The sequence below is a fragment of the Alcanivorax nanhaiticus genome (genome assembly GCF_000756665.1).
GTDB classification, from domain to species: domain Bacteria; phylum Pseudomonadota; class Gammaproteobacteria; order Pseudomonadales; family Alcanivoracaceae; genus Alcanivorax; species Alcanivorax nanhaiticus.
This window is the reverse complement of sequence record NZ_ARXV01000009.1, coordinates 1-115343: the sequence shown is the minus strand read 5'-3', so window position 1 is coordinate 115343 and position 115343 is coordinate 1. Positions and strand designations below refer to the sequence as shown.

Genomic DNA, 115343 nt, shown 5'->3' with positions numbered 1-115343 from the left:
ATCGCGACGTGAAAGCCGTGCTGTTACCTGCCTTGCTGCTTTGTGCCTGCGGGCTGTTGTTGCAGGGCGCGGATGCCGTCGCCGTGGTGCTGGCGGGGCGGATGCTCTATGGCTGGGGGCTGTTCCGCGTCACGGTGGGGCTTGATCAGCTGCTGTATGCGTTCAGCCGCCCCGCCAGCTATGCCACCGATTTCAGCAAGATCAGCGTGTTCCAGAACCTTGGCGTGTTGTGCGCGTCCTTTGCCACCGGTGCGTTGGTGGCGATGTCTGGTCCGCGTCCCACGTTCATGGTGGCAGCGGCGGCCATTGTCGGCACTTTGCTGCTTTATCAGTGGCTGGTTCGCCCGCTGTTTTCCATGCCGTCTTCCTCTTTTTCGCGTGCTTTCCAGGAGTGAAACATGATCATGCAATATGACTTTTCCATTCAGATTTCCGGCTTCGGCCAGTTCCAGATGCGTTCGGTCAAGGTGCCAGACGACATTGCTCTGCTGCAGTGCTGGTTGAGTGATGCGCGTGCCGCCTATTGGGGGATGCAGGACATGGATGAGGCGCAACTGGCCGACTTCTACCGGCAGCTGGTCGCCAGCGGCAAAGGGCAGGGCTGGCTGGGCTTTTATGAAGGGCGCCCGGTGTTCTTGATGGAAAGCTATGACCCGGCCCAGGACCCGGTGGGTGGGCATTACCCGGTGCAGCCCGGTGACCGTGGTATGCATGTGCTGGTGGCGCCGGCACGGGTGCCGCTGCCTGGTTTTACCCGTGCGGTGTTCAGCACGGTGATGGCGTTTCTGTTCCAGCATGAACAGGCAGAACGGGTGGTGGTGGAGCCGGATGAGCGCAATGAGCGAATTCATGTGCTCAATCGTTTCGCCGGTTTCGCCTATGCTGGCACAGTGCAGCTGGAATCCAAGGTGGCTGCACTGGCGTTCTGCTCACGTGCGGCATTTCAGGCTTCTGCGGCAGCAACAATGATCGAGTCGTCCGACGCTGTGGATCTGGATAGCCTCCGTCATGCCCCCCAGCGGGTGGCAGCCCATCTGGATCCGCACACCTGGGCAGCGGTGAATCGTCTGCAGGTGCGCAAGAGTCTGTCCGAGCTTGCCCATGAGCGTTTGCTGCAGCCGGAACCGGTTGACGGAGAAGCGGGGCTTTACCGGGTCGGTACCGACAAGTCGGGCGTAGAGTACCGCTTCAAGGCGCGCAAACTGGCGCTGGATCACTGGCTGATTGAGGGCGACAGCATCGAAAAGCGCGAGCAGGGTGTGGCGACACCGCTGGATGCGCTGGCGCTGATTATCGAACTGCAGCCCACGCTCGGCATTCGCGACGCCATGATGCCGACTTATCTGGAGGAGATTGCCAGCACCCTGTATGGCAGTGCCTACAAGATGCACCGTCAGGTCCCTGATGCGCAGGGGCTGGTGGATGCCGACTTCCAGCAGGTGGAAGCCACCATGAGTGAGGGGCACCCCTGCTTCCTGGCCAACAATGGCCGGATCGGCTTTGATGCGCAGGATTACCCGGCCTATACCCCGGAGGCTGCTGCCCCGGTTCAGTTGATCTGGGTAGCGGCGCACAGGGACTACACCGAATTCGCAGCCAACGAATCGCTGGATTACGACACCCTGATGGACGACGAGCTGGGAGAGGCGCAGCGGCAGGCATTCAGGATCATGCTGCGGGACCGGGGGCTGGAGCCTGAGGACTATCGCCTGATCCCGGTCCATCCGTGGCAGTGGTACAACAAGCTGGCCAGCGTGTTTTCGGTGGACCTGGCCGAGCAGCGTCTGGTGTGCCTGGGCAAGGGCGAGGATCGTTATCAGGCACAACAATCCATTCGTACTTTCTATAATCGGGATCAGCCTCACAAGCGTTATGTGAAGACCGCGATTTCTGTCCTGAACATGGGCTTCATGCGCGGGCTGTCTCCCTACTACATGGGTACCACACCGGCCATCAACGACTTTCTTTATCACCTTGTGGACCAGGATCCGGAGCTGGCCGGCACCGGCTTCTCGCTGCTGCGCGAAGTGGCGGGGGTGGGTTATCGGCAGCGGCACTTTGAAGAGGCGGTGGATCAATACAGCGCCTACCGGAAAATGCTCTCAGCCCTGTGGCGGGAAAGCCCGCTGGATCGGGTCAAGGAAGGCGAGAGCCTGATGACCATGGCGGCACTGCTGCACGTGGATGCGCATGGCAGCGCGCTGCTCCCCGCACTGATTCAGCGTTCGGGATTGCAGGCCGGGGAGTGGCTGGATCGTTATCTGCACGGCTATCTGCGCCCCTTGATGCACTGCTTCTATCAGCATGATCTGGTGTTTATGCCCCATGGCGAAAACCTGATTCTGGTGATGAAGGATGGGGTTCCGCAGCGCGCCCTGATGAAGGATATTGCTGAAGAATGCGCGATCCTGAATACGGAGGTGGTGCTGGCAGACAAGGTGAAGCGGCTGGCGGTGGATGTGCCGGAAGAGCTCAAGGTGCTGTCGTTGCTGACCGATATCTTTGATTGTTTCTTCCGCTTCATGGCCGCCATTCTGGTGGAGCATGATGTGATGACGGAAGAGACATTCTGGGAGCGGGTGGCGGCATGCGTGTTGGCCTATCAGGCGGATCATCCGCAGTTAGCGGCCAAATTCGCGCGACATGACCTGTTTGCCCCGTCGTTCACGCTGTCGTGCCTGAACCGTCTGCAGCTGGCCAACAATCAGCAAATGGTGGATCTGGCGGACCCGGCAGGGGCGTTGCAGTTTGCCGGTGTGCTGGAGAATCCCATCGCGCGCTGGGCGCCATCGTCGCGTCTGGCGGCCAATGGCTAGAGGGTAGGGCTGGCTGCTGTCCGTGGCCGGCCCTGCTCCCCCTGCGCAACGATGCGTAGACATAAAAAAGCCCCGCTCGTTGAGCGGGGCTTTTCTTGTATGGTGCCCGGAGGCGGAATCGAACCACCGACACGGGGATTTTCAATCCCCTGCTCTACCGACTGAGCTATCCGGGCAATCAGGGCGCGTATTAAAGCGTCTGAAGGGGGAGGCGTCAAGCCATTGAGGGTTCATTTGTTCGCATCGTGAGCAACGGGGGTGTATCCCTCGGCTTTTTCGTAGTTTTCGTTGTTCAGAAAACGATCGCGCTGCTCATCCAGAAACGCCTTGGCCTGCGGATCCATCACGTTCAGGTGCTTTTCGTTGATCAGCATGGTTTGCTCGTGCAGCCATTCCTGCCAGGCTTTCTTCGAGACGTGCTCAAAAATGTCCTGGCCTTTGGGGCCGGGGAAGGGGGCGCGGTCCAGACCTTCCAGTTCGGTCTGGTATTTGCGGCACATTACCGTGCGGCTCATAGCAACTCCGTAAGCAGTATTCAGTGGGAGGACTATAACATGCGGCTCTGGCGGGGGGCTGCCAGTCCGGCCAACAGTTTTTTCACTGGCGCGGCCAGGCCGAGTTCACCTGGGGCAGCAGGGTCTACCCATCTGCCTTCGCAGTCCTGGGTGCCTTGTACCCGTACGGTAATTTCCAGAGGTGAGATGTCCAGGTGAAAATGGCTAAAGGTGTGGCGAAAGCCATCCAGAGGCTGCGCGTCGCCCCTGGCACGCAAGGCGCGGGCCTGCAGGGCGTTGTCTGCCTCGTCGGCTGTTTCGGTCTGGGGAAAGCACCATAGTCCCCCCCAGATGCCCTGCGAGGGGCGTTGCTCCAGCCATACATGGCCTTGCTCGTCGCGGAGGATCAGCATGGTGGTGGTGCGCACAGGAATCACCTTCTTCGGCTTCTTGCCGGGAAAGTCAGCCGGGTTACCGTTGGCAAAGGCGCTGCAGCCGCTGCGCAAGGGGCAGACATCACAGTCCGGTTTTCCTCGCCTGCACAGTGTGGCTCCCAGATCCATGATGGCCTGGGTGTAGTCTGCCAGCCGTTCATGGGGGGTATAGTGCTCAGCCAGTTCCCACAGCCGTGTTTCCACGGGCTTCTTGCCGGGCCAGCCTTCAACGGAGTGCAGCCGTGAAAGCACCCGCTTCACGTTGCCATCAAGGATGGGGGCGCGTATGCCTCGACTTTGGGCGAGGATGGCTCCGGCGGTGGAGCGCCCAATTCCGGGCAGGGTGGCCACTTCGTCAACGGTGTCCGGGAATTCACCCTGATAATTTTCCAGTAATTGTTTGGCGCACTTGTGGAGATTGCGGGCGCGGGCGTAATAGCCTAGCCCGGTCCACAGGTGTAGTACTTCGTCCTGCTCGGCCAGCGCCAGCGTCTGCACATCCGGGAAGCGCTCCATGAAACGCTCAAAGTAGGGGATTACCGTGGTCACCTGCGTCTGTTGCAGCATGATTTCCGAGATCCATACCTGATAGGGCGTGCGCGGATGCTGCCAGGGCAAGTCCTGACGTCCGCTCTGGTCGTACCAGGCCAGCAGGTTCTGGCTGAATTGCGAAGGAGTCAGAGTGGATTTGGACATGGTTCTCCGAACAAAAATGGCGGAAATGGAGTTTTGCCCATTTCCGCCCTGTGCGTGGTTGCAGGTTTTGGCGTGAGGCGTGCGCCTTAATTAAACAGTTTTTTCAGGCCGTCCTGAATCTGCTTGTCCACCTCTTCCTTGGCCTTTTTCTTGGCCGCGTCCTTGATCACTTCTTCGGCGGTGTCGCCTTCGCCTTCAATGCCCAGTTTGTCTTTCAGTTTGTCTTGGGTGGCTTTGGCTGCAACCTGCTTGCCGATATCCTTGAAGCCGGATTTGTCCGGTCCGCACCATTTGGCAGGATTGCCTTCCAGGTTGCCTTCACAGCGCAAAGGCCAGGTGGTGTCCTGCAGGTACTTGGAGGAACCGAGGTCTGGGGACTTCATGCCGATTTTCAGGTCGAAATCCTGATTGAGGATGTTCATCCAGCCGTTACCGCTGATGCTGCCCTTGCTGAGCACCGCATCCAGGCTATCCAGATAGGCGACGTTCTTGTCCAGCCGCGCCTTGGAGGTCAGATCCAGGATCTTGGTGTCTTCGGAAAGGGCCGAAGGCAGCTTGCCGGATTCCTGTCCGGGGATCATGGACGCTGCCAGCCCCTGGAACTGGCCCAGCATGTCGTTCACGCCACCCACCAGGGTGTGATAAAGGTTCAGGCCGCGCACGGTGGCATCGGCCAGGTTCAGGTCGATGTCACCCTTGGCGGAATCCATCAGCGCCTTTTCGCTGTTGCCGCTGGCACTGTAGGTGCCGGACATGGTGAAGATGCCCTTGGCCAGGTCATCATCCAGGGCCATCTGCGCGATAGGCTGGATCTGGACGCTGGTGACGGTGTTGCTGGCGGTGATTTTTGGTGTTTTGCCTGAGGCATCCAGGGTGGCCTTGGCGCTGAAGCTGCCGTCCAAGGTCTTGCCGGTTGCTTCAGTCAGCTTGATGATTCCGTTCTTGGCGGTGACGGCAAACTTCATATCGCTGGCGGTGATGCCGTCGTAGCTCAGGCTGCCAATGGCGAACTTGCCATCCATCAGCAGTGGGCGAAGCGAGTCGACCGGGATGAGTTCGTCAGTAGAGAGGCTGGCGGTGCCACCGGTCTTGCCGGTGCCGGCTGCCGCATCACTGCTTTCCTCTTCTTCTGTGTTGGGTGGCAGGTAGCCATCCAGGTTGATCTTGTCCAGGCGCAGGTCAAATACAATCTTGCCGCTTTCCAAGCTGGCCAGACCCGCGCTGCCATTAATGATGCTTTCATCCAGTTTCAGCATCAGTGGTTTGACCATGATGCTGCCCGGCTCTCCGCCCAGAGTGGCGTCAAGGGATATCTTGCTCAGGGCGCTGGAATCGGTGGTTTCGATAGGGGCTTCACCGATGGCTTGCAGCACCTTGTTGGCATCGAACGGCAGGGTGCTCAACTTGCCGCTGAGCTGCAAGTCTCCAGTGAGAGCGGTTACATCCAGATTGCCGCGGGTCTCGGTGCCGGCTGCAGTGAGTAACAGATCCTTGATGCTGAGGGTGTCCTCGTTGAGGTTAACATCCAGGTTTTGTTCAAGGTGCACATCGACCGGCATGGTGGTGGCGCCAGCAATGTTGGCGTCCAGGGTCATCGGGTTTAGCACGAAATGGCTGTTGTCGATGTCGGCAGCAAGCACGGTGTCCAGATTCATGTCCACGCGCATGTCACTCTGATCCTGGTAACGCAGAGACATCTGCAGTGGGAACGGCGCGTCGAGATTTACATCCTGGGCGCTGAGGTTGAAGTGCTCTACTACGATGTCAGTGCCATCTGCGGTATTGCGATAGCGTACCTTGCCATCAGATACCACCACTTCAGGAATAGTCAGCGGGATATCCAGACTGCCGCTGTCGGCGCTGTCGGACTCAGTGTTGTCCGGTTTGTCTTCGCTTTCTTCACTGGTCTGCGGACCAATGAGTTCCCAGTTTGCGCCATCCGGGCCATCCACCAGGTTGACCTCTACGCCCGCGAGACGGATGCCATCCATTTCGACCTGTCCATACAGCAGTGGAATCACTGCCACGCTGAGGGAGGCTTCATTCAGGGCCGCAAACAGCTCTTCCTGATCTGCGATGCGGGCCTCGGTACGGCCAATACTGACGCCAAGAGAGGGCCAGAATTGCCAAGCCAGATCTCCTTCTATATTCAATGTCAGGTTGGCTTGTTCCTTGGCCTGCTTTTCAATTTCTGGCTTGAATTCGTTGGGATCAATGACCTGTGTGATCACAAAAACGGCAATGGCTAATAGCAGAATGATGGCAAATAAAGTGATCAGCAAAATTTTTAACAGGCGTCCCATAGAGCTCTCCTTGCGCGTTGGCCTTTGGACCGGGATTATAGCAGTGGGAATGACGTACCATAAACGTAGAAATGGTAAGGGGGCTACCCATAGACCCCTTGAAAATAGTTAGGGGAAGAACCTTTGCGAAAGTTCCATTTGGTTGTGTTTGCCGTTTTGGCGCTGCTGTGTTCGGCAGCCCAGGCGATTCAGCCTGAGCCGGTTGTACTGAAAGGTGCGGGGGAAGAGGTGGTACTGGGAGACCGGATGCAAATTCTGGAGGACCCGGAGAGCCACTGGTCTCTGGATCAAGTGCGTAATCAGTTCGCCAGCCGCTTCCGCAACAGCGATACCTCTGCTCTGAACTTTGGTTTCACTGACAGCACGATCTGGCTGCGGTTCTCTGTGGATGCGACTGATGCAGACGGTAGCTGGTTTCTGGTGGAGCGTTATCCGATTCTGGATGAACTGACGCTTTATGTGCCGGACGGAGACGGTGGCTTTGACGAATTCCCGGTTGGGGATACCCGTCCATTCTCATTGCGGCCAATGGATCACCGGGCCTTTGTGTTCTCGCTGAACACGGAGAATGGGGGTGAAACCGAGTACTACCTGAAGCTGAGAGGGAAAGGGGCGTTGAATATGATGCCCATGCTCTACAGTGCCAAGGGACTGGTGGAATATACCTATGTGGAGCAACTGATTCAGGGGCTGTTCTATGGCTCACTGGTCATCATGCTGGTTTACAACCTGATGTTGTTCCTGTCACTGCGCGACAATGTACATCTACACTTCGTGATGTTTCTTGGCGGCATTATTTTCTTCAATATCACCGTCAGTGGTTACGGGTTGCAGTTTCTGTGGCCGGAAACCCCCAAGATCAATGAATATTTCTGGCTGGCAACCTATGTGATTGCCATGTCTCTTGCGCTGTATACCCGTCAGTTCCTGCAACTGGCGCAGCGCTTCCCTCGCTATGATCGCCTGCTGCGTCATTACCTGATCATGATCGGTGTGGCTTTCCTGCTGCAGTGGGTGTTGCAGCCCCCCTATTCCTACCACCTCTCCACGCTAGTGGCATTGATGACAGTGGTGTTGTTCAGCTGGCTAGGCTGGACAGTATGGCGGCAGGGGTTTCATGTGGCGCGGCTCTATGTGCTGGCCTGGTCAGTATTTTTGCTGACCGTTTTCCTGTTCGCGATTGGCAACCTGGGGTTAATGCCCTATCACGTGATCGTCCCCTATCTGCCACATATTGGCGCCCTTTGGGTGGTGGTGATGTTGTCGTTGGCGCTGGGTGACCGGATTCGATTCCTGGAAAATGAGCGTAAACAGCTGGCGCTGGAGGCACAGCAGAATCTGGAGCGGCATCTTTCGGATATCGAGCAGATGAACCAGGATAAATCCATGTTCCTGCAGTACATCAGCCATGAACTGAATACGCCGATTAACTGGATTGGCGCGGCGGACTCGCTGGGGAGTCACAATGGTGAGGACAGCGACGTGGATGTCTGGGCCATGGTCCGCAAAGGCCAGAAGCGCCTGATCGGAATCGTAGGGACCTCATTGCGCTATTTTGATATTTCGGATCGGAATCAGCCGCCCCCAGTGGGAAGTTGCCAGCCCATGTGGATGCTCGATGCCCTGGTGCGTGAGCATTCAGACCGTATCGAGCAATCCGGGCTGACGCTGCGTAACCGGATTTCCCCCAACTTGCGGGTGCGGGCCAGTGAAAGCGAGCTCAGGGAAGTGTTTGCCATGGCGCTGGATAATGCCCTGCGTTTCAGTGCTGAGGGGGGCAGTATCGAGATGGTCAGCGAAGTGGATGTGGCTGAGGGTTTTGCCCATCTTGTGATTCGAGATGAAGGCAAGGGCGCTACGGCAGACCAGCTGGAACACATCATGGAGCCGTTCTTCGTGATGGGATCACGCCATCATGAAGAGGGTTTTGGCTTGTCGCTGGCCATGGCGCGGGTGATGGTAGAGCAGGTGGGCGGCCAGCTGTGGGCGGAAAGCCCGGGGCCGGGGCGTGGCTTCAGCCTGCATCTGCGCCTGCCCCTGGCTGAATACAGTGGGGCTGGCGCAGAATAATCCCTTATCCAGAGGCTCTCGGGTTGCTCACTGGGCCTGCTGGCAGTGCGCTGGCAGGCTCACGCCTTCACCCAGTGCCTGGCTGATCAACCGGACAAAATCCCTGCCTACCCCGCGCCCGCGGGTGGCGGGGTGCACGACCATCCAGTCCATCACGGGCTGGTTTTTCTCTATCAGGGCGATAGCCACGCGCTTGCCATTGAAGTGAGCGGCGAACAGTCGGCGGTCTCCTGAATCCTGCGCTTCCTGCAGTTTTTGCTGATATTCCGGGTCATCGCGCAGCACCTGTTCAAAGGTCTGGCATTCTTCCGGGGAGAGTGGATGGGCCTGAACACTGATAGGCATGGGGTCGACTCCGCTGGTTGAGGGAATGGAGGCTCTGCCACAATGGTGTCAACAGGCCGTCAGGCTGCGTATAATAGCCGGCCCAATGCCCGGGAGGTATAGATGAGCAAGCGAAGCGCCACTGTTGAGCGCAACACCCTGGAAACCCAGATTCAGGTTTCCATCAATCTGGATGGTACGGGTCAGTGCAAGCTGGATACCGGTTTGCCGTTTCTGGAGCACATGCTGGACCAGGTGGCTCGCCACGGTCTGGTGGATCTGGAGATTGTCGCCAAGGGTGATTTGCACATCGATGCCCACCATACCGTGGAAGATATCGGTATTACCCTGGGGCAGGCCTTTGCCAAGGCTATCGGTGACAAGAAAGGCGTGCGTCGCTATGGCCATGCCTATGTGCCACTGGATGAAGCGCTGTCCCGTGTGGTGGTAGATCTGTCCGGCCGGCCGGGTCTGGAAATGTTTGTAGACTTCACCCGTGGCAGCATTGGCGGCTTCGATGTGGATCTGTTCTACGAATTTTTCCAGGGGTTGGTCAACCACAGCATGATTACCCTGCACATCGACAATCTGCGTGGCAAGAACGCCCACCATCAGGCCGAGACCGTCTTCAAGGCATTCGGTCGTGCCCTGCGCATGGCTGTGGAGCCGGATCCGCGCATGAGCGGTATCACCCCGTCCACCAAGGGCACCCTGAGCGAAAAAGAGTAAGTGCTGCCATGAGCGAAGTAGTTGCCGTTATCGATTACGGCATGGGCAACCTGCACTCTGCGGGAAAGGCTCTGGAAAAAGTGGCCAGCGGGCAACAGATCCTCATCACCGGGGATGCTGACCAGATTCGCGCGGCTGATCGTGTGGTGTTTCCCGGTGTGGGCGCGATTCGTGACTGCATTGGTGTGCTGCGCGAGACCGGTCTTGATGAGGCTATCCGGGACGTGATTGCTGCTGGCAAGCCACTGCTGGGCATCTGTGTCGGTATGCAGGCTCTGATGGCGCACAGCGAAGAAAATAACGGCGTGGACTGTCTCGGCGTGTTCGATGGCGAGGTGGCCTTCTTCGGTGAGATGCAGGATGAAACCGGCAGCAAGCTGAAAGTGCCGCACATGGGCTGGAACCAGGTCCAGCAGGGCATGGCGCACCCCATGTGGGCGGGTATTGCGAATAATGCCCGCTTCTATTTCGTCCACAGCTACTGTGTTACCGGGATGTCCGATGACGAGGTGGCGGGTTTCTGTGATTACGGCCGCCGCTTTGCGGCTGCTGTTACCCGCAACAATGTCTTCGCGGTGCAGTTCCACCCGGAAAAGAGCGCTGACGCAGGTCTGACACTGCTGGAAAATTTCCTGCGCTGGCAACCATAAGATCAGTTGACAGTTGATAGTGGACAGTTGACAGCGACAACCACCGTTCCTACCGTCGCATCACCGTGACGGTTCAGTTTTAGAGAACTTGATATGCTTTTGATTCCTGCCATCGACCTGAAAGACGGAAAATGTGTTCGCCTGAAGCAAGGGCGAATGGAAGACGATACGGTGTTTTCCGAGGATCCAGTGGCGGTCGCTACCCATTGGGTGGAGCAGGGGGCTCGTCGTTTGCATCTGGTGGATTTGAATGGCGCCTTTGCCGGTGAGCCGGTGAATGGCGAAATCGTCAAGGCGATTGCTCAAAAGCACCCGGATCTGCCGATTCAGATTGGTGGCGGTATCCGCAGCCCGGAAATCATTCAGGCCTACCTGGATGCGGGAGTGCAGTGGGTTATCATCGGCACCAAGGCCGTGAATGAGCCTGAGTTTGTGCGCGAAATGTGCAAGCAGTTTCCCGGTCACATCATTGTCGGCCTGGACGCGAAAGACGGTTGGGTTGCTACCGATGGCTGGGCGAACGTGACTGACGTGAACGTGATCGAACTGGCCAAGCAATTCGAGAACGATGGTGTCTCAGCCATCGTTTACACCGATATCAGCCGTGATGGCATGTTGCAGGGTGTGAACGTGGACGCGACAGTCCGCCTGGCCCAATCCATGTCCATCCCGGTGATTGCGTCGGGAGGGATCACCAATCTGGATGACGTGCGCAATCTTTGTGCCGTGGCAGATCAGGGGATCAGTGGAGCCATCACTGGCCGCGCCATCTACGAAAACACCCTGAACTTTGCAGAAGGTCAGGCCTTGTCTGACGAACTGATCAAGGCCTGAGGCGGAGACGAAAATGGGACTCGCCAAACGCATTATTCCCTGTCTGGATGTAGATGACGGCCGGGTGGTCAAAGGTGTTCAGTTTGTGGACATCCGTGATGCCGGTGATCCGGTGGAAGTGGCTAAGCGATATAACGACGCAGGCGCTGACGAGATTACTTTTCTCGATATCACCGCCAGCCATGAAGGTCGCGATACCACGCTGCACACGGTAGAGCGGATTGCCAGCCAGGTGTTTATCCCGCTCACCGTCGGCGGCGGTGTGCGCACTCTGGAAGATATCCGTAATCTGCTTAATGCGGGTGCAGACAAGGTCGGTATCAACTCTGCCGCTGTGCACAATCCTGAATTTGTTCGTGAGGCTGCAGAGCGGTTTGGTTCACAGTGCATCGTGGTGGCCATTGATGCTAAGAAGGTCAGTGCGGAAAGTGAGCCCAACCGCTGGGAAATTTTTACCCATGGTGGCCGCAAGCCCACCGGGCTGGATGCGGTGGAATGGGCAAAGCGCATGACTGACTACGGTGCTGGCGAAATTCTGCTAACCAGCATGGATCGTGATGGGACCAAAAACGGGTTTGATATTGCGTTGACCCGGGCTATTTCTGACGCCGTACCGGTGCCGGTGATTGCCAGCGGCGGTGTTGGCAACCTGCAGCACCTTGTGGATGGCGTTATCCAGGGTGGCGCAGATGCGGTGCTGGCGGCGTCGATTTTCCACTTTGGAGAATACTCAGTAGAGGAAGCCAAGCGCTTTATGCAGAACGCCGGCATTGAGATGCGGGTGTAGTTATACGCGACACGAATAAAACAAAGGTTCACAGCAGTGTGGACCACATCAAAAAGCCAGCCAGGGAGACCGGGCTGGCTTTTTTAGCATCAGGCGTCACGTATGGCTAAAAACGCCATCCTTCATGCCTATGTGGTTTCGTGCTGGCCGCGTCCACTTCCCTGATTTACTCTCGAGTGTATATCTATAAAAAAGAGTTCGGGAGAGTACGCAATGGGTTCCAGTGCGCTGATTGATGTCGGTTTGCCGATATCCCTGTTTCTGATTATGGTCGGCATGGGCATGACGCTGACGCCGAAGGACTTTCGGGAGGTGGCGATTGCCCCGAAAGGAACGGCTTACGGCTTGGTCTGCCAGATCCTGTTGTTGCCTCTGGTGGCGTTTGGTGTGGCCGTGGCGATGGATTTGTCTCCGGCGCTGGCTGTGGGCCTGATCGTGGTGGCGGCCTGCCCGGGCGGTACCACGTCAAACCTCTTTGTTTATCTTGGCCGCGGAGATGTGGCGCTTTCCATTGTGCTCACGGTTATCGCGAGCCTGATTACCATCGTGTCTTTACCCGCGTTTACGGGCTGGGCGCTTGAGCATTTCAACGATGCGGCAAGAAGTATTGAATTGCCGGTGCTGCGGACGGTGATTACGTTGATCGTTATCGTGCTGTTGCCGGTGGCGATCGGCATGACGATCAAGCATTTCAAGCCGGTGTGGGCCCAGAAGGGCGAGAAGGCCGTGGGCTTGCTTGGACTGTTTGTACTGATCGCGGTAATTGTGCTGCTATTGGTGAAGCTGGGAGATGAAGCTTTCGAGTTGTTCCGCAAGGCGGGGGTCTCCGCCATTATCCTGAATCTGGCGGGTATCGTACTGGGTATGCTGGGCGGCCGCCTGATCGGTTTGAGTCGTGATCAGGCCTTTACGGTGGCTATCGAACTGGGGATCAAGAATGGCACCCTGGGTTTGATGGTGACCCTGACACTGCTTCATTCGGAGGCCATGTCGGTGCCATCGGCTGTCTATGGGGTGCTGATGTTTGCTTTCGGTTTCCTGATGATCGGTTACGCCCGGTTGACGGGGATCGGTCGCCGTTAGCGAAGAGCGAAAAAGACGTTTTTCAGCGGCTCTCTAGCTTTCGCTTTGCTCGGGGGCTGTGGCGACAGCGGTGTTCATCACTGGTGTCGTCAGCAGCTCAGATACCGGAACGACCTGGATGCCCGCTTGCCCGAGCAAAGGTAAAACCTGCTGTAGATAGTGCACCGTTTCCGGATAAGGGTGACCAATAGCAATGGCATGACCACGCTGGCGGGCCAGGCGGATCAGTTTGTTGAACTGATTGTTGATGCTTGCCAGATTGCGGTCGTTATCCAGAAAAATATCTCGCCCCGCATTGGCAAGCCCTATTCTTACTGCCTGACGTTGTGCCACTGAGCGCCCGCTGGTTCGGCTGTCGACAAAGAACAGCTGGTGGGCTTTGAGCTCATCCATTAGCCACCCCATTGGCAGCTCTTGTTCCGTGAGCGCGCTGCCCATGTGGTTGTTAAGGCCGCGGGCCTCGGGAATCTGGCTAAGGGCATGGCGTACTTGCGCCAGCAGTTGCTGCTCCGTCATGCCGACCTGCAATCCCCCTTGATCCAGCTTTTTGTGATGGCGGGCAGCCATGGGCATGTGCACGATCACTTCTTTTCCCGCGCGGCTGGCATGCCGGGCCAGCCGCTGACCATGGGGAGAAAAGGGAATCACCGCACAGGTTACTGGTGCCGGGAGTTCAACGATTGCCTGACCGTGTTTACTGCTGTAGCCAAGGTCATCAATGATGATGGCGATACGGGGCTGTTGTCCCTGCGCGCTGGCCAGACCGGCCAGCATCAGCAGGGGGAGCGCCCAAAAACGCAGCCCCATCAGAGCGTTTCGCTATCGGCCTGGGGGGGGGGGACGCGAGACATGACAACCCCTTTGAGGATAGCCAGTGCCTGGGCCAGTGAGTAGTCCTCTTGGGCCAGAGATGGGGTGGAGCGGGTGTTGCTGTGCTCTCCGCTCTCGTTGTCCAGGTGGCGAGGCAGGTCCGCTTCACGGAGTTGCTGATCTTCCAGTACTTCCAGGTGGGTAACCTGGTCAACCGCAATGTCTGGAACAATCCCTTCAGCCTGGATGGAGCGTCCTGATGGGGTGTAGTAGCGCGCGGTTGTCAACTTGAGGGCTTTGTCCTTGCTCAAGGGAAGGACCGTCTGGACTGAGCCCTTGCCGAAGGTGCGATTGCCAACCACCAGGCCGCGATGCTGGTCCTGAAGTGCGCCGGCAACAATTTCAGAGGCTGATGCGCTCCCGCCGTTGACCAGAACGACCAGTGGAACGCCATCCAGGCGATCACCGGCAGAGGCTTTGAATTCGCTACGGCTTTCCGGGCTGCGTCCCTGGGTATAAACAATCAGCCCGCTTTCGAGAAACAGATCTGCCACTTCCACAGCGCCACCGAGAACGCCGCCGGGATTGTTGCGCAGATCCAGAATCAGGCCGCGAAGCTGCCCTTCCTTGCTTAACTTGTCCAGGGCCTTGCCTGTGTCGGCGCCGGTATTGTTCTGGAACTGGGAAATGCGGATATAACCAAGACCCGGCTCCAGCACGCGTGAGCGCACACTGTGCAGTTGAATCTTGTCGCGCTTCACACTGACTTGGCGTGGATTTTCGTCGCCCTGGCTGAGCACCATCAGTTCAATCTCTGAACCGATCTCTCCACGCATCAGTTCCACCGCCTCACTCAGCGTAAGGCCTTTGACGAAGGTGTCATCAATTTTCAGGATCAGGTCGCCGGCCTTGATGCCGGCCTTGCTGGCGGGGGACTCATCGACTGGCGTGACCACCTTCACGAAGCCATCTTCCATGGTGACTTCGATGCCCAGGCCACCAAATTCGCCAGTGGTGGTGACTTGCAGATCTTCGAACTGGTCCGGGGTCAGATAGTTGGAGTGCGGGTCGAGCTCATACAGCATGCCGCGGATCGCCGATTCCAGCAGATCTTTGTCGCTGATGTCTTCGATATAGGAAGAGCGGATGCGCTCCATGACTTCAGCAAAGGCCCGTAGTTCTTCGACGGGCACACCCTGGCGTTCCGCTTGTTGATCAAGGGCCGGATCCGCAGCCTGGACAGAAAAAGAGGCCATGACCAGCAGGCTGGCCGCTGCGGTGAATTGGATGTGCTTTGAAAGCAGTTTAGGCATCAGGTGTCCCCGAAACACGGTGCATCCGTGCATGTTATTGGTCGTTCTGGGCGATGGGGGGCAGTGTAACACGGCGGTCGCACCAGCGTGTCGGGTTCACTGCCTTGCCGCGATGGCGTATCTCGAAATACAGACCACTGGCCATGTTGCCCCCTGAATTGCCCGCCAGTGCGAGACTGTCTCCTGCCGCGACCCATTCACCCACCTCGCGAAGCAGGGCCTGGTTATAGCCATAGAGACTCAGGTAGCCATCACCGTGATCCACAATGGTCAGTAGTCCGTAACCTCGCAGCCAATCCGCAAAGACTACCCGGCCAGGATGAATGGCGCGTACTGGTGTGCCGCCGGGCGCGCCCAGTATGACCCCCTGCCAGCGCAGTGCGCCCTCGCGGCGGCTGTTATAGCCAGTGGTGATACGACCTGGCAGAGGCCATGGCAGTTTTCCGGCCAGTTTGCCGAACGGTTTGCCTCCCAGATCAGCCGGGATATCGTCAAAGCTGCGGCGCATCTCTTCCAGTAATTTGGTGAGACGTTGTTGATCCGTTTTTAACTGGTTGATGTCACTACCGCGGCTGTCCAGGGAGCGATTCAGGGCGGCCATACTTTGTTGCCGCTTGCGTTGAGCGTCTTCAAGCTTGCTGGCATGGCGCTGCAGCTCGGTTCGCTTGTCCAGTAAAACCTCTCTGGCTGCGGCGACTCGCTCACTTACTGCCTGCAGCTCCACCAGCTCAGCCTTTACCGCTGCAAGGCGCTCGGTGCGGGCGCGCTGATAATATTCTTGATAGCGCATCAGGCGGGCAATTTGATCTGGCTGCTCCTGGTTCAGCAGCAATTTAAGGCGCTCCTGACGGCCGCTTTGATAGCTGGCGCGGACGGTCCGGGCCAGCCACTCCACTTGGGTGCGTTTGTCCTTGGCGAGGGCGGCCTGCTCTTTTTCCAGAGTGCGCAGTTGGGTTAGCGCTTCGGTCTCGCGCTTTTGCAGATCGCGCTGTTCGCGTGCCAGGCGACTGATACGCAGTTCTGCGTCTCGCAGATCTGCCTGCAAGGCATCACGCTCACGTAATTCCCTGGCTTGAGCCTTGCTGAGTTCACTGATACGGCTTTTCAGTGCCTCCAGTTCGGCTTTGGATGGCTTGGGTTCGGCCTGGGCAGAGTTGCATAGCGCCAGGGCCAGAAAGAGCCCCAAGAGTGCGGCCAGCGGATGGCGAGGGCTGAAAGTGGGCTGCATGGTTTTACCTTACCCCCCTGGGGGTGTGTATACTTGGCGCCGATTTTTCATCGATCCGACTGTCTCGGTACTGCCCGGCAGCGCGGATTAACGCCACTGATTCGGGGTTCCCATGAGCCAACTGTTTGAATTCGCCAGCAACCATTATCTTCTGGTGTCCGCCTTTTTCCTGCTTTGGGCTGTTTTCTTTGTGCTTGAGTCCCGTCGGGGGGGCAAGCCGGTGACGCCGCAGATGGCCACCAATATGGTAAACCGGGATGAGGCGGTCATTGTTGATCTGCGTGACAGTGATGAGTTTCGTGCCGGTCATATTGCCGGTAGCCTCAATATTCCTGCCGGTCAGGCCCTAGAGCGTATTGCAGAATTGGAAAAATACAAGGATAAACCGCTGATTCTGACTTGTGATATGGGTAGCAAGGCCTCACATCTTGGCAGACAGCTGCGTACCAAGGGGTTTGAAAACCTGTACCGGATTCAGGGAGGCATTAACGCCTGGCGCTCTGCGTCCCTGCCGGTGGTGAAGGGCTGATTGCTGAATAAGGAGGTTTAACCATGGCGAAAGTGGAACTGTATACAACCGCATGGTGCCCCTTTTGCATCCGCGCCAAGCGGTTGCTGGACAGCAAGAGTGTGTCCTATGAGGACACAGATGTGGATCGTGATCCTGCGCAGCGGCAGGTGATGCAGCAGCGCGGTGGCGCCCATACGGTGCCGCAGATCTTTATCAATGAGCATCCCATTGGTGGGTGCGATGAACTTTATGCGCTAGAGCGGGCGGGGGAACTGGATGTCTTGCTCGGGGCGAGTGAATAACTGGAGAGAATAATGGCTGACGAACAACAACAGGTTTTCCAACTGCAGCGTGTCTATCTGAAGGATGCTTCCTTTGAGTGCCCAGGCGCCCCTGAAGTGTTTCTGCAGGAATGGAAGCCCAAGGTGAATATCCAGATCAATACCGCCGCGCGCCGTATCGGTGAAAGCTCAGAGTATGAGGTGGAGCTGACGGTGACAGTGACCGCCAAGGATGAAGCGGAAGAAAAGACGTTTTACCTGGCTGAAGTCAAGCAGGCGGGTATTTTCACCGTGAAAGGGATCGAAGGCGAAGAGCTGGCTCAGTTGCTGGGTGCCTACTGCCCCAACCTGCTGTTCCCCTATGTGCGTGAAGTGGTCTCTGACCTGGTCGCCAAGGGTTCCTTCCCGCAATTGCTGTTGCAGCCAATCAACTTTGATGCGCTGTACCAGCAGCAGCGTCAACAGCAGGCGCAAGCCCAGGCTGAGGCGAAAGGCGAAACGGTGCAGTGAACAGTTAACAGTGAATAGTGAACAGCGCCGCGTTTGTGGTTTGTCTGTTCTGAAACGCAAGAGGCCGCGCTCAGGCAATGGACGCGGCCTCTTGCGTTTAATGCTGAAGATCGCCGGGTCCGCGCGCTGTTCACTGTTAACTATTCACTGTTCATTGCCCCTTCATATCCCAGCTGCCTCCACGCTTCATACAGTGTTACGGCCACCGCGTTGCTGAGATTGAGGCTGCGGCTATCTGGGACCATGGGTAGCCGTAGTCGTTGGGCTTCGGGCAGGGATTCGATGATGCTCAAGGGGAGGCCGCGGGTTTCGGGGCCGAACAACAGGACATCGCCATCCTGGAATTTCGCCTCGCTGTGTGGGGGGCTGGCTTTGGTGGTCAGGGCAAACAGGCGTTGACCGGGGATCTTTTCAAGAAAATCGTTGAAACTGGCATGTAGCTGGAGGTTGGCGAATTCCCGATAGTCCAGTCCGGCGCGACGCAGTTTTTTTTCGTCCAGCGAAAAACCCAGGGGTTCGATCAGATGCAGACTGGCCCCGGTGTTGGCCGCAAGGCGGATGATATTACCTGTGTTAGGTGGAATTTCTGGTTCGTAGAGTGCAATGTGCAGCATTGTTTTTTTGCCGTCAGGGCGAAGCCGTGTTACTCATTGAGTGGCAGGCAAGAATAGCAGGGATTTGTCATGAAGCGAGTATGGTTGGGATGGATCGTGGCGCTGGTGGTGCTGGTGGGCTGCGGAGAATCTACGTCTGAGGGGCAGTTGCTGGAGGTGGCGCCATACCGGACAGCATGTATCGGCGTTGGCCCTATGGATTGCCTTCAGGTGCGCCGGGAAGGGGAAGAAAATTATTCCCTGTTCTATAGCAGGATCGAGGGCTTCGAGTTTGAGTCGGGCTACCAGTATGTCTTGCGGGTGAAGGTGACGCCGGTGGAAAACGCCCCGGCGGATGCCAGCTCCGAACGCTATTCGCTACTGGAAGTGGTGGAAAAGAAAGCTGTGAATCAGCAGGAGTAACCCCTTGCTCTGTGTCTATCAGGCCAGGGATGGGCTGGAAGCTCATGTGGTGGCGGATTTGCTACAGCAGGTGGGCATTGCTGCCAGAGTGCAGGGGGATCTGTTGCAGGGTGGGGTAGGTGAGCTGCCGGCGGCTGGACTGGTGTCGGTGTGGGTCGACAATGAAGACGCGCCCCGTGCCCGTGAGGTGGTAGAAGACTACCAGCGTGAGCAGCCAGAGTGCGCCGCATTGGTATCTGATTCTTCTCCTGTTTCATCTGCAGGCTTTCTTGCCGGGATTATGGTGGGGTTCTTTGCCGGGGTGCTGGTGATGTTGATGCTTTTGAGATGAGTATCGCGTTGCGAGTAACGAGTTTCGAAGGGCTGCTTGCTACGAAGCGGCTGTAGGAGCATCCGCCAGCGACGCTTCTGCGGAAAGGGGGGGCGGGGTCTTCCCGGAAATCCGCGAAACGGCATAAAAAAGCCGGGCATGTGCCCGGCTTTTTTGTTGGCTGCGGCCCTGTATCAGGCGCGGCCAGCGCGCTTGCGCTCGGTTTCGGTGAGCAGCTTCTTGCGAATACGCAGGCTCTCCGGGGTGACTTCCACCAGCTCGTCGTCTTCGATGAAGTCCAGTGCCTGTTCCAGGCTGAAGCGGATCGGCGGGGTCAGGACGATGTTTTCATCGGTGCCAGACGCACGCATGTTGGTCAGCTGCTTGCCCTTGGTGGGGTTCACTGCCAGGTCGTTGCCACGGCTGTGGATACCGATAACCTGACCTTCATACACTTCCACGTTGGGGTCGATCAGCATGCGGCCACGTTCCTGCAGGTTGAACAGGGCGAAGCCCAGCGCCTTGCCTTTCACCATGGATACCAGCACGCCGTTGATGCGCTTGGCCATGTCGCCAGCCTTGAATTCACCATAGTGGCTGAAGGTGCTGTTGAGGATACCGGTACCGGAGGTGAGGGTCAGGAACTGGCTGCGGAAGCCGATCAGGCCACGGCTGGGAACCAGGAATTCCAGGCGAACACGGCCCTTGCCGTCCGGTTCCATGTTGGTCATCTCGGCCTTGCGCAGACCCAGTTGTTCCATGATGGAACCCTGATGCTGCTCTTCCACGTCAGCCACTACGGTTTCGTAGGGCTCCTGCTTCACACCGTCTTCTTCGCGGATGATTACCTGCGGGCGGCCTACGGCCAGCTCGAAGCCTTCACGACGCATGTTCTCGATCAGTACTGACAGGTGCAGTTCACCACGACCGGAGACGCGGAACTGGTCGGCGCTGCCGGTTTCTTCCACGCGCAGGGCCACGTTGTGCTTCAGTTCGGCTTCCAGGCGCTCACGGATCTGGCGGCTGGTCACGAATTTGCCTTCCTGGCCGGCGAACGGGGAGGTGTTCACATGGAAGAACATGCTCACGGTGGGCTCGTCCACGCTAAGCGGAGTCAGCGCTTCTACATTGGCCGGATCACACAGGGTGTCGGAAATGTTCAGCGGATCCAGACCGGTAATGCAGACGATCTCACCGGCGGAAGCGGTGGGGGCGTCGACACGCTCGAGGCCGTGGTAACCCATGATGGTAAGGATCTTGCCGTTGCGCACGGCGCCGTCAGCACCGATCACTTTCACCGGGCTGTTGGCCTTGATCTGGCCACGCTTGACCCGGCCGATGCCGATGATGCCCAGGTAGCTGTTGTAATCCAGAGAGGAGATCTGCATCTGGAACGGACCGTCAGCGTCCACATCCGGGTAGTCCACCTTGTCGACGATGGCCTGCAGCAGCGGAGTCATGTCGTCAGCCAGGTTGTCGGCTTCCAAGCCGGCGATGCCGTTCAGGGCGGAGGCATAGATCACCGGGAAGTCGAGCTGCTCGTCGGTGGCGCCCAGGTTGTCGAACAGATCGAATACCTGATCCATTACCCAGTCAGGGCGTGCGCCGGGACGGTCGATCTTGTTGATCACCACGATCGGCTTGAGGCCGGCGGCGAAGGCTTTCTGGGTCACAAAGCGAGTTTGTGGCATGGGGCCGTCTACCGCATCGACCAGCAGCAGCACGGAATCCACCATGGACATGACCCGTTCTACTTCACCACCGAAGTCGGCGTGTCCGGGGGTGTCCACGATGTTGATGCGGTAGTCGTTCCACTGAATAGCAGTGTTCTTGGAGAGGATGGTGATGCCACGCTCCTTCTCCAGATCGTTGGAATCCATCACCCGCTCGATGTCGCCAGCGCGATCTCCCAGGGTGCCGGACTGTTGCAGCAACTTGTCCACCAGGGTGGTTTTGCCGTGGTCAACGTGGGCGATAATGGCAATATTGCGCAGGCGTTCAATCACGAGTGTAGCTCCAGTGAAGAATGAGCGAGCCCCATCTGGGGGTCGCAGGGGCGCGCATTATAGCAGCGCCAGAGGCTGGCGATACCCCGTCTGTCAGGGTTTCTCCTTGTGTTGGAGCCATTAGGTTGGTCTCCAGGGTCAGAGGTTGCCGTCACAGCAACCGGTGGAGGGCCGGAATGTGATCTACTTCAAGAATTAAGGCTTGTTCCTGCGAACCGGGATTCGATGTCCTAGAATGGCGCAACCTTTTTGACTCGATTCAGTCACAGAGGGTGCTCTCAGGTCGGCTTGCCGGGCTATAACGCTTTTACTTTCAGGTTGTTATGATGCGATTTCCACTTTTGCTGCTGTTGGTCGGATATGTGCTGAGTGCACAGGCAGCAGGCCCTGCCAGCAAGGTGATTTACGGCTTGAACGAGAATGTCCAGCTGCGCGAAATCGGAGTGACGGTGCCGGCCAAGCTTGATACTGGAGCCGAGTCCGCTTCCCTGAGTGCGCGGAATATAAAAATCTTTGAGCTCGACGATCAGGATATGGTCGAGTTTGACCTTGCCCTGAGCAAGGAAGAACGTGACCGGCTGGGGATCACCCGTGAGCAGTGGGATGATATCCAGCTTCCGCTGGTAGGCCATGTGCGTATCAAACGTCTTGCAGAGAGTCTCGTAGAGGAAGAAAGAGGGTACAATCGTCGGCCTATGGTCATGCTGACGGTGTGCATGGGCAGACGGGCAGAGCAGATTGAGGTGAATCTGACCGATCGCAGTGATTTTAGTTATCCGCTGCTTATCGGTGCTGATGCCCTTAAACGCCTGGGAGCGGTGGTGGATCCGTCATTGAAGATGACGGCGGGTTCCCCTCGCTGCACTTTGGATATGGATGAACAACTCGACGCGACGACGGAGGCTGCCGAGGCGCAATAATGGGTTCAGTGAAGTTTCAGGCTCGCGTTCTGGCGCTGGCACTATTTCTGTTGGGATTGGGCAGCATTCTTTATCAGGTCTATGTTCAGCATGTTCCCCTGAGTCAGGACGAGAAGGACCCCGTTTGGGTCATTGATGCGCAGGTAGGCTTTTCTGCCCGGCCCAACAAGCCGGTCAAGGTGCGGATGTTTGTGCCACCACTGGGTAGTGGTTTCACTACCTTGAATGAGAGCTTCATTTCCAATAACTACGGCGTCAACGTGAACGAGGAGAAGGGTAACCGTCAGGTGACCTGGTCTTCCCGTCGCGCTGAGGGTCGCCAGTTTCTCTATTACCGTTTGATGCTGACCCACCGCTACGCGGAAACCCGTGAAGTGGAACCTGGCCCGCAGTTCCGTCAGGCTCCTAATATCGAAGGGCCTGACCGTCTGGCGGCAGAAGCGTTGCTGGAGCCGATTCGGCAACATTCTGCGGATGTGGAAACCTTCATCCGGGAAACCATCAAGCGCGTTAACGAGCTGCAAAATGACAACGCTCAGCTGCTTCTCGGTAGTGATGTCAGTGCACGCAATCGTGCCCGCGTCATTGATTTGCTGCTGGGCCTGTCGCATATCCCCATAGAGCCGGTACACACTCTGCGGCTTGCCGAGTCTCAGGAACAGGAGCCTGAGCTGTGGCTGCGTAGCTATAACGGTCGACAGTGGTTGTACTTTAACCCCATGAATGGTCAGCAGGGGCTGCCGGAAGATCGCTTGGTCTGGTGGCGAGGCTGGGAGCCGCTGATGCAGGTCGATGGCGGCAAATCTGCGGATATGGTGTTCAGTGTGCATCGCAACGAGATGAGTGCGTTGCAGCTGGCGCAAACCCTGCGTCTCAAGGATGCCAGCAGCTTTATCGACTTCTCGCTTTATGAATTGCCGCTGCCGGCACAGCAGTTGTATCGCACCCTGATCATGATCCCCATCGGGGTGATCCTGGTGCTGCTGATGCGATCGCTGGTGGGCATGGAAACGTTGGGTACTTTTACGCCGGTACTGATTGCCCTGGCCTTCAGGGAAACCCAGGTGATCTATGGCGTGCTGCTGTTTGTGTTCATTACTGCGCTGGGCTTGTCGTTACGATCTTATCTTGAGCATCTCAAATTACAGTTATTACCCCGGTTGTCGGTGGTGCTTACCTTTGTGGTAATGGTGATGGCGCTGATGAGTTTGCTGGGCTACAAGCTGGGCATCGGCTCTGGATTGTCCGTGGGTTTGTTCCCCATGGTGGTATTAACCATGGTTATCGAACGAACCTCCATCGTGTGGGAAGAGCGGGGTGGTTCCCAGTCGTTGAAGATCGGTATGGGAACCTTGTTTGTGGCGGTGCTGAGCCACTTGCTGATGGTCTGGCAGCCACTGACCTATTTTGTCTTCACTTTCCCGGGCGTATTGCTGTGTGTGGCGGCCTTTATGGTGATGATGGGCCACTATCGGGGCTATCGCGTCACTGAGCTGGTTCGTTTCCGCGCCATGGTGGATGGAGATAAGCACTGATGTTCTGGTCGAAGACCCGCAAGGCGCTGCGTGCCCGTGGTGTGATGGGGATCAACCAGCGCAATGGTGACTACATTCTGCGCTACAACAAACGCAGTCTCTATCCTTTGGTGGATGACAAGCTCAAGACCAAGAAGATGGCCCTCGAGGCGGGCATTCGGGTGCCTGAACTGTACGGTGCTATCCGCACTGAACAGGGTATCAGCACCTTGCGCAAGGTAGTGGATACTCATCGCGATTTTGTCATCAAGCCGGCCCAGGGCGCGGGTGGTGATGGCATCATGGTGATTGCTGATCGCTTCGAGCATTACTTCCGTTCCGCTTCCGGTCGCATCATTACTCAGGACGAGCTGGAGCATCACATCTCGGGAATCCTGTCCGGCATCTATTCGCTGGGAGGTCATCGGGATGAGGCGCTGATCGAATACCGGGTGCGCTCCACCGAACTGTTCAACCGCATCAGCTATGAAGGTGTGCCGGATATCCGCATCATCGTGCTCAAGGGCTACCCGGTAGCGGCGATGCTGCGTTTGCCCACCAGGCAGTCCCAGGGCAAGGCCAACCTCCATCAGGGTGCCATAGGTGTAGGACTGGATCTGTCCACCGGGGTAACCCTGGGGGGCACCTGGCACAATCAGCGTATCGAACGCCATCCGGATACCGCCAATGCGGTTGCCGGGCTGACCGTGCCGGACTGGGAAGATTGTCTGGCCCTGGCGGCCCGTTGTTATGACCTGACGGGGCTGGGTTATCTTGGGGTGGATCTGGTCATGGATCGCGATCACGGCCCAATGATGCTGGAACTGAATGCCCGGCCCGGCCTGAATATCCAGATTGCCATGGATGATGGCCTGCTGCGCCGCTGTGGCATTGTCGAAAAGCACCTGGATGCACTGAAAGGGGAAGACCGCCCGGCGGCGGAACGTGTGGAATTTTCAAAACAACAATTCGCCGTGGCGGGTGTCGTACCGCAGGCAGCAGAAGAACAACAATAAATTAAGTTTTCCTTAAGTCGGGCAATGCAAGGTTTCCCGATGGATTTCTTTTGGTGATGCATTATGCAGCGAGCTACTGCCTCCGAGGCCCGCTTGCGGGCGTTTTACCTGGCGAACCTTCTACTCCTGTTTGTTATTCAGTTGTATACCGCGCGAACGGCATTGCCAGGTTTGCCCGCAGACGGGAGACTGTTTCTGCTGACGGCGGCGCTGGGGTATTCAGCGCTGTATGTGGGCCTGATTGCCGGGCTCTGTCGCCTACTCGGTCTGGTGCTGGGCCGTCGTCTTGAGCAGATGGTGGCGTTGCTGGTCCTGTCCCTGTTGACGATCCTGTTGCTGGTGGATAGTCAGATTTATGGCATGTATGGCTTTCATCTTAATGGCTTTGTCTGGAATCTGATCACCACACCCGGAGGTATTGAATCCATGGGGGGCAGTGCGTCAACGTCACTCACGGTGGCGGTGATTTGCCTGCTGGTGCTGATGATTCAGGGAGCTGTGCTGCTACTGACTCGCTTCCGTCCCGTGCCAGGACTGCGTTATATGGCTGCGATCCTGTTGCTGTGTATGGTGGGGGAGAGGGCTGTGTATGGTTTCAGCCATCTTAAGGGTTACCGCCCGGTGCTGATGGCGGCCCAGTCCGTACCCTTCTATCAGCCCACTACCTTTCGGCGTGTGGCAGAGGAATGGGGCGTTGAAATGACGCGTGGTAGTGATTTGCAGGCCGATGTGAAAGGCCGTCTCGATTACCCCGGAAACCCTGTTCAGCTGATTGATGACGCGGCTCGCCCCAATGTCATGATCCTGGTGGCGGAGTCCTTGCGTTGGGACATGCTGACACCGGAAATCATGCCAAATCTGTGGGGTTTTGCCGAAAAGCATGGTACCCGTTTCACTGACCATATCAGTGGGGGCAATGGTACTCGTATGGGAATTTTCAGTCTGTTCTATGGGCTCCCCGGCAATTATTGGTTCAGCGTTCTGGATGAACGCCGCTCGCCGGTGGTGATGGATCTGTTGCAGGAAGAAGATTACCGGCTGGGTTTGTTTACCAGTGCCAATTTTAGCTATCCGGAATTTGATCGCACCGTGTTCGTCAATGTGCCAAAAGAAAGCATGGTGAGTGATGATAACGAAGAGGGCTGGAAGCGGGATCGTCGCAATGTGACGCGCTTGTTGAAATGGATGGGTGCCAATCCAGACGGGCAGCCTTTCATGGGATTCATGTTCTTTGAATCTGCCCATGCTCGTTATTACTTCCCCGAGGAGAGTGTGATCCGGGAAGATTATCTGCCAGACATGAACTACGCGACCATGGATCTGGAAAAGGATATTGGCGGTATCTTCAATCGTTATGTCAACGCCTCCCACCATCTCGACCAGCAGTTGGGCCGGGTGTTGTCAGAGCTGGAAGAGCGAGGTCGTCTGAAAGATACGATAGTGATTATTACAGGCGATCATGGGGAGGAGTTCATGGAAAATGGCCGCTGGGGGCACAATTCTGAATTCCATCGGCAGCAGATCCATGTGCCGCTAGTGATGGCGGTGCCGGGGCGCCCTCCAGGTGTTGTGTCACGCCCCACCAGTCATCTGGATGTGATGCCCACTTTGCTGCCCTTGCTGGGAGTGACTAATCCTGCGTCGGATTACGCGATTGGTACGTCCCTTTTCGCGCCACGCCGTGATCAGAGCTATCGGCTGGTTGCCAGCTGGGATGCACTCGCCTATGTGGGTGAGGACTACAAGGTAGCTATGCCCTTGAAGGCCGGAGGCTTGTCTGAGATGACCATCAGTCGAGTGAACGATCTGCCTCCTGAGGATGAGGGCGTGGTGCTTGCGAAGCTCAGTGATGCGCTGGCGTCGGTGCTCAAGGATATTTCGCGGTTTTTTAACAGGAGCGGATAGTGAAATGCCGCTTATCTTACGCCTTCTCCATGCTGGGTGCCTTGCCATAGCAAGGTGATTAATGGGGCCTCACGGTTGCCGAGAACACTATAAAACCGGTAGTCCACAGTGAGCCTGTCACCCCTGTTCTCGATGTCCAGAGTCAGTAGTCCATGGGTGGCGCGGGTGAAGTGCTGTTTGTCACTGCCGGGCCCGAGATCATTATTGATGCTGGCTGATCCGGAGATCAGCTGGCGTGTGCCTTGGTATTCACCTTCATCAGACAGGATGTGGTCATGTCCGCTCATGATCAGATCCAGGTGCCCAACCAGCTTGTGCTTCAAACCCAGATTGATCATCTCTCCTGCGTTGCCGTGAGAGCCTGTGCTGTACATGGGGTGATGGGTAAAGACCAGGCTGAGTCGGCAGTGTTGTTGCTGTGCCTGCGTCTTGCTGCTCTCCAGCCAATTTCCTTGGCGATGTAAGTGATACCACTTTTCGAACCAGGTGGTTTCCAGGCTGAAGGCGCAAGCATCGGGCCAGCTTTCAAAATAGTAGAAATGGGGGAAATGGATCAGTGGGTGGCGCCTTGCCACTTCCAGCCAGGCGTCCCCGCTCTGCTTCCAGTCATGGTTACCCAGTACCAGATAGACCGGAATGCCTGCATCCAGTGCGGGTTTCAGAGTGGGCAGGAAGCGCGTTTCGATCAGTGGATCGTCGGGGCTGCTGATACCATCCGGATAGACCAGATCACCGAGATAGCGAATCTGGTTGCATCGCAGTTCTACCATGGCTGAGCCGATGGTGAGAGCTGGCTCGTTACTCCAGCCCGCATCCCCGATGACGCAGATACGTTGCCCGGCCAGTGGTTGCTTATGAATAAGCCAGGGGGCCTGGGGAGTGTGCCACCACCAGATCTGGGCGACACTGATGGCCAACATAGTGATAGTCAGCCCCAGGCTGCGAAGTCGGAATTGCATAGTGTGGGTCGGTGATTGATAGTCGAGAACGGCAGTGTGGTGAGTCACTGTGACGTGCAAGTGACAGACGGTGGTCGTGGAGGATGCGTGAAAACCGGGCGATTGCTATACTTCGCCGCCCAATTTTCAGGCTCAGGGCGTTGCAGGTTTTATGCGCCACTGACAGGCAGGTTTATTTCATGACTGAGGCAACCCAACCGATTCAGCGTCGAGCCATCGCGCTGGTGTCCGGCGGACTGGATTCCATGCTGGCTGTGAAGGTAATGCAGGAGCAGGGAATCGAGGTGGAAGGGGTAAACTTCTTCACCGGTTTTTGTGTGGAAGGCCATACCCACGCGATCCGCAAGAAAGACAAGGACAAAGACAAGCGTAACAACGCTTTGTGGGTGGCCGAGCAGTTGGGCATCAAGATGCACATCATTGATATCTCCGAGGAGTACAAGGATGTGGTGCTTAACCCCAAGCACGGTTATGGCGCTAACCTGAACCCCTGCCTGGATTGCAAGATTTTCATGGTTAACCAGGCTACGCTGATGATTAACAAGGCGCGTGAATTCGCCGGTGATCGAGGCTTCGACTTCATTGTTACAGGCGAAGTCATTGGCCAGCGCCCGAAGAGTCAGCGTAAGGAAACCATGCCGATCATTAGCCAGGAATCCGGTGCGGATGACCGTCTGCTGCGCCCGCTGTGTGCCAAGAATCTGCCAGCGACCCTGCCGGAGCGGGAGGGCTGGGTGAACCGCGATGAGTTGTTCGATTTCTCTGGCCGTAATCGCAAGCCGCAAATGGCGTTGGCCAAACATTTTGGGCTGGATGACTTTGCCCAGCCAGCTGGCGGCTGTTGCTTCCTGACGGATGAGTCTTATTCCAACAAGCTGGCAGATTTGTGGAAGGCCCGTAATGAGCGGCGCTATGAGCTGGATGACATCATGCTGCTCAAGGTAGGGCGCCACCTGCGGCCCAAGCCCCATTACAAGCTGATCATTAGCCGTGAGGAAGGTGAGAACCGTTTCCTGGAAGGCTACCGCTATATGTTCACCAGCATCACCACGGTAAGTTGCCCCGGCCCCTTGGCGCTGGTGGATGGCAATTTCGAGAACGAAGAAGAGCTTCAGCAGGCTGCTGCTATTGTGGCGCGCTACTCGAAAGGCCGGGTTCAGGATGAAGTGACCCTTGAAATACGTCAGGCAGATGGAGTGGCCCGTCAGGTGACCGTCAAACCGGCGCTGCCCGATGATGTCCCCGTGGCCTGGAATGTGGGGTGACGATATGTCTGATGTGATTCATGAGCTGGATACCCGCCGCCTGCTGTGCCCGATGCCGGTCATCAAGACCCAGAACAAGGTGCGAACCCTGCAGACCGGAGATCAGTTGCGGGTTATCAGCACAGACCCGGGTTCCTTGAATGATATCCCGGCTTGGTGCCGTATCAATGGCCATGAGGTGCTGGAAACCGGGGAGCAGGGGCATGAGGTTTATGTGCTTCTGCGAGTCGGTGAAGACAATGGCGCACTGTTTTAGTGCTTTTCGATCTCTATGTGTTCCGATATGGTGCATTCGTGTGGTGCATCCCCCGTTAAACCCCAGAGAAAAGGCGTGATGCGCTAAAAAAGGGCTGGCATGGTATTTGCCTCCCTATTGGCAAAGCAGGCCGACTGGCCGAGAATACCGGCTCTCTGTATTGCTCCATACCGGTGCAGTAGAGAAAGTCAGAGACAAACCCGCTGTTCCTTAGGAGGACGCACGACAATGTCTGAAAAGACCCTCAAGCTGATTAAAGAAAACGATGTGAAATGGGTGGACCTGCGCTTCACCGATAGCCGTGGTAAGGAGCAGCACGTTACTCTGCCAGTGGGTGAGATCGACGAAGATTTCTTCACCGACGGCAAAATGTTCGATGGCTCCTCCATCGCCGGCTGGAAAGGCATCAACGAATCCGACATGGTGATGATGCCTGACGACGCCAGCGCCGTACTGGACCCGTTCACTGACGTGGCTACTCTGAACCTGCGTTGCGACATTCTCGAGCCGAACACCATGACCGGTTACGAGCGTGACCCGCGTTCCGTTGCCAAGCGCGCTGAAGAGTACCTGAAGTCCACCGGTATCGCTGACTCTGCCCTGTTCGGTCCGGAGCCGGAGTTCTTCGTATTCGATTCCGTACAGTGGAAATCCGACATGCAGGGTTCCATGTACAACATCCACTCCGAAGAAGCTGCGTGGGTTTCCCACGAAGACTTCGAAGGTGGCAACATTGGTCACCGTCCGGGCGTGAAAGGCGGCTACTTCCCGGTTCCGCCGGTAGACAGCCTGCACGACCTGCGTGGCGCCATGTGTTCTGCCATGGAGTCCATGGGTCTGAAGATCGAAGTACACCACCACGAAGTGGGTACTGCTGGTCAGTGTGAGATCGGCGTTGGCGCCAACACCCTGACTGCCAAGGCTGACGAAGTACAGATCCTCAAGTACTGCGTACACAACGTGGCTCACGCCTACGGCAAGACCGCTACCTTCATGCCCAAGCCGCTGATCGGTGATAACGGTTCCGGTATGCACGTTCACGTGTCTCTGGCCAAAGACGGCAAGAACCTGTTCGCAGGCGACGGCTATGCTGGTCTGTCCGACGAAGCCCTGTACTTCATCGGCGGTATCATCAAGCACGCTCGCGCCCTGAACGCCTTCACCAACGGTTCCACCAACTCTTACAAGCGTCTGGTGCCCGGCTTCGAAGCTCCGGTAATGCTGGCTTACTCTGCCCGTAACCGTTCTGCTTCCATCCGTATTCCGTTCGTGAGCAGCGCCAAGGCTCGTCGTATCGAAGCGCGCTTCCCTGATCCTTCTGCCAACCCCTACCTGTGCTTCGCGGCACTGCTGATGGCTGGCCTGGACGGTATCAAGAACAAGCTGCACCCTGGCGATGCCATGGACAAGGATCTCTACGATCTGCCGGCTGAAGAAGCGAAAGACATCCCGACTGTGGCGCACACCCTGACCATGGCTCTGGATTGCCTGGAAGCTGACATGGACTTCCTGACCGAAGGTGATGTATTCACCAAGGACATGATCGACGGCTACATCTCCCTGAAGCGTGGTGAGATCGAGCGTCTGAACATGACTCCGCACCCGGTTGAGTTCGACATGTACTACTCCTGCTAATTTCTTCGGAAACTGGCAGTTAAAAAGCCCCCGCTTGTCGGGGGCTTTTTTTATGCGTCAGATTCACGGCAAGCGGCTTGGGTGCAGAAAATTGAGCAATTAGCCCTTTCCTCTTGTCCAACCAGGGGACAGAATCGGGTAATCAGATCATGGAGAGGCATTATGAGAATGCAATGGAGCTTGCTGCTGGGTCTGCTTGTACTGGCAGGGGTGGGTTTTGCTGCAGAAGCATCGGAGAAGCCGGCCAGCGGGATTTACCGCAGTGTGGATGCCAATGGCAATGTGGTGTTTACCGACCAGCAGCCAGAGGGAGTGGAGTCTGAAGAGGTTCAGCTGCGGGAGATGAACACCGTACCTATAAAACAGGTGGATTTGAGCGATATTGGCTCTTCCAGTGACGAGGAAGAGACGTCGTCGCTGTTCAAGGGATATTCCTCTCTCAAGATTACTTCGCCGGCCAACGAGTCCACCGTGAGAAACCCGGAAGCTGCGGTGATGGTGACAGTCGAATTGGAGCCTGCGCTTCGTTCTGGTGATTCACTGGTGCTTTATGTGGATGGTGTGGCGCAGCCAGGGATGAGTATTGAGGCACCGGAGCGAGGCGGGCATGCGTTGGTGGTCAAGGTGCTTGATAGTGACGGTCAGGTACTGATTTCTTCCTCGGCGGTGGAATTCTATGTGCACCGCAGTACGGCCAGTGATTTCAGGCATCGCCCTGACCGCAATGGGGCGACCGCAGATGTGGGTGGCGCCGCTGATCGTGGCAATGCTGCCGGTGTAGGTGGCGGTGCCAGTGCGGGTGGTAGTGCCAATGTGGGAGGGGCGGCAGATCGTGCCTCCCCTGCTCGTCCTGCCCTGCCGCGACCCACTCCGCGCAACTAAATTGCACCTTTGTGGTGCATATTCCTATCCCTTCTCGATACACTTCTTTCAACGGCTGGCGTGAAGCGCACACCTGAACCTGAAACAGGGCGATTTAACGGTGCGCGTAAGGTGGCCTGATAATTGCTTATGCCCTGTTATGGGCCAATAGTTGAAAGGTGGTGTCATTTTGCACAAACGGTTGCTGGATAACCTGCGCACTGCGGTGGTCATGCTCGATAGTGAGCTGCGCGTGCGTTACCTGAATCCGGCGGCAGAGATGCTGCTGGCGACCAGTGCCGTGCGAGCGGTGGGCCAGACCCTCCCTGAATACTTCTACGATGATGCGGATGCCCGTGCTGCACTTGAGCAGTGCATTGAGGATGAGCACCCGTTCACCCGACGTGAGGCCAGGCTTTCCGTGGCCCCGGGCTATGAAGTCACGGTGGATTACTCCGTGAGCCCGATTAACGAACCCGGTCAGCCCTTGTGTCTGTTGCTTGAATTGCAGGCGCTGGACAGGTTGCTGCGGATTACCCGTGAAGAGGCGCTGTTGCATGCGCATCAGGCTACTCGGGCATTGGTGCGAGGGGTGGCCCATGAGATCAAGAATCCGCTGGGGGGTATCCGCGGTGCAGCCCAGTTACTGGAGCGGGCATTGCCTGATCCCGAGCTGACTGAATACACCAAGGTCATCATCGATGAGGCGGATCGTTTGCGGAATGTGGCGGACCGCATGCTGGGACCGCGCAAGCCTCCCCAGTTCCGACCGGTGAATGTGCACGAGTGTCTGGAGCATGTTCGGCAACTGTTGTTGGCCGAGCATCCCGTTGGGGTGGCGATCTGGCGCGATTACGACATCAGTTTGCCGGATGTGGTGGCCGACCGGGATCAGTTGATCCAGGTATTACTCAACCTGATTCGCAATGCGACCCAGGCTTTACTGGAGTCAGCTACCGAAAATGCCCGGATTATCATGCGAACGCGGGTGCTGCGTCAGTTCACGATTGGCGCGCTGCGGCACCGTCTGGTGTTGCGAGTCGACGTCATTGATAACGGCCCGGGGATTGATCCTGAAGTGCAGGAAACGCTGTTCTATCCCATGGTGAGTGGCCGTGCAGCGGGTACCGGGTTGGGGTTGTCGATTGCCCAGTCCATCATCAGTCAGCATCACGGCCTGATTGAATGTGAGAGCGTACCGGGCGAAACCATATTCAGTATTCTGCTGCCCATGGAGCAGCCGGATGAAGTCGAAAAAGAGAATGTTGCGTTATGAGTAAAAAAATCGGAAATCCACGGAGAGGCTGGTCATGAGTGTAAGTATCTGGGTTGTAGACGATGACCGCTCCATTCGTTGGGTATTGGAAAAAGCACTGAGCCAGGAAGGCTATGCCGTGACCTGTTTCGAGGATGCCGATGAGGCGCTGAATACCTTGGAGGAGGGGGGGAGTGAGCCCCAGGTTCTGATCAGTGATGTGCGTATGCCGGGGACCGATGGGTTGCGCATGCTGAAGATTCTGCAGCGCAAGAATCCGGATCTTCCAGTGATTATCATGACCGCGCATTCGGATCTGGATTCTGCAGTGGCGTCTTATCAGGGCGGCGCATTTGAATACCTTCCCAAGCCCTTTGACGTGGATGAAGCGGTTGCACTGGTGCGCCGCGCCATCAAGCATCGTGAAGAAACCCAGGAAGGCTTTCCGGCTGCCGTAGAAGAAGCTCCTACAGAGATCATTGGCGAAGCGCCTGCCATGCAGGAAGTGTTTCGTGCCATTGGCCGCCTTAGCCATTCCAATGTGACCGTGTTGATCAATGGTCAATCCGGTACCGGTAAGGAGTTGGTGGCTCGGGCCCTGCACAGGCATTCCATGCGCCGTGAGAAAAATTTTGTGGCCTTGAATATGGCTGCGATCCCCAAGGACCTCATTGAGTCAGAGCTGTTTGGCCATGAGAAGGGGGCGTTTACCGGCGCTAACAATCAGCGCGTTGGCCGCTTTGAGCAGGCAAACGGCGGGACCCTGTTCCTGGATGAAATCGGTGATATGCCGTTGGAGGCACAGACTCGTTTGCTGCGGGTGCTGCAGGAAAACGAGTTCTACCGTGTGGGTGGTACCACGCCAATCCATGTTGATGTACGCATTATTGCTGCGACCCACCAGGATCTGGAAAAGCTGGTGAAAGAAGGTGATTTTCGTGAGGATTTATTCCACCGTCTAAACGTTATCCGTATCCATATTCCGCGCTTGTCCGAGCGGCGCGAAGACATTCCCCGGTTGGCCAATTATTTTCTGCAGCGGGCCGCCAGTGAGCTGGGTGTGGAGCCCAAGGTGCTGCACAAGGACACGGAAAAATATCTGGCGGCGCAGCCTTGGCAGGGGAATGTTCGCCAGCTGGAGAATACCTGTCGTTGGCTGACAGTGATGGCTTCTGGCCGTGAGGTGCTGGTAGATGACTTGCCGCCGGAGCTGAAAGAAGTGGTGGCAAGCAAGGGTGGCGATGTCAGTGGCGACTGGCTCAAGTCCCTGCGCAACTGGGCTGACCGTGCACTGTCTCAAGGCGAGCGTGGCATCCTTGAGCAGGCTGTTCCGGGATTCGAGCGCACCATGATCGAAGTCGCTCTGCAACATACGGGTGGCCGCAAGCGAGATGCTGCTGCACTATTGGGTTGGGGCCGTAATACCCTGACTCGCAAGATCAAGGAGCTCGACATGGAAGGCGAGCTTGGGAGTGATGACGACTGAAAGGCAGTTAACAGCGGCGCGATAGCGCGTTGTTGTGACTTGCCAGTATGAGGCCGCGCCACAGAATGTGGGTGCGGCCTTTTGCGTTTTAATAAAATAAATAAAAGAGAAACAAATGCTTGAAAGGCTGTGCCGGTCGGGCAGCCTTCACTGTCATTCGTAGACCCGGTTACTCTCCAGGCTCTCAATCTTCCAGTCGCCGTCCTTCACCCAGTGACTGTCCACCTGATAGCTGTCAGCGTTCTCCGGCAGTACGTTCCTGCCTCCCCACACCAGAGCGGTGAATCGTGCCCGAGCGGTGTTGCCGCCGGGGGCGATTTCTATCTGGATACCTGCCAGGGTGAGCTGGCGTTTGGGGTAACGGAAAAAAAGACCGACGAGTGTGCGCTGCAGTGTTTGGCGATCCATGGCCTGGCCGCGGTGGATGACAGCCGAGTCGGTTAATCTGTCCATGATGGTGCCGGTGTCCCCGGTTTCAACGGCCTCTTCCAATTCCGCAAGTGCGGCACGGATAGCTTCTTCAGGGGGCGAATCCTGGCACCCGCTGATCAGTAGTTGCAGTGCAATCATCAACAGGTATGCTGCTGTTTTAGGTCTGGACAAGACTGCACTCATGTCACTGTTTCCTTTTCTTGATTGTCGTCAGCAATTGTATCTGCCGGTGGGTGATGGGCACCAACTCTATGTGGAAGAGAGCGGCAACCCTGACGGTATACCGGTTGTGGTGCTTCATGGCGGTCCGGGGGGCGGCAGCTCTCCCATGCAACGGCGTTTTTTTGATCCGGAACAGTTTCGCATCATTCTGCTGGACCAGCGTGGGGCAGGACAAAGCCGACCGCTGGCCTGCACCGAGCACAATACCACAGCCGATCTGATCAGCGACCTGGAAAAGGTTCGCCAGCATTTTGATATTGACCGCTGGATGTTGTTCGGCGGTTCATGGGGGGTGACTTTGGCGCTGGCGTATGCGGTGGCCTGCCCGCAACGGGTCACAGGGATGGTGCTTCGTGGTGTGTTTCTGTGTCGTCAGCAGGATATGGACTGGTTATATACCGCTTCCGGGGCGGCGCGACTTTTTCCGCGGGAATGGCAAGCGGTGAACGCGCCGGTGGCATCCCTGCAGGGCTCCTTGCTGCAGCGGTATTCAACTGCGCTGGGCGGTGACGATGCGCGGGAATATGCGCGCCATTGGTGTAATTGGGAAGCGGTGCTGGCGGGGATGATGCCGTCGCCTGCGGGTAGGGGAAGTGATGATGAACTCTGCATGGCAATGCAGGAGGTGCATTACTTCCTGGCGGGTGGGTTTCTCGACCAACCTTTACTGGAAGCCTGTGCCGGTAGCGTGATTCCTGTGGAAATAGTGCATGGTGATCGGGACTTTGTGTGCCCGATGGATCAGGCGGAAAGCCTGCATCAGGTACTGCCAAATAGTGTGCTGACAAGGGTGGCTGGTGGTGCGCATTCCGCTTCACACCCTGCCATTGCCCAGGCTCTGGTGGCGGCGGTTCAGCGGTTGACCAAAAGGATAACAGCGTGAAAGTGTTGCTACAGCGAGTCCGTGAAGCTTGTGTTGAGGTCGATGGCAATGTGGTGGGAAAGATTGAGCGGGGCCTGTTGCTGTTGATCGGTATCGAGGCGCACGATGATGAGCCTCTGGTTGAGCGGATGGCGCAACGGATTGTGGGATATCGGGTGTTTGCCGATGAGGCCGGCAAGATGAATCTGGATGTGCGCGATGCAGGAGGAGCCCTGTTGGCGGTGTCCCAGTTTACCCTGGCTGCAGATACGCGAAAGGGGCGTCGCCCCAGCTTCTCCTGTGCTGCCGAGCCGGAGCAGGGGAGGCGCCTTTATGAATATTGCGTGCGGTGTCTACGGGATGAGGGGGTGGATGTTGCAACGGGTATTTTCGCTGCGGACATGCAGGTGCATCTGATAAATGATGGGCCGGTCACATTTTTGCTGGAGTTGTGACCGAAAGCGACAATCGTGTTGCAAAGGTGGTTTCCTTGTTTATGATGAGATCAGTTACCTGGAACGGGTGACGGGGAGAGCGCTGTTCTGTGGCTGTTCATTCGACGGAAGCAGCAGTGCGATGCAGGCAGGTATGTTCTGCATCCCCAGGGATGATTTATAAAAACTTGGAGGTACTCAGGATGAAAAAGACTTTGATTGCTGCTGCCATGTTGGGCGCATCTACTTCTGCAATGGCCGTAGCCCCGGGTGGCCCGGGTTGTGGCTGGGGTAACATGCTGTTTGAAGGCCAGTCCGGTATGCCCATGCACCTGCTGGCAACCCTGGTAAACGGCACTTCCGGTAACGCTACCTTCGGTATGACTACTGGTACCAACGGTTGTGACACTAGTGGTTCTCTGTCTTATAGCGGTTCCAGCCTGCTGGGCATGACCGGTGTGATGGAAGAAGTGGCTCAGGATATGGCTACCGGTGAAGGCGAAGCCCTGACCGCTCTGTCTGTTTCCATGGGTATCGAAGCGTCTGATCGTGCTCACTTCAACGCGGTAATGCACGAAAACTTCGCAGCTATCTTCCCGCATCAGGACGTGACCGCTGATGAAGTAATGGCTTCCATTACTGACGTAATGAAGAAAGACGACAGCCTGTCCAAGTACCTTGCCTAAGGTCTGCGTTCAGGTTTGACGCAAAGCCCCGCCGCTGGCGGGGCTTTGTTTGTCTGGTGCTCCTGTTTTGCCAGACAGATCAAGGATCCTCTGAATAACGCCTTGCACGCTGAGCACGCAAGGCGTTATTCAAAGGCTCCCAAGAATCCTTCTTGCCGGTTTTACGGACTTTTCAATGCGTGCGGTATTCCTGAGTATTCTGCTGTGCTGCAGCACTGCGGTTTTTGCTTCTCCCTCGGACAAGGAACTTGCTGCACAGCCCCGCTGGCAGGCGTTGTTGCATATCAATCCGGGTGCAACCTTGAGAGATCGTCATCGCAGTTATGTGGATGATGAGCAATTTTTCCTCTCTGAATCCGGTAAGGACGATGCCCTTGCCGAGCTGGTGGCCAGCCGTGATGCACTGTCGCAGTCAGGGGCCGAGGCGCGATGTCGTTTCCCTGCGCGCTACCGGTTCCTTTCTGAGCAGCTTGGCTGGCAAGATTCAGCACCTTTTTCCCATTGCTCGGGGTATCTGGAGTGGCGCCAGGCGGTGACGGCGAAACGTGCTGTGCTGGTTTTTCCTGCGGCCTACCTCAACAGCCCATCCTCCATGTTTGGGCATACCCTGTTACGGCTGGACCAAGGTGAGGATTCTGCCGTCTGGTTGTCCTGGGCGGTAAACTTTGGCGCCGTTGCCATGGCGGACGACAATTCGTTTTTCTATATCTATCGGGGGCTGGCAGGAGGTTATCCCGGACGGTTTGCCCTAGTGCCCTATGTGCAGAAGATCCAGGAATATTCGCACATGGAAAACCGCGATATGTGGGAATACACCCTGGATCTGGATCAGCAGGAACTGGATTGGCTGATCGATCATCTGTGGGAATTGAAGGATATCAATTTCGACTATTATTTTTTCGATGAGAATTGCTCTTTTCGGTTGCTGGAGCTAATGGAGGTGGCGCGCCCCGGCTCCCACCTGCTGGATGAGTTGCGCTTCGCTGAAGTGCCGGTCAACACAGTGCGGGCGCTGGATGAAGGGGGCTTTATCAGTGAGCGCCACTATCGTCCTTCCAAGGCGGTGGAGCTGGATAACCTTCGTCTCCTGCTAAGTGGCCGCCAGCAAGGATTGGCTCGCCGTCTTGCAGACGACCCGTCGTTGCTGGAAAGTGAGGCGTTCCTGGCGAATAGCGAGGAGGATCAGGCTCTCATGGTGACGGTGGCCTACCGTTTTCTGCGCCTGAGATACCGTAAAGAGGACCGTACTGACAAGGTGGCCGGCGACTCCTTTGCGTTGCTTTCGGCCATGAATCGTCTCCCCTCCGTTACGGTACCTGAGACGGTGGGTGCGCAACCGCCGGAAGGCGGTCACGGCACTCAGATGCTGGCGGCAAGCGGTGGGCAGCGTGAAGGCAATCAGGATTTTGGTGAGATCAGCTACCGCCTCACTTACCATGATTTGCTCGATAACCCTTATGGCTTCCTGCGCGGAGCCCAGATTGAGGGTGTCGATATGACGCTACGCAGCACTGAGTCAGGTGACCCGAAACTGGAAGAGCTGGGGGTGGTGAGTATTCGCTCCATGGCACCCCGCAATCGCTTTATCAAGCCTTTGAGCTGGTATGTAGAAGGCGGGTTGGAGCGAGCCTGGGCAGGACGGCGCCGGCTGGTCCGCTATGTGCAGGGTGGTGCCGGTGCCAGTTGGCACTGGGGAAACTGGCAGCCTTATTTACTGTCCAGCTTTCGACTGGAGAATAACAGTGGGTTTGATGAATTTCTGACTCCGGGAGCCGGCCTGGATGGCGGTATGCTATATCGTCGGGGCAACTGGCAATGGCAATTGGGCAGCGTAGGCCACTATTTCACTAATGACGTCTATCGCTACACTTCAACGTTTGCTGTGCAGTGGGCCATGACCCGACAGCATGGGCTGAGGGCTTCCTTTGAACGGGAAGGCTGGCGTGGCGATGGCGACAACGAGTTCAAACTGCAATGGCGATGGTATTACGACTAGGATTGTTTGCGCTGGCAGCATTGATGCTGGCCGGCTGTAGCAAGCTGTTCTTCTATCCGATGACTCCCTGGGTGCAGAATCCGGAAAATCAGGGCCTCAAGTATGAGGATATTGTCCTGATCCATCCCCGCGGTCTGCGTATCCATGGCTGGTGGCTGCCGGCAGCGCGGGATGTGCCAGTAAAGGGTACGGTGTACTACCTGCATGGCAACGCTCAGAACATCAGTACCCATCTGGCCAATGTGCAGTGGCTGCCGGGGCGTGGTTATAACGTCTTTCTGCTGGATTACCGCGGCTATGGTTTGTCTGAAGGGAAGCCGCGACTACCGGACACCTATGCAGATGTACAGCTGGGGCTGGACTGGTTGCGTACCGCGCGCCGTACAGAGGGCCCCTTGGTGGTGTTTGGGCAGAGTCTCGGCGGAGCCATGGCCGCGACGGTTCTGGGAGAGGAGCAGAATGCGGGGGCGGCTGATTGTGTGGTGCTGGAAGCGGCTTTTGCAAGTTATCGGGATATCACCAATGACATCATGAAGACCAGTTGGCTGTTGTGGCCGCTGCGCTGGATGGTGGTGCCGGGTATGCCACAGCGAGAACAAGATCCAGAGCAGCGGATTGCAGGTATTTCGCCAGCGCCTCTGATGATCATGCACAGTGATGAGGATGAAGTGGTGCCTTACGCCCATGGCGAGCGTCTGTATGCGGCCGCACAGGCTCCAAAAGTCTTTCAACCGCTGCATGGCTCCCATGGTCAGAGCACCCGCGATCCCGCAGTGCAGCAGCGCATTATCGATTTCTTGAATGAAAATAGCTGTGCGGCCAAGGCTCCTGCAGTGAGAGATCCTGAGCCGGCTACGCCGTCGAGCCCGGTATTGCCACCGCTGGATCCCGCTTCACCGAATAAAGGGGCTGAGCGGGGTTACACGTTTTAGATAAACTTCTTACGTGTCAGCGCTGCGCAGCCATGAAAATGAGTATGCGAGGCGTCATTCAGTGACTGTTGGTGCCCTAATTCACTTTCGGCTGGTCGGCTTTTTTCTCGACCAGCCGTGCCGCGAGCAGCCCCATTTCAAACAGGAACCACATGGGGACGGCCAGCAGGGTTTGGCTGACTACATCCGGCGGTGTCAGCAGCATGCCGACGACAAAGCATCCCACCACCACGTAGGCTCGCGCACTACTGAGCTTTTTCACGGTCACAGCCCCGGTGCTGACTAACAGCACGATGGCGATGGGCAGTTCGAACGCGAGGCCAAACGCGAGGAACAGGGCCAGCACGAAATCCAGATAGCTGCTGATATCGGTGGTGACTGCCACGCCCTCCGGCGCAATGGCGGTAAAGAACTGGAACATCAACGGGAAGACCACGAAGTACGCGAAGGCGGCGCCGGCATAGAATAGCAGTACGCTGCTGGCCAACAGCGGTACGGCCAGCTTTTTCTCATGCTTGTACAGCCCCGGTGCGACGAAGGCCCACGCTTGATGGAGAATGAATGGCATGGCGGCAAACACGCTCAGATAAAGGGTCAGCTTGAAGGGGGCAAGGAAGGGGGATGCCACGCCGGTGGCAATCATGTTGGTCCCTTCCGGCATAGCGTCCATCAGCGGTTTGGCGACCAGGGTGTAGAGTTCCCGGGAAAAATAAAACAGGCACAGGAAGACAATAAAGATGGCCACCATGGCCTTGAGTAGCCGGTTGCGCAGTTCGAGCAGGTGGGCAATCAAGGGCTGGCCGGTGTCGGTGCTGGCATCAGTCATTGCGGTTCTGGTCCTGGGGCGAATCCGGTTTGATGCGGTTTTCTACCTGTTCAGCAGGTTGTCGGGCCTTGGCAATCTGCTCCGGGCTGAGCAGACTTTCCTTTGCTTCCCGGATGCTGTCTTCATCCAGCCCCATCTGGCGCATCTGCTTTTCCATGCGCTCACGCATGTCCTGGGTAACCGCTTCCCGCTCCAGTTCATTTTTTAGATGATTGAAGGTTGAGCGTGCACGGCCAAGCCAGTGGCCAATGGTCCGAGCCACAGTGGGCAGGCGCTCCGGACCGAGCACAACAAGACCGATGATGAAGATCAGTGTGAGTTCGGCGAAACCGATATCGAACATGACAGCCTCGGGGTCGGGGCAGGCGCAGTGTTATGCCTGATCCTTGTCTTTGGATTCCGTCTTTTCGGCGGTCTGCTTCTCGTCTTCTGAGAGGCGTTTTTGATCCTGCTCTTCTTCGCCATCCTTCATGGCGTTCTTGAAGCCTTTGACAGCACCTCCCAGATCGCCGCCTATGTTACGCAATTTTTTCGTTCCAAAAAGGAGAACGACGATGGCGAGAAGGATCAGTAACTGCCAGATGCTGATGCCGGATAACATGGGGTACTCTCCGCTTTTATTGGTGATTGCCTGCGTCAGTGCTTGTGGCTGCGCGAGGCTTTTTCATCGTGGCCGGACAGGCCGAAACGGCGCTCCAGTTCGGAAAGAACCTTGTCCGGGTGTGCGCCCAGCTTGGCCAGCATGACCAAGCTGTGAAACCACAAATCAGCGGTTTCACTGATCAGGGCCTGAGTATCTCCGCTGACCTCCGCATCGCGGGCCGCGAGGATGGTTTCCACGGCTTCTTCGCCAACTTTCTCCAGAATCTTGTTGAGGCCCTTGGCGTACAGGCTGGCCACGTAGGAGCTGTCCGGGTCGGCGCCCTTGCGCGATTCCAGTACCTGGTGAAGCTGGCTAAGAATATCTGACATAGTTGACGTTTTTCTGCATGTTTTCAGTAAGGCGGTATGACAACGGCCACGTTGTATCTGCTGGCGCCGACAAAGAAAGGCATCCGCAGACAAGGTGATTTCACAGTCTAGCGCCGCCAGCCCCAGCTCACCAGTACCAGGGCCGCTGCGGACAAGGGCCAACTGTAAGGATTGGCCAGCCATAGAGCGGTGCCTGCGCAGCCGAGACCGGCAAAACCTGCCAGCAGCTTGTGGCGATGGCGAACCAATTGCTCCTCCATTCGGGCCTCCAGCCGATCCTGCTGGTAGGGCAGGTCACGCAGGGTTTCCAGTCCATCACGAATCAGGTCGGGCATGTCCGGGAGCTGAGCTGTCCATTCCGGCAGTCGGTTTTGCAGTTTTTTCAGCGTGGCACTGGGGCCGTATTCGGCCATCATCCAGGCTTCCAGCAATGGCCGGCCGGTGTTCCAGATATCCAGCTTGGGGTAGATGCTGCGGCCCAGTCCCTCAATGTGTACGAGGGTTTTCATGAGCAGGATGTACTGTACCGGCATTTCGATGTGGTAGCGGCGGGCCAGATCAAACAGCTTCATCACCAGCGGGGCGAACTCCAGCTGGTCCAGCTGGGCGGAGCGTACCGGTTCTACCAGATCGATGACTGCACGTTCGAAGCGGGGTCGATCAATGGGGGCTCGGTTCCAGCCGGCACGAATCACCGCATCCACCAGCCCGCTGTAATCCTCGCGCATCACCGCAAGCACCATGCGGCCCAATACGTTCAAATCCTCTTTCGAAAGGCGGCCCGCGATGGCGGCGTCTACGGCCATGTACTGGGGCGATTCCGGGTGCTCTGGATTGACGAAAATATTGCCCGGGTGCATGTCTGCATGAAACAGATTGAAGCGGAACACCTGGGAAAAGAAGATCTCCACGCCGCGTTCCGCCAGTAGTTTTGGATCGATGCCAGCGGCCTTGATGCGCTCGATATCGTTCACCGGGATGCCATGGATGCGGTCCATGATGATCACGGTACTGCTGGAGTATTCCAGGTGAATAGCCGGAATATACAGCAACGGGCTGAACAGGAAGTGTCGGCGCATGGCCTCACTGTTGCGGGCTTCTGCGCTGAGATCCAGTTCGCCGAGAATGATGTCTTTGTAGTCTTCGACCACTTGTACCGGGCGGAAGTAACGGGCATCTCGCCATAGCCGTTCCAGCCAGCGAGCGCCGAAAGCCATTACTTTGAGGTCACGTTCCACCACCGGGCGGATGGTCGGGCGCAGCACCTTGGCGACCACCTGCTGGCCGTTTTTCAGTGTGGCGGGGTGAACCTGGGCTACTGAGGCTGCGGCCAGTGGCGAGGTGTCGAAGTCTGCGAACACCTCATCAAAGGGCTGTTGCAGGCTGGCTTCCACCAGCGCCTTTGCCTGTTCGCCGTCAAACGGTGCCACCTGGTCCTGCAGTTGGGCGAGTGCACGGGTCCATTCCGGGGGCAGCATGTCTTGCCGGGTGGCCAACAGCTGGCCGAATTTGATGAAAATCGGGCCAAGCTGCTCCAGGGCTTTCTGCAGCCGTTCGCCTTCACTCAGTTTGCCTGTGCCCAACCAGCTGGAGGGGATCAAAAAGGACAGCCCCAGCAGCAGATGGCGTAGCGGATGGGCTGGCAGTAAGGCGATCAGGCGGTAGCGACACACCACATGGGTCACCACCAGGATACGGGTAAGAGGCAGCATCAGTTCGGGTTGCTCCCTTGACCTGCGTCACTGGCGCGGGCGGCACGCAAGCGCTGAACGCGGGCGTCCAGACGGTCCACGTCCATGCGAATGTCATCCACGTCCTGGCCGAACTCGTAGACCTCGCGGCGGCTGGGAATCAGGCCGGATTCGTTACCCACGTAGTCGCCCAGTTGATCCACCAGTCTGCTGGCGGCCTGTCTGGCCCAGCCAAAAAACTGGCGGGCGCCGAAGTCGATCTGCTGTGCCAACTCTGAGCCGGTGATGGGTTCCAGCAGGGCACCCCAGTCGATCTGCAGTTCACGAGCAAGATCCTGCAATTCCTGCAGTAATTCGCTGCTGCCGCTAATCTGTACCGGGCCGCCGATCACTCCCGGGCGGGTCTTCCAGTCAAGCAATTGGGCCGCCAGATCCATGGGGGTGCCCTTGACCGCCACATCAGGAGTGGCATCGCTGCGGTGATACAACTCGACACCGTCTTCCACTATCAATGCATACACAGCAATGGGAGGGAGAGTCACTTCAATGGCCACCAGTCGCCCGGAATGCACTGCCACTTTGGCTGCAGTGGCCGGGTCGGTGCGCAGCGCGGTGTTGATGGCTCGCTCCACGGTGGCCAGGGCGGTGGTGGAAAACAGGCCGGGTGAGCGGGATTGGTCTTTTAGGCTCATCAGAACTTGAATCCCCTGTGCAGCGCCACGATACCGCCGAGCATATTGAAGTATTCGGTACGGGCAAAGCCGGCATCGTTCATCATGCCCTGCAGGGTGTCCTGATCCGGATGCATGCGGATGGATTCGGCCAGGTACTGGTAGCTCTCGGCGTCGTTAACGATAAGCTTGCCCAGCCGGGGCCATACAGCGAAGGAATAGGCGTCGTAGGCCTTGGCCAGGGCTTTGTTGGTAGGGGTGGAAAATTCCAGCACCAGCAGACGGCCGCCGGGCTTGAGCACCCGTAGCATGGAGCGCAGGGCGGCATCCTTGTCGGTAATGTTGCGCAGGCCGAAGGCGATGGTAATGCAATGGAAGGTGTTGTCTTCAAACGGTAGACATTCGCCGTTCACCTGACTCACCTGGGTGTTGTGGCTGCAGCCAGCATCAATCAGTCTGTCGCGGCCCACTTCCAGCATGGCGTCATTGATGTCCGCCAGCACCACCTGGCCGGTTTCGCCCACCAGGCGGGAAAACTTGATGGCCAGATCACCGGTGCCGCCGGCCAGATCGAGCACTTTCTGGCCTGGACGAATACCGGCCAGCTCGATGGTCATGCGCTTGAGAATGCGATGGCTGCCCATGGAAATCAGGTCGTTCATCACATCGTACTTGCCCGCCACAGAGCGGAATACGCCGGCCACTTTCTGCTGTTTTTCCTGCCATGGCACCTGCTGGTAGCCGAAGTGTGTGACCTTATCGTTATCAGACATGGTGATTCTCAAACGGTGACGGATGGAGATCGTAAACCCGATCCATGATGACGGATTCAGTGGCTGCCAGCTGCTCCAGCAGCAGCCCTACACTGGGTACCGGCTTCATGACCCGGAAACTGCGATCCATGAAATCATACAGGTTCGAAAAGCCCGCCGCATGGGCTGGCTTGCGCACCATACGAAAGGTGGTCAGCAGCATACGCGAACGGATATAGCGGTCCAGCCGGTGCCCGAGCTCTGCCACTAATTGTAGCTGACGTTGGCGGTCAGCGCGGTGGTGATCCTGACGAAAGCCCTTGAGATAGATCATTTCCGTGATCGGCTGGTCCAGCTCTTTGCCAAGCAACTCGGCCACTGCCTCATCCAGCTCCTGGGTCAGGATGGCGGCTTCCAGGGCGGCTGCAGAGGTGACCATCACCTTGTCCGGGAGCAGCTTCATGGCCTTGGGCAGGGCGCGACGAATTTCCCTTGCTACGGGCAGCAGTTCACGCCCGCCGTAGACTTCCTCAAGCAGGAAGCGGATGCCTTCAGCTGTGACCGGGTCATTTAGCAGGTGGGAATGGGTGTGCTTCAGACGTTCGCCTTGCCACTCCTGCAGACGGCGCAGGCGAGCCAGGAACACGGTATCGTCACCGTGCTGGCGCAGGGAAAAAAAACGATCAAGATAGTGTTGAAGCTGTTCGCCGGCAGTCATGGATTTTCCTCCGGCGGGGATGATAGCAGGAAAAGCAGGGGCAAGTTTCAAGTTGCAAGTTGCAACGCGGAAGAGGTCTGTCGGTTACCAAATATTCTTCGCCGCGGCCCAGAAATTGGGGCGCGGGCAGGGGCCTGGGGCTGAGGTCGCCCTGTCGCGCGCTTTGCATCTTGTAACTTGTTACTTGCAACTCATCAGAGAATATACCGGCTCAGATCTTCGTCATCGGCCAACTCGCCGAGATAGCGATCCACGGCTTCCGCATCCAGTACCAGTGGTTTGTCGTGGTATTGGGTGGCCAGAGAGTCTGCATCATAGCTGATCTCTTCGAGCAGCTTCTCCAGCACGGTGTGCAGGCGGCGGGCGCCGATGTTTTCGGTCCGCTCATTGACCTGCCAGGCCACTTCCGCGATACGACGTATACAGTCGTCGGTTATTTCCAGATTAAGGCCTTCGGTTTCCAGCAGTGCCTTGTATTGCTCGGTGAGGGAGCAGCGCGGCTCGGTGAGGATGCGCTGGAAATCTTCCGGGCTCAGGGCGCTCAGCTCCACCCGGATAGGCAGGCGGCCCTGCAGTTCCGGTATCAGGTCGCTGGGCTTGGCCAGGTGGAAGGCACCGGAGGCAATGAACAGGATGTGATCGGTTTTCACCATGCCGTATTTGGTGGTCACCGTGCAGCCTTCGATGAGTGGTAGCAGGTCGCGTTGCACCCCTTCCCGGGATACGTCGGTGCCACCGGTCTCGCCGCGTTTGGCGACTTTGTCGATCTCGTCCAGGAACACGATGCCGTTGTTTTCCACCGCATCCACTGCCTGCACCTTCAGCTCGTCTTCATTGACGAAGCGTGCCGCCTCTTCGTCACGGATCAGGCGATAGGCTTCCCGCACTTTCAGCTTCTGGGATTTACGGCGGCCACCGCCGCTGCCCATGCGCGAAAACATCTGTTGCAGCTGGCTGGTCATCTCCTCCATGCCGGGTGGTGCCATGATCTCTACACCTGCCGGGTTGGCGGCTACGTCGATATCGATTTCCTTGTCGTCCAGTTCCCCTTCACGCAGTTTCTTGCGGAAAATCTGCCGGGTCGCGTTGTCGGTTTTATTTTCTTCATCGCCGCGGGCGGTGGGCAGCAGGGCGTCGAGAATGCGTTCTTCGGCGGCGTCATCGGCCTGACTGCCGACGCGGGCAATGGCCTTTTCGCGCAGCATCTTGATGGCCATTTCCACCAGGTCGCGGATGATGGATTCCACATCACGGCCCACATAGCCCACTTCGGTGAACTTGGTGGCTTCCACTTTCAGGAACGGCGCGTCGGCCAGCTTGGCCAGGCGACGGGCGATCTCGGTTTTGCCCACACCGGTGGGGCCGATCATGAGAATGTTCTTGGGCGCGACTTCGGCACGCATTTCGGCGGGCAGTTGCATGCGGCGCCAGCGGTTTCGCAGGGCCAGGGCAACCGATTTCTTCGCCGGCTCCTGGCCGACAATGTGCTTGTTCAGTTCCTGAACAATTTCGCGCGGGGTCAGGTTAGGCATTGGGATTACCAGCTCAATTCTTCAATGGTTTGCTGTTGATTGGTGAACACGCAGATATCGCCGGCAATAGTCAGGCTTTTTTCGACGATATCACCAGCGCTCAACTCGGTGTTGTGAAGCAGGGCCGTGGCGGCTGCCTGGGCGAAGGGGCCACCGGAGCCGATGGCTATCAGGTCATCTTCCGGTTCGATTACGTCGCCGTTACCGGTGATGATCAGTGATGCTTCCTTGTCAGCCACAGCCAATAGTGCTTCCAGCCGACGCAGGGCGCGGTCAGTGCGCCAGTCCTTTGCCAGTTCCACGGCGGCACGGACCAGGTGGCCCTGGTGTTTTTCCAGTTGGGCTTCGAATCGTTCAAACAGGGTAAAGGCGTCAGCGGTGCCGCCAGCAAACCCGGCAATGACCTTGCCGTGATAAAGGCGGCGAACCTTGCGGGCGTTGCCTTTCATGACGGTGTTACCCAGTGACACCTGGCCGTCACCGCCAATAACAACATTGTTGCCGCGGCGCACGGATACGATCGTGGTCACATTCAGCTCCTTTCGTAGTGATTCTGGAGATGTGGGGCTGGTGGTTGGGGATTCAAGCGCTGGAAGGCAGTTAATAGTGAATAGTTAACAGTTAACAGCGGCGCGGGTTGGCGCAGGAGGGCTGGAAGAGGTTGGTGGCCGCGTACGGATGGTGAGTGGGGCGGGTTGTTTTGAGAGGGATGCACCCCGCCGGTTTGGCCGGCGGGGTGCTGGTGCTTACGGGGTGACGATGTTGAACCAGAACTCGAAGGAGTCCAGTGAGCTGCTGAAGGATTTCAGCAATTCGCCGTCGCCTTCGATGCTGACATCGCCGTTTTCGATGGCGTCACTGAAGGTGGTTTTGCCAAGATTGACCTGGTTGAGGGTGCCCCGGGTGGTGGTGATGCTCACGTCGGCATCGTCGGCGGTCTTGCCGAGGGTGTAGTTGAGTACACCGTTGCCCAGGTAGATGGTCACCTTGTCGCCGGTATCGGTCAGGCTCAGGTTCATGGTGCCGGTCAGCTCGGCGGCTTTCTCGCCGTTGTACCGCACTGCCAGATAGTCCAGCAGGGTGGCCAGGCTCAGGTTGTTAATGATGTCCGGGCTGGCGGTATCCGGAGTGGCAACCTTTTTGACGCCGTCGCGAAGTTCTTTGGCGCCACTGAGGTAGAAGTTACGCCAGGGGCCGGACTCGGCCTGGTAGCCCATCTGGGTATAGGCATTGGCGAGCAGGTTTTTGGCTTGCTGATTGTCCGGATCGGCAAAGACCACGTGATTGAGCGCCATGGCCACCCAGCGGTATTCGCCGTTGTCGAAATCTTTCTGTGCCTTGCTGATGATGTTGTCAGCGCCGCCCATGTATTCCACATATTTGGCTGCAGAATCCTGCGGTGGCAGGGCGTGAAGGTTGGCGGGGTTGCCGTCAAACCAGCCGAAGTACAGCTGGTATTGCGCACGCACGTCATGGCTGACGGAGCCGTAGTAGCCGCGGTTGGCCCAGACCTGCTGGAGCGAGTCGGGCAGCTGCATCATTTCGGCAATTTCTATCCCGTTGTAACCGTGGTTAGCGAGACGCAGGGTTTGGTCGTGGATGTAGCGGTAGACATCGCGTTGGGCGGTCCACAGGGTGAGAATCTCTTCATTGCCCCAGGTCGGCCAGTGGTGGCTGCCGAAGGATACCTGCACGTCATCACCGAAACGTTCAATGGTTTCATGGATGTACTTGGACCAGAGCAGCCCGCTACGTACCTTGGCGCCGCGTAGGGTATAAAGATTGTGAAGGGTGTGGTTGATCTCTTCCGCCTGACACAGGGCCTTGAGTGACGGGATATAGAACATCAGTTCGGCCGGTGCTTCGGCACCGGGGGTGTGCAGGAACACCATCTCGATGCCATCCACGGTTTCCTTTTGCGGGGAATGGTCAATGGTGAGGTTGGGTTCGGTAATGCTGACGGTGCCGGCAGAAGTGGTGGTTCCCAAGCCGCTGCCCAGGGTGCCTGTGGGCGACTTGTCCAGCACGTTGCCATACATGTAGCTGGCACGGCGGGACATTTGGTTGCCGGCCATCAGGTTCTCATTCACGGATTCCTCAAAAAAATGCTCTGGAGCGACGATCTGCACGTTTCCGGATGCGATCTCTTCCTCGGTCAGTACGCCCTTCACACCACCAAAGTGATCCACGTGGCTGTGGGTGAAAATGACTGCGGATACCGGCAGGTCTTCCACTTTTTCCCGCAGCAGCGCAAGGCCGGCCGCGGCGGTTTCATTGGCGGTTAGCGGGTCTACGATAATCCAGCCGGTTTTGCCGCGAATAAAGGACATGTTGGCCAGATCGAAGGCGCGAATCTGGTAAAGGCCATCGGTGACCTGAAACAGCCCGTGTTTGGCGTTGAGCTGGCTTTGCCTCCACAGGCTGGGGTTGGCGGTGTCAGGGGCGTCGCCCTCAATGAAATCGTATTGGCTCAGATCGAACGCCGTGCTGCCTTTGGCGTTCTTGATGATGTGGTCATCCAGTGAGGCAATGAAACCCTTGTCTACATTGGCAAAGTCGCTGGTGTCATCAAAGGGGAGGTAATCGTGCAGGGCATTGTTGGCCTTGATGGTGGCAGGCTCTGCGCCAGTGATGGTTTCTATTTTGGCTGGTGTGGCAGTGGTTTGGTCGGCAGGGTTGTTGGCGCTATCGCTGCTGTCATTGCAGCCTGAAGCAAGCGTAAGTGAGGCCAGCAACAGTGGCCCTGAATACCATAACGATTTCATCTATCTTCTCCATGATTGATCTGACTCGTTCAGGATGCAGGCGGACAATAACGCCCGCATGACAAGACTGCTTGGGCTGATATTGCAGGAATTACAGTATCGAGCCAAGTTCATTGCGAGCAGGTAACAGTGAACAGCGGCGCGGGAGAGTTGGGCGGGGGCTGGGGTGTGGGGCCGCGGTTGTGGGGTGGAGGGCAGAAATGGGCGAGAGCCCATCTCCGCCACGTGCAGCGTTTATTTCTTCATCTTGATCGGCAGGGTCTCGATGCCGTTGCTGGCCAGTTGATCCTGGGCGCGGTGCATGGCGTTGAGATTGTTGTAGGGGCCGATCATGACCCGATGCCAGCTGTCGCCATTTTCCAGATTCACTGACTGGATGGACGCTTCGAAGCCCTTGAGGATCAGCTCGGCGCGACGGCGGTCCGCGTCTTCGTTGCGGCGGAAGCTGCCGGCCTGTAGCAGGTACTTTTCATCGCTGCCGCGGGTGCTGGTTTCCGTACTGGTCTGGCGGGTGTCTTCTTTGGGCTTGGTGGTGCTGGTTTGCCGGGTGCCGCTGTCAGTTTCCGTCTGTGGCACGATCACTTCCATTTTCGGCAGTACCGCATAGAAGTCGAACTGGGGAGAATCGTCCCCGGATTTGGGTTCATCCTGCTTTGGTGCCGGTTTTTCTGCCTGGGGTTTCGGCTTGCTGGTGCTGGCGGTGGGTTTGCCGCCCTGTTGCAGCTGGGTGTTGCCCAGATGGAACAGAAATGCCACAAACAGGCCCACCATCAGCCCGGTAAACAGCCATACCCAGCCGGGCACCTGCCGTTGGGGTTTCTTCTTCTTTGCGGGGCTGCGGCTTGCGCCCCGTCGGGTATTCTTCGCCATGGTCCTTCCTGGGATTGCGTCGGAGGTCGTCGGTTACATCCGTTCGAGTGGCCTCAGGCCGAGCAGTTCCATGCCCTGTTTCAGGGTGCGGGCAGTGAGTGCGGCCAGTTTCAGTCGGCTCTGCTTGAGGTCCTCGTCATCGCTGTTGAGGATCGGGCAGTGCTCGTAAAAGCTGGAGAACAGGCCCGCCAGCTCATACAGGTACAGGCACAGCAGGTTGGGCAGGCCTTTGTCAGCCACACTTTGCAGCACTTCTCCGAATTGCACCAGTCGGGCCGCGAGTGCTTGTTCTGCCTCTTCCTGAAGCTGGAACTCGCCGCTCACCTGATTCATGTCCAGGCCGGCCTTGCGGAAGATGCTGGCGACGCGAGTGTAGGCATACAGCAGATAGGGGGCGGTGTTACCTTCGAAGCTGAGCATCTGGTCGAAGTTGAAGATGTAGTCGCTGCTGCGGTTCTTGGACAGGTCCGCATATTTCACTGCGCCAATGCCGACGGCGCGGGCGATGGTGCGCAGTTCGTCTTCATCCAGTTCCGGATTCTTGTCTTTTACCAGCGCATAGGCGCGCTCTTCCGCCTCATTGAGCAGGTCGATGAGTTTGACGGTGCCGCCATCACGGGTTTTGAACGGACGGCCATCCGGGCCGTTCATGGTGCCGAAGCCCATATGCGCCAGATCGGTGTCTTCCGGTACGAAGCCTGCCAGTTTGGAAAGGCTGAACATCTGCTGAAAATGCAGGGCCTGGCGTTGGTCGACAAAGTAGAGCATGCGGTCGGCGCCCAGGGTGCCGGCTCGGTAACGCAGGGCAGCCAGATCGGTGGTGGCATACAGGTAGCCTCCATCGGCTTTCTGCACAATCACTGGCAGCGGGTCGCCTTCCTTGTTCTTGTACTCGTCCATAAAGACGCACTGGGCGCCCTGGTCTTCGCTGAGCAGCCCCTTGGCATCCAGGTCGGCGACGACCTGCGAGAGGTCGTCGTTGTAGGCGCTTTCACCGCGCACGTCTTCAGCAGTCAGGCTGACGCCGAGTCGGTCATAGACTGCCTGGCAGTGGCTCAGTGATACAGTGTTGAATTCCCGCCAGAGTTTCAGGCACTCCTCATCGCCGGCCTGCAGTTTTACCACCAGGCTGCGGGCGCGGGTGGCGAACTCTTCGGATTCGTCGAAGCGTTGCTTGGCTGCCCGGTAGAAGCCCTCCAGATCGCTAAGCTCGCGGCTCAGTTCAGCGGCGCTTTCTTCGCCCTTCTGCTCGCCGAGATAGGCAAGCAACATGCCGAACTGGGTGCCCCAGTCGCCCACGTGGTTCTGGCGAACCACCTTGTGGCCCAGAAATTCCAGGGCGCGCACCACGGCGTCGCCGATGATGGAGGAGCGCAGGTGACCCACGTGCATTTCCTTGGCCAGATTGGGGGAGGAGTAATCCACCACCACGGTCTGTACCTGTTCAGGGCGTGCCACGGACAGGTGCTCGTCCGCCAGTGCCTTGTCCAGCAGGCTGTTCAGCCAGTCGCTGGCCTGAAAGAAGTTGATGAAACCGGGGCCAGCGATCTCGGTCTTGGCGACGGCATTGTCTTCCGGCAGGGCCGCAATCACCTTTTCGGCCAAATCGCGGGGTTTCATGCCGGCCGGTTTGGCCAGCATCAGGGCGATATTGGTGGCGAAGTCGCCGTGGCTCTTGTCCTTGGTACGGTCAATTTGCACCGGACGCTTGGCGTCGGGGGGCAAGGTGCCGTCGGCAATCAGTGTGTCGAGGGCTGCTTCAATCAGGGAAATCAGGCGTTCTTTCATGGGGTCCGTCGGGGCCGTTTAACTGGCCGGCGATTGTACGGGAAAAGGTCGCTGGGCGCATGGGTAAGGCTGTTTTTTACCACAGAGGGCAGAGAGATCACTGAGATAAAATCGTCATCAGTTAGAAGAGGCAAGCTTCTGGTCAAGGGCTCGGAGCTTGCCGGTCGGGCAGACAGCCTTCGGACGCTATTGTTTTTCCTCCGTGATCTCTGTGCCCTCTGTGGTAAAAACCATCTTTTAAAGCATATCGATCGGGTCCACATCCACATGCCAGCGGCATTGGCGTCCCTGGGGCAGGCTGCGGGCGGTAGCGAGCAGCTGTTCCAGGGTTTGATGTAACGGGGCCCGTTGCGGGCTTTGCAGCAGCAGCTGGGCACGATAGCGGCCTGCGCGTTTTTCCATGGGGGCAGGCACAGGGCCGAGCACGTTCACGCCGGGAGCGATTTGCTGTATGGCCAGTTCTTGCAGGAAGTTCATGGCATTGCCCAGGGTCATGGCCTCGCAGCGAAACAGGGCCAAGTGCCCGAAGGGCGGAAGCGCGGCCATGCGACGTTCCTCCAGCAGTGCGCTGGCTAGGGCGGGGTAGTCGCCACTGGCGGCCAGTTGCAAGAGCTGGTGATCCGGGTGTCTGGACTGCAGCAATACCCGGCCCTTGCCCTCCCGGCCGCTGCGCCCGGCTACCTGTAATAGTAGCTGTGCAGCCTGTTCCGGGCCACGAAAGTCGGCGCTGAGAAAGCCTGCGTCCATGTCGAGGATGACGACCAGAGCCAGTTTGGGGAAGTGGTGGCCCTTGGCAAGCATCTGGGTGCCGACCAGTACTGCGGGTTCGCCCTTGCGAATGGTCGCCAGTTTGCTGTCCAGCTCGCCTTTGCGGCGGGTGGCATCGCGGTCTACCCGGATCACCGAGACCGGTAGCGATTGTTCCAGCAGTTCGGTGAGCTTCTCTGTGCCGCTACCGGCTTCGTGAATGGCGCTGGAGCCGCACTCCGGGCAACGAGCGGGCACTCGCTGCTGGCTGTCGCAGTGATGGCAGCGCAAGCTGTTCTCGCTGCGGTGCCAGGTGAGAAAACTGTCGCAGCGCTTGCATTCTGCCTGCCAGCCACAGTCCCCGCAGAGGATCATTGGGGCGTAGCCTCGCCGGTTGATGAATACCAGTGCCTGATTGCCGTCGCTGACGCACTGTTTGATGGCTTGCAGCGAAGTGGGTAGCAACGGTTGGTTGGGCGGCGCCAGGGTGGCGTCGAGGATTTCGATGTGCGGGCGTTGTTGCTCGGTGGCGCGGCGAGACAGTTTCAGCCAGCTAAAACGTCCGTCGCGGGCTAATTGCAGGGTTTCCAATGACGGGGTGGCGCTGCCCAGTACCACCGGGATATCCAGGCTCTGAGCGCGCCAGGTGGCCAGGTCCCGGGCGTGATAGCGGAAACCGTCCTGTTGCTTCAGGGAGCTGTCGTGGGCTTCGTCGACAATGATCAGCCCCGGATTGGCCAGCGGGGTAAAGATGGCGGAGCGGGTGCCGATAATGATGCGGGCCTTGCCGTCCCGGGCGGCCAGCCAGTTGTCCAGTCGTTCACGATCGGTGAGGCCGGAGTGCAGGGTTACTACAGGAGCGGAGAATCGCTGGCGGAAACGTTGCACCGTTTGTGGAGTCAGGCCAATTTCAGGCACCAATACCAGTACCTGTTTGCCTGCAGCCAGTACCGGTGTCATGGCCTGCAGGTACACTTCCGTCTTGCCGCTGCCGGTGACGCCATCAAGCAGAAAAGGGGTAAAGCCGTTGCTGTCCTGGATGGCGTGGATTGCTGCGCGCTGTTCCCCGTTGGCGGGTAATGGGGGCTCTGCGAGCACCTCCTTGGGGGTGGTTATAGGGGGCTCGAGCAGGATTTGCTCGGCCCATCCCTTGTCGCGCAGGCTGCTCAGGGCCTGTGGGCTGACTTCCAGAGCGCCGAGCATGGCGCTGCTCAGCCCTTTGGGGTGCTCGCGGAGGATCTGCAGTGCTTCACGTTGGCGAGGTGCGCGACTGACTTGCTCGTCTTGAACGTGCTGGCCCCGTTCTGTCAGTTGCCAGCGCTTCTCCTGACTGGCTTCGGGATCGTTGCCCTGGCGAAGCAGTGCAGGCAGCGCGTCATTGAGCACCTCGCCCAGTGGATAGTGGTAGTAACGGGCGGCTCTTTCACATAATGCATACAGTTCTGCGGGTATGACCGGACTAGTGTCCAGTACCGTCTTGATGGGTTTAAGTTTCGGGTAGTCGCTGTGGCCATGACCATGGACAATGCCGATCAAGGTGCGCTGGCCGAAGGAAACCTGCACCCGACAGCCTTGCTGGAGCGGCTCATTGCCTTGATAGAGGTAGTCGAAGCACCCTGGAAGCGGCACGGGCAGGGCGATTTGCAGAGTGGGTCGGGCTGGCACGGGGGTTCCTGGTGTTGGGTGGTTCTGAGACCACAGTGCTACGGCGCTTGCGGATTGGAGCCAAGCTGCTATGATTCGCCTTCTTTTTTTCAGACGCAAGCCGTGTGGTGCCTGTCGGAGAGGCAGGAAGCGACACATACCCGGAGCAAGACCATGAAAGCAGAAATCCATCCCGACTACCAGGCAGCTACCTATACCTGTAGCTGTGGCAACGTGATCGAGACCCGTTCTACCCGTGCTGGCGACATGTCTCTGGACGTGTGCTCTGCATGCCACCCGTTCTACACTGGCAAGCAGAAGCAGGCTGACACCGGTGGTCAGATCGACAAGTTCAAGCAGCGTTTCGGTGTGATGCGCAGCAAGAAAGGCTGATAGCTTCTCTTCGCGTTAGCATGACCTGCAAAAAGCACCCTTTGGGTGCTTTTTGCATTCTGACCTTGCGTACACAGTGTATATCCCTCTTAGGGACCAGCGGAGACCACCATGTCCGAGGATTTGAAAACAGCGGCTCTGGAATATCACGCCAAGCCGCGTCCCGGGAAAATCAGTGTTGAGGTGACCAAGCCGGCGGCGACCAGCCGTGACTTGAGTCTGGCCTACAGCCCGGGTGTGGCAGAGCCGGTGCGCGAGATTGCGCGGGAGCCGGAGCTGGCATACCGGTTTACCTCCAAGGGCAATCTGGTGGCGGTCATCAGTGATGGCACGGCGATTCTCGGGTTGGGTAATCTGGGGGCCCTGGCGTCCAAGCCGGTGATGGAAGGCAAAGGCATTCTGTTCAAGTTGTTTGCCGGTATCGATGTGTTTGATATCGAGGTGGACGCAGAGGATTCCCAGGCATTCATCGATACGGTGGTACGAATTCACCGTACCTTTGGTGGTATCAACCTGGAAGATATCCGTGCACCGGAATGCTTTGAGATCGAGCGGATCCTCAAGGAGCTGTGCGATGTGCCAGTTTTCCATGATGACCAGCACGGTACTGCCATTGTCGTGGGCGCGGGCCTGATCAATGCACTCGAGATCCAGAAAAAGCGCATCGAAGACATCAAGGTGGTGTGTGTCGGTGCCGGTGCCGCCGGTGTGGCGTCCGTACGTCTTTTGATCGAGATGGGTGCCCGTAAGGAAAACATCCTGGTGTTGGATCGCAAGGGGGTCATTCACAGTCGTCGCGATGACCTGAACCAGTACAAGGCTGCGCTGGCTAACGACACACCCAAGCGTACCCTCGATGATGCTATCGACGGTGCCGATGTGTTTATCGGGGTTTCCGGGCCAGACACGCTGACGCCGGAAATGGTCAAGAAGATGGCAGACAAGCCCATTATCTTTGCCTTGGCTAACCCGGATCCGGAAATTCGTCCGGAGGTTGCCAAGGCTGCTCGTGCAGACGCGATTGTGGCGACAGGCCGTTCCGACTTCCCTAACCAGGTGAACAATGTGCTGTGCTTCCCGTACATGTTCCGTGGGGCGCTGGATGTGCGTTCAACCTCCATTACCGAGGAAATGAAGATCGCTGCGGTGCATGCGATTGCTGAGCTGGTGCGTACCGCGCCGCCGCAAGAGGTGCTGGACGCCTACGGTGGCGAGCCGTTGACCTTCGGTCCGGATTACATCATTCCCAAGCCCAACGACCCGCGCCTGCTCGGCAAGGTGTCGGCGGCGGTGGCGAAGGCTGCTGTGGACTGTGGTGTGGCCCGCAAGGGGTACCCATCGCACTATCCGCTCAACTCACTGGATGAGATTTTCCCTGAGTTGTGATGGTGCCGGAAGCTTGAGTTCAGGCGCCTGACGAAAAAAACCGCCCTGTGGGGCGGTTTTTTTATGCCTTTACGTTCGGCATCGGGCGTCAGGGAGCCAGCGTTAGAATATCTGCTCCGGGGCGCTGTTGCCGCCGGCCAGACCCAGCGGGGGCTCCAGGTCGGGGAGCTGATTTTCGATAAAGTACTCAGTGATACTGTCCGGGTTCTGTGGACGAGCCAGCAGCCCGCTTTCCGGGTTGATGCGGACGGTGGTGATGCCACTGGGTTGCTCCATCTGTCGATCCGGTACGCCCTTCAGGGCCGGCCCCATGTAACTCATCCAGATAGGGAGTGCGGCCTTGCCGCCATATTCGCCCCAGCCCAGCGTGGAGGGGTTGTCAAACCCGACCCAGACGGTTGCTACCAGTTCAGGGGAGTAGCCAGAGAACCAGGCGTCTACCTGATCATTGGTGGTGCCGGTCTTGCCGGCCAGATCGCGGCGTCCCAGTGAGTTGGCAAGGTGCCCTGTGCCGCGGCGTACCACGTCCTGGAGCATGGAGTTCATCAGCCATGCAATGCGGGCGTCCAGAACCCGGGGTGCCATCACGGGGCCGGGCTGAATCACGATGTGATCGTTGTCTGTATCCGCGGTGTCAAAGTCGTCTTCGCTACCCAGGGCCTCATCAAGGGAGGGCGGTTCGGGGATGGGGCTGGCCTCCGCCTGCTGGCAATCCTGTTTCTCGCATAGCACGGTTTCAGGGGCTTTCCAGAGTACGTCGCCATTTTCCTTCTCAATGCTAAGGATGCCCCAGGGTGATACCCGGTAACCCCCGTTGGCAAAAATGCTATAGGCGGTGGCGATCTCCATGGGAGTGACGCTGGCGCTGCCCAGTGCCAGGGACAGATCTCGCTGGAAAGTGTCAGTGGGCAGGCCGAAGCGGTCCAGAGTGCCCATGGCCTGGCTGATGCCAATCTGGCGCAGGATGCGAATAGACACCAGATTCAGAGAGCGATATAGCGCTTCGCGCATGCGGGTGGGGCCGTAAAACTTGCCGCTGGCCCCGGTGGGCCGCCAGGCGGTTTCCAGCTTCTCATCGTCAAACACCACCGGTGCATCGTTAATGATGGAGGCTGGGGTGAAGCCGTTTTCCAGAGCAGAAGTATAGACAAAGGGTTTAAAGACGGATCCGGCTTGTCGCTTGCTTTGAACGGCTCGATTGAAGTTGGAGACGGAGAAGCTGTAGCCCCCCTGCATGGCCTCAATGGCGCCGTTATCCGGATTGAGAGAGACCAGTGCAGATTGCGCTCGGGGAAGCTGAGCCAGTCGCCAGCGACGCGTCTCGCCGCTGCCTGCTGGGCGTACATAGATGACATGGCCTGGTGTCAGGACCTGGCTGGTCTTGGAGGGCTCTTCGCCCACATATTTGTCATTGATGTGTTTGCGTGCCCAGCGGATATCGTCCCATGCCAGTTGTGCACGTTTTCCGTCGCGGAATAGAACATCTGCGCTTTTATCGGTAATGGCGGTGACAATTGCCGGGTTCAGTGGGCCGATCCGGGTTTGATCCTGGATCAGGGAGGCCCAGGCGGCAATGTCCGGATCCTGGCCGGTAATGGTTTTCTCGACGACTTCTTCATCCTGGGGGGCAGGTGCGTCCGTCTCAGGTGCGGCTTCCGTCTCGGCGCTGCTGATTTCTGGGAGGGACGGGAGTTCGCTGATGTCGCGCTCTGCCAAGGGGCCTCGATAGCCATGCCGTTCATCGTAGCTGTGCAGGCCCTCCCGTAACGCATTCACTGCGGCGGTCTGTCGGTCGCTGTCCAGAGTGGTAATGATTCTGATACCCGCGGTATAGAGATCTTCGCTGACCAGTTCCATGGCCTGCAGGCGCACCATTTCTGCAAAGTAGGCGCCGTCCACCTCGGGGCGTGCGGCATGAAAGCGCGCGGTGACAGGGTCTTTCTGGGCGGCAAGGCGTTCCTCGTGTGAGAGTGCGCCGGTTTCTTCCATGCGGAAAAGAATCCAGTTTCGACGAACCAGTGCCCGCTCCGGGTTGGTGATTGGGTTGTAGGCTGAAGGGGCCTTGGGGAGGCCGGCAATCATGGCCAGTTGTGCCACGCTGAGGTCGCTGATGGATTTGCCGTAGTACACTTGCGCAGCGGCTTCAGCGCCATAGGAGCGGTGTCCAAGGTAGATCTTGTTCAGGTATAGCTCCAGGATCTCCTGTTTGCTGAGTACTCTTTCGATCTGGATGGCGAGCACAATTTCGTTGAATTTGCGTAGAAAACGCTGTTCCCGGTCTAGGAAGAAGTTACGAGCCACCTGCATGGTGATGGTGGAGCCGCCGGAACGGATTTCTCGATAACGTGCCAGTTCAACGGCCGCCCGCAGCAAGCCTTTCAGGTCCACACCGTTGTGGCTAAAGAAGCGTTCGTCTTCGGCGGCAAGTACTGCCTGTACCAGCTGTTCAGGGAGTTGCTCATAGGAAACTGGCTGGCGGCGTTTTTCGCCATATTCTGAAATAAGCTTCATATCCCGACTGTAAATGCGTAACGGGATCTGGTATTCGACCTCGCGAATCTGGCTGGCAGGGGGTAATTGGGGTGCCAGATAAAGGTAGGTGGCCGCAAGTACAAGCAGCCCGCCTCCTGCGCCAGCGGTGGTGAGGAGAAGGAGGATTCGAGTCCAGGTGGGTAAACGCATGTTTTCGGCAACTACTGGCTGGGATCGGTAGAAAGGCCTAGCCGGCCCGTGAAGTGGATCATTATATGGTGGAAAGGTTGTTGTGATCTAATATCTGTTCTGCTATTACTTACACCTAAAGTAATTCGACATAAAAAACCTGTAAGTGTATCTTTAGCAAGAAAAAACACTTCAATAATAACCAGACGGGACGACGACAGTGCTGCCTTTCCTCAGAAAAAAGGCCCAGACACTACTGGGGATCGACATCAGTTCTACCGCAGTCAAGCTGCTGGAACTGTCCAAATCCGGTGGCCGTTACAAGGTCGAGAGCTATGGGGTTGAGCCCCTGCCGGCCAATGCGGTTGTCGAGAAAAACATTGCCGATGTGGAAGGGGTTGGCGACGCCATTGCGCGTCTGGTCAGCCGTGCCCGCCCGGGGGTCAAGTCTGCAGCCGTGGCGGTTTCCGGTTCGGCGGTGATTACCAAGCTGATCGAGCAGGACGCCGCACTGAGCGAGGATGATCTCGAGGCTCAGCTTAAGGCGGAGGCTGACCAGTATATTCCCTACCCCATGGACGAAGTGCGTATGGACTTCCAGGTGGTGGGGCCAGTTGAAGGTAATGATGAGCGAGTGGAGGTGCTCGTCGCTGCTTCCCGCACTGAAAACGTAGAGATGCGTACCGATGCTGCTGAAATTGGCGGTCTGCAAACCAAGGTGGTGGATGTGGAAGCATATGCCATGGAGCGGGCCTTTCAGTTAGTGCTGCCGAATCTGCCGAACGCGGATGAGCTGGAAACTGTGGCGATCTTCGATATTGGTGCCACCATGACAACGCTCAATGTGTTTCATCAGGGACGCAGTGTCTATACCCGTGAGCAGCTGTTTGGGGGTAAACAGTTGACCGAGGAAATTCAGCGTCGCTATGGCATTTCCATGGAGGAGGCTGGTCTGGCCAAGAAGACCGGCGAGTTGCCTGACGACTATGAAAGTGAAGTGCTGCAGCCTTTCAAGGATGCGGTAGTTCAGCAAGTGAACCGTTCCCTCCAGTTTTTCTTCGGGTCTACCCAGTTTAATGAGGTGGATTACATCCTGTTGGCGGGCGGTTCAGCATCTATTTCGGGCCTGGATGATCTGGTTCAGGAGAAGGTGGGGGCCAGCTGTTCTGTGGCCAATCCGTTCAGTGATATGGCGTTGGCAAGCAAGGTAAGTGCCTCCGCCATTGCCAATGATGCCCCGGCATTAATGATTGCCTGCGGCCTGGCGCTGAGGAGCTTTGAGCAATGACAACAACAATTAACCTGTTGCCGTGGCGTGAAGAGCGCCGCAAACAGCAACAACAGGAATTTATCGTCATGCTGGTAGTGGCTGCCGTGGTGGGTGGTTTGCTGTTCTGGCTATGGCAGGGCAGCGTGAATCAGCAAATCACCGACCAGCAGGCACGAAATAGTCATATTCAGGCCAAGTCGGCCGAGCTTGATGAAAAAATCAAGGAGATCAAGGAGATCAAGGCTCGTCGTGATGAGTTGGTTGCGCGTATGGAGGTGATTCAGAGTCTCCAGGGTAACAGGCCTTCCATTGTTTATGTATTCGACCAACTAGTTAAGACGTTGCCGGATGGGGTGTATTACAACGAAATTAGCCGCAAAGATGAGTTGTTTACGATTGAGGGGGTTGCTGAAAGCAATAATCGTATTTCGCGTTTGATGCGCAATCTTGATGAGTCCGAATGGTTCCGTGATGCGAATCTGCAGAATGTGACTGCGGTAGAGGATAGCGGCGGAACGAGTCAGTTTCAGTTGACGGTAAAGCAGGCATCAGCGAACGACAAAGAGGAGAAAAAAGATGAACGCCTCTGAGTTGAAAAATATGGATCTGGGGGAGCTGGTCGATCAGTTGAACAGCCTGGATTTCGAAAATGTCGGCAGCTGGCCCGGCCCGATCAAGGTGTTCGCCGCTGTCCTGGTGCTGGTGCTGGTGCTTGGGCTTGGTTATTTCCTTTCCATTCAAGATTTGTATGTTTCGCTAGAGCGACAGCAGCGGGATGAGCAGACCCAACTGCAATCTTTCGAGAAAAAAGCATTCGAGGCTCACAACTTGGATCAATTTCGTAAGCAGCTGGCAGAGATGGAGCAGACATTTGGTGCACTGCTCAAGCAGTTGCCAAAGGATACCGAGGTGCCGGGATTGCTTGAGGATATTACCCATACCGGTCTGGGTAGCGGCCTCGAGTTTGAAAAAATTGAGCTCCGGGATGAGGTGGCGAAGGAGTTCTATGTGGAGCTTCCTATCCAGGTCCGAGTGATCGGTGACTTTCACAGCTTTGGGTCGTTTGTGTCGGGAGTCGCGGCGTTGCCTCGTATTGTTACACTCCATGATTTTACCGTGACCAGGCCAGGTCAAGGGGATGGTTCTCTTGCGGAGCTTGGGTTGCTTTACTTGGATATCACGGCAAAAACGTACCGCTACTCCAGCAAGGATTCGGCTCTTGGTGCTAAATCCACATCGGCCAAGAAATAGGAGGTATGATGAAAAATATATTGTTGCTACCCGTCATGCTTCTGCCGCTGTTTCTGCTGGGCGGCTGTAGTTCCGGGGCAAATCTGGCTCAGCTCGATGCTCGCCTGGAGGAGATCAAGGCTCGCCCTCGTGGACGAATTGAGCCGCCGCCGGAATTCAAGCCGGTCGCATCTTATGCATATGCCGCACATCAACTGCGCTCGCCGTTCAGTCCCCCAGTGGATCAGCAGTTGATCGCTGTGCCTGATGGTCGAAAAGTAGAGCCAGATATGGGGCGGCCGAAGGAGTACTTGGAACGTTTCTCGCTGGATGCCTTGAGAATGGTTGGTACTATTTCCCGCCCAGGGGAGCCGCTGCAGGCTTTGGTCTCTGATCCGTCTGGCGCGGTAACTCGGGTACGCCCGGGCAGTTATATGGGGAAAAACTTCGGCCGGGTCAAAGAGGTGTCCGAAGCCAAAGTCAGTCTTGTTGAAATCGTTCCGGATGGTCGTGACGGCTGGGTAGAGCGCGCCAGTAACGTTTCAATCACCGAATAACAGTCGCTGGGGATCCAGTTATGAAAATTATAAAGATGAACAGAAAAATGAACGCATCCCGGCGTCTGGCAGGGGTGGTGCTCGCAGGACTCTTGGGGGGTATGAGCTCCCTGTCTTTCGCGGCTACCCTTAAATCCATTGAGGCGAATGCCTTGTCTGGTGATTCAATGGAAGTGCGCCTGACATTCGATGGAGGTGTTCCAGAAGCCAAGGGATATAGCATTGAACAGCCGGCACGTATTGCGCTGGATTTGTTGGGTGCGGATAGCAGTGTGACTGGGAAGCGGCAGAATCTTGGTACGGGTAATGCCCGGAGCGTCACTATCGTAGAGGCCAAGGACCGTACTCGTCTGATTTTCAATCTGGATTCACTGACGGGCTATACCACGTCTGTGGATGGGGATTCGCTGATCGTTATGCTGGGCGGGGAGAAAGCCGATGCCGGCACTGCGGCCAATTCAGGCGCCTCCTCTAGTGAGTCTGCGGTAGAAGGCGTAGATTTCCGCCGCGGAGATGATGGGGAGGGGCGAGTGATTGTCAATCTCTCCAGGGCTTCGATTCCTGTCGATGTTCAGGAAGAGGGCGGCCGTATTGTTGCCCGTTTTGTGGGAGCGGGCGTGCCGGATGAGCTGATCCGCAAGCTTGATGTGACTGACTTTGCAACTCCGGTAAAGATGGTTGATGTCAAGGTGTCTGATGGAAGCACAATCATCGAGATTGAGCCTAGCGGTGTTTGGGAGTATCTGGCTTATCAGGCTGATAATCAGTTCAGTATTAATGTGAAACCTGTGACCCGTGCGGAAGCTGAGCGCAAGAAAAAGGATGCATTTGAATATACTGGAGAAAAGCTGTCGCTGAATTTCCAGGATATCGAAGTGCGTTCTGTACTTCAGCTGATTGCAGACTTCACCGGATTAAACTTGGTAGCGTCGGATACCGTCGACGGTCGCATTACCTTGCGGCTGCAGAATGTTCCCTGGGATCAGGCTCTGGAATTGATCCTCAAAACAAAAGGGCTGGACAAGCGCCGGGTGGGTAATGTCTTGCTGGTTGCTCCCGCCGATGAAATTGCTGCCCGTGAGCAGCTTGAGCTGGAGAGCCAAAAGAAAATTGAGGCTCTGGCCCCGCTGCGAACCCAGTACATCAATATTAATTATGCCAATGCCAGCGAGCTCAAGGAGTTGATCAGTAATGCTGGTGGGAAAGGAGAGGCGCTGGTGTCCGCACGGGGTTCTGTAGTGGTGGATCAGCGTACCAATACCCTGATTGTTCAGGATACGACAGCGAAGCTGCAGGATATCCGTGACCTGATTGAGCAGCTGGATATTCCAGTTCAGCAGGTACTTATCGAGGCTCGAGTGGTCATCGCGACGAACGACCTGAGCGATGAATTCGGGGTTCGTTGGGGCGGCATTGGATATGATAATAATGAGATTATTCGTGAAAGAAAGTCCATGGTTTATTCTGGGCGTATCCAATCGTTGAGGGATCTGCATGGAACCAATATCGAAACTGAAAATGATCCGATTGATGGGATTGAGCAGGAATTTATTATTCCTGAGGATGATAATACCGATGATCTTCTAGTAGATCTGGGAGTGGATTCTGCAAGTGCCAGCCGTTTCGCGGTGGGCTTTACTGATTTGACGTCTGGGTTGATCGAACTGGAATTGTCTGCGCTTGAGGCGGAGGGTCATGGTGAGCTGGTAGCAACGCCGAAAGTGTTGACGGCAGATCAGCAGCCTGCGGTCATCGCTTCAGGTCAGCAGGTTCCGTTTGAGGTGGCTACTTCTTCAGGCGCGACCTCCATCGATTTTGTCGAGGCCGAACTGCGCCTTGAGGTGACTCCACATATCACCCCGGATGGCAATATCATTATGACGCTGAAAGTGAACAACGATTCCTTCAGCTCTGACGGTTCCGCTGCGATCGATACCAACCGGGTGGAAACTTCCGTGTTAGTAAATGATGGCGAGACAGTGGTCCTTGGTGGTATCTTCCAGCAGGAAAAGATCAACTCGGTTATCAAAACGCCCTTCCTGGGTGATCTGCCGTGGATCGGGAACCTGTTCAAGAAAACCGTCAAGCGTGACAGTAAGCAGGAGCTACTGATTTTCATTACGCCGCGCTTGATGAGAGATGCGTTGGCGAGTCGGTGATAGAAACAAGTAACCCTTCCTTGATATTGGTCGGCCCCATGGGTGCAGGTAAAAGCACCCTGGGCCGACATCTCTCCCAGATTCTGGATTACCCTTTCTACGACTCTGACAAAGTCATTGAAGAAAAGACCGGTGCTGATATTCCCTGGATATTCGATATGGAAGGGGAGGCCGGTTTTCGTCGTCGCGAGCACGAAGTGATCGAAGAGCTTTCCGCGCTGAGTGGCATTGTGCTGGCTACCGGGGGTGGCGTGGTGGTGACGCCAGAGAATCGCCGGTTGCTGCATGATCGTGGTTGTGTGGTGTATCTGTGGACGCCGGTGGAGGTTCAGCTGGCCCGTACCCGTAATGACCGCAATCGTCCTCTGCTGCAGACTGCGGATCCGCAGGCGAAGTTGGAAGCGCTGTTTGCCGAGCGCGATCCGCTTTACCGCGAAGTGGCCCACCATGTGGTGTCCACGGCTTCAGGTAACCTCAAGAAAGTGGCTGATGACGTGCTGGCTTGTTTGGGGTCCCACCGACAAGGATAATGTCCGCAAACCAGTGTTCGGGATGCGCCCGGCACAGGTCAAACATTGAATTGCGGAGAGATGATGCGCACACTTCAGGTGGCTCTTGCCGAGCGCAGTTACCCCATTCACATCGGTGAAGGGTTGCTCGACACCTTCCCGCTGGCGGAGCAGATCCGCGGCAACCAGGTGATGATCATCACCAATGAAACCATTGCGCCCCTCTATCTGGACAAGCTGGCAAAACAATTTGCCGATGTGCAGTGCGACACCCTCATTCTTCCCGATGGGGAAAAATTCAAGACGCTCGATACGCTGGAAACCATTTTTGATGCGCTGATGAGCAAGCGCCACTCGCGCACCACTACGCTGATTGCTCTGGGCGGCGGTGTGGTTGGGGATATGGTCGGGTTTGCTGCTGCCTGCTATCAGCGTGGGGTGGATTTCATTCAGGTGCCCACCACCTTGTTGGCGCAAGTGGATTCTTCCGTGGGGGGCAAGACGGCGGTCAATCATCCCCGTGGCAAGAACATGATTGGTGCCTTCTATCAGCCCCGTCTGGTGTTGATCGATACTCTTGTGTTGGAGACCTTGCCTGCCCGGGAGTTGGCTGCAGGCTATGCCGAAGTGGTCAAATACGGCTTGATCCGGGATCTGCCTTTTTATCGCTGGCTGGAAACTAACAACGAGAAGTTGCTGTCCAGAGAATCAGACGCGATTGCGGAAGCAATCTATCGCAGCTGTGAAAACAAGGCGCAAGTGGTGGCTGATGATGAGACCGAGCAGGGAAATCGTGCCCTTCTGAATCTTGGCCACACCTTTGGTCATGCTATTGAGACCGCTACCGGTTATACCTCCATGTTGCATGGCGAAGCGGTTGCGGTGGGTATGATCATGGCGGTGCGAATGTCTTCCGAGCTGGGCTGGGTTGAGGCTGGTCTGGAGGCGGACCTGACTGCATTGCTGGCGACCTGGGAATTGCCTGTTGTCGTTCCCGCAGGAATGACGCCCGAGCAGTTTCTCGATCTTATGGCAATGGACAAGAAGGTGCACAACGGTCAGCTTCGACTGGTGCTACTCAAGGCGCTGGGCGAGGCTGTGGTGACTGCGGATTACGACAAGGCCGCATTGGAAAGCACGCTGGAGGCATTCTGTGGAGTTTGATGATGATCGTTTCTTCAGTGGCGCATCGCGTGGTGATTATCTTGATGCGCTGACGGCGCACGCCGGCCTCGGCTCTGTGGTCGTGGTTGAGGGCGATGAGGGGAGTGGTGTTTCCACGCTGCTCGGTCAGGCGGTAATGGCGCTGCTGGATGATCTGGAGGTGGTGCGCATTGATGGTGGCGATGAGCATGATGCCAATGTGGTCATCGATGCGTTGTTGCGTCATTTCAATATTGAACGTGCGGAGCTGCCTGAAACCCTGCGTAGCACTCTCGCCGATGGGCGTATTGTGGTGGTGGTGGATAATGCGGAACAGTTATCACCTGAATCACTTGCCACCATGGCTTCCCTGAAACAGAAATTGGCGGGACGCCTGGGATACTTCTTTGGTGGGCTGCCGGGAGTCATTGAGCGCATCAAGGCCGCAGATTTTGCCGTTGATGATGTGCTGAATCTGCCGGTGTTGATGGCGGAAGATGTGCAGGACTTTGCCTGGTTTGTGCTAGGGATGGAGCTGGATGATAAGGAGGCTGAAGCTCAGCGTGAACTGAGTGATGGCAATCTGTCCGCTCTGCTCAAGAGCCTCACTTCGGGAGGTGAGGTGGTGGCGACTGATGCCGATGACCACGAGGTGCGATTTGGTGCGCTCGATCCAGAAGATGAGTCGGAGTTTGATGTCGACCAAGCTGTTGATGTGGGCTATGAGGATCAGGATTCCGAGGTAGAGGATCGTGCTGCGCCGCCGTGGCGACATATTTCTGCTGTGGCAGGTTTGTTGATCGTGGTGGTGTTGTTGTGGGTTGGTTTGTCCTCGGAGCCGGATTCTGACTCCGAGCTAACCACGCGGGCGCTTGACTTGCCTGTGCCTGCCGCAGAGATGAGCGATGCCGAATCCGCCCCGGTGCAGGAGGATTCCGTTCAGCCCATGGAGCCTACCATGGAGCCGGTGGCGCGGCTGGAAGATTTGGAGTCCAGAGAGGCCCCGGCTCGACAAGAGGGAGGTGTCATCCTGGAGCCCGTGGCAGATCCTGTAATGCAGTCTGATCCTCCGCCGAAAGACCCTGTCATGGTTCTTGAAGAAAAAGCGCCTGACGTTGAGCCGGTTGAGGCTCCGCCCCAGGAGAAAGCCGCTGTGGCAGAGGAGCCCTTGGTGGATGATAAGGGTTATCAGCACGCGGGTTGGTTGGCATCGCTGAATGATGACCGTTGGTTTTTGCAAATTACCGCCACCAGTCAACAGGAAGGTGCGCGCCGTGTGCTCGATGATGTTCAGCGAAAAGGGGCATACTACGAGGCGGAGCGTAACGGCAAGACCGTCTGGTTGGTGCTTTCCGGGGATTATTCCAGTCGCCAGGCGGCGCTGGATGCCAAAGCCTCGCTGCCTGCGAAGTTGCGTGAAGCCGGGCCTTTTCCCCGCAAGATGGGCGACATTCGCAGCGAACTCTAGAAGTTTTATCTCGTCTGGATAACAAAAAAAGCGGGTTAGGCGCCTGTACAATTTGTCGCCCAACCCCGCAATGTGTAGAATGCATATCCCTTTTTTGCCGTCACCACTGGCCTGACGCCATTTGCCTTCTGTAAGTCTCTGAAATTCAAGAGGAAAAGGTTTTGATGCAGCAGAACTCAACGCTGGTGCGGGGGCTCACTGAGCCCGGAGAATTCCGGGACAACTGTGGTTTTGGTCTGATTGCCCATATGGAGGGCAACGCCAGCCACGAGCTTTTGCAAACCGCCATCGAAGCACTGACATGTATGACCCACCGGGGCGGCATTAATGCCGACGGAAAAACCGGTGATGGCTGCGGTCTGTTGCTCAAGAAACCCGACTCTTTCTTCCGCAAGGTTGCGCAAGAACAGTCCATCAGTCTGCCCGAGAACTACGGCGTGGGCATGGTGTTCACTCACCCTGACAGCGCTGAAGCCGACAAGCAGAAAGCTGCCATCAATGCCGCTCTGGAAGCGCAGGATGTGCAGGTGCTGGGCTGGCGTGAAGTGCCCACCGATGACGCCTGTCTTGGTGAACTGGCGCGTGCCTCCCTGCCCGGTTTCTGGCAGGTGCTGGTGGCCGCTGATGGCAACACTGAGTTGGAACTGAACCGTCGACTGTTCTTTGCCCGTCGCCACGCGGAGAAGGCCATCGAGAGTGACGGCTATTTCTACGTGTGCTCTCTGTCTGCTTCGGTGATCTCCTATAAAGGGTTGATGATGCCGGTGGACCTGCCGACCTTCTTCCCGGATCTGGGTGATGAGGCCATGGAAACCGCCATCGTGGTATTCCATCAGCGCTTCTCTACCAACACCCTGCCGCAGTGGCCGCTGGCCCAGCCGTTCCGTTACCTGGCCCACAACGGTGAGATCAACACCGTGCAGGGCAACCGTAACTGGGCGCTGGCTCGTGAGAACAAGTTCCAGAACGATTTGCTGCCGGGCCTGGAAGAACTGAGCCCGCTGGTTAACCGTACCGGTTCCGATTCTTCTAGCATGGACAACATGCTGGAAATTCTGCTGTCCGGTGGTATGGACCTGTTCCGTGCCGTGCGCATGATGATTCCGCCGGCCTGGCAGAACGTGGACACCATGGACGCGGACCTGCGCGCCTTCTACGAATATAACTCCATGCACATGGAGCCGTGGGATGGCCCGGCCGGTCTGGTGCTGACTGACGGCCGCTACGCGGTATGTATGCTCGACCGTAACGGCCTGCGTCCGGCGCGTTGGGTTGTCACCAAGAATGGTTTCATCACCCTGGCCTCTGAAATCGGTGTTTACGGCTACAAGCCGGAAGACGTGGTGGCCAAGGGCCGTGTCGGACCGGGGCAGATTCTGGCCGTCGATACCGAAACCGGTGAAGTGCTGCACACCAAGGACATCGATAACCGTCTCAAAGTGCGTCACCCCTACCGTGACTGGCTGAAGAGCAATGCCCTGCGCATTGAAGCGGATTACGATCACGAAGTGGGTCGTACCGACGAAGTGGATCCGCAGGACCTGCTCAGCTACCAGAAATTCTTCCAGATCAGCTTCGAAGAGCGTGATCAGGTGCTACGCCCGCTGGCCGAATCCGGTCAGGAAGCCACCGGCTCCATGGGTGATGATACTCCCATGGCGGTGCTGTCCCGTCGTGAGCGTCAGCTGTCTGATTACTTCCGTCAGCAGTTTGCCCAGGTGACCAACCCGCCCATCGATCCGCTGCGCGAAGCGATCGTGATGAGCCTGGAAACCTGTGTCGGTGCCGAGCGTAACGTGTTCGAGGAAACTGCCGATCACGCCGATCGTGCCATCCTCTCCACGCCGGTGCTGTCGCATTCCAAGTTCACCAACCTGCTGAACATCGAGCGCCCTGGCTACGACGTGGCCAAGCTGAGCCTGCACTACGATCCGAAGATCGGCCTCAAGCAGGCGGTGCTGGACGTTTGTGCTGCTGCCGAACAGGCGGTCCGTGATGGCAAGGTGGTGCTGGTGCTGAGCGACCACGGTATCAGCCAGGATACGCTCACCGTTCCTGCGTTGATGGCCACCGGTGCCGTGCATCACTCGCTGACCGAAAAAGGTCTGCGCTCCGATGCCAACATCATTGTGGAAACCGCCACTGCCCGTGATTCCCATCACTTCGCGGTGCTGTTCGGTTTTGGTGCCACTGCGGTGTATCCGTATCTGGCCTACGACGTGATTGCCGACATGGTGCGCTCTGGCGAACTGTTGGGCGATGCTGTCGAGCTGCAGAAGAACTTCCGCAAGGGCATCAACAAGGGCTTGATGAAGATTCTCTCCAAGATGGGGATCTCCACCATTACCTCCTACCGTGGTGCGCAGCTGTTTGAGGCCGTAGGGGTCGACAGCGATGTGGTTGACCTGTGCTTCCGTGGCGTGGCCAGCCGTATCCAGGGTGCCGGCTTCGAGGATTTCCAGGCGGATCAGGTGAGCCTGGCCAAGGATGCCTGGAAGCAGCGCAAGCCCATCGACGCGGGCGGTATCCTCAAGTTTATCCACGGCAAGGAATATCACGCCTTTAACCCGGACGTGATCCATGCCCTGCATCGTGCCACCCAGGACAATGACTACGACGCGTACCGTGAGTATGCCGAACTGGTCAACAAGCGCCCGGTAGCCACCCTGCGTGACTTGTTCGCCCTGCGTGATGACGTGGATGCGATCAGCGTTGATGAAGTGGAGCCGCTGCAGGACATCCTGCTGCGCTTTGACTCCGCGGGCATGTCTCTCGGTGCCTTGAGCCCGGAAGCCCACGAAGCTATCGCCACCGCCATGAACCGTATTGGCGGCCGCTCCAACTCCGGTGAGGGTGGTGAAGATCCGGCCCGTTATGGCACCGAGCGCGTATCCAAGATCAAGCAGATTGCCTCTGGCCGTTTCGGCGTGACCCCGCATTACCTGGTCAACGCTGAAGTGCTGCAGATCAAGGTGGCCCAGGGCGCCAAGCCTGGTGAAGGTGGCCAGCTGCCAGGCGGCAAGGTGAATACCCTGATCGCCCGTCTGCGTCATTCTGTGCCCGGCGTGACCCTGATTTCACCGCCGCCGCACCATGACATCTACTCCATTGAGGATCTGGCCCAGCTGATCTTCGACCTCAAGCAGGTCAACCCGGATGCCCAGGTATCCGTGAAGCTGGTGTCCGAGCCGGGTGTGGGTACGGTTGCGTCCGGTGTGGCCAAGGCCTATGCCGATCTGATCACCATTTCCGGTTATGACGGCGGTACCGCGGCGAGCCCGCTGACCTCCATCCGTTATGCCGGCTCCCCGTGGGAGCTGGGTCTGGCGGAAGCCCATCAGGCCCTGCGTGGCAACGACCTGCGTGACAAGATCCGTCTGCAGACCGATGGTGGTTTGAAGACCGGTCTGGACGTGATCAAGGCGGCCATTCTGGGTGCCGAGTCCTTTGGTTTCGGTACCGTGCCGATGATCGTGCTGGGCTGTAAGTACCTGCGTATCTGTCACCTGAACAACTGCGCTACCGGCGTGGCCACCCAGCGTGATGATTTGCGTAAAGAACACTACATCGGTGCACCGGAACTGCTGATCAACTACTTCACCTTTGTGGCTCAGGAAGTGCGCGAGCTGCTGGCGGTGCTGGGTGTGAAGAGCATTCCCGAGCTGATCGGCCGTACCGACCTGCTGAAAGTGCTGGAAGGTGAGACTGCGCGTCAGGGTAAGCTGGATCTGACCCCGATCCTGCGCAACGACCTGGTGCCGGCGTACAAGCCGACGTTCTGTCAGGTGAGCCGCAACGAGCCGTTCGACAAGGCGCTGCTCAGCCAGAAGATGGTTGAGGACATGAAGGTGGCCATCGACAACAAGTCCGGTGGTTCCTTCCACTACGAGATCACCAACTGTGATCGCTCCGTAGGTGCTCGTGTCTCTGGCGAGATCGCCAAGCAATACGGCAACCTGGACATGGAAAGCGCGCCGATCAAGGTTCGCTTTACCGGTACCGCTGGCCAGAGCTTCGGTGTATTCAACGCCGGTGGTCTGCACATGTACATTGAAGGTGATGCCAACGATTACGTGGGTAAAGGTATGGCCGGCGGCAAGCTGGTGATTCGTCCGCCCCAGGGCAGCCCCTTCAAGAGCCAGGAAACGGCCATTATTGGTAACACCTGTCTGTACGGTGCCACCGGCGGCAAGCTGTTCGCTGCGGGTACTGCCGGTGAGCGTTTCGGGGTGCGTAACTCCGGTGCCCACTCCGTGGTAGAGGGCGCTGGCGATCACTGCTGTGAATACATGACCGGTGGTTGCATCACCGTACTGGGTCGTACCGGACATAACTTCGGAGCCGGCATGACCGGTGGCTTCGCCTTTGTACTGGACGAAGACAACGACTTCTTCGACCGCATCAACCCGGAGCTGATCGAATTGCATCGCATCAGCTCGGAAGCCACCGAGTCTCACCGCAGCCATCTGCGCGGCGTGATCAGCGAATACGTTGAAGAGACCGGCAGCGAGTGGGGCCAGTACATTCTGGATAACTTTGATGCCATGAGCCGCAAGTTCTGGCTGGTGAAGCCCAAGGCCGCGAGCCTGGACAGCCTGCTGAACTCCACGCGCGCCAATCCGGCATAACGGAGGTTGGGATAACATGGCAGAACGTTTGAACAACAATTTCCAGTTTCTCGACGTGCCTCGGCACGATCCGAAGAAAAAGGACATTGAAGACCGCAAGCACAAGTACGAGGAAATCTACTACCCGTTCGAAACCCGGGAAGTGGAGCATCAGGCACACCGTTGTCTGCACTGCGGCAACCCGTACTGTGAATGGAAGTGCCCGGTTCACAACTACATTCCCAACTGGCTGAAGCTGATCAGCGAAGGGAACCTGATGGAAGCGGTGGAGCTGAGTCACCAGACCAACTCCCTGCCTGAAGTCTGTGGCCGTGTGTGCCCGCAGGACCGTCTGTGTGAAGGGGCCTGTACCCTGAACGACGGTTTTGGTGCGGTGACCATTGGTGCTACCGAGAAATACATCACCGACACTGCGCTGGCCATGGGCTGGCGTCCGGACATGTCCAAGGTGGTGTGGACTGACAAGAAGGTTGCCGTGATCGGTGCGGGTCCGGCAGGTATCGGCTGTGCCGACGTGCTGGTGCGCAACGGCGTTAAGCCGGTAGTGTTCGATCGCTACGAAGAAATCGGTGGTCTGCTTACCTTTGGTATCCCCGAGTTCAAGCTGGAAAAACCGGTCATGGCCAAGCGCCGTGAAGTGTTTGAAGGCATGGGCGTGGAATTCCGCTTGGGCGTGGAAGTGGGCAAGGACGTCACTATCGACGAATTGCTGGCTGACTACGACGCGGTCTTCATGGGCATGGGTACCTACACCTACATGAAAGGCGGCTTCCCCGGTGAAGATCTGGATGGTGTGTTTGAAGCTCTGCCATTCCTGATTTCCAACGCTAATCGTAATCTCGGTTTCGAGAAAGATGCGGCGGATTTCATCGACATGGCTGGCAAGCGCGTAGTTGTACTTGGCGGTGGTGATACCGCCATGGACTGTAACCGGACTTCCATCCGTCAGGGTGCAGAGACCGTGTCCTGTGCCTACCGCCGCGACGAAGAAAACATGCCAGGCTCCCGCAAGGAAGTGGCCAATGCCAAGGAAGAGGGTGTGAAGTTCCTCTTCAACCGTCAGCCCATCGAAGTAGTGGGTGAAGATGGCAAGGTAGTTGGCGTCAAGGTAGTGGAAACCAAGCTGGGCGAGCCGGACAACAATGGCCGCCGTCGTCCCGAGCCGATCCCGGGCAGTGAAGAAATTCTGCCGGCGGATGCGGTGATCATCGCCTTTGGTTTCCGTCCGAGTCCGGCAGAGTGGTTTGCTGACAAGAACGTGAATACCGACGATTCCGGCCGCGTGACCGCTGCCGAGAAGCAGGAATTCCCGTTCCAGACCAGCAACGAGAAGATCTTTGCCGGTGGCGACATGGTGCGTGGCTCCGACCTGGTGGTAACCGCCATCTGGGAAGGCCGTGAAGCCGCCAAGGGCATTCTGGATTACCTGGACGTTTAAAACCTGTCGGACGTCGGAAGTCTGACGTCGGATGCAAAAGGCCCGCTTCGCGGGCCTTTTTGTTATGCGCACAGAGCCCGGAATGAGGTAAAGTGCTGAATTCTGTAATTTGTTTCAGGGCGTCGAGCGTCAGACGTCCGACGTCAGACCATAGGACCCACAATGACTTTCGCCCCTCTCCAGAACGATCTGTTTCTCCGCGCCCTTAACCGGGAGTCTGTTGAACGCACGCCGATCTGGATGATGCGACAGGCGGGCCGTTACCTGCCGGAATATCGCGCCAGCCGCGAACATGCCGGCTCGTTCATGGATCTGTGCAAGAACGCTGATCTGGCCTGTGAGGTGACCCTGCAGCCTCTGGAGCGCTACCCGCTGGATGCCGCTATCCTGTTCTCCGATATCCTCACCATCCCGGATGCCATGGGGCTGGGGCTGTACTTCGAGACGGGTGAAGGGCCGAAATTCAAGAAAGTGGTGCGCACCGAAGCGGACGTAGCGGCTCTGCCGATCCCGGATGCGGAATCCGATCTGGGCTATGTGATGAAAGCGGTGAGCACCATCCGCGGCGCTTTGAATGGTCGTGTTCCCCTGATCGGTTTCTCCGGCAGTCCCTGGACTCTGGCTACCTATATGGTGGAAGGCGGCTCCAGCAAGGATTTCCGTCACCTCAAAGGCATGGTCTACAGCCAGCCGGAGCTGGCCCATGCCATGCTCGACAAGCTGGCCCAGTCGGTCACTGCGTATCTGAATGCCCAGATCCGTGCCGGCGCCCAGGCCGTGCAGATCTTTGATACCTGGGGCGGGGCGCTGTCTGCTGAGGCGTACCAGCAGTTCTCTCTGAAATACATGAAGCAGATCGTCGATGGCCTGATTCGTGATCATGATGGTCGCAAGGTGCCGGTGATCCTGTTTACCAAGAACGGCGGCCTGTGGCTGGAGTCCATGGCAGACACCGGTTGTGATGCGCTGGGTCTGGACTGGACCATCAACATTGGTGAAGCCCGTCGCCGGGTTGGCCACAAGGTGGCACTGCAGGGCAACATGGATCCGGCGGTACTCTATGCTTCACCGGAGGCGATTCGTGCTGAAGTGAAGCGGATCCTGGATGATTTCGGGGATCATCCGGGGCATGTGTTCAATCTGGGTCACGGCATCACACCGCAAGTGGATCCGGAACATGCGCGGGTCTTTATCGAGGCAGTACACGAATTCAGTACGCGATAAATGGCTATCGTCTACTGAGATGAAAAAGGCCGCGCCCGGAGTCGGGTGCGGCCTTTTTTGTACTGGCGGTTACATCGGTTCTGTTACAGTGCCGGGCACTTGCGCGCATCTCAGCCTGTAACGGCCTTTACGCCCCGATCTTGCGCATCTGATAGACGTTATGGGAGATGGCAACCACCTCGCCGTTGGCGTCTTTCAATTCCACATCCCACTCGAAATCACATTTGCCCACTTCTTCGGTGGTGCTTTCGATGCGAGCGATTTCCTCTTCGCTCAGGGTGACTTCCACAGTCACGTCAGTGGTGGCCGGGCGACGGAAGCGGATCGACATGTCCTTGACGATGGGATAGTACTTCTTGGTGTCGAAGGAGGTCAGATAGATGGTGCCCCCAGGCAGTTCGGCGATGGTATACAGCGCGCCAGCGTACATGATGCCCACATGGTTGATGTTGGGTTTGAACGGCATCAGCATCTTGCAGTAACCACGGTCCACATCCAGGGTCTGCACCTCACAGCGTTCCACGAACGGGAAGGTCTTGTCGCTGGCAGATTTGATGAAATTTTTCTGTTCTTCGGTAAGGGCCATGTCAGTTTCTCCTCAGGTTACCGGGGATGCTAACAAAGGCCAGAGGGCTGCAGTGAAGCCGTTTTGTTCACTGCGTTGGCGTAAACGGTCAGTCGGAGGAAGGGCTACTGATCGAGAAGAGCGTCAGTCTTGGCGGCGCAGATGAAGTCGTTACGGTGCAGGCCGTTAATCTTGTGCGTCCACCAGGTCACAGTCACTTTGCCATATTCCGTGAGGATGGCTGGGTGATGGCCTTCGCGTTCTGCCAGCTGACCGATCTGGTTGGTGAAAGCCAGCGCCTGTTCAAAGTTGCGGAAGCTGAAATGCCGCTGCAGCTTCTCCACGCCGTCTTCTTCCACTTGAATCCACTGGGGAATCTGTGGAAACAGCGATTCCTTTTCCTGCTCGCTGACTTCGGGAGCGTCAGCTCTGCAGGCCTCACAAGGCTGGTTATTTAACGTCGTCATGGCGATGTCCTGTCTCATACTGACAATGGAAGCGCTCTTCCATTGTCAGTGATCCATGAGGGATTGGCAATTTAGGGGGTCGCAGGTTCGCAAAGGCGAACCGGATCTCCGTCGGTGCCTCCAGGGGCCATCTTCTTGAGAATGCGGCGTAATTTTTCCAGATCCGTGTCGTCACGTACCCGGCCCGGGATTTCCATACCCTCCGCCAGATTCAGCAGTACCGCTTTCATTTTCTCCGGCATCAGCACCGGCTGGCGGTGTTGCAGGACGTAGATCAGGTCACCGCGCTTGAAGAGCAGGAAGCCATAGTAGTAGGTGCCACTCTCCGCTTCGATGTCTTTCACCTGGGCAGCGTCAATGTTGATACCAATAATGGCGAACAGAGCCTTGGGATCGGAATCTTCGAGAAACTCCCGGTAGGAGGCTTCTGCACTGGTGATCATCGGGGCCTTGGCCACCACTTCGCGCAGGTAGCTGTTGAGCGTCAGGTTAAGCAGAGTCAGATCAGAGGCAAAGCGCGGCGCCTCGATCATCGGGTGATTCTGGACGTTCAGGTAGTCGGCCCGGAACAGGCGCCCGCTGCCATCCCAGAAGGTGGTGGAGCCGCCATTGCGGTCACAGCGTTCATCCAGCACCACTTCGCCCCTGAAGGTATTGATACTCAGATCGAGAATGTAGGCTCCGGCAGGGGAAAAGTAATAATCCCCGTCCCGTTCCCCTTGTAACCCTTGGCATCCTGCCAGAATTGACAGGGTAAACGTCATGAAGAGAAGCGCGGCTGTTTTGGTTGTTTTCATTATTCGCCCCGAATAGGAAAGCTGCAAAGCACTGTAATCGCCGAGCGCCGAAATTGGCGGTGGCGCAGCTGGAAACCCCAGCCGCTGCAGGTGCCTGCTGATCATAGCATAATCGATGCGTATTGCGGCCAGCCCCGGCGGCTGGCCGAGAAGACTTAGAGGAATGGCAAATTGTCCACCGTCAGCACGCTTTTGTTATCGGTGGTTCGGGTGGCGCGGTTGTAATGCCAAGTCGCTTTCTGTGGGTTTTCAAAAACGCGCAAGGAAACCTGGCTCAGTGGCGCGTTGCAGGCCCGGACCTTTTCCGCAGTGCTGTTGAAGGCTTCCAGTAGCTTGGCCGCGACCGGTTCCTGTCGGCTGTTGGCAGCAGTGTCACAACTTTGCGCTCCACTGTTGAAGTAGTTGATCGAAGGTGACATCAGGACGGTTTGGCGCAATTGCCGTTTGCTGGCATCCAGAACTTCAACGCATTGATGGCTCCAGTAGTAGTAGCAATCACCCGCGCGGGCAATGGCAAGAGGCGCCATCACCAGTAGCGTCACGAACAGGCGCAAGCTCATGAGGCCTCCTGCTGCTGTCGGGCGGGTTCCCACTGCAGGAAGATATGATTGGCGATCAGTTCGTCCGGTATCCGGTGCCTGATCTGTGTATGTAGTGCGGGGAGTTTGCTCCAGTGCAGACCGGGCAGCATGTGATGTGCCGTGTGGTAGCCCAGATTCCAGGAGGGGAGGTTGTAGCGCTTTAGCTCAACATTCCGTGAGGCGTGGAAGTGATCTTCAAAGCCTGTGCCAGCGTGTTGCCCGTAGGTGTTGTCCAACAGCATGAAGAGCATCGCCACCATCGGGATCAGAAAAATGATCAGGGCATTCCTGGGATCAAAGGCAAATGCAGCAACAAGGGGTAAGTTGGCGATCACTATCATTTTTAGAAAGCGGCGATACAACATGGGATGCTGTTGCCCAATACGGTGAATCTCCGGGTAAATCATCAGGGTGTTGATCAGTACATATCGCCAACGTGGCATGAGACTCCCGTCTGCCTGCTGCCAGGGCGATGGGTCCTGGGTCGGGTCCAGGTACAGCTTGTGGTGCCCGATATTGTGGTGCAGCGTCCAGCTAAAGGGACTGGTGCCTGTTTGAAGGTAAAGAATACATTCGAATACCCGATTCAGTGGGCGTTTTCGGAATGTATTCACATGATGATGATTGTGACAGATTGCCCCACAGGACACCTGTACGGGTAATAGTGCGAGCATGGCTAACCAGGTAGTCCAGCCTTCGCTCAGAAAAAACAGTGTGACTTGAATGAAAAACACCGCCAACACTAGGGCAACAGCGGCACGATCAGCCCTATAGCGTACTAACATCTCATCCACCCGGACCATTTTAATGGCCCTTACTACGAATAAGGCGTGAGTCTAGTCGCTACAAAGGTTTGTGGTTAAGGCTTCATTGACCAACGCGCAAAGCGCGTTGGCCAATGGCGAAGGTCATGTGAGATCAGGCCCTGCTGAGAAGATCTTTAGCAATAGCAATAATTTGCATTTCATCAGTCCCGGCATAAATCTGCAGAATTTTGGCATCACGCATCAGCTGCTCGACACGTGATTCACGCATATAGCCATAGCCCCCGTGGATCTGCACGGCTTCGGTAGCGACTTCCATGGCTGATTGGGCTGCATAGAGTTTCATGGCGGAGGCTTCGGCCAAGGTCATCTGCTTGCCTTCGGCGGTCATCTCGATATAGCGGAATACCATGTTTTGCAGGTTGCTGCGGGCCACTTCCATCTTGGCCAGCTTCAGCTGGATGAGCTGATTCTGGCCAATGGGCCGACCAAACTGGCTACGGTCATTGGCGTACTGCACAGACAGTTCCATGGCGCGCTCTACCATACCCAGCGCCATGGCGGCGACACCGGCGCGCTCCTGCATGAAGGTTCCCTTGGCGCCACTGCGGCCGTAACTGTCTTCGCTTCCACCGAGCAGTCGATCTGCGCCAGCCCTGACATCAGACAGGAACAGTTCGCCGGTGGGGGAGGAGCCAATTCCCATCTTCTTGAAGGGCTTGGACTGTTCGAGGCCTTCCATGCCGCTGTCCAGGATGAACGACACAATTTTGCGCTGCTCGGCGGGAACACCTTCTTCGTCCAGTTTGCAGATCAGGATGATGGTGTCGGCGAAGGGCCCGTTGGTAATCCAGGTCTTGCTGCCATTAATGATGTAGCCACCTTCCCCATCGCGGCGCGCCAGGGTTTTCATCTGGCCAAAGGCATCAGAGCCGGCGTTCGGTTCGGAAATAGCCCAGGCACCGACCTTCTCCAGGGTCAGCAATGGCAGCGCCCAGCGCTCTTTCTGTGCAATGGTGCCCTTGCTCATGATCGCTCCGCCGGCCAGACCCATAGAGACGCCCATGGCGGTAACCAGCCCTTGCGCGTGGCGACAGATTTCGATGATCGGAATCATGCGCATGGCAGCTTCTTCACCGGCCATGGCAGAGGGGCCTTCCTTCTTTTTCTCTTTCGCGGATTCTCCGGCTGCCTTGGCTTTGTCCCGGGCCAGCTGTTTTTCAAAATTCTGCTGGGCCATTACATCCATGCCAAAGGTCTTGATCAGCTTGCGGAGGATGTCGTACGGCGGTACGCCGTTATATTCGATGTCATCCAATTGTGGCACGACTTCCTTCTCAACGAAGTCGCGCACCATCTTCTGGATCATCTGTTGTTGTTCTGACCACTGGATCATGGCGTTGTCCTGTCTGTTTGCGTTGCAACAACAGTAACAACTTGGCCGTCGTCGCCGCATTGATCATAACGGACGGAATGTTTGACGTTCGGGATCAATGCAAAGCCAGTTTAGCGTCAGACGTGGTAGGTCTGACGCCACTGCGCTTGTGGTGTTAAGGCGTTATCCAGAGGCTACTTAATGAGCTGTGATGCAGGGGAAGGGATCGAAGCGGACCTTCATGACTAGTGCATCGGGGCCGGCGTTGCTGGCGGCGGCCTCGATGTCGTCCGGACGCAGGCGTGGATGACTGCCGTTGAAAAACTTCTGCGCCGCACGGGCATTGAGAGTGCGCTCGCGGGCGGCTTCATAGGAGATGCCTTCTCCGCCGAGCAGGTGGCGAATATATTCGGCACAGGCCACATCCTCGTCCCCTGTTGGGTGGGAGGCAACCAGAACAACGGTGGGCGGGCTTTGTTGGCGAAGATAATTGGCGGTCGCTTCTGCGTTCACCAACCCGGCAACCAGGACCTCCCGGCTGTCGCGGGCGCGCAGGGTGGCGGCGACCCCGTTGGTGGTGCGCAGGATCATTTCACGCCCCTCAAGCGATGCCTGATCAATCTCCCAGGGCGAGTTGCCGAAGTCAAAACCCTTGATGGGCAGCGCGTCTACTTCACCGGCCAGCAGGGCATTGGGAAGATGTTCGTCACGTAGCGAGAAAGCCTGCTCGGCACTGGCCACCGGCCAGATGCAGCGCAGGCCTTTGCGGAAGGCGTGGTGACTGGTGGTGAAGGCACGAATGACGTCGATCACCACCGTGATGCCATGGATGTTATGCGGCGGGTTATGCCCCTGAGCGATATGAATGTCCATCGTCTTCCTTGTGGGGCCGCGCTACCTCAGAACAGCAGGCCAATACCCCAGGTTGCGTTATCGAAAATTTCTTCATCGCTATCCTGGTATTGCTCTGCGGCGATGGTAAAGGTAATGCGATCTCCCAGGGTCATACGATCCTTGGGAGTTTTGGAACCTGAAAGGAAATCCATCACCGAACGGAAGTTGAAGTCGGAGCGAAAGCGTACCAGATCGCCATGATTGCCGTAGCCATACTGTACTTGAACAATCCGGCCGAAGCCGATGCCGAAATAGGCATTGTTTACCCGTTCGCCATCCGCTTCCGAAAAATCATCCCGGCTATCCGGGCGAAGGGGGGAGTCGCCGAATTTCTTGGTCGAAATGCCGCCGTTTAGTGCCACACTGGAGTAGTTGGCATCCACAAAGAAGCCTGTGTCGATATCTTCAGTGGGGTCGACTCGGCCAACTGAGAAAACGGTGCCGCGAATCATGCTTACCCCGTCGTAGCGGTCTTCGGCCTGGACGGCGCTGCTCAGCAGCGTCAGGGCAGCGGTCATAATTATTATTTTTTTCATGGGTATCCCTCCTCATTCAAGCGGACATTATGCCTAGACTCGTTGGGGGTTTCACCCTAAGACTCGTTGTGGCAGAGCGGCGGGAGACAGGCTGTAGAGCGGAGGGAATGCTACAGGGTTCGCGCCAGGCACCAGACCCGCACCGAAGCGGCTCCAGCATCAAGCAAAACCTTGCTGGCCTCGCGGGCTGTGCTGCCGGTGGTCATCACATCATCCACCAGCACCAGATGGTGCCCCTGGACGTTGGCCTGACAACGGAAGGCTTTACGCAGATTGCGTTGACGTTGGCGACGGGTCAGCCCTTGCTGATGCGGGGTGGCTCGTTGGCGGACCAGTGCGGACAGAACGGGGCGCTGCCAGATCTGGCTTAACAGGTGTGCCAGGCGTTCACTCTGATCAAAGCCGCGCCGCCAGCGACGCTGCCAATGTACGGGGAGAGGGCAAATCAGGTCGCTATCTGGCCAGGGAAGCGGCGTATGCCCGATAAGCTGCTCCAGGGCACGTTCGTTATCGAGCTTGCCGTGGTGTTTAAACCCCTGGATGAGTATATCGAGTGGGAATTCATAGGGATAAAGGGCGGAGCTGGCAGAAAACGCTGGAGGGTGGCGAACGCAGCGCCCGCAGAGGGGTGGGTGTGAAGCCTCATGCGCTGAGGTTGAGGGGGCGTTGAAGGGCAGCCCGCAGCGGCACTGGTTGCTGGGCAGGGGCTGAATCAGGCTGCAGCAGTCTGCACATACCAGGGCGCGGGTGCGTCTGCCGCATAGCTGGCACTGGCTAGATTGATCAAAAAATGATCGTCGGTAAACTTTTGTTGCTCTCGGCAGGTTGACAGTCTGCATGCGGCTCCCTAGCCTTCTAGGCTCAAATCGAGGAGACAAGCATGCCCGCCACCGCCAGCACCGCCCAAGCGTCCCTGTCTGAAATGGCTGTACGCCATGACTGGAAGCGTAGTGAGATTGAAGCTCTGTTTGCATTGCCGTTCAACGATCTGTTGTTCAAGGCGGCCAGCGTTCATCGGGCCTTTTTCGATCCCAACGCGGTGCAGGTGAGCACCTTGCTGTCCATCAAGACTGGTGCTTGCCCGGAAGACTGCAAGTACTGCTCCCAGTCTGGCCACTACAACACCGAGCTGGAAAAGGAAAAGCTGCTGGAAGTGGCGCGGGTGGTGGAAGAGGCGAAGGCGGCTCGTGAAAAAGGTGCGTCCCGTTTCTGCATGGGCGCGGCCTGGCGTAGCCCCCGCGACCGTGACATGCCGTTCGTGCTGGACATGATTCGTCAGGTGAAAGGCCTCGGCATGGAAACGTGCATGACCTTGGGGATGCTGGACAAGGGTCAGGCCGAAGCACTGGCCGATGCCGGTCTCGACTACTACAACCATAATCTGGATACCTCGCCGGAGTACTACGGCAAGGTGATCACCACCCGTACCTATAACGATCGACTCAGCACCTTGTCCAATGTTCGCGATGCGGGCATGAAGGTATGTTGCGGCGGTATCGTTGGCATGGGCGAAGAGCGTGATGACCGTGTCGGTCTGCTGCAGCAGCTGGCTAACCTGCCTCATCACCCTGAGTCTGTGCCGATCAACATGCTGGTAAAAATTGAAGGCACGCCGCTGGCTGACGTGGATGACCTGGACCCGTTCGAATTCGTGCGCACTGTGGCGGTGGCCCGTATTCTGATGCCGGAATCCTATGTCCGGTTGTCCGCAGGTCGGCAGGAAATGAATGACGAAGCGCAGGCCCTTTGTTTCATGGCTGGTGCCAACTCCATTTTCTACGGCGAGCGGCTGCTGACCACGGATAACCCGGAAGCCAACCACGATCAGCAGCTGTTCAAGCGTTTGGGTATCCATCCGCTGGATCCCCGGCATGAGGCTTCTGATGAAGCCCATGAAGAGGCTATCAAGGCTCAGGTCGCCGAGCAGCAGGCAGAAGATGCCGGTCTGTTTTATAACGCCATGGACAAGCGTGCCGCCAAGCATGTGCTCGACAAGGACACCGGGCGTCCAGCGACTGCCACTGAAATGCAGTGAATAATTAACAGTTAACAGTGAATAGCGAAAGGCAAACCACTCTTGGTTGACGCTAATTTCCGGCCTGCGGGGTTATGTAATGACCTTTGATCTCGCCGCCGACCTGGAAGAGCGGCGCCGCCAGCACCGTTTTCGCTACCCTCTTGTGATGGATGGGCCCTGCGGCCGTCATGCGCGACTGGAAGGCCGGGACTATCTGAACTTCTGCAGTAACGACTATCTGGGGCTGGCCAATGACCCGGAGGTGATTGCTGCCTTTCAGCAGGCCGCCAGTGAATGGGGTGTTGGTAGTGGGGCCTCCCATCTGGTGTGCGGTCACCAGCGCCCTCATCAAGAACTGGAAGAAGCGCTGGCGGCGCATACCGGCCGTGAGCGGGCATTGCTGTTTTCCACCGGCTACATGGCCAACCTTGGTGTGATCTCCGCCCTGCTTGGCAAGGCCGATGCGGTGTTTGAGGATCGACTCAACCATGCCTCACTGCTTGACGGTGGCTTGCTCAGTGGGGCGCGCTTTCGCCGTTTTGCCCACAACGATCCGCTGGCGCTGGAGCGCCTGCTGCAACGCGGTGAGGCCCGCCGCAAGCTGGTAGTGGTTGATGGGGTGTTCAGCATGGATGGTGATGAGGCCCCGCTGGCGGCCCTGGCTGAGGTCTGCGAAGCCAATGAGGCTTGGCTGATGGTGGATGATGCCCATGGCCTGGGGGTGCTGGATGAGCTTGGGAGAGGTTCGCTGTTTGCCCAAGGGGTGAATGCGCGCACCCAGATTCTCATGGGTACGTTGGGCAAGGGGCTGGGTGCCGGTGGTGCCTTTGTGGCGGGCAGCCATGAGCTGATCGAGACCCTGATACAATTCGCCCGCACCTTCATCTACACCACCGCCATGCCGGCTGCAGTCGCGGCGGCCACGCTGGTCAGTCTGGAAAAGTCCCGTCAGGAAAACTGGCGACGGCAAAAGCTGGCAGAACTGGTTAAGCGCTTTCGTGCCGGTGCCAGCGAACAGGGCTACACGCTGATGGCGTCACAAACGCCGATTCAGCCGATCCTGATCGGCAGTGACGCGGACGCCATGGCGCTGAGTGCGGCGCTCAGGGAGAAGGGGTTTCTGATCACCGCGATCCGTCCGCCTACGGTGCCGGAAGGCGAGGCGCGTTTGCGGGTGACTCTGTCTGCGGCCCATGAACTGGCGGATGTGGATGCCCTGCTGACGGCGCTGGAACAGTGCCAGAAATGATTGTTAACCACAGAGGTCACAGAGAACACAGGGTGTAACAAGCTTGTTGGCAGCCCTCGCTGGCAAGAAAGCGGGGACATGTTTTTTCTCTGTGTGCTCAGTGCTCTCTGTGGTGAAAAAAGGAAACTCAATGCCCAAGCTGATTCCCTATCACAACACCTACAAGGCCACAGGCGTAGACGATGCTGATGCGCAGGACATTATCCTGATTCACGGTTGGGGGCTGCATGCCATTGTATTTGATGACATCGTGCCGGCCTTGCTGGAGCGTTTCCGGGTGACGGTGGTGGATCTGCCCGGCATGGGCCAGAGTCCGCTTCCCGGAGCAGACTACACGCTGGATTTTCTTGCTGGGCAGGTGCTGCATATCATGCCGGAAAAAGCCCATGTGCTGGGCTGGTCGCTGGGTGGCCTGGTGGCGCTGGCCATGGCGGAGAAGGCCCCTGATAGGGTGCAGTCGGTGGTGACAGTGGCAGCCTCGCCGCGTTTCACGTCTGCAGAGGGGTGGGGAACTGCCATGAACCCGGAGATTCTCGAGAAATTTGCGGAAATGTTCGATGAGGATCAGGAAGGCACCCTGGTGCGCTTTCTTGCCCTCAACTGCAAGGGCAGTGCCGCCATGCGCCAGGACACGGCGCGGCTGAAAGAGATTCTCTACTTCTGTGGTCTGCCAGCCCCGAAAGCCCTGCGCGGCGGTCTCGATATTCTCCGCGAGGCGGACCTTCGCAAGGTGCTGTCGACCCTTGCCATGCCCGTATTGATGGTGTTCGGGGAAAACGACCATATTGTCCCGGCTGCGGCCATGGCTGCCAGTGAGTCCTTGATCAACACCGGCCGTACAGCCTTGATCGAGCAGGTAGCCCATGTGCCTTTCCTGTCAGCACCGGATACCTTTACCCAAGCCGTCTATGACTTCTATCGCGACCATCAACTGGTTGGCTGAGATGAGCACTTCGACCCCGGCCAAGACTGCGGTCAGCGATCATTTCAGTCGCGCCGCGCGCAGCTATGACGAGCACGCGATCCTGCAGCTCGCTGTGGGCCGTTCTCTGGTGCAGCGTCTGCCGGTGGCCCTGCCGGTGGCGGCGGCACTGGATCTGGGGTGCGCCACCGCTCCCTTTGCGCGAGCTCAGCAGCTGGTGCTACCGGAGGTGCAGTGGCAGGCAGTTGACCTGTCTTCAGCGATGCTGGCTGAGGCGTCTGAGCGTGGCCGCCTGAATGAACATTACCAGCCACTGTGTGCCGATGCGGAGCAGTTGCCGTTGGCGGAGGCCAGCCAGGGGCTGGTGTTCAGTTGCTTCGCCCTGCAATGGTGTGATCCGCAGGCTGTGCTGCAAGAGATTGCCCGGGTGCTGGTGCCCGGCGGCCGGTTGTTGTTGGCGGTTCCCCTGCGCGGCTCGTTGCAGGAATTGCAGCAAAGCTGGCAGGTGGTCAACCAACGCCCCCATGTGAATGCGCTGCCTGACTTCAGTGATTGGCAGAATGCGGCGCTCCAGGCGGGTTTTATCGATGCCGAGCTACAGCAGCAGGTGATGGTGGAGTACTACGATTCCGTCAAGTCCATCGCCCGCCGGCTCAAGGCCACCGGTGCCGATCATGTCAGCGGGGCTTCCGGTCTCACCGGCAAGCACGCCTGGCAGGCGATGGTGGCAGAGTACGAAACGAAACGAACAGAGCAGGGCTTGCCGCTGACCTGGAATGTGCTGTTTCTTGAAGCGGAAAAAACACAGTAACGAGTCACGAGAAGCGAGTTGCGAAAGGATAAAACGGTTTTGGTTTTCGTAACTCGGCACTCGAAACTCGCTTGGCATAAGCGCTGTTTGAACCTCACAACAAAGACGATGCGGATATGACAGAACAGAAACCCCAGCTCCCCGCCCTTAAAGGCATCTTCTTCGTCACCGGTACCGACACCGAAGTCGGTAAGACCTGGGTCAGCTGTCGCTTGCTGGAGCGTGCCCAGGAGGCGGGGTTAAGTTGCTACGGACTTAAGCCGGTGGCGGCGGGGTGTGAGGAAACTGCAGAGGGGTGGCGTAATGATGATGCCCTGCAGCTGATGGCGGCCAGTTCGGTGAAGCTGCCCTATGACACCGTGAATCCGGTAGCGTTCAAGGCGCCGATTGCGCCGCACATTGCTGCGCAGCAGGAGGGCAAAGTGATCTCCCTGGCGCGGCTGGTCGGCTATGTACGTGGTGCTCTCAGTGCCCACCCTGCCGACCTGATCCTGATTGAAGGGGCTGGTGGTTGGCGGGTGCCGCTGAATGATCGCGAAATGCTTTCTGCACTTGCCAAAGAGCTGGAGCTGCCGGTGATTCAGGTGGTGGGTATGAAGTTGGGCTGTATCAGCCATGCCTTGCTCACGGCAGAGGCAATTCAGAAAGATGGCTTGCGCTACGCAGGTACCATGGCCAATTGTTTCGGGCACATGGAAGTGCAGGAAGAAAACCTGCTGACCCTGCGCCAGCATCTACCCGGGGCCTTCGCCATCCTCTGATTTCGGCTCGCCATGACCGGGATAATGCCATTGAAATTCATGCCTCTGTCACCTTTAACTGGGCGGTTACAGGCGGCTACATAGCACTACAGTCCCACTACTCAAGCGCCACTGTCTGGGTGCAATTGTCTGCCTAATCTTGTGAGGCCATTCAACGTGGATGGCTTTCACTATTTAGGGGGACTGCATGGATAGCAAACGACGAGTGGTCATTCAGGCCCTGGGGGCCGGAGGGACCCTGGCGCTGGCAGGGTGTGGCGGTAGCAGCAGCTCTTCTTCAGCAGCAAACAATACATCAGCCACGCCAACACCTAATCTTCCAGATGAAGAGCCGGTAGGGGCGACGCCGAAAGTGCGTTTTGATCATGGTGTCGCTTCTGGCGATCCGCTGTCTGACCGGGTAATGCTCTGGACCAGGGTCACGCCGGAAGCCGATGGCGATGTCCCCGTGACACTGACAGTGGCCACAGATCAGGCCATGCTTCAGCCCGTTGCGGTGTACATGTCTACGGCTACCGAGGATGGCGATTACTGCGTCAAGATCGACGCCGACGGCTTGCAGCCGGATCACTGGTACTACTATCAATTTTCGGTGGGCGGTGAGCGTTCACCGGTGGGGCGGACCCGTACCTTCCCCGCATCCGGCAGCTTTATTGATCGGGCCCGCTTTGCGGTGGTGTCCTGCGCCAACTACCCCTATGGTTTTTTCTCCGTGTACCGTGCCGTTGCTGAGCACGCTGATCTGGATTTTGTGCTCCACCTGGGCGATTACCTGTATGAGTATGGGCCGGGTGAGTACGGTGACTTTCCTGAGCGTGATCCCTTGCCGCCGCAGGAGATGGTGACGCTGGCCGACTACCGCCAGCGCCATGCCCAGTATAAAACTGATGACGATCTTCAGGCTCTGCATCAGCAGTTTCCCATGATTGCGGTGTGGGACGACCACGAATCTACCGATAACAGCTATCGTGATGGAGCGGAGAATCACCAGCCTCTGACGGAGGGGGACTGGGAGGCCCGCAAAGCGGTATCCCAGCAGGCGTACTTCGAGTGGCTGCCGATCCGTCCTCGCGAGCCTGGTAATTACAGCGTGATTTATCGCCAGTTTCAGTACGGTGACCTGATTGACCTGACCATGCTGGATACACGCCTGGAAGGACGCGATGAACAGCTCACCGTGCCGCTGGATCCGGCTCGCAACAGTGAGGACCGTCATCTGATCAGTGCTGATCAGATGGATTTCTTGCTCGACTCCCTGAGCCAGTCCAATGCCCAGTGGCGTTTTATCGGTCAGCAAGTCATGTTCGGGCAGCTCAATATTGCCGAGTTACCGAGTCTCACCGAAGACCAGGCACAGCTACGCAGCAATCTGTCCGCGATCAATATGGATCAATGGGATGGTTATGCGGCCGACCGTTTGAAAATTCTTAACCACATTGATGACAACAACATCGACAACGTGGTGGTGCTGACCGGGGATATTCATACCTCCTGGGCCAGCGAAATTTATCGCAATCCGTCTTCGCTGTTGGGTGATCTTTTCGACAAACCGCTGGCGGCGGAGTTTGTCACCCCTGCGGTAACCAGCCCGGGATTTCCTGATGGTGCCGCCGAGCTGGCCGGCATCCTGATTCCTGTCGTCAATCCACATATCCGTTATGTGGAAGCAAAATCGCGCGGTTTCATTTTGGTTGATGTGACCCGCGCACGTGCCCAGGCAGAGTTTTATTACGCTCAGAGCATCGAGTCCTTCGATCTGCGAGGCCAGATTGATAACAGCAAAACCAAGGTGGTGTCGGTGAAAAGTGGCGACAGTCGTCTCATCGAAGATGGTCCTGTGTCGCGCCCGCGCACTCTTCGCACTGCCTTTAACTATCCTCCTCTTCCACTGAATGCCGTCACCGTTAACGAGGTATTGTCATGATGTCCCCCTGGAAATTACTGCCGCTGGTTGCGGCGATCACCCTGAGCGCCTGCGGTGGCGATAGTGGAAGCGGAGCCGCAGGTAACAATAGCTCTGCCAATACGCCGACCCCGAATCAGCCCACGGATCCCGATGACGGCGGGGAGGGAGGCGATACCGGCGCGGCAAATCCGCTGGCAGCGGTGCGCTTTATTGTTATCGGCGATTCAGGAAGTGGCTCTGCCGGGCAGTATGCGGTGGGTGAGGCAATCGCAACGGTGTGCCAGAACAAGGATGAGTTCTTTGATGATATGGCGTTCCCCGGCTGTGATCTTGTTGTTGGTCTGGGTGACAACATTTATGAATCCGGCGTCACCAGCGTGGATGATCCCCAGTTCGAAGAAAAATTCGAAAAGCCGTTTGAGCCGGTAGACCTGCCGTTCTATATGGTGCTCGGCAACCATGACAACACCGCCTATGTAGGGGGGGATGGTGCGGGCAATGCTCGGGGTGAGTTCCAGGTGGACTACACCTACTTTGATGGCAAGTTGTCCAACCGCTGGAAGATGCCTGATCGTTATTACCAGCACAGTGTTGGTACCACCACCATCAATTCACGGCCCCTGATCGATTTCTTTGCGCTGGATTCCAATCCCATCGCTGGAGGTTTCGCCGATCCGGATCTGGCCTATGCCTATCACACCTATGGTATTGATCAGCGTAACTGGGCAGTCAATGCGTTGGGCGGTTCTGATGCCGTCTTCAAGATTGCCATGTCCCACCATCCTTACCTGTCCAATGGTAGTCACGGCAATGCAGGCAACTATGACGGTGTGCCCAGTGAGTTGCTACCCGTGCTGGCCGGTGAGCGTTGGAAGGCGTTCATGGAAGAAGCGGTTTGCGACCAGGCGGATTTCCTGTTTGCAGGCCATGATCATGATCTGCAGGTGTTGAATGCAGTGCCTTCCTGCGGCCGTACGGAATTTGTTGTCAGTGGGGCGGCCGGGAAAACCCGTTCCCTTGCCGATACCGAACGTAATGCTGCACGTTATCAGAAGGGGGATAGCTACGGATTCTTCTGGATGAAAGCCGTTGAAGCTAACCCGGTTACTCTGGCTCCTGCCAAGCTTTGCGTTGAGGCTTATGAGGTTGATCCCGATGCGGAGGGGCTTGGTGTTATTACGGTTGGCGAACTGCAGCCGGCATTTAGTCATTGTTTTGAAAAACAGATGATGACGATGGTCTCTGCGGGTAACGATTTCTCTGGTCAGGCGCTGGGAGGTTATGCCTTGCCGCTGCCTTTGCCGGAAGGTTTTGATGCCAACTTCACTGGGCCTCTCAAGGAATTGCGGGAAACTCTGGTGGCAGGTTTCACCGAGGCGGGTGCCGGTTTGCCGGAAGAGCAGCGCCAGGTGTTTGATCAGATGCTGGCGGGTACGGATATTCTCTTCAATGCTATGGATGCCGCAACCGCTGCGATTCTTTCAGGTGATACCAGCGAGATGAGCCAGTCTGTGGAGGCGGTTTTTGCTGCGGCTGAGCAGTTGCAAGCTATCGATACCAGCAGTTTGCCTGAACCCTTCAATCAGTTGGGAGATGCCTTCGATGCCTTTGCCGCCGGATTTGGCAATGCGGGTATTGATGCAGGCGAGGGGGATACCACTGCGGATATTGCCTTTATCGCTGGGCCGCTAGTGGAGCTGGCCCGCAATCTGGACAACATTGTCGATGGACTGGAAGAGCAGGTGCCGGGAGAGGTGCCTGTGTTTGCGGGTCTGACCTCGGTGCTGTCAACAGTGACGCTTGGTCTGGCCAACACGCTTGAGCAGTTGGTGTTGCTGGATACTTCTGCCACTGGTGAGCAGTTGGTGGGAGCAGTGGCGGCAACCCTGCAAACGTTGGTAGGGGATGTGTTGCTACTCAATCAGATTCCCGGCGCAGAGGATTATGTCACGCTGCCGGGGGATGCCTTGTCATCGGTGCTGTTGGTGGTAGTGCGTGAAGTGACAGAGCAGTTAGATGAACGCGTGCTCAGCCCGCTGGATCCGCTCCTGGATCTGCTCTCGCCAATCACCGGATTGCTGACAGGGCTGCTGGACCTGTTCTGATCACGAATCGCAACCTTTACAACAGAGAAGCCGCAAGCAAAAGCTTGCGGCTTTTTTGATGGGCTAATATTGGGAGTCGGTTTGTAGGCGATCCGTGCCTTGGCGAGGCAATGAGGTACGAGTGACGAGTACCGAGTTTCGAAAGGCAAAACCAAAATCACTTTCCCGCCGGGCATCTTTTGATTTTCGCTACTCGGGACTCGAAACTCGCTTCTGGAATCCTTACCTCGCCAAGGCTCGGATCGCCTGCAGGCAGGGAAAGGGAGCGGCAGGTCAGAGCGTTCCTAATACAGTGCTCTGTGGATCGGTAACGTGGTGGGCTCGGGGAGGACTCCCAGTCGGGTCAGCTGCTGCATCACCTGATCCACGGTTATGCTTTGCAGGCAGGGATAGCTGTCCAGTGAGCAACTACTACGCTCGCAGTCCGAACGGCAAGGCTGGCGGCGAAGAACGACGGCGTTCTCCGAAAGTGGTGCCCACAGTGAATCGTCGGTGGGGCCGAACAGTCCGATGGTGGGCAGGCGGCAGGCAGCGGCCAGATGCATGGGGCCACTGTCGTTACCTACATAGCCCTGACTGTCTTGCATCAGAGCAACCATGCCGGACAGGCTGAGTCGGTCGCACAGGTCGCAGACCGGCTCGCAGAGGAAGCTTTGTACCCGCTGGATTTGACTGCGATCTTTCTGGCCAGCGCCGATCAAGACCGGTACACAGCCGGCACGCCGAAGCCTCTGGCAGAGGCTGGCAAACTGCTCCGGATGCCACATTTTATAGGTTTTGGTGGCGCCGACATGGATCAGCACGCGCGGGCCCGCAGCCAGTCGTTCTGTGGCCCGTTGCATTTCTTCCTGGCCTGTCTTGCTGCTAGTTATTGGCAAATAGCGCGATGGCAAGCTGGCGGCAGGCTGGCTAAGGCTGCCGTATCCGTGCCACCGGTGTGCCGACCAGATTGCTTGCCGAATGTCGTTGTAGAACCATTTTGCATGGCGGCGGGGTGGGCCGATCCGCTTTGCTGCACCGCTTAATCGTGCCAGGGTGGCGGACTTTTGCTCTCCTTCAATGTCAATGGTCACGTCAGCGGAAAACTGCCTCAGTGCGCGGACAAAACCGAGATAGTGGCTGATTCGTCGGATGATGGGTTGTGAAGGCGCGAGCGCAGGTTCGGGATAAAACAGCAGTCGTCGTTCGTCAGGAAGGCTGTGCTCCACCAGTTCCCGGTAGCGTGCATTTGTCACCAGCAGTGCCTGGGGGTGCGCATCCAGCATGGCTTTGAGATGAGGCAGTGCAATCAACAGATTGCCCATGTGACCACAGGGGAAAAGAATCAGATGGCGAGACATATCCGTTCTAGGGCTGTTATCCATAACATGAAGGGTCAGCCTAGATTTGGGGTGTGACGGGCAGATGACAATGAGGGCTGCATCATGGCAATCCCGCTGCAGGGGCTTGTCCGCAGGCGATTCGAACCGGGCGAGGGATCAGTTTCGAGTGACGAGAAACGAGTTTCGAAGATCAAAACCTGAACCCCAAACCCATCAGGTTGTGGGGCCTTTTGCTTTTCAAAACTCGGTCCTCAGCCTTGATGCGCTTCGGCTTGCTTGCCGGGCATGGAGAGAGATACGTTTCGCGCCGCCGTCGCAAAAAACCACAAAAAAGCCGCACTCATGTTTGAGTGCGGCTTCGAATCGTCGTCTGCTTTTGGCGTAAGTCCGCGTTGCAGCTTGAGGCTAGTCTCTTTCTATCAACCAGTCGGCAATCTTGCCCCAGCTTTGTTTTTGGGCTGTGGTGCTGCCGAGAATGCCCATATGGCCACCATCGATAGTGATGAACGTCTTGTCCTTGCTACGGATCAGCGGCTCCATGGCATGGCTGCAATCGCGGGTCACGATGGGGTCGGCTGCGCCGGTAATGTTGAGCACGTTGGCGGTGACGTTGCTCAGATGGCCCTGATTGTCTTCCATGGGCAAGTTGCCTTTGGCCACCACGTTATCCGTCCACAGATAACGAACAATGTCCTGAATCACGCCGCCGGGGTAGGCGACCATGTCATCCAGAAACGCGCCGTTGGTAGCGTGGGCGGTGACGAATTCCCGATCATGCAGGTTCTTCACCAGATTCATGTAGCCCTGCAGGCTGCCCACCGGGTTGGTGAGTTTGAACGCCAGGCTGTTCACCCAGCCGGGCGAACGCAGAAAGCGTGCTGGTACATCGTGAATGCGCAAGCCGGTGTTGCTGCGAATCCACTTGGCGCGACGGCTGAGGCGACGGTACTGCGTGCCCAGTGCACCGTTGCGATGATAGTCGCAAGGTGTGCCGACCAGCACCAGATTGTTGATGTCCGAATCATTGCCCAGAGCGGTATAACAGAGGCTGAACAGGCCACCAAAACTCCAGCCATGCAGATTGAGTTTCTGCTTGCCGCTGTGCTGGCGAACTTGCACCAGCAACTTGGGCAGATAATCAGCAAAGTAGCTGCTCAGTGACAAATGGTTGTGGTGTTTACCGGGACGGCCCCAGTCCACCATGTACAGCTCAAACCCGCGTGCACGCAGGTAGCGCACCAGGCTGCGCTGGGGGAACAGATCATAGATCAGCATGTTCACCGCCAGAGGTGCAACCAGTACCAGCGGTGTGCGCTGGGAGGTCTGACTTACCGGCATGATGGTGCCATCGCTGAGCGGAATCGCCTTTTCCTGCAGCGGCGGATAATAGCGAAGCTTGACCAGCCCATCATCGAACAGGGTGTCGAAGGAGGTCTGTTCGGCCAGGCTCAGCGTATCGGAGTCGAACAGGCGGGCACGACCATTTTGCAGGCGCTGGCGCCAGGGGCGAGTCTTCTGGTGCAGAGCTTCGGTCAGCATGGGAATTCCGGTGTTGTTGTTCGGGCCGGCTATTGTAAGGAAGATGAACGGGTTCACAGTTGCCGTACGGACGTATCGTGATGTCGGGGGGGATACCCGCTTTCAATGCGGTCATTGCCTGAAAGCGGGGAAACGAGTAGGGCTGGAACTAGCAGTAGCTGCCCAGCTTGCCTTTGACGCGAACCACAGAGCCCGCTTTGAGATCACTTTCAAAGCCCGCCTTGCCTTCGGGAAACAGCAGAACCACGGTGGATCCAAGCAGAAAACGTCCCAGCTCATCGCCTTTTTGCAAGGTGATGGGCTGTGTACGCAGATAGTCAGTAGTCACTACCTGTTTGGGAAGCGGTGTGACCTGGCCCGAGAACACGGTCTCGATGCCTGCCACAATCATGGCGCCCACCAGGATGACCGCCATGGGGCCATTGTCGGTATCAAAGATGCACACCAGCCGTTCGTTGCGGGCAAACAGGTTGGGTACGCCGTTGGCGGTGGCCTCGTTTACCGAGAACAGGTCGCCGGGTACGTAGCGGGTTTCACGCAGGGTGCCGGTGAACGGCATGTGTACGCGATGGTAATCCCGGGGTGACAGGTAGATGGTGGCGAAATGGCCATTGGTGAATTCGCTGGCCAGGGCGCTGTCTCCGCCCACCAGATCATACAGGGAATAATCGTGGCCTTTGGCCTGAAAGATCTGGTTGGCACGGATGCCTCCCAGCTGACTGATGGCTCCGTCGGCGGGGCTGGCAATGTCATTCACTGCGTCGGCTTCCAGCGGACGGGCATTGTCTTTCAGTGCGCGGGTAAAGAAGGCATTGAAGGAGGGAAACTGATCCGGGTCCTGGATTTCAGCTTCATCAAGGCGAATATCGAACCGTTTCATGAACTGATTGATGAAGGTGGTCTTGATCCATGGCACTTCACTGCGTGCCAGGGTGCCAACCAGACGGGACAGCCCGTGCTGGGGAATCAGGTATTGCAGGATCACGAAAAGCTTGTCACGTAGGTTCAAGGTATTGTCCTTGCTGTCGGAGGCATAAGTGCCAGGTATCAGGGGGTGGGCTTCTCGACCGGGGTGTCGGGGTGGTTGCCCCATTCGGCCCAGGAGCCGGCATAGCCGCGCAGGCGCGGGTAGCCGAGAATTTTGCCGACCAGCCATGAGAAGCTGGAGCGGTGATGGGTCTGGCAATGGCAGATCACTTCCTTGTCAGGCGTGATGCCACGGGTTTCCAGTTCGGCCCGAATCTCGTCCAGTGGGCGCAGGCGCAGGTTGTTGCTGCGATCCATGGCGTCGGTCCACTCATAATGGATGGCGCCGGGGATGTGGCCCGCTTTCTGGGCAAACGCCCGTACGCCAGCGTATTCCTCCTCGGAGCGGGAATCCCACAGGGCCAGGCCGGGGTTGTCATAGTGCTTGAGCAGGTAATCCAGATGCACCTCGGTGAGTGGATCATGTTCACCTACTTCGTAATCGCTGGGGGTCGGTTCTGGAGAGTCGCTGCTGGTGGGGTGCCCCTCTGCCAGCCAGGCATGAATGCCGCCATTGAGATAGCTGTAGGACTTGTGACCAATCGCATCAAGCACCCACAGCAGCCGTCCGGCCCAGCCGCCGCCCTCATCATCGTAGGCCACCACATGGGTATCCGGGGTCAGCCCCAAGCTGGAAAACAGATCGCTCAGAGCGTCATCGCTGGGAATCATGCCCGGTGCCGGCTGGGCACCGCTCTGCAGTCGCTTGAAATCCAGATGAATCGCACCAGGCACATGGGCCTGCACATAGATGGTCGGCTTGCCCAGATCAATGATCAGCAGCTTGTCGTCATCAAGATGCTTGGCGAGTTCGGCTGGTTCTAGCAGTAGAGGCAACATAAAGGCAGTTAACAGTTAACAGTGAATAGTGAACAGCGAAAACAGTGCGTCGCCATCAGGGTTGGGGGACATTGTCCCTTATTCGTTGTTCACTGTTAACTGTTCACTTTTCACTGGTACCTTTCACGCCCTTCCTCATCCAGCGTATCGGCGATCTGGTAGAAGTTTTCCAGCCGTTCTTCGCTGATGGCGCCGCTGTCGGCGGCGTCAAGGAAGGCGCAGCCGGGTTCGTTGCGGTGGGAGCAGTTGCGGAATTTGCAGTGGCCGGCCAGCTCGGAGAGCTCCCGGTAGCCGTGCAGCAGTTCGTCCTCGCTGATGTGCCAAAGGCCGAATTCGCGGATGCCGGGGGAGTCGATCAGTTCGCCACCGGTGGGCAGGTGGAACAGGCGGGCGGTGACGGTGGTATGTTGACCCAGCCCGGAGGTGGCGGAGAGGTCACCCACATCCAGTGCCGCTTCCGGCAGCACCGCATTCACCAGCGACGACTTGCCCACCCCTGACTGGCCGACAAACACACTGATCTTGCCCTTGAGAATCTCGTGCAGCGGCGTCAGGCCGTCATGATCGTGGGCGCTCAGTTCCAGCACCGGATAATCGAGGCGCTGATACATGGCTTTCAGCTCGTCGATGAAGGGGCGCAGTTCCTCATCAATCAGATCGGCCTTGTTGAGCACGAGAGTGGCGGGGATGCCGGACAGCTCCGCCGCAACAAGATAACGGTCCAGCAGGGTGCTGGACGGGGTGGGCAGGGGCGCGAACACCACCAGCATCTGTTCCACGTTGGCGGCCACCGGCTTCAGGTTACCGTAGGGATCCGGGCGTTTGAGAACCGTGTCGCGGGGCTCGATGGCCACTACCACGCCCAGTCCCTCACTCTTGGGTGGCTGCCAGATCACGCGGTCGCCCACCACCAGTTGTTCCAGGGTGGCGCGGAAGTGACAGCGACGACGCTGTTTGCCTTTGCCGTTCGGGCCATCAGCGCTTTCTACCTGCACCTGTTGGCCAAAGTGGGCGGTGATAATGCCGAGCTGTTCGTCGCCCAGATCGTCTGCCACCAGCTCTTCCAGTTGCTCGTTGCGTTTCTGGGCGCGTTCGCGCTTCTCTGCCTGGATCTTTTCGATGCGCCAGCGCTGGCGGCGGTTGAGTTTACGTTTGGCCACGGTGGTAGGGGTATCATTCCGGTATTGGGTTGGGGCCATGCTACCATGCGGTCACAGCCACCGCGTAGCCAAGAGACAAGCCATGACCGATAAGCGCAACAATCTGATCTGGATCGATCTGGAAATGACCGGCCTGAGCCCGGAGAACGATCGCATCATCGAAATCGCCACCATCGTTACCGATTCCCAGCTCAATGTGCTGGCGGAAGGGCCGGTGCTGGCGGTGCATCAGAGTGATGAGCTGCTGGATGGCATGGATGAGTGGAATACCGAGCACCACAACAATTCCGGGTTGGTGAAGCGGGTGCAGGAAAGCCGTATCAGTGAGATGCAGGCCCAGGCCCAGACCATCGATTTCCTGAAACAGTACGTGGAGCCGGGTATGTCACCCATGTGTGGCAACAGTATCTGTCAGGACCGCCGCTTTATGGCCAACTACATGCAGGAACTGGAAGCCTTTTTCCACTATCGCAATCTGGATGTGTCTACCCTGAAAGAGCTGGCGCGGCGCTGGAAGCCGGAAATCCTGGAAGGCTTCAAGAAGGAAGGCAAGCATCTGGCGTTGGACGATATACGCGAATCCATTGCTGAGCTGAAGTACTACCGCGAGCACTTTATCGACGCGTGAACACAAGTTGCGAGTAACGAGTTTCGAGTTGCGAAACCCTGAAAAGCGATGGTTTCAGGGTTTTGACTTTCGCGACTCGTTACTCGTTACTCGAAACTATCCTTGATGCTGCTCCAGCGCCCACTGCACATGCTCCTGAACCGTCTCATCCGGGTGGTTCCGTCGCGCGTTGAGGGCGAGGATTACGCCCTCTGAGGTGGGGGCATTGCCCAGCGCTACCGCAATATTCCTCAGCCATTTTTCATAGCCTGCCCGACGAATCGCCGAGCCGGCGGTGCGTTCCAGAAATTCTTCCTCATTCCATCCGAATAGCGTGACAAGATCACTGTCCCCCAGTCCGTGGCGGGGGTGGAAATCGGTCTCGCCGGTGTGCTGTGCGAAGCGGTTCCAGGGGCACATCAGCTGGCAGTCGTCGCAGCCGAAGATGCGGTTGCCGATGCCGGGGCGCAGGTCTTCGGGGATGCTGCCATCGTGCTCGATGGTCAGGTAGGAAATGCAGCGGCGCGCATCCAGCTGATAGGGTGCCACGATGGCGTCGGTGGGGCATACGGTGATGCAGGCCTTGCACTTGCCGCAGTGATCCTCTCCCGGTGTGTCCACCGGCAGGGGGATGTCGGTGTAGATCTCGCCGAGAAAAAACCAGCTTCCCGCTTCCCTGTTCAGCACCAGTGTGTGTTTGCCCTGCCAGCCCAGTCCGGCCTTGGCGGCCAGGGGCTTTTCCATGACGGGCGCACTGTCTACAAATGCCCGCGCCAGTTGGCTGTCTGCCACTTCCTCACGGATTCGGCTGGCCAGGGTGGCCAGTCGCTTGCGGATCAATTTGTGATAATCACGACCCAGGGCATAACGGGACACGTAGGCCTTGTCCTTCTCCTGTAGCATTTTTACCGGCTGGGTATCTGGGGGCAGGTAGTCCATGCGTGCAGAAATGACCCGTAGCGTGCCTGGTTCCAGTTCTTCGGGGCGAAAGCGTTTGTTGCCGTGAGCGGCCATCCATTCCATCTGTCCCTGATAGCCTTTGGCCAGCCAGGCTTTCAGGTCCGCTTCTGCGATACTGAGATCCGTATCGGCAATACCGATTTGCTGGAAGCCGAGTTCTCGACCCCATTGCTGGATTTTGTCCTTGAGCTGATGCAGATCCATGGGTTTCTGAACGGCCGGGTCCCGTGGGTATAATGGCGTGAATTCCGCAGTGCCACTACGGCAAAGGCGAAGGATAACATGACCACACTGCCGACCGCGCTCTATACCGCCGCTCAGACCCGTGAGCTGGATCGCCTGGCGATTGCTGCCGGTACCCCTGGTGCCGAGCTGATGCAGCGGGCCGGCCAGTTCGCCTTTAACGCATTGTGTGAACGCTGGCCGGAAGTCAGGCGCATTGCTGTTTTATGCGGCGGCGGCAATAACGGTGGCGATGGTTATGTGGTGGCGGCTTTGGCTCATGAGGCTGGTTTGCAGCCGTGTATCCACTTCATCAAGGCTCCCGATTCCCTCTCCGGCGATGCCCTCGCCATGGCGCAGCGTTGTCAGGCGCTGGCCATTCCCATGCAGCCGCTGACCTTGTCGACGCTGCCGGAGGATGCCGAACTTCTGGTGGACGGCCTGTTTGGTACCGGACTGGCGAGCCCCTTGCGAGAGGATGCGGCGGTGTTGCTGGCGGCACTGGCTCGTCTCTTGACCCCCTGTCTGGCACTGGATATTCCCTCCGGGCTCAGTGCTGATAGTGGTATGCCGTTGGGTGCTGTCCTGAGTGCCGAGCTGACGGTTACCTTTATCGGGGTGAAACGCGGGCTGTTGACCGGGCAGGGGCCAGTGCACAGTGGTGAACTGCGGTTTGCTGATCTACAGGTGCCTTGGGATGTGTACCAACAGACGCCGGCAGACTGCCGGGTGCCCACCTCTGCTGAACTGTTGGCAACACTGCCGTCGCGTGAGCTGGATGGCCACAAGGGGCGTTATGGCCATGTGTTAGTGATCGGTGGTGATCATGGTTTTGCGGGCGCGCCGATCATGAGCGCTCAGGCTGCCGCGCGTTGTGGAGCCGGTAAAGTCAGCCTGATAACCCGCCCGGAGAATGTGCCGATCATGATAGCCCGGCAGCCTGAGGTAATGGCTCGAGGGGTGAACAACGCGGAGGACGCGAAGCCGTTGATAGCGGCGGCCACAGTCATCGCCATTGGGCCGGGGTTGGCGTGCGATGACTGGGGCCGGGAATTGCTGGAGCTGGTCTTGAGCAGTGGCAAACCCATGGTGCTGGATGCGGACGCGCTTAACCTGCTCGCTGACATGGAGGGTGTGGGTGAAGCGGATTGGGTGCTAACCCCCCATCCAGGGGAGGCGGCCAGGTTGCTAAAGGTCGATAATGCCGCCATCCAGCGGGATCGCTTTGCCGCGTTGGAAAGTCTGCACGCCCGTTACGGAGGCACAGTGTTGCTTAAGGGATTGGGGACCTTGATTCAGGGCGAGGCGGGCCGGGCCCTGATTGCAGAGGGTAACCCCGGCATGGCGAGTGGCGGCATGGGCGATGTGCTGACCGGAGTCATCGCGGCACTGCGAGCCCAGGGCTTGAGCGGGTATGATGCGGCTCGTTTTGGTGTCATGGTACATGCCCGGGCTGGGGATGCCTGCGCTGCCGCGCAGGGTGAACGTGGCTTGCTGGCCACGGATTTGCTGGATGCGCTGAGACAGAATTTGAAGGTAGACCGACTCAGTAGTTAGGGCCTGTAGGTAGAGAGAATCTGAATGAAGGAAAACCCGGTGACCGTAGAGCAGGTATCGCTCCCCGATGAAGCTGCGACCCTGGAACTGGGCAAGCAACTGGCCCGTCGTTTGCTTGAAGGAAAGCCGCAAGGGGGCTGTGTCTATCTGGAAGGCGATCTGGGGGCCGGGAAAACCACGCTGGTTCGCGGTATCCTTCGCGGTATGGGGCATCAGGGCGCGGTAAAAAGCCCTACTTATACCATCGTGGAACCCTACGCGCTGGAAGACGTCCAAGTGTATCACTTTGACCTGTATCGCCTGTCTGATCCGGAAGAGTTAGAGCTGATAGGGGTGCGGGATTATTTTTCCTCCGGCGATTTGTGTCTGCTGGAGTGGCCGGAACGGGGTGCCGGAGTGGTGCCGAAACCGGATTTGACTATTACACTGGCTGTGGACGGCCATGGAAGAAAAGCGACCCTGGAATGGGCCTATGATGCGACGCACTGACAATAAAAAACGTTTCCTGCCCGTGCTGCTGATGGTGGCTGGCTGGCTGGTCAGCCCGATGTTGCTGGCAAAAGAAAGTATCGAATCGGTGCGCTTGCATCGTGCCCCGGATCACACCCGTATCGTGTTTGATCTGCCTGCGCCACTGGATCACAAGCTCGACAAGCTGGCCAACCCGGATCGTATCGTGCTCGATCTGCAGGATGCCAAGCTGGATTTCGACATCAATTCCCTGGATTACGCCAGCAGCCCGATTGCCAATATCCGCGTTGGCGAACACGCGGACAAGACCCGCGTGGTGTTCGACATGCGCGAGGGCGTGCGCACGCGTACTAATCTGCTCAAACCGATCGAGCCTCACGGCTGGCGTCTGGTGGTAGATCTGTTCGACAAGGCGCTGACGGATTCGCCTGCTTCCCGTTCAGCTGCCGCCAGCGCTCCGGCGGCCACCAAACCCGGCAAAGCGCCTGAGGTGAAAAAAACCAGCCAGGATCAACAGCGTCTGATGATCGTAGCCATTGATCCCGGTCACGGTGGTGAAGACCCGGGAGCCCGTGGCCCCAGTGGTACCTGGGAAAAGACCGTGGTGTTGCAGATTGCGAAAAAACTGGAAAAATTGATCAACGATCAGGCAGGAATGCGGGCGGTGATGGTGCGTGACGGTGATTACTATGTGCCGCTGGCGGAACGTCGCAAAATCGCGCGCCAGCAACATAATGCCGATGTATTTGTCTCCATTCATGCGGATGCCTTCACCGATGCCCGTGCCCATGGTGCTTCTGTCTTTGCCCTCTCCAACCGGGGTGCTACCAGTGCCAAGGCCCGCTATCTGGCCAAAATTGCCAACGAATCTGACCGTGTGGCGGGGGTCTACGAAGAGGAAGAAGACGATAGTTCCCTGCTCAGCGTGCTGGCTGACTTGCAGATGAATGGTTCCATGGCAGGCAGCCTTTATCTGGGCCGTCAGGTGCTCATGGAAATGGGTAAGGTCACCAAGTTGCATGGTAATCGTGACAAGGTGGAACAAGCCGGTTTTGCGGTGTTGAAGGAGCCGGAGATGGTGTCCATCCTGGTGGAGACCGGTTTTATCTCTAACCCCACCGAGGAGAAAAACCTGCGTTCCTCTGCGCACCAGACCAAGCTGGCGCGGTCTATTCTCAGCGGTATCGATGATTACTTCCGTTCCCACCCCGCGCCCAATAGCTGGTATGCGGCCCAGCGAAGAGAGAAGGGCGAGGAGTATCGTATTCAGCCCGGTGATACACTGTCGGAAATTGCCCGTCAGTATAGTGTCAGCGAGCAATCCATTCGCTCAGCCAATGATATTCGCGGTGATCGCATCATGGTCGGTCAGGTGTTGAAAATTCCTCGCTCCTGATCGCCGGCAAACCCTCTACCCATAACCTCCAAAAGGTCTGCTTTTGTCCAAGATTCAACTGCTCGATTCCCGCCTGGCCAACCAGATCGCCGCCGGTGAGGTAGTGGAGCGCCCGGCGTCTGTGCTGAAAGAACTACTGGAAAATGCACTGGATGCTGGCTCCGAATCCATCAATGTGGATGTGGAGCAGGGCGGGGTAAAGCTGTTGCGGGTACGGGACAATGGTCACGGAATTGAGCGTGAAGATTTGCCCCTGGCGCTATCGCGGCATGCCACCAGCAAGATTCGCGGCCTGGAGGATCTGGAGGCCATTGGCACCCTCGGGTTTCGGGGTGAAGCGCTGGCAGCCATCAGCTCGGTGTCGCGCCTGACCCTGGCCAGCAATGTGGAGGGCGAGGCTGAAGGCTGGCAGGTGCAGGTGGAAGGGCGCGACATGGCTCCCAGCGTTACACCGGCTGGTCATCCCCGCGGTACCACCGTGACCATGCGCGATCTTTTCTTTAATACTCCTGCCCGGCGCCGTTTCCTGCGTACCGAGAAGACCGAGTTCAATCATCTCGAAGAAGTGTTTCGTCGCATCGCCTTGAGCGAATTCAATACGGCGTTTCGTCTGACCCATAACCAGAAAGTGATCCATCAGTTGCCGGCGGGGCTGGATGACACCCTGCGCGCGGCTCGGGTGGCCAAGCTATGTGGCAAGGGGTTCATGGAGCAGGCGATCCCGGTGGATGTGGAGCGCGATGGCATACGTCTGCATGGCTGGATGGGCTTGCCCACGTTTTCCCGCTCCCAGGCAGATCTGCAGTATTTCTATGTGAATGGCCGGGTGATTCGCGACAAGGTGGTCAACCACGCGGTGCGTCAGGCTTATGCGGACGTGCTTTATCATGGTCGCCATCCGGCCTATGTGCTGTTCCTGGAACTGGACCCGGCCATGGTGGATGTGAATGTGCACCCCACCAAGCATGAGGTGCGCTTCCGCGAGCAACGCATGGTGCATGGTTTTCTGTACAGCTCGCTGCATCGCGCCATTGCCGAGGTACGGCCCGGGCAGGAATCCGCTCCTGCGGTCGTGGAGGAAGCGCTTTCCGTGCCGATGAGTGCGCCCACCCAGGGCAGTATGTCCTTGTCGGCTCCGTCAGGGCGACCGTACGCGCCGCCTGCCTCCTCTGGTGGTTTTGGCTATGGTCAGGGCATGCGTCAGGCGGATGCCTACGGTGCTCTGGTGCAACCGCAGGTGAGCGAGGCTGCGCCATCAGAAATGCCTCCGGTCAGCGAAGACGAAACCGTGCCGCCCTTGGGATACGCTGTGGCCCAGCTGCATGGCATCTTTATTCTGGCGGAAAATCAGCATGGGATGGTGGTGGTGGACATGCACGCTGCCCATGAGCGAATTACCTACGAACGCCTCAAACAAAGCTGGTCTGATGACAAGGTGCGCAGCCAGCCGTTGCTGGTGCCGGTGTCCCTGGCGGTGTCGTCCCGTGAGGCCGACTTTGCCGAGGAGCAGCCGGATGTTTTTACCCGGCTTGGGTTCGTGGTCGAGCGTGCCGGGCCGGAAACCCTGGTGGTGCGCGAAGTGCCTGCCATGCTGCGTAACAGTGACAGCGAAAGCATGGTGCGCGACGTACTCTCGGATCTGTTGGCCCAGGGTAGCAGTGAGCGCATCGAACAGAAGCTGGATGAACTGCTCTCGACCATGGCCTGCCATGGCAGCGTGCGAGCTAACCGCCGGCTGACGATTCCGGAAATGAATGCACTGCTGCGCGACATGGAAGCCACCGAGCGGTCCGGACAGTGCAACCATGGTCGCCCGACCTGGACGCAGATGAGCCTCAAGGATCTGGATCGCCTCTTTATGCGAGGGCAGTAAATGGACGCCGAGGCTAACGACATGTCGGCGTTGCCAATTCTATTGTTGATGGGGCCGACCTGCTCCGGCAAAACTGCGCTGGCGATTGAGGCTGCCCAAACCCTGCCCATCGAAATCATCAATGTGGACTCTGCGCTGGTGTACCGCCAGCTGGATATCGGGGCGGCACGACCGACACCTGATGAGCTGGCGGTCGCTCCGCATCGCTTGTTGGGCTTCCGTGAACTCACCGAACCCTATTCGGCGGCGGATTTTCGCGCTGACGCCCTTCGGGAGATTCGGGCGGTGCACGACAATGGCAAACTGCCCTTGCTCGTGGGTGGCACGATTCTCTATTTCAAGGCGCTGGTGGAAGGGTTGGCGCCGCTGCCTGAAGCCGACGAGCAGGTGCGGGGAGAGATTGCGGCCCTGGCTGAGCGGGAAGGCTGGTCTGCGGTTCATGCCATATTGAAGCAAGTTGATCCGGTGACGGCAGAGCGGCTGAAGCCTACTGACAGGCAGCGCCTGCAGCGTGCACTGGAGGTGTTTCGTATTACCGGGCGGCCATTGTCGGCTTTTCATGCCGAGCATCATACCGCTGTCACATTGGGCAGCGATGGTTTAAGCAGGTTCAGTGGCCTGCCGTGGCCCGTGTACAGCGCGGCATTGGCCCCGCAGGATCGCAGTTGGTTGCATGACATGATCGCCAAACGCTTTGACGCCATGCTGGTAGCGGGGCTGGTGGATGAAGTACGCGCTCTGCAGGCATTGCCAGGGGTTTACCGGGATCTTCCTGCCATCAAGGCAGTAGGTTATCGGCAGGTCTGGGATTACCTGCTGGGTGAATATGACGAGGAAGAAATGGTCCAGAAGGGGGTGGTTGCTACCCGTCAGCTGGCCAAAAGGCAGTACACCTGGCTAAGGAAATGGCCGAATCTGGAATGGTTCGACAGTAATAATGAGCAACAGCGCAATGCGCTGTATGGCCAGCTTGCGAAGATCTGTAAATCTGTGTTTAGTTAAAGCCGTCTGCCGCATTTTTGGTCTATAATGCCAATGAATTGGGGGTTGGGGATCTTGAATCATCGTTTCGCCATCCCATATAAGTCTTGCCCGGAACCATTTGGCCGGGTTGTGGACGAAAAAGATGCCTGATTGCGGATCAGGCAGGCAGTGGCCGTTCGGGACGGTTTCACTGTCGCAAACCGCGCTGATTGCTCGAAGTGTTGGGCACTACTTTTTACTGTAATTTCAAGGAGACTTGCCATGTCAAAGGGGCATTCTTTACAAGACCCTTTCCTGAACGCTCTGCGTAAGGAACGGATTCCGGTATCTATTTTTCTGGTAAACGGCATTAAGCTGCAGGGACAGATCGAATCCTTCGATCAGTACGTCGTGCTGCTGAAGAATGCAGTCAGCCAGATGGTGTACAAGCACGCAATTTCCACCGTTGTGCCTGCTCGCAACCCCCGCGCTGGTGGCAACCCGGCCATGACCGCGGGTAATGGCGGCGCAGCGCCCCAGGGTGGTGAGGGTTACGGCAATCAGTAAGGCCGGACCTCATGCTCTGCAAATAGCCACCTTCGGGTGGCTTTTTTGTGGGTTGTTCGCTGACTCAATACGCTTCATGCAACATGCTGCACGCAGAGTCCTCTGTGCAGGGGGCTCTCCGAATCTTCAGGGTATGTCTGCAAGTGAGCTGGCCCTGGGCAAGGGAACCCAGTTACGAGTCACGAGTTTCGAGTTGCGAAGAGCAAAACCGATGGTTGGGAACGGGGGGAGCTGTTGGTTTTCGAAACTCGCAACTCGCCGTCTCCTTGCCAGAGGCCGGATTGCCTGAAGGTGTTCCCGCGGTCAGAAAACGTTGTCTGGCAACTTGAAGTGGGCCCCTCCCGCCCAGATATGTCGATACATGGCCCAGGCGCGTGATGTTCCCTGCCTTTTTCGCCCCGCTGGTTTACAATCGGCACATCCATCCCCATATCAGGTCTCTATGGACTTATTTGATCGTACAGAACAGTCACGCACGGGTGCCGGAGAGAAGGCCATCCTGGTGCATCTTGATTTGCCGGATGCCATGGGGCGTGAGGATCTGGATGAATTTCATCATCTGGTGACCTCAAGTGGGGTAGAGCCTGTTGTCGAATTGACCGGCAAGCGGGATCGCCCGGATCCGGCCCTGTTTATCGGTACCGGCAAGAGCGAGGAACTGGCCCAGCTGGTGAAGGACCATGAGGCTGATGTGGTGCTGTTCAACCATGCCCTGAGTCCTGCCCAGGAACGCAACCTTGAGCGTGCGGTCAAGTGCCGGGTGCTGGATCGTACTGGTCTGATTCTGGATATTTTTGCCCAGCGTGCCCGTACCCATGAAGGGGTGTTGCAGGTGGAGCTGGCGCAGCTGCGTCATTTGTCTACTCGTCTGGTGCGAGGCTGGACTCACCTTGAGCGACAGAAAGGGGGGATCGGTCTACGTGGCCCGGGTGAAACCCAGCTGGAAACTGACCGCCGTCTATTGCGCGACCGCATCCGCGCCATTGAGTCCAAGCTGGACAAGGTGCGTAAACAGCGCGCTCAGGGCCGTCGTGCCCGGCAACGTTCGGAAACCCCGCTGATTTCCCTGGTGGGTTACACCAACGCGGGCAAATCCACCTTGTTCAATGCCATCACCACGGGTGATGTCTATGTGGCCGACCAGCTTTTTGCGACCCTTGATCCGACCCTGCGCAAGGTCAAGGTACCAGGGGTGGGGCCTGCCATTCTGGCTGATACAGTGGGCTTTATTCGCCACCTTCCGCACCGCCTTGTGCAGGCATTTCGTGCCACCCTGGAAGAAACCGTTAACGCCACCTTGCTGCTGCATGTGACAGATTGCAGTGCGGAAGAACGCGACAGCAATGTGGAGGCGGTGAATGAGGTGCTGGAAGAAATCGGTGGCGACAAGTTGCCGGTGCTGCATGTCTATAACAAGGTAGACAACCTTGGTGAGGCTCCACGCATTGATCGGGATGAGCACGGCCAGCCCTGGCGCGTCTGGATCTCTGCGCAGACCGGTGCCGGATTTGATCTGCTGTTCGAAGCCATTGCGGAACGTTTGGCGGCAGGTTGGGTCGATTGCTGGGTACGTTTGCCAGCCCATGCCGGGCGCTTGCGCGCTCGGTTGCATGAGGCGGGTGAAGTGCTGGATGAGCAGGCGGCAGTGGATGGCAGTATGTTACTGCGCATCAATGTAAACCGGGTGCACTTTGAGCGTCTTTTGCGCGAGCAGGGGCTGCGCGAGGATGAGCTGGTGGTACCCGCACCGGATGATGGGGCAGACCCGGTTGCAGGGGATGACAGCCCTTCCTACAATTCAGAACGCTCGCCGAAGGCGGGATAACGTAAATGCCGGAGAGGGCCCGGAGCCCGAACGGATTGGAGAGCTACATGGCGTGGAATGAACCCGGCGGTAACAAGCCGAAAGACCCTTGGGGTGGCGGTGGTGGTGATCAAGGTCCCCCGGATCTTGATGAGGCGCTGAAGAATCTCAAGGACAAGATTAATAATGTCTTTGGCAGCAAAGGCGGTGGTAACGGCGGTAGCACAGGCGGCGGGTCCCCTTGGCCGGTAGTCATTATTGCCACCGTAGTGGCTGCGCTGGTTTATATCGCAGTGGGTACATTCCAGGTTGATCAGCGGGAGCGGGCCGTGGTGCTGCGTTTCGGCAAGTTTGATCGCATTGTTGAACCTGGTCTGAATTGGCGTGCGCCGATTCTTGAGCAGTACCAGAAAGTGGATGTAAACAAGAACCGTCTGTTCGAAATCACTGAAGAGATGCTCACCAAAGACACTAATATTGTTAGTGTGACCCTTCAGGTTCAGTACCAGGTGGTGGACCCGGTCCCATTTCTTCTAAAGGTCGCGAGCCCGGAAGAAGTGTTACAACAGGCCACCAGCTCCGCGGTGAGGCATGTGGTGGGTTCGTCTTCTATGGATGATGTCCTCAAGGATAACCGTGAGGCCATTCCGGGAATGGTTGAGCAGCGTTTGAAGGAGTACCTGGATCGCTATGACACAGGTATCGTTCTGGATCGCGTAGTGTTGGATAAGACAGAGGCGCCAAGTGCTGTCCGAGATGCCTTCGATGATGTGTCCAAGGCCAAGGAGGATGAGGATCGCTTCAAGAAAGTTGCCGAAGCTTATCGTAATGCGGTGATCCCGCAGGCCCGTGGTGAGGCACAGCGGGTGACAGAGGAATCTGAAGCTTACAAGCAACAGGTTATTGATTCTGCAAAGGGTGATGCTGACCGTTTCACAGACCTTTTGGTTGAGTATCGCAAGGCCCCGGAAGTGACTCGCGAGCGTCTCTATTTGGAAACCATGACCCAAGTCTATGGCTCTACGAGTAAGGTGCTGGTCGATGTGGAGAAAGGCAACAGCCTGATCTACTTGCCTCTCGAGCAATTGGTTAAAGGGAAGTCAGGCAAAGTTCCTGCTCCCAAGCAGTCTGATCCAGGTGCCAATGATGGTGTGAGTGCTGGAGCTGACGATGGTGGAAGCGGGCGCAATGCCGGCCGTAGTTTGTACAACACTCAGAATCAGGGGTTGCGCTAATGAATAATCGAGGATGGTTCGCGCTACTCGTGGTCGGTGTGTTGGCGCTGATCGCGTTGGACTCTTTTTATATCGTCAATCAGACAGAAAAGGCGGTTCTTAAGCGATTCAGTAAAATTGAAAAAGCTGATATCCAGCCAGGTATATATCCCAAGCTGCCACTTTTTGATGCCATTCTGAAAGTGGATGGTCGTACACAGGTGTATGACGTGCCCACTCAGTCATTCCTCACCGCGGAGAAAAAGCTCCTGAATGTAGACGCTTTTGTAATATGGCGAGTGTCTAATGTTCAGCGCTACATCGTGACTGTTGGTGGTGGTCTGACCAATTCAAGGGCGATAGAGGGCGAGGCTCTCAAGCGTCTTACTCCTCGGGTAAAAGAAGCGCTGCGAAACGAGTTCGCTTCTCGAACGGTTTTTCAGGTTGTTGCTGGAGAGAGTGACGTCGAGAAGGTTGAGGATGGAAAAGCGGTGATTCGGGATGCGGTGACTGGGCAAACAACGGAGGTTCCAGCTGAGCAACTTGACCCATCTGCCATAGAGGCGGTTGCCAATCCGGAGGCAAAGCAGTCTGACAGCGACCAGCGAGAAGCCCTGATGGATAAGGTCAGGGAAGTGGTTAATAGCGGGACCATGGAAGACCTGGGTATCGAAGTGATCGATATCCGAGTCAAGCAGGTGGACTGGCCGGATCAGGTTCGTGGCCGTGTGTTTGACCGTATGCGTGCCGAGCGTCAGCGTGATGCCGCAGCGCACCGTTCCCAGGGCCGTGAGGAAGCCGAGAAGATCCGCGCTGGTGCAGATCGTCAGCGCACTGAGATTCTGGCGGATGCCTACCGCAAGTCTCAGGCGATCCGCGGTGAAGGTGATGCCCAGGCTGCGGCAATCTATGCCGGTGCCTATAATCAGGACAAGGAATTCTTCCGCTTTTATCGGAGCCTCCAAGCCTACAAGGAAAGCTTCAAGGATCCGGAGGACGTGCTGATTCTGGAACCGGATAGCGACTTCTTCCGTTATATGAAGGGTGCCAGAGGCCAGTAATCCGGCCCGGTACACAAAAAAGCCCCGCATTGCGGGGCTTTTTTGTGGCTGCTCTGCGGATGCAACACGCGTCAGGCAACATCTCTCGCACGATTGTGGGAGCTTGCCTGCAAGCGATCCGAGCCCAGGCGAGGAAATGGGTTTCGAGTTACGAGAAGCGAGTTTCGGAAGGCAAAACACAACCCCCGAATCTGACCAATGGTTTTAGATTTTCGAAACTCGTCACTCGACACTCTCTTCTGGAATCCTTGCCTCGCTTAGGCTCGGATCGCTTGCAGGCATACCCTGACGAGCACAGAGCGCTCTGGTGTGAGGATTTCCGCTGGGTACGTGTTGAAGATGTCGTGCCCGGTCAGGTGTTCAGGAGCCTGTCAGACGCCGGGAACCCGTGGTAGAATGCCGCAACCGGGGGCACTGCTCCCGGTTTTTTTGTGGCTGTTGTCTGGCAGGAATGATGGATTTTAGCTTGTTGATCAAGGCGTTATGCCTGGTGCTGGTCATAGAGGGCATTCCACTGTTTCTCGCTCCTGAGCGTGCCCGAATGGCAGCGCTGCAGGTGGCCCGGATGCCTGGGCGGACACTGAGAATTCTTGGGTTGGTGCTGATGGTGTTGGGCGCCGGCCTGCTGGCGGGTCTGTAGATCTCTCCGGTCATGGTCAGTAAAGGCTGGAGACGGCTTTCAACACCCCAAAGATGGTGAAGAAATGAATCAGGAAGCACAGTGGCTGCTGCCCGACGGGGTGGAAGAGGTTCTACCCGGCCGTGCCCGTGTCATTGAACAGTTGCGTCGTCGAACCCTGGATCTGTACCAGCAGTGGGGTTACGAGCTGGTGTTCCCGCCGCTGATCGAATTCCTCGAATCCCTGCTGAATGGTGCGGGTCGCGATCTGGAGCGAGAGACTTTCAAGATTACCGATCAGCTCACTGGCCGGTTGATGGGGGTGCGTGCCGATATTACTCCCCAGGTGGCGCGCATGGATGCACACAGCCTGCGAGAAAATGCACCGACCCGGCTGTGCTACTGCTCCAGTGCCCTTCGGACTCGCCCGGCGGTGGCGGGCGGCACGCGTCTTCCTTATCAGATCGGAGTGGAATTGTTTGGCCATGCTGGCGCAGACAGCGATCTGGAAGTCATTTCTCTGTTGCTGGAAACCCTCAAGCTTTCCGGGCTCGACCAAACCATTGTGCTGGACCTTGGCCATGTGGGTTTGTTCCGGGGCCTGGTTGAGGCCTGCGACCTGAGTGAGGCTGAACAGTATCAGCTGGAAGATATTTATGTGCGCAAGGCGAAGGTGGAGCTGGAGAGCTTTGTCGCCGAGCGTAACCTGCCGGGTAAGGCAGGAGAAGCGTTGCTGGCACTGCCTTGGCTGGCCGGTGAGCCCTCCGTATTGGAGCAGGCGCGCACGTTGCTGGGCGAATTTCCTGCTGCGTTGGACGCGCTGACCGAACTCTCCGAGCTGGTTGATGTGCTCAGCCAGAAAGGCATCAGATTACATCTGGATCTGGGCGAGCTGCGCGGTTACCACTACCATACCGGCTGTGTCTTCGCAGCCTACTTGCCAGGGGAAAGTGAGCCTTTGGCCAAGGGCGGTCGTTATGACCAGATCGGCGAAGTGTTCGGGCGCGCCCGGCCGGCCACCGGTTTCAGTGCCGACCTGAAAATGCTGGCGGCTCACTTGGTGGCGGAAAGCAACAGCGGCATCCTCGCTGAGGGCTCACTTCGTGATGTGAAGTTCGCGGCTTCCGTGGCGGCCCTGCGTGAACAGGGTGAGCGTGTGGTATTGGCCCTGCCCGGGGCAGACAACGATCCGCAGGTGCTCGGCTGTCAGCGCAAGCTGGTGCAGGCTGAGAACGGCTGGGTGATCAAGGATATTTAGATTTCGCTCGGCGGATTACCTCCGCCGCTGTGATCGGGGTGGCGATCGGCATGATGTCGATTCCGCCTAACGGAAAAGCGTGTCGCGGGAAGCGTGGTGCGTGCAAGCGTTCAATCAACAGGCAGCTAGCAATCATGGGCAAGAACGTAGTTATTCTCGGCACCCAGTGGGGTGATGAAGGCAAGGGCAAGATCGTGGATCTGCTCACTGATCAGGCCTCTCTGGTGGCCCGCTTTCAGGGCGGCCATAACGCCGGGCATACCTTGGTGATCGATGGCAAGAAGACCGTCCTTCACCTGATTCCCTCCGGCATTCTGCGTGAAGACGTGCAATGCCTGATCGGTAACGGTGTAGTGCTGGCTCTGGATGCCCTGCTGAAAGAAATCGGTGGTTTGGAAGAGAACGGAGTGCCGGTCCGCGAGCGCCTGCGTTTGTCTGCCTCTTGCCCGTTGATTTTGCCTGTTCACGTGGCACTGGATCAGGCTCGTGAAGCCGCTCGTGGCAACAAAAAGATTGGTACTACCGGTCGCGGCATCGGCCCGGCCTACGAAGACAAGGTTGCCCGTCGCGGTCTGCGTCTGGGGGATATCTATCACCGTGAGCGTTTCGCTGCCAAGCTGGGCGAAGTGATGGATTACCACAACTTTGTACTGCGTAATTACTACAATGCAGAGCCGGTGGACTTCCAGCAGACCCTGGATGAAACCCTCAAGCTGGGTGAAGACGTCCGTGACATGGTGACCGACGTTACTGCTGTGCTGCACCACGCGCGCGAGCAGGGCGAGAACATCATGTTCGAAGGGGCTCAAGGCACCTTGCTGGACATTGACCACGGTACCTATCCCTACGTGACCAGCTCCAACACCACCGCTGGCGGTACCGCTACCGGTTCCGGTGTCGGTCCGCTGTATCTGGATTACGTGCTGGGCATCACCAAGGCTTACACCACCCGTGTGGGTAGTGGTCCGTTCCCCACCGAACTGTTCGACGAAAATGGCCGCTATCTGGCAGAGAAAGGCCATGAGTTCGGCTCCACCACTGGTCGTGCCCGCCGTTGTGGCTGGTTCGATGCGGTGGCGCTGAAGCGCTCCATCCAGATCAACTCAATTTCCGGTCTGTGCCTCACCAAGCTGGACGTGTTGGACGGCCTGGAAGAGGTAAATATCTGCATTGGTTATCAGGATGCGGATGGTAACTCCCTGGCCTGCGCCTGGGATGCGGACAGCTATGAAGAAGTAAAGCCGGTCTACGAAAGCTTGCCGGGCTGGAGCGAATCTACCCTGGGTGCCAAGTCCATGGATGATCTGCCGGCCAATGCTCTGGCCTATCTCAAGCGGATTGAGGAAGTGACAGGTGCACCGATTGATATTATCTCCACCGGCCCTGACCGGGTGGAAACCATCATCAAGCGTCATCCGTTTGCATGATCCAGTAAGGCGGCGAAAGCCGCCTTTTTTATGGTTCATCGCGGATTAGTGGGAAAGGCGATGTTCAGCCAGATGCTTGACGCGAAACCCTGCTCGCCAGAAGGCCAATACCGTGGGAGGGTGCTTGCACTCGAAGGGGTTCCCATCATTGGCAAAGATTCGCGTGCAAGCACCCTTCCACAGCGTTGTTGCCAGCGATTAACCCTTGGCGTTCCTGTTTTCTCCTCCCGTCAGTCCACATTCCCGCGAAAGCCGATGGGCATCGCGACGGAACCGTCGCTCCCACAGTTGACTCCCTGCCCCCAGCCCTTTGGTGACCTTTACACAGGATTCTGCGTCCTGCGCGTATCCTCCTCACACATTCCCACTAATCCGCGATGAACCAAAAAAAGCGCTCTAACCAAATGGAAAGAGCGCTCATTCATTTACAGGCCCGCTAGCGTTACAGCTTTAAGCCTATAATCAAAGCGCTATCAAGGCCATCCTGGTAACAATTGGCGCTGTTATCCATATTTACCTCGTCGTAACACCCTGTGGCACCAGTATTAAAGTTATCTGTTGCCTCAGAATCCCCTGTCAGCAGCGTATTTGCTCCCTCGGAAACGGTCAGAATAATCGCCAGCTCTTGATGGGCGGCATCCTCGTAAAGTGATAGTTCTGAACCGTTTTGAGACCAGTACATCGTCTCTGGCCCCTCTGTCAGACTTTCACGATCATAGATCGTTGCACCATCCATATCGAAAAGAATGTTTTCCTCAAATGGCAGGTTCCAGGTCGCTGTTCCATCGCCATGAAACGCCAGAATGGTCTTGGCCTGTTTCAGACCCAATTGAGCACCGCTATTACTGGCTACAGAATTAGGGTCGCCATCGTATCGATTAACTCCTACCTCCAAGTCATAAATCTCGTAGGTGTTGCCCGTTACGTCACGGCTTTTTAATGCGGCGACTTCATCTTGCAAAGCCTCAATGGCGGCTTTCAATGCAGCAAAATTGTCATTTACATCCTGTGCGCTCGCGCTGGTGCCAGAGACGAAAGTATTCGGCAGTACAACCTCAGCCATGACCGGAGAGCTCATCATTGCAGCCGCAAGGCCAGCGATCATCATCTTTTTCATTGTTTAATCCCTCAAAAATTTTTCACATTGGCCACCGGCTACTGCCAGTTGGCCTGATCCCAATTGAACTCGTCCCACACGGCACCGATGCCCCCGACACCATCAGGAATAAAGCTGACGCTGACACTGCATGCTGCAGTCACTGCGTCTGTTGTATAAGTCGTTCCATCCAGCGTTCCGTCACAGCCGGAAATGCTTTCCACGATGTAACCGCTATCAGGCGTTACCGAGAAGCTGGTGGCCGCACCATGATCAACCTCCACGGTGTTCGGTCCGATCATGCCGTTGCCGCCATTGACGGTTGCCGTTACGGTGTAGGTCTTCAGCGTAAAGCTGGCTGTTACCGTACATTCTGCAGTTACGGGCCCGGTGGTGAAGGTGTTGCCATCCTGCGTACCACCACACCCAGAGATCTCGGACACCTCATAGCCTTCATCCGCAATCACCGTAAATTCCTGGGTTTGGCCGTATGCCACCTCAGGGTTGGCTGGAGTAAAGCTGCCATGAACTGCTTCGGTGGTTACCTGGTATTGGATCGGTTCAAATTCTGCAGACACTGTGCATGAGCCCATGATCGGGCCGGTGGTAAAGGTGGCTCCATCAAGGGTTCCATCACAACCACTGGCTGTCGCGATCTGGTGCCCGGCATCCGGCGTCAGCATAAAGCTGGTCCCACTGGCGTGTTGGACCGTCACACTGGTCGGCGAAATACTACCGGCACCGGTAACCGCTGTTTCTACCAGGTAGCTCATCAGGCTGAAGCTGGCTGTCACGTTACAGGCAGAGGTGACTGGGCCCACAGTGTACTCACCCGGGTTGCCCGTTGGTGCCACTTCGCAGGCGTCCCCGGTCGGGACTGCAGACAGTTCAAAGCCGAGTGCCGGGGTCACTGTCAGCGTGCCATTCTCACCATGCAACACCCCCTGGCTCTCCGGCGTCATGCTGCCTTCGCCTGCCTCTACGTTGGTGGTGACGTCATACTGGTTCTGCACATAGCTCGGAGAGAGGGTGCAGGCTTCGGTAATCGGCCCGGTGGTGTAGGTGGTGCCGTCCAGGGTGCCGTCGCAGCCGTCGACCGAGAGCAGCGTCCAGCCCGTATCCGGTGTCACCTCGAACTGGGCGGTGCTGCCATGATCCACCTGCGCCGATGCAGGCAGGACCTGGCCTCCTGGGACGTTAGTCGCAGCCACTTCATAGCTGTTGATCTCGAAGGATACCGACAGCTCGCAAGCCGCTGACAGCTCATCCGTGGTGAAGGTCGCGCCATCAAGGGTACCGTCACAACCACTGGTACCGGCAATGCTGTAACCGGTATCTGGTGTGATATCGAAATTGGCGCGGGCACCAGCCAGCAAGGACACCGACGACGGCGACACGCTGCCGTTGCCGTCTGTGCTGGCAGTTACCGTGAAGCTGGTGAACTCATTGAGCTCATCGTTGCTGGAGGCATAGCTGTTGATGGCGGCCACCAGATCATCACCACTGGTTACCGGCAAGGGGCCTTCCGCCTCGCCGATGGGAATGTCTGCGCCATCCTTCTTGCCATCCACCACGCCGTCACTAGCATCCACGATCAGCGCCATGACGGTATCAAACTCATCCGTGCCGGGACTAATAGTTTGTGCCTGGCTGGAGAGGCCGCCCAGCACTGCTGCGTACTGCTTGGCAGCCGGGTCATCACCAGTGGTGCTTGGCACCGTGGTCAGC

General features: G+C 57.4%; 104 protein-coding genes and 1 tRNA gene (1 of these 105 running past the window's edge). 61 read left to right on the top strand and 44 right to left on the bottom strand.

Features of this window, described 5'->3' with window-relative positions; all coding sequences use genetic code 11:
* Both Y5S_RS12315 and Y5S_RS12310 read left to right on the top strand, forming a co-directional pair.
* Nucleotides 1-395: the 3' portion of an MFS transporter gene (locus Y5S_RS12315; RefSeq protein WP_035233342.1), read on the top strand. The gene continues 799 nt to the left of window position 1, outside the view; only the last 395 of its 1194 coding nucleotides appear in the window; its start codon lies off the left edge, out of view; the stop codon is at nt 393-395.
* 3 nt (nt 396-398) lie between these two features.
* Entirely contained in the window at nt 399-2816 is a 2418-nt protein-coding gene (locus Y5S_RS12310) for a GNAT family N-acetyltransferase (protein WP_269319446.1), read from the top strand.
* Between the two features lie 100 nt (nt 2817-2916).
* On the opposite strand, the gene Y5S_RS12305 is transcribed toward Y5S_RS12310, so the two are convergent.
* From Y5S_RS12305 to Y5S_RS12290, 4 genes are all read right to left on the bottom strand, one after another.
* Nucleotides 2917-2992 (bottom strand) — tRNA-Phe (locus tag Y5S_RS12305).
* 54 nt (nt 2993-3046) lie between these two features.
* Complete coding sequence (locus Y5S_RS12300; RefSeq protein ID WP_035233341.1) at nt 3047-3331, bottom strand: oxidative damage protection protein; 285 nt, start codon at nt 3329-3331, stop codon at nt 3047-3049.
* A gap of 32 nt (nt 3332-3363) precedes the next feature.
* Nucleotides 3364-4440 (bottom strand): A/G-specific adenine glycosylase, encoded by a 1077-nt coding sequence (gene mutY, locus Y5S_RS12295; protein WP_035233340.1) that lies wholly within the window; start codon nt 4438-4440, stop codon nt 3364-3366.
* 86 nt (nt 4441-4526) lie between these two features.
* A complete protein-coding gene (locus tag Y5S_RS12290) occupies nt 4527-6743 on the bottom strand; it encodes an AsmA family protein (protein ID WP_035233339.1) in 2217 nt (738 codons plus the stop codon).
* 123 nt (nt 6744-6866) lie between these two features.
* Between Y5S_RS12290 and Y5S_RS12285 the strand changes: the two genes are divergently transcribed.
* Nucleotides 6867-8813 (top strand): sensor histidine kinase, encoded by a 1947-nt coding sequence (locus Y5S_RS12285; RefSeq protein WP_035233338.1) that lies wholly within the window; start codon nt 6867-6869, stop codon nt 8811-8813.
* Nucleotides 8814-8840: 27 nt separating this feature from the next.
* Here Y5S_RS12285 and Y5S_RS12280 read toward each other — a convergent pair whose 3' ends face one another.
* Entirely contained in the window at nt 8841-9158 is a 318-nt protein-coding gene (locus Y5S_RS12280; RefSeq protein ID WP_035233337.1) for a GNAT family N-acetyltransferase, read from the bottom strand.
* Between the two features lie 102 nt (nt 9159-9260).
* On the opposite strand from Y5S_RS12280, the gene hisB reads away from it, so the two are divergent.
* The 5 genes from hisB (at nt 9261) to Y5S_RS12255 (ending at nt 13220) form a co-directional block, all read left to right on the top strand.
* Nucleotides 9261-9866 (top strand): imidazoleglycerol-phosphate dehydratase HisB, encoded by a 606-nt coding sequence (gene hisB, locus Y5S_RS12275; RefSeq protein WP_035233336.1) that lies wholly within the window; start codon nt 9261-9263, stop codon nt 9864-9866.
* A gap of 8 nt (nt 9867-9874) precedes the next feature.
* Nucleotides 9875-10516, top strand: a complete 642-nt coding sequence (gene hisH / locus Y5S_RS12270; protein WP_035233335.1) for an imidazole glycerol phosphate synthase subunit HisH — start codon at nt 9875-9877, stop codon at nt 10514-10516.
* A 93-nt stretch (nt 10517-10609) separates the two neighbouring features.
* The gene (hisA, locus tag Y5S_RS12265) at nt 10610-11350 is read left to right on the top strand and encodes a 1-(5-phosphoribosyl)-5-[(5-phosphoribosylamino)methylideneamino]imidazole-4-carboxamide isomerase (RefSeq protein ID WP_035233334.1); all 741 of its coding nucleotides are present in this window, start codon (nt 10610-10612) and stop codon (nt 11348-11350) included.
* 13 nt (nt 11351-11363) lie between these two features.
* Entirely contained in the window at nt 11364-12137 is a 774-nt protein-coding gene (hisF, locus tag Y5S_RS12260; RefSeq protein WP_035233333.1) for an imidazole glycerol phosphate synthase subunit HisF, read from the top strand.
* A 213-nt stretch (nt 12138-12350) separates the two neighbouring features.
* Nucleotides 12351-13220, top strand: a complete 870-nt coding sequence (locus Y5S_RS12255; protein WP_035233332.1) for a bile acid:sodium symporter family protein — start codon at nt 12351-12353, stop codon at nt 13218-13220.
* Nucleotides 13221-13253: 33 nt separating this feature from the next.
* Here Y5S_RS12255 and Y5S_RS12250 read toward each other — a convergent pair whose 3' ends face one another.
* From Y5S_RS12250 to Y5S_RS12240, 3 genes are read right to left on the bottom strand one after another with little or no spacing between them, the layout of a single operon-like run.
* On the bottom strand, nt 13254-14027 hold the full coding sequence (locus tag Y5S_RS12250; protein WP_035233331.1) for a divergent polysaccharide deacetylase family protein: 774 nt from the start codon (nt 14025-14027) through the stop codon (nt 13254-13256).
* Entirely contained in the window at nt 14027-15343 is a 1317-nt protein-coding gene (locus tag Y5S_RS12245) for a S41 family peptidase (protein ID WP_035233330.1), read from the bottom strand. The genes Y5S_RS12250 and Y5S_RS12245 overlap by 1 nt, the downstream gene beginning before the upstream one ends.
* Before the next feature lie 34 nt (nt 15344-15377).
* Entirely contained in the window at nt 15378-16571 is a 1194-nt protein-coding gene (locus Y5S_RS12240; RefSeq protein WP_052041574.1) for a murein hydrolase activator EnvC family protein, read from the bottom strand.
* A 112-nt stretch (nt 16572-16683) separates the two neighbouring features.
* Here Y5S_RS12240 and Y5S_RS12235 point away from each other — a divergent pair, with 112 nt between their 5' ends.
* The 3 genes from Y5S_RS12235 to secB are packed head-to-tail and all read left to right on the top strand — an operon-like array spanning nt 16684 to nt 17873.
* Nucleotides 16684-17100 carry a rhodanese-like domain-containing protein gene (locus tag Y5S_RS12235; RefSeq protein WP_035233329.1) on the top strand — a complete coding sequence of 139 codons (417 nt, stop codon included), beginning with the start codon at nt 16684-16686 and terminating at the stop codon, nt 17098-17100.
* A gap of 23 nt (nt 17101-17123) precedes the next feature.
* The gene (gene grxC / locus Y5S_RS12230; protein ID WP_035233328.1) at nt 17124-17384 is read left to right on the top strand and encodes a glutaredoxin 3; all 261 of its coding nucleotides are present in this window, start codon (nt 17124-17126) and stop codon (nt 17382-17384) included.
* A 12-nt stretch (nt 17385-17396) separates the two neighbouring features.
* Nucleotides 17397-17873, top strand: a complete 477-nt coding sequence (gene secB, locus Y5S_RS12225; protein WP_035233327.1) for a protein-export chaperone SecB — start codon at nt 17397-17399, stop codon at nt 17871-17873.
* A 140-nt stretch (nt 17874-18013) separates the two neighbouring features.
* On the opposite strand, the gene trmL is transcribed toward secB, so the two are convergent.
* Nucleotides 18014-18487 carry a tRNA (uridine(34)/cytosine(34)/5-carboxymethylaminomethyluridine(34)-2'-O)-methyltransferase TrmL gene (trmL, locus tag Y5S_RS12220; RefSeq protein WP_035233326.1) on the bottom strand — a complete coding sequence of 158 codons (474 nt, stop codon included), beginning with the start codon at nt 18485-18487 and terminating at the stop codon, nt 18014-18016.
* Between the two features lie 69 nt (nt 18488-18556).
* On the opposite strand from trmL, the gene Y5S_RS12215 reads away from it, so the two are divergent.
* Nucleotides 18557-18889, top strand: coding sequence for a DUF4377 domain-containing protein (locus Y5S_RS12215; protein WP_081939757.1), 333 nt, complete (start codon nt 18557-18559; stop codon nt 18887-18889).
* Nucleotides 18890-18893: 4 nt separating this feature from the next.
* Entirely contained in the window at nt 18894-19220 is a 327-nt protein-coding gene (locus Y5S_RS12210) for a putative signal transducing protein (protein WP_035233325.1), read from the top strand.
* Nucleotides 19221-19393: 173 nt separating this feature from the next.
* On the opposite strand, the gene typA is transcribed toward Y5S_RS12210, so the two are convergent.
* Nucleotides 19394-21205 (bottom strand): translational GTPase TypA, encoded by a 1812-nt coding sequence (gene typA / locus Y5S_RS12205; RefSeq protein ID WP_035233324.1) that lies wholly within the window; start codon nt 21203-21205, stop codon nt 19394-19396.
* 326 nt (nt 21206-21531) lie between these two features.
* Here typA and Y5S_RS12200 point away from each other — a divergent pair, with 326 nt between their 5' ends.
* The 4 genes from Y5S_RS12200 to Y5S_RS12185 all read left to right on the top strand — a co-directional run bounded on the left by Y5S_RS12200 (nt 21532) and on the right by Y5S_RS12185 (nt 26560).
* The gene (locus Y5S_RS12200) at nt 21532-22125 is read left to right on the top strand and encodes an ATP-dependent zinc protease family protein (protein WP_081939756.1); all 594 of its coding nucleotides are present in this window, start codon (nt 21532-21534) and stop codon (nt 22123-22125) included.
* Nucleotides 22125-23660 carry an inactive transglutaminase family protein gene (locus tag Y5S_RS12195; protein WP_035233322.1) on the top strand — a complete coding sequence of 512 codons (1536 nt, stop codon included), beginning with the start codon at nt 22125-22127 and terminating at the stop codon, nt 23658-23660. The genes Y5S_RS12200 and Y5S_RS12195 overlap by 1 nt, the downstream gene beginning before the upstream one ends.
* On the top strand, nt 23660-24655 hold the full coding sequence (locus Y5S_RS12190) for an alpha-L-glutamate ligase-like protein (RefSeq protein WP_035233321.1): 996 nt from the start codon (nt 23660-23662) through the stop codon (nt 24653-24655). Before Y5S_RS12195 ends, Y5S_RS12190 begins: the two co-directional genes overlap by 1 nt.
* A 63-nt stretch (nt 24656-24718) precedes the next feature.
* Nucleotides 24719-26560: a sulfatase-like hydrolase/transferase gene (locus Y5S_RS12185; RefSeq protein WP_035233320.1), complete on the top strand. Its 1842-nt coding sequence runs from the start codon at nt 24719-24721 to the stop codon at nt 26558-26560.
* Nucleotides 26561-26571: 11 nt separating this feature from the next.
* Here Y5S_RS12185 and Y5S_RS12180 read toward each other — a convergent pair whose 3' ends face one another.
* Nucleotides 26572-27519, bottom strand: coding sequence for a metallophosphoesterase (locus tag Y5S_RS12180; RefSeq protein ID WP_035233319.1), 948 nt, complete (start codon nt 27517-27519; stop codon nt 26572-26574).
* A 179-nt stretch (nt 27520-27698) separates the two neighbouring features.
* Between Y5S_RS12180 and Y5S_RS12175 the strand changes: the two genes are divergently transcribed.
* From Y5S_RS12175 to glnG, 6 genes are all read left to right on the top strand, one after another.
* Complete coding sequence (locus tag Y5S_RS12175) at nt 27699-28784, top strand: tRNA (5-methylaminomethyl-2-thiouridylate)-methyltransferase (protein WP_035233317.1); 1086 nt, start codon at nt 27699-27701, stop codon at nt 28782-28784.
* A gap of 4 nt (nt 28785-28788) precedes the next feature.
* The gene (locus tag Y5S_RS12170) at nt 28789-29040 is read left to right on the top strand and encodes a sulfurtransferase TusA family protein (RefSeq protein WP_035233376.1); all 252 of its coding nucleotides are present in this window, start codon (nt 28789-28791) and stop codon (nt 29038-29040) included.
* A gap of 228 nt (nt 29041-29268) precedes the next feature.
* Entirely contained in the window at nt 29269-30675 is a 1407-nt protein-coding gene (gene glnA, locus Y5S_RS12165; RefSeq protein WP_035233316.1) for a glutamate--ammonia ligase, read from the top strand.
* A 162-nt stretch (nt 30676-30837) separates the two neighbouring features.
* Nucleotides 30838-31557: a DUF4124 domain-containing protein gene (locus Y5S_RS12160; RefSeq protein WP_035233315.1), complete on the top strand. Its 720-nt coding sequence runs from the start codon at nt 30838-30840 to the stop codon at nt 31555-31557.
* 169 nt (nt 31558-31726) lie between these two features.
* Nucleotides 31727-32812 carry a nitrogen regulation protein NR(II) gene (glnL, locus tag Y5S_RS12155; RefSeq protein ID WP_197055141.1) on the top strand — a complete coding sequence of 362 codons (1086 nt, stop codon included), beginning with the start codon at nt 31727-31729 and terminating at the stop codon, nt 32810-32812.
* 34 nt (nt 32813-32846) lie between these two features.
* On the top strand, nt 32847-34277 hold the full coding sequence (glnG, locus tag Y5S_RS12150) for a nitrogen regulation protein NR(I) (protein WP_035233314.1): 1431 nt from the start codon (nt 32847-32849) through the stop codon (nt 34275-34277).
* A gap of 153 nt (nt 34278-34430) precedes the next feature.
* Here the strand turns inward: glnG and Y5S_RS12145 are convergent, their stop codons facing one another.
* Nucleotides 34431-34892, bottom strand: a complete 462-nt coding sequence (locus tag Y5S_RS12145; protein WP_035233313.1) for a nuclear transport factor 2 family protein — start codon at nt 34890-34892, stop codon at nt 34431-34433.
* Between Y5S_RS12145 and pip the strand changes: the two genes are divergently transcribed.
* From pip to Y5S_RS12120, 5 genes are all read left to right on the top strand, one after another.
* Nucleotides 34891-35814, top strand: coding sequence for a prolyl aminopeptidase (gene pip / locus Y5S_RS12140; protein WP_035233312.1), 924 nt, complete (start codon nt 34891-34893; stop codon nt 35812-35814). The genes Y5S_RS12145 and pip overlap by 2 nt on opposite strands.
* Complete coding sequence (dtd, locus tag Y5S_RS12135) at nt 35811-36248, top strand: D-aminoacyl-tRNA deacylase (RefSeq protein WP_035233311.1); 438 nt, start codon at nt 35811-35813, stop codon at nt 36246-36248. The genes pip and dtd overlap by 4 nt, the downstream gene beginning before the upstream one ends.
* A 182-nt stretch (nt 36249-36430) precedes the next feature.
* The gene (locus Y5S_RS12130; protein WP_035233310.1) at nt 36431-36913 is read left to right on the top strand and encodes a DUF3015 domain-containing protein; all 483 of its coding nucleotides are present in this window, start codon (nt 36431-36433) and stop codon (nt 36911-36913) included.
* Between the two features lie 175 nt (nt 36914-37088).
* Nucleotides 37089-38909 (top strand): Lnb N-terminal periplasmic domain-containing protein, encoded by a 1821-nt coding sequence (locus Y5S_RS12125; protein WP_035233309.1) that lies wholly within the window; start codon nt 37089-37091, stop codon nt 38907-38909.
* Nucleotides 38888-39841 carry an alpha/beta hydrolase gene (locus tag Y5S_RS12120; RefSeq protein WP_035233308.1) on the top strand — a complete coding sequence of 318 codons (954 nt, stop codon included), beginning with the start codon at nt 38888-38890 and terminating at the stop codon, nt 39839-39841. The genes Y5S_RS12125 and Y5S_RS12120 overlap by 22 nt, the downstream gene beginning before the upstream one ends.
* A gap of 76 nt (nt 39842-39917) precedes the next feature.
* Here Y5S_RS12120 and tatC read toward each other — a convergent pair whose 3' ends face one another.
* The 14 genes from tatC to Y5S_RS12050 all read right to left on the bottom strand — a co-directional run bounded on the left by tatC (nt 39918) and on the right by Y5S_RS12050 (nt 54838).
* Complete coding sequence (gene tatC / locus Y5S_RS12115) at nt 39918-40667, bottom strand: twin-arginine translocase subunit TatC (RefSeq protein ID WP_035233307.1); 750 nt, start codon at nt 40665-40667, stop codon at nt 39918-39920.
* On the bottom strand, nt 40660-41010 hold the full coding sequence (gene tatB, locus Y5S_RS12110; protein WP_052041573.1) for a Sec-independent protein translocase protein TatB: 351 nt from the start codon (nt 41008-41010) through the stop codon (nt 40660-40662). The genes tatC and tatB overlap by 8 nt, the downstream gene beginning before the upstream one ends.
* 30 nt (nt 41011-41040) lie before the next feature.
* Complete coding sequence (gene tatA, locus Y5S_RS12105; RefSeq protein ID WP_035233306.1) at nt 41041-41268, bottom strand: Sec-independent protein translocase subunit TatA; 228 nt, start codon at nt 41266-41268, stop codon at nt 41041-41043.
* Between the two features lie 35 nt (nt 41269-41303).
* Complete coding sequence (locus tag Y5S_RS12100; protein ID WP_035233305.1) at nt 41304-41639, bottom strand: phosphoribosyl-ATP diphosphatase; 336 nt, start codon at nt 41637-41639, stop codon at nt 41304-41306.
* A gap of 107 nt (nt 41640-41746) precedes the next feature.
* A complete protein-coding gene (locus Y5S_RS12095; RefSeq protein ID WP_035233304.1) occupies nt 41747-43351 on the bottom strand; it encodes an AarF/UbiB family protein in 1605 nt (534 codons plus the stop codon).
* Nucleotides 43351-44022, bottom strand: a complete 672-nt coding sequence (locus Y5S_RS12090) for a ubiquinone biosynthesis accessory factor UbiJ (protein ID WP_035233303.1) — start codon at nt 44020-44022, stop codon at nt 43351-43353. The genes Y5S_RS12095 and Y5S_RS12090 overlap by 1 nt, the downstream gene beginning before the upstream one ends.
* Complete coding sequence (ubiE, locus tag Y5S_RS12085) at nt 44022-44774, bottom strand: bifunctional demethylmenaquinone methyltransferase/2-methoxy-6-polyprenyl-1,4-benzoquinol methylase UbiE (protein WP_035233302.1); 753 nt, start codon at nt 44772-44774, stop codon at nt 44022-44024. The genes Y5S_RS12090 and ubiE overlap by 1 nt, the downstream gene beginning before the upstream one ends.
* A complete protein-coding gene (locus tag Y5S_RS12080) occupies nt 44767-45471 on the bottom strand; it encodes an FFLEELY motif protein (RefSeq protein WP_035233301.1) in 705 nt (234 codons plus the stop codon). The genes ubiE and Y5S_RS12080 overlap by 8 nt, the downstream gene beginning before the upstream one ends.
* Before the next feature lie 194 nt (nt 45472-45665).
* The gene (gene hslU, locus Y5S_RS12075) at nt 45666-47003 is read right to left on the bottom strand and encodes an ATP-dependent protease ATPase subunit HslU (RefSeq protein ID WP_035233300.1); all 1338 of its coding nucleotides are present in this window, start codon (nt 47001-47003) and stop codon (nt 45666-45668) included.
* 5 nt (nt 47004-47008) lie between these two features.
* Entirely contained in the window at nt 47009-47533 is a 525-nt protein-coding gene (gene hslV / locus Y5S_RS12070; RefSeq protein ID WP_035233299.1) for an ATP-dependent protease subunit HslV, read from the bottom strand.
* A 216-nt stretch (nt 47534-47749) separates the two neighbouring features.
* Nucleotides 47750-49768 (bottom strand): alkyl/aryl-sulfatase, encoded by a 2019-nt coding sequence (locus Y5S_RS12065; protein WP_052041572.1) that lies wholly within the window; start codon nt 49766-49768, stop codon nt 47750-47752.
* Between the two features lie 234 nt (nt 49769-50002).
* The gene (locus Y5S_RS12060) at nt 50003-50638 is read right to left on the bottom strand and encodes an SPOR domain-containing protein (RefSeq protein WP_035233298.1); all 636 of its coding nucleotides are present in this window, start codon (nt 50636-50638) and stop codon (nt 50003-50005) included.
* 33 nt (nt 50639-50671) lie between these two features.
* Nucleotides 50672-52426, bottom strand: coding sequence for an arginine--tRNA ligase (gene argS / locus Y5S_RS12055; RefSeq protein WP_035233297.1), 1755 nt, complete (start codon nt 52424-52426; stop codon nt 50672-50674).
* Nucleotides 52427-52663: 237 nt separating this feature from the next.
* On the bottom strand, nt 52664-54838 hold the full coding sequence (locus Y5S_RS12050) for a primosomal protein N' (protein ID WP_035233296.1): 2175 nt from the start codon (nt 54836-54838) through the stop codon (nt 52664-52666).
* 153 nt (nt 54839-54991) lie between these two features.
* Here Y5S_RS12050 and rpmE point away from each other — a divergent pair, with 153 nt between their 5' ends.
* Together rpmE and Y5S_RS12040 are read left to right on the top strand one after the other, a co-directional pair.
* Nucleotides 54992-55210, top strand: a complete 219-nt coding sequence (gene rpmE, locus Y5S_RS12045; protein ID WP_035233295.1) for a 50S ribosomal protein L31 — start codon at nt 54992-54994, stop codon at nt 55208-55210.
* Between the two features lie 111 nt (nt 55211-55321).
* Complete coding sequence (locus Y5S_RS12040; RefSeq protein ID WP_035233294.1) at nt 55322-56596, top strand: malic enzyme-like NAD(P)-binding protein; 1275 nt, start codon at nt 55322-55324, stop codon at nt 56594-56596.
* A gap of 102 nt (nt 56597-56698) precedes the next feature.
* Here the strand turns inward: Y5S_RS12040 and Y5S_RS12035 are convergent, their stop codons facing one another.
* On the bottom strand, nt 56699-59278 hold the full coding sequence (locus Y5S_RS12035) for a penicillin-binding protein 1A (RefSeq protein WP_035233293.1): 2580 nt from the start codon (nt 59276-59278) through the stop codon (nt 56699-56701).
* Nucleotides 59279-59477: 199 nt separating this feature from the next.
* Between Y5S_RS12035 and Y5S_RS12030 the strand changes: the two genes are divergently transcribed.
* The 11 genes from Y5S_RS12030 to hemE all read left to right on the top strand — a co-directional run bounded on the left by Y5S_RS12030 (nt 59478) and on the right by hemE (nt 74883).
* On the top strand, nt 59478-60545 hold the full coding sequence (locus tag Y5S_RS12030) for a pilus assembly protein PilM (RefSeq protein WP_035233292.1): 1068 nt from the start codon (nt 59478-59480) through the stop codon (nt 60543-60545).
* Nucleotides 60542-61117 (top strand): PilN domain-containing protein, encoded by a 576-nt coding sequence (locus Y5S_RS12025; protein WP_035233291.1) that lies wholly within the window; start codon nt 60542-60544, stop codon nt 61115-61117. Before Y5S_RS12030 ends, Y5S_RS12025 begins: the two co-directional genes overlap by 4 nt.
* Nucleotides 61104-61778: a type IV pilus inner membrane component PilO gene (locus Y5S_RS12020; RefSeq protein ID WP_156107753.1), complete on the top strand. Its 675-nt coding sequence runs from the start codon at nt 61104-61106 to the stop codon at nt 61776-61778. Before Y5S_RS12025 ends, Y5S_RS12020 begins: the two co-directional genes overlap by 14 nt.
* An 8-nt stretch (nt 61779-61786) precedes the next feature.
* A complete protein-coding gene (locus Y5S_RS12015) occupies nt 61787-62314 on the top strand; it encodes a pilus assembly protein PilP (RefSeq protein WP_035233290.1) in 528 nt (175 codons plus the stop codon).
* Nucleotides 62315-62361: 47 nt separating this feature from the next.
* On the top strand, nt 62362-64473 hold the full coding sequence (gene pilQ / locus Y5S_RS12010; RefSeq protein ID WP_231552680.1) for a type IV pilus secretin PilQ family protein: 2112 nt from the start codon (nt 62362-62364) through the stop codon (nt 64471-64473).
* Nucleotides 64470-65003 carry a shikimate kinase AroK gene (gene aroK / locus Y5S_RS12005; protein ID WP_035233288.1) on the top strand — a complete coding sequence of 178 codons (534 nt, stop codon included), beginning with the start codon at nt 64470-64472 and terminating at the stop codon, nt 65001-65003. Before pilQ ends, aroK begins: the two co-directional genes overlap by 4 nt.
* A 63-nt stretch (nt 65004-65066) precedes the next feature.
* Nucleotides 65067-66146 carry a 3-dehydroquinate synthase gene (gene aroB, locus Y5S_RS12000; protein ID WP_035233287.1) on the top strand — a complete coding sequence of 360 codons (1080 nt, stop codon included), beginning with the start codon at nt 65067-65069 and terminating at the stop codon, nt 66144-66146.
* Nucleotides 66136-67593, top strand: a complete 1458-nt coding sequence (locus tag Y5S_RS11995) for an SPOR domain-containing protein (protein ID WP_035233286.1) — start codon at nt 66136-66138, stop codon at nt 67591-67593. The genes aroB and Y5S_RS11995 overlap by 11 nt, the downstream gene beginning before the upstream one ends.
* A 164-nt stretch (nt 67594-67757) precedes the next feature.
* Nucleotides 67758-72221: a glutamate synthase large subunit gene (gltB, locus tag Y5S_RS11990; protein ID WP_035233285.1), complete on the top strand. Its 4464-nt coding sequence runs from the start codon at nt 67758-67760 to the stop codon at nt 72219-72221.
* Between the two features lie 16 nt (nt 72222-72237).
* Nucleotides 72238-73659, top strand: a complete 1422-nt coding sequence (locus Y5S_RS11985) for an FAD-dependent oxidoreductase (protein WP_035233284.1) — start codon at nt 72238-72240, stop codon at nt 73657-73659.
* Nucleotides 73660-73821: 162 nt separating this feature from the next.
* The gene (hemE, locus tag Y5S_RS11980; RefSeq protein WP_035233283.1) at nt 73822-74883 is read left to right on the top strand and encodes a uroporphyrinogen decarboxylase; all 1062 of its coding nucleotides are present in this window, start codon (nt 73822-73824) and stop codon (nt 74881-74883) included.
* Nucleotides 74884-75010: 127 nt separating this feature from the next.
* Here hemE and Y5S_RS11975 read toward each other — a convergent pair whose 3' ends face one another.
* From Y5S_RS11975 to Y5S_RS19500, 9 genes are all read right to left on the bottom strand, one after another.
* Entirely contained in the window at nt 75011-75469 is a 459-nt protein-coding gene (locus tag Y5S_RS11975) for a PaaI family thioesterase (RefSeq protein ID WP_035233282.1), read from the bottom strand.
* Nucleotides 75470-75573: 104 nt separating this feature from the next.
* Nucleotides 75574-75915 carry a 4a-hydroxytetrahydrobiopterin dehydratase gene (locus Y5S_RS11970; RefSeq protein ID WP_035233281.1) on the bottom strand — a complete coding sequence of 114 codons (342 nt, stop codon included), beginning with the start codon at nt 75913-75915 and terminating at the stop codon, nt 75574-75576.
* Nucleotides 75916-75986: 71 nt separating this feature from the next.
* Complete coding sequence (locus tag Y5S_RS11965) at nt 75987-76712, bottom strand: hypothetical protein (RefSeq protein ID WP_035233280.1); 726 nt, start codon at nt 76710-76712, stop codon at nt 75987-75989.
* Between the two features lie 155 nt (nt 76713-76867).
* The gene (locus tag Y5S_RS11960; protein WP_035233279.1) at nt 76868-77272 is read right to left on the bottom strand and encodes a hypothetical protein; all 405 of its coding nucleotides are present in this window, start codon (nt 77270-77272) and stop codon (nt 76868-76870) included.
* Nucleotides 77269-78078 carry a fatty acid desaturase family protein gene (locus Y5S_RS11955; RefSeq protein WP_035233366.1) on the bottom strand — a complete coding sequence of 270 codons (810 nt, stop codon included), beginning with the start codon at nt 78076-78078 and terminating at the stop codon, nt 77269-77271. The genes Y5S_RS11960 and Y5S_RS11955 overlap by 4 nt, the downstream gene beginning before the upstream one ends.
* 133 nt (nt 78079-78211) lie before the next feature.
* Nucleotides 78212-79453, bottom strand: a complete 1242-nt coding sequence (locus Y5S_RS11950) for an acyl-CoA dehydrogenase family protein (RefSeq protein WP_035233278.1) — start codon at nt 79451-79453, stop codon at nt 78212-78214.
* 177 nt (nt 79454-79630) lie between these two features.
* The gene (locus Y5S_RS11945) at nt 79631-80305 is read right to left on the bottom strand and encodes a 2-phosphosulfolactate phosphatase (RefSeq protein WP_035233277.1); all 675 of its coding nucleotides are present in this window, start codon (nt 80303-80305) and stop codon (nt 79631-79633) included.
* Nucleotides 80306-80331: 26 nt separating this feature from the next.
* Nucleotides 80332-80862, bottom strand: coding sequence for a hypothetical protein (locus tag Y5S_RS11940; RefSeq protein ID WP_035233276.1), 531 nt, complete (start codon nt 80860-80862; stop codon nt 80332-80334).
* Nucleotides 80863-80972: 110 nt separating this feature from the next.
* Nucleotides 80973-81701 carry a ComF family protein gene (locus tag Y5S_RS19500; RefSeq protein WP_081939753.1) on the bottom strand — a complete coding sequence of 243 codons (729 nt, stop codon included), beginning with the start codon at nt 81699-81701 and terminating at the stop codon, nt 80973-80975.
* A gap of 41 nt (nt 81702-81742) precedes the next feature.
* On the opposite strand from Y5S_RS19500, the gene bioB reads away from it, so the two are divergent.
* The 7 genes from bioB (at nt 81743) to Y5S_RS11895 (ending at nt 90633) form a co-directional block, all read left to right on the top strand.
* On the top strand, nt 81743-82897 hold the full coding sequence (gene bioB, locus Y5S_RS11925; RefSeq protein WP_035233271.1) for a biotin synthase BioB: 1155 nt from the start codon (nt 81743-81745) through the stop codon (nt 82895-82897).
* Nucleotides 82898-82976: 79 nt separating this feature from the next.
* A complete protein-coding gene (gene bioF, locus Y5S_RS11920; protein ID WP_035233270.1) occupies nt 82977-84128 on the top strand; it encodes an 8-amino-7-oxononanoate synthase in 1152 nt (383 codons plus the stop codon).
* Nucleotides 84129-84258: 130 nt separating this feature from the next.
* The gene (gene bioH, locus Y5S_RS11915) at nt 84259-85071 is read left to right on the top strand and encodes a pimeloyl-ACP methyl ester esterase BioH (RefSeq protein ID WP_035233269.1); all 813 of its coding nucleotides are present in this window, start codon (nt 84259-84261) and stop codon (nt 85069-85071) included.
* A 1-nt stretch (nt 85072) separates the two neighbouring features.
* The gene (gene bioC / locus Y5S_RS11910; protein ID WP_035233268.1) at nt 85073-85861 is read left to right on the top strand and encodes a malonyl-ACP O-methyltransferase BioC; all 789 of its coding nucleotides are present in this window, start codon (nt 85073-85075) and stop codon (nt 85859-85861) included.
* A gap of 116 nt (nt 85862-85977) precedes the next feature.
* Nucleotides 85978-86622: a dethiobiotin synthase gene (bioD, locus tag Y5S_RS11905; RefSeq protein ID WP_035233267.1), complete on the top strand. Its 645-nt coding sequence runs from the start codon at nt 85978-85980 to the stop codon at nt 86620-86622.
* 187 nt (nt 86623-86809) lie between these two features.
* The gene (locus Y5S_RS11900; protein ID WP_035233266.1) at nt 86810-88546 is read left to right on the top strand and encodes an alkaline phosphatase D family protein; all 1737 of its coding nucleotides are present in this window, start codon (nt 86810-86812) and stop codon (nt 88544-88546) included.
* A complete protein-coding gene (locus Y5S_RS11895) occupies nt 88543-90633 on the top strand; it encodes a metallophosphoesterase (protein ID WP_035233265.1) in 2091 nt (696 codons plus the stop codon). The genes Y5S_RS11900 and Y5S_RS11895 overlap by 4 nt, the downstream gene beginning before the upstream one ends.
* Before the next feature lie 284 nt (nt 90634-90917).
* Here the strand turns inward: Y5S_RS11895 and Y5S_RS19180 are convergent, their stop codons facing one another.
* From Y5S_RS19180 to rsgA, 5 genes are all read right to left on the bottom strand, one after another.
* Nucleotides 90918-91973 (bottom strand): glycosyltransferase family 9 protein, encoded by a 1056-nt coding sequence (locus Y5S_RS19180; protein ID WP_052041569.1) that lies wholly within the window; start codon nt 91971-91973, stop codon nt 90918-90920.
* A gap of 387 nt (nt 91974-92360) precedes the next feature.
* On the bottom strand, nt 92361-93494 hold the full coding sequence (locus tag Y5S_RS11885) for an alpha/beta fold hydrolase (protein ID WP_035233264.1): 1134 nt from the start codon (nt 93492-93494) through the stop codon (nt 92361-92363).
* 148 nt (nt 93495-93642) lie between these two features.
* Nucleotides 93643-94503 carry an archaetidylserine decarboxylase gene (gene asd / locus Y5S_RS11880; protein WP_035233263.1) on the bottom strand — a complete coding sequence of 287 codons (861 nt, stop codon included), beginning with the start codon at nt 94501-94503 and terminating at the stop codon, nt 93643-93645.
* 38 nt (nt 94504-94541) lie between these two features.
* On the bottom strand, nt 94542-95360 hold the full coding sequence (locus Y5S_RS11875; protein ID WP_035233262.1) for a sulfurtransferase: 819 nt from the start codon (nt 95358-95360) through the stop codon (nt 94542-94544).
* 110 nt (nt 95361-95470) lie between these two features.
* Nucleotides 95471-96520, bottom strand: a complete 1050-nt coding sequence (rsgA, locus tag Y5S_RS11870) for a small ribosomal subunit biogenesis GTPase RsgA (RefSeq protein ID WP_035233363.1) — start codon at nt 96518-96520, stop codon at nt 95471-95473.
* 82 nt (nt 96521-96602) lie between these two features.
* On the opposite strand from rsgA, the gene orn reads away from it, so the two are divergent.
* Complete coding sequence (orn, locus tag Y5S_RS11865) at nt 96603-97148, top strand: oligoribonuclease (protein ID WP_035233259.1); 546 nt, start codon at nt 96603-96605, stop codon at nt 97146-97148.
* Between the two features lie 96 nt (nt 97149-97244).
* Here the strand turns inward: orn and queG are convergent, their stop codons facing one another.
* On the bottom strand, nt 97245-98291 hold the full coding sequence (gene queG / locus Y5S_RS11860; protein WP_035233258.1) for a tRNA epoxyqueuosine(34) reductase QueG: 1047 nt from the start codon (nt 98289-98291) through the stop codon (nt 97245-97247).
* A 78-nt stretch (nt 98292-98369) separates the two neighbouring features.
* On the opposite strand from queG, the gene Y5S_RS11855 reads away from it, so the two are divergent.
* The 12 genes from Y5S_RS11855 (at nt 98370) to Y5S_RS11800 (ending at nt 112519) form a co-directional block, all read left to right on the top strand.
* Nucleotides 98370-99866, top strand: coding sequence for a bifunctional ADP-dependent NAD(P)H-hydrate dehydratase/NAD(P)H-hydrate epimerase (locus tag Y5S_RS11855; protein ID WP_035233257.1), 1497 nt, complete (start codon nt 98370-98372; stop codon nt 99864-99866).
* Between the two features lie 24 nt (nt 99867-99890).
* The gene (gene tsaE, locus Y5S_RS11850) at nt 99891-100355 is read left to right on the top strand and encodes a tRNA (adenosine(37)-N6)-threonylcarbamoyltransferase complex ATPase subunit type 1 TsaE (RefSeq protein ID WP_035233256.1); all 465 of its coding nucleotides are present in this window, start codon (nt 99891-99893) and stop codon (nt 100353-100355) included.
* On the top strand, nt 100339-101733 hold the full coding sequence (locus Y5S_RS11845; RefSeq protein ID WP_052041568.1) for an N-acetylmuramoyl-L-alanine amidase: 1395 nt from the start codon (nt 100339-100341) through the stop codon (nt 101731-101733). Before tsaE ends, Y5S_RS11845 begins: the two co-directional genes overlap by 17 nt.
* Before the next feature lie 43 nt (nt 101734-101776).
* Nucleotides 101777-103606: a DNA mismatch repair endonuclease MutL gene (gene mutL / locus Y5S_RS11840; protein ID WP_035233255.1), complete on the top strand. Its 1830-nt coding sequence runs from the start codon at nt 101777-101779 to the stop codon at nt 103604-103606.
* Complete coding sequence (gene miaA, locus Y5S_RS11835) at nt 103607-104608, top strand: tRNA (adenosine(37)-N6)-dimethylallyltransferase MiaA (RefSeq protein WP_052041567.1); 1002 nt, start codon at nt 103607-103609, stop codon at nt 104606-104608.
* A gap of 243 nt (nt 104609-104851) precedes the next feature.
* Nucleotides 104852-105136 (top strand): RNA chaperone Hfq, encoded by a 285-nt coding sequence (gene hfq, locus Y5S_RS11830; RefSeq protein ID WP_035233254.1) that lies wholly within the window; start codon nt 104852-104854, stop codon nt 105134-105136.
* A 442-nt stretch (nt 105137-105578) separates the two neighbouring features.
* Nucleotides 105579-106961: a ribosome rescue GTPase HflX gene (gene hflX, locus Y5S_RS11825; protein ID WP_035233253.1), complete on the top strand. Its 1383-nt coding sequence runs from the start codon at nt 105579-105581 to the stop codon at nt 106959-106961.
* 47 nt (nt 106962-107008) lie between these two features.
* Complete coding sequence (gene hflK, locus Y5S_RS11820) at nt 107009-108175, top strand: FtsH protease activity modulator HflK (RefSeq protein WP_035233252.1); 1167 nt, start codon at nt 107009-107011, stop codon at nt 108173-108175.
* Nucleotides 108175-109215: a protease modulator HflC gene (gene hflC / locus Y5S_RS11815; protein WP_035233251.1), complete on the top strand. Its 1041-nt coding sequence runs from the start codon at nt 108175-108177 to the stop codon at nt 109213-109215. Before hflK ends, hflC begins: the two co-directional genes overlap by 1 nt.
* A gap of 454 nt (nt 109216-109669) precedes the next feature.
* Entirely contained in the window at nt 109670-109855 is a 186-nt protein-coding gene (locus tag Y5S_RS11810) for a DUF2065 domain-containing protein (protein WP_035233250.1), read from the top strand.
* A 64-nt stretch (nt 109856-109919) separates the two neighbouring features.
* Nucleotides 109920-111092: an ATP phosphoribosyltransferase regulatory subunit gene (locus Y5S_RS11805; RefSeq protein ID WP_035233249.1), complete on the top strand. Its 1173-nt coding sequence runs from the start codon at nt 109920-109922 to the stop codon at nt 111090-111092.
* A gap of 134 nt (nt 111093-111226) precedes the next feature.
* Nucleotides 111227-112519: an adenylosuccinate synthase gene (locus Y5S_RS11800; protein ID WP_035233248.1), complete on the top strand. Its 1293-nt coding sequence runs from the start codon at nt 111227-111229 to the stop codon at nt 112517-112519.
* A gap of 442 nt (nt 112520-112961) precedes the next feature.
* Here the strand turns inward: Y5S_RS11800 and Y5S_RS11795 are convergent, their stop codons facing one another.
* The gene (locus Y5S_RS11795) at nt 112962-113636 is read right to left on the bottom strand and encodes a hypothetical protein (RefSeq protein ID WP_035233247.1); all 675 of its coding nucleotides are present in this window, start codon (nt 113634-113636) and stop codon (nt 112962-112964) included.
* 38 nt (nt 113637-113674) lie between these two features.
* The coding region (locus Y5S_RS19875; RefSeq protein ID WP_035233246.1) for an InlB B-repeat-containing protein at nt 113675-115343 on the bottom strand (1669 nt) is incomplete at its 5' end.

Coding starts and splice junctions, on each gene's coding strand:
- Y5S_RS12255 (WP_035233332.1), top strand. CDS start 12,351: ATGGGTTCCAGTGCGCTGATTGATGTCGGTTTGCCGATATCCCTGTTT.
- Y5S_RS12250 (WP_035233331.1), bottom strand. CDS start 14,027: ATGGGGCTGCGTTTTTGGGCGCTCCCCCTGCTGATGCTGGCCGGTCTG.
- Y5S_RS12190 (WP_035233321.1), top strand. CDS start 23,660: ATGTTCTGGTCGAAGACCCGCAAGGCGCTGCGTGCCCGTGGTGTGATG.
- Y5S_RS12065 (WP_052041572.1), bottom strand. CDS start 49,768: ATGAAATCGTTATGGTATTCAGGGCCACTGTTGCTGGCCTCACTTACG.
- bioH (WP_035233269.1), top strand. CDS start 84,259: ATGCCCAAGCTGATTCCCTATCACAACACCTACAAGGCCACAGGCGTA.
- Y5S_RS12310 (WP_269319446.1), top strand. CDS start 399: ATGATCATGCAATATGACTTTTCCATTCAGATTTCCGGCTTCGGCCAG.
- Y5S_RS12125 (WP_035233309.1), top strand. CDS start 37,089: ATGCGTGCGGTATTCCTGAGTATTCTGCTGTGCTGCAGCACTGCGGTT.
- Y5S_RS12280 (WP_035233337.1), bottom strand. CDS start 9,158: ATGCCTATCAGTGTTCAGGCCCATCCACTCTCCCCGGAAGAATGCCAG.
- Y5S_RS12245 (WP_035233330.1), bottom strand. CDS start 15,343: ATGCCTAAACTGCTTTCAAAGCACATCCAATTCACCGCAGCGGCCAGC.
- bioD (WP_035233267.1), top strand. CDS start 85,978: ATGACAGAACAGAAACCCCAGCTCCCCGCCCTTAAAGGCATCTTCTTC.
- Y5S_RS12170 (WP_035233376.1), top strand. CDS start 28,789: ATGTCTGATGTGATTCATGAGCTGGATACCCGCCGCCTGCTGTGCCCG.
- Y5S_RS12120 (WP_035233308.1), top strand. CDS start 38,888: ATGGCGATGGTATTACGACTAGGATTGTTTGCGCTGGCAGCATTGATG.
- Y5S_RS11885 (WP_035233264.1), bottom strand. CDS start 93,494: ATGCTGACCGAAGCTCTGCACCAGAAGACTCGCCCCTGGCGCCAGCGC.
- Y5S_RS12240 (WP_052041574.1), bottom strand. CDS start 16,571: ATGCAGCCCACTTTCAGCCCTCGCCATCCGCTGGCCGCACTCTTGGGG.
- Y5S_RS11965 (WP_035233280.1), bottom strand. CDS start 76,712: ATGAAAACAACCAAAACAGCCGCGCTTCTCTTCATGACGTTTACCCTG.
- miaA (WP_052041567.1), top strand. CDS start 103,607: ATGGACGCCGAGGCTAACGACATGTCGGCGTTGCCAATTCTATTGTTG.
- Y5S_RS11855 (WP_035233257.1), top strand. CDS start 98,370: ATGACCACACTGCCGACCGCGCTCTATACCGCCGCTCAGACCCGTGAG.
- Y5S_RS11900 (WP_035233266.1), top strand. CDS start 86,810: ATGGATAGCAAACGACGAGTGGTCATTCAGGCCCTGGGGGCCGGAGGG.
- glnA (WP_035233316.1), top strand. CDS start 29,269: ATGTCTGAAAAGACCCTCAAGCTGATTAAAGAAAACGATGTGAAATGG.
- Y5S_RS11795 (WP_035233247.1), bottom strand. CDS start 113,636: ATGAAAAAGATGATGATCGCTGGCCTTGCGGCTGCAATGATGAGCTCT.
- gltB (WP_035233285.1), top strand. CDS start 67,758: ATGCAGCAGAACTCAACGCTGGTGCGGGGGCTCACTGAGCCCGGAGAA.
- pilQ (WP_231552680.1), top strand. CDS start 62,362: ATGAACGCATCCCGGCGTCTGGCAGGGGTGGTGCTCGCAGGACTCTTG.
- Y5S_RS11810 (WP_035233250.1), top strand. CDS start 109,670: ATGGATTTTAGCTTGTTGATCAAGGCGTTATGCCTGGTGCTGGTCATA.
- Y5S_RS12215 (WP_081939757.1), top strand. CDS start 18,557: ATGAAGCGAGTATGGTTGGGATGGATCGTGGCGCTGGTGGTGCTGGTG.
- Y5S_RS12200 (WP_081939756.1), top strand. CDS start 21,532: ATGCGATTTCCACTTTTGCTGCTGTTGGTCGGATATGTGCTGAGTGCA.
- Y5S_RS12145 (WP_035233313.1), bottom strand. CDS start 34,892: ATGAGTGCAGTCTTGTCCAGACCTAAAACAGCAGCATACCTGTTGATG.
- Y5S_RS11800 (WP_035233248.1), top strand. CDS start 111,227: ATGGGCAAGAACGTAGTTATTCTCGGCACCCAGTGGGGTGATGAAGGC.
- Y5S_RS12100 (WP_035233305.1), bottom strand. CDS start 41,639: ATGTCAGATATTCTTAGCCAGCTTCACCAGGTACTGGAATCGCGCAAG.
- Y5S_RS12130 (WP_035233310.1), top strand. CDS start 36,431: ATGAAAAAGACTTTGATTGCTGCTGCCATGTTGGGCGCATCTACTTCT.
- Y5S_RS11940 (WP_035233276.1), bottom strand. CDS start 80,862: ATGAAAAAAATAATAATTATGACCGCTGCCCTGACGCTGCTGAGCAGC.
- hslU (WP_035233300.1), bottom strand. CDS start 47,003: ATGCCTAACCTGACCCCGCGCGAAATTGTTCAGGAACTGAACAAGCAC.
- tatB (WP_052041573.1), bottom strand. CDS start 41,010: ATGTTCGATATCGGTTTCGCCGAACTCACACTGATCTTCATCATCGGT.
- hisA (WP_035233334.1), top strand. CDS start 10,610: ATGCTTTTGATTCCTGCCATCGACCTGAAAGACGGAAAATGTGTTCGC.
- Y5S_RS11805 (WP_035233249.1), top strand. CDS start 109,920: ATGAATCAGGAAGCACAGTGGCTGCTGCCCGACGGGGTGGAAGAGGTT.
- Y5S_RS11975 (WP_035233282.1), bottom strand. CDS start 75,469: ATGGCCCTTACCGAAGAACAGAAAAATTTCATCAAATCTGCCAGCGAC.
- Y5S_RS11970 (WP_035233281.1), bottom strand. CDS start 75,915: ATGACGACGTTAAATAACCAGCCTTGTGAGGCCTGCAGAGCTGACGCT.
- Y5S_RS12095 (WP_035233304.1), bottom strand. CDS start 43,351: ATGCTGCCTCTTACCCGTATCCTGGTGGTGACCCATGTGGTGTGTCGC.
- tsaE (WP_035233256.1), top strand. CDS start 99,891: ATGAAGGAAAACCCGGTGACCGTAGAGCAGGTATCGCTCCCCGATGAA.
- pip (WP_035233312.1), top strand. CDS start 34,891: ATGTCACTGTTTCCTTTTCTTGATTGTCGTCAGCAATTGTATCTGCCG.
- hisF (WP_035233333.1), top strand. CDS start 11,364: ATGGGACTCGCCAAACGCATTATTCCCTGTCTGGATGTAGATGACGGC.
- Y5S_RS12025 (WP_035233291.1), top strand. CDS start 60,542: ATGACAACAACAATTAACCTGTTGCCGTGGCGTGAAGAGCGCCGCAAA.
- hflK (WP_035233252.1), top strand. CDS start 107,009: ATGGCGTGGAATGAACCCGGCGGTAACAAGCCGAAAGACCCTTGGGGT.
- Y5S_RS12090 (WP_035233303.1), bottom strand. CDS start 44,022: ATGAGCCTAAAAGACCAATCCCGCTCACCCGGCCTGTTTTCCACCACC.
- rpmE (WP_035233295.1), top strand. CDS start 54,992: ATGAAAGCAGAAATCCATCCCGACTACCAGGCAGCTACCTATACCTGT.
- secB (WP_035233327.1), top strand. CDS start 17,397: ATGGCTGACGAACAACAACAGGTTTTCCAACTGCAGCGTGTCTATCTG.
- Y5S_RS12235 (WP_035233329.1), top strand. CDS start 16,684: ATGAGCCAACTGTTTGAATTCGCCAGCAACCATTATCTTCTGGTGTCC.
- Y5S_RS11960 (WP_035233279.1), bottom strand. CDS start 77,272: ATGAGCTTGCGCCTGTTCGTGACGCTACTGGTGATGGCGCCTCTTGCC.
- glnG (WP_035233314.1), top strand. CDS start 32,847: ATGAGTGTAAGTATCTGGGTTGTAGACGATGACCGCTCCATTCGTTGG.
- Y5S_RS19500 (WP_081939753.1), bottom strand. CDS start 81,701: ATGCAGACTGTCAACCTGCCGAGAGCAACAAAAGTTTACCGACGATCA.
- Y5S_RS12060 (WP_035233298.1), bottom strand. CDS start 50,638: ATGGCGAAGAATACCCGACGGGGCGCAAGCCGCAGCCCCGCAAAGAAG.
- trmL (WP_035233326.1), bottom strand. CDS start 18,487: ATGCTGCACATTGCACTCTACGAACCAGAAATTCCACCTAACACAGGT.
- tatA (WP_035233306.1), bottom strand. CDS start 41,268: ATGTTATCCGGCATCAGCATCTGGCAGTTACTGATCCTTCTCGCCATC.
- argS (WP_035233297.1), bottom strand. CDS start 52,426: ATGAAAGAACGCCTGATTTCCCTGATTGAAGCAGCCCTCGACACACTG.
- Y5S_RS11950 (WP_035233278.1), bottom strand. CDS start 79,453: ATGATCCAGTGGTCAGAACAACAACAGATGATCCAGAAGATGGTGCGC.
- Y5S_RS11895 (WP_035233265.1), top strand. CDS start 88,543: ATGATGTCCCCCTGGAAATTACTGCCGCTGGTTGCGGCGATCACCCTG.
- grxC (WP_035233328.1), top strand. CDS start 17,124: ATGGCGAAAGTGGAACTGTATACAACCGCATGGTGCCCCTTTTGCATC.
- bioB (WP_035233271.1), top strand. CDS start 81,743: ATGCCCGCCACCGCCAGCACCGCCCAAGCGTCCCTGTCTGAAATGGCT.
- Y5S_RS11845 (WP_052041568.1), top strand. CDS start 100,339: ATGATGCGACGCACTGACAATAAAAAACGTTTCCTGCCCGTGCTGCTG.
- hflX (WP_035233253.1), top strand. CDS start 105,579: ATGGACTTATTTGATCGTACAGAACAGTCACGCACGGGTGCCGGAGAG.
- orn (WP_035233259.1), top strand. CDS start 96,603: ATGACCGATAAGCGCAACAATCTGATCTGGATCGATCTGGAAATGACC.
- Y5S_RS12035 (WP_035233293.1), bottom strand. CDS start 59,278: ATGCGTTTACCCACCTGGACTCGAATCCTCCTTCTCCTCACCACCGCT.
- hfq (WP_035233254.1), top strand. CDS start 104,852: ATGTCAAAGGGGCATTCTTTACAAGACCCTTTCCTGAACGCTCTGCGT.
- mutY (WP_035233340.1), bottom strand. CDS start 4,440: ATGTCCAAATCCACTCTGACTCCTTCGCAATTCAGCCAGAACCTGCTG.
- ubiE (WP_035233302.1), bottom strand. CDS start 44,774: ATGTCTGATAACGATAAGGTCACACACTTCGGCTACCAGCAGGTGCCA.
- Y5S_RS12020 (WP_156107753.1), top strand. CDS start 61,104: ATGAACGCCTCTGAGTTGAAAAATATGGATCTGGGGGAGCTGGTCGAT.
- Y5S_RS11985 (WP_035233284.1), top strand. CDS start 72,238: ATGGCAGAACGTTTGAACAACAATTTCCAGTTTCTCGACGTGCCTCGG.
- Y5S_RS11875 (WP_035233262.1), bottom strand. CDS start 95,360: ATGTTGCCTCTACTGCTAGAACCAGCCGAACTCGCCAAGCATCTTGAT.
- hisB (WP_035233336.1), top strand. CDS start 9,261: ATGAGCAAGCGAAGCGCCACTGTTGAGCGCAACACCCTGGAAACCCAG.
- bioC (WP_035233268.1), top strand. CDS start 85,073: ATGAGCACTTCGACCCCGGCCAAGACTGCGGTCAGCGATCATTTCAGT.
- Y5S_RS12080 (WP_035233301.1), bottom strand. CDS start 45,471: ATGACTGCCGGCGAACAGCTTCAACACTATCTTGATCGTTTTTTTTCC.
- Y5S_RS12195 (WP_035233322.1), top strand. CDS start 22,125: ATGGGTTCAGTGAAGTTTCAGGCTCGCGTTCTGGCGCTGGCACTATTT.
- Y5S_RS19180 (WP_052041569.1), bottom strand. CDS start 91,973: ATGTCTCGCCATCTGATTCTTTTCCCCTGTGGTCACATGGGCAATCTG.
- Y5S_RS12300 (WP_035233341.1), bottom strand. CDS start 3,331: ATGAGCCGCACGGTAATGTGCCGCAAATACCAGACCGAACTGGAAGGT.
- hisH (WP_035233335.1), top strand. CDS start 9,875: ATGAGCGAAGTAGTTGCCGTTATCGATTACGGCATGGGCAACCTGCAC.
- Y5S_RS12160 (WP_035233315.1), top strand. CDS start 30,838: ATGAGAATGCAATGGAGCTTGCTGCTGGGTCTGCTTGTACTGGCAGGG.
- hflC (WP_035233251.1), top strand. CDS start 108,175: ATGAATAATCGAGGATGGTTCGCGCTACTCGTGGTCGGTGTGTTGGCG.
- aroB (WP_035233287.1), top strand. CDS start 65,067: ATGCGCACACTTCAGGTGGCTCTTGCCGAGCGCAGTTACCCCATTCAC.
- Y5S_RS12180 (WP_035233319.1), bottom strand. CDS start 27,519: ATGCAATTCCGACTTCGCAGCCTGGGGCTGACTATCACTATGTTGGCC.
- Y5S_RS11945 (WP_035233277.1), bottom strand. CDS start 80,305: ATGGACATTCATATCGCTCAGGGGCATAACCCGCCGCATAACATCCAT.
- bioF (WP_035233270.1), top strand. CDS start 82,977: ATGACCTTTGATCTCGCCGCCGACCTGGAAGAGCGGCGCCGCCAGCAC.
- Y5S_RS12175 (WP_035233317.1), top strand. CDS start 27,699: ATGACTGAGGCAACCCAACCGATTCAGCGTCGAGCCATCGCGCTGGTG.
- queG (WP_035233258.1), bottom strand. CDS start 98,291: ATGGATCTGCATCAGCTCAAGGACAAAATCCAGCAATGGGGTCGAGAA.
- Y5S_RS12015 (WP_035233290.1), top strand. CDS start 61,787: ATGAAAAATATATTGTTGCTACCCGTCATGCTTCTGCCGCTGTTTCTG.
- Y5S_RS12040 (WP_035233294.1), top strand. CDS start 55,322: ATGTCCGAGGATTTGAAAACAGCGGCTCTGGAATATCACGCCAAGCCG.
- Y5S_RS11955 (WP_035233366.1), bottom strand. CDS start 78,078: ATGTTAGTACGCTATAGGGCTGATCGTGCCGCTGTTGCCCTAGTGTTG.
- tatC (WP_035233307.1), bottom strand. CDS start 40,667: ATGACTGATGCCAGCACCGACACCGGCCAGCCCTTGATTGCCCACCTG.
- Y5S_RS12185 (WP_035233320.1), top strand. CDS start 24,719: ATGCAGCGAGCTACTGCCTCCGAGGCCCGCTTGCGGGCGTTTTACCTG.
- hemE (WP_035233283.1), top strand. CDS start 73,822: ATGACTTTCGCCCCTCTCCAGAACGATCTGTTTCTCCGCGCCCTTAAC.
- Y5S_RS12290 (WP_035233339.1), bottom strand. CDS start 6,743: ATGGGACGCCTGTTAAAAATTTTGCTGATCACTTTATTTGCCATCATT.